At 71.6% G+C, this 107,978-nt stretch carries 42 protein-coding genes and 2 pseudogenes; 22 read left to right on the top strand and 22 right to left on the bottom strand.

The genetic code is table 11. From position 1 onward, the window contains the following. Positions 1-138 precede the first annotated feature (138 nt). From AC07EQ_RS01625 to AC07EQ_RS01600, 6 genes and pseudogenes are all read right to left on the bottom strand, one after another. Positions 139-1,476, bottom strand: coding sequence for an aminotransferase class III-fold pyridoxal phosphate-dependent enzyme (locus tag AC07EQ_RS01625; protein WP_478386001.1), 1,338 nt, complete (start codon positions 1,474-1,476; stop codon positions 139-141). 16 nt (positions 1,477-1,492) lie between these two features. Further along, a complete protein-coding gene (locus AC07EQ_RS01620; RefSeq protein WP_478386000.1) occupies positions 1,493-28,291 on the bottom strand; it encodes a type I polyketide synthase in 26,799 nt (8,932 codons plus the stop codon). Positions 28,292-28,314: 23 nt separating this feature from the next. Continuing rightward, entirely contained in the window at positions 28,315-43,722 is a 15,408-nt protein-coding gene (locus AC07EQ_RS01615) for an SDR family NAD(P)-dependent oxidoreductase (protein ID WP_478385999.1), read from the bottom strand. A gap of 23 nt (positions 43,723-43,745) precedes the next feature. After that, positions 43,746-48,140, bottom strand: a pseudogene (locus AC07EQ_RS01610) (type I polyketide synthase); the annotation flags it as partial. 44 nt (positions 48,141-48,184) lie between these two features. Beyond that, positions 48,185-66,316, bottom strand: coding sequence for a type I polyketide synthase (locus AC07EQ_RS01605; protein ID WP_478386231.1), 18,132 nt, complete (start codon positions 66,314-66,316; stop codon positions 48,185-48,187). A gap of 113 nt (positions 66,317-66,429) precedes the next feature. Next, on the bottom strand, positions 66,430-67,053 hold the full coding sequence (locus AC07EQ_RS01600; protein ID WP_478385998.1) for a hypothetical protein: 624 nt from the start codon (positions 67,051-67,053) through the stop codon (positions 66,430-66,432). A gap of 290 nt (positions 67,054-67,343) precedes the next feature. On the opposite strand from AC07EQ_RS01600, the gene AC07EQ_RS01595 reads away from it, so the two are divergent. The 9 genes from AC07EQ_RS01595 (at position 67,344) to AC07EQ_RS01555 (ending at position 75,356) form a co-directional block, all read left to right on the top strand. Further along, entirely contained in the window at positions 67,344-68,291 is a 948-nt protein-coding gene (locus AC07EQ_RS01595; RefSeq protein ID WP_478385997.1) for a quinone oxidoreductase family protein, read from the top strand. 364 nt (positions 68,292-68,655) lie between these two features. Next, complete coding sequence (locus tag AC07EQ_RS01590; protein WP_478385996.1) at positions 68,656-70,083, top strand: acyl-CoA carboxylase subunit beta; 1,428 nt, start codon at positions 68,656-68,658, stop codon at positions 70,081-70,083. Positions 70,084-70,097: 14 nt separating this feature from the next. Beyond that, positions 70,098-70,850 carry a thioesterase II family protein gene (locus tag AC07EQ_RS01585; protein ID WP_478385995.1) on the top strand — a complete coding sequence of 251 codons (753 nt, stop codon included), beginning with the start codon at positions 70,098-70,100 and terminating at the stop codon, positions 70,848-70,850. Positions 70,851-71,008: 158 nt separating this feature from the next. Continuing rightward, positions 71,009-71,218, top strand: coding sequence for a DUF5988 family protein (locus AC07EQ_RS01580; protein ID WP_478385994.1), 210 nt, complete (start codon positions 71,009-71,011; stop codon positions 71,216-71,218). Further along, positions 71,215-71,550, top strand: a complete 336-nt coding sequence (locus AC07EQ_RS01575) for a hypothetical protein (protein WP_478385993.1) — start codon at positions 71,215-71,217, stop codon at positions 71,548-71,550. Before AC07EQ_RS01580 ends, AC07EQ_RS01575 begins: the two co-directional genes overlap by 4 nt. Positions 71,551-71,771: 221 nt before the next feature. Next, positions 71,772-72,731 carry an iron-siderophore ABC transporter substrate-binding protein gene (locus AC07EQ_RS01570; protein ID WP_478385992.1) on the top strand — a complete coding sequence of 320 codons (960 nt, stop codon included), beginning with the start codon at positions 71,772-71,774 and terminating at the stop codon, positions 72,729-72,731. Positions 72,732-72,781: 50 nt separating this feature from the next. After that, positions 72,782-73,750 (top strand): FecCD family ABC transporter permease, encoded by a 969-nt coding sequence (locus AC07EQ_RS01565; protein ID WP_478385991.1) that lies wholly within the window; start codon positions 72,782-72,784, stop codon positions 73,748-73,750. Further along, positions 73,747-74,772, top strand: a complete 1,026-nt coding sequence (locus AC07EQ_RS01560; protein WP_478385990.1) for a FecCD family ABC transporter permease — start codon at positions 73,747-73,749, stop codon at positions 74,770-74,772. The genes AC07EQ_RS01565 and AC07EQ_RS01560 overlap by 4 nt, the downstream gene beginning before the upstream one ends. After that, positions 74,769-75,356 (top strand): MSMEG_1061 family FMN-dependent PPOX-type flavoprotein, encoded by a 588-nt coding sequence (locus AC07EQ_RS01555; protein ID WP_478385989.1) that lies wholly within the window; start codon positions 74,769-74,771, stop codon positions 75,354-75,356. Before AC07EQ_RS01560 ends, AC07EQ_RS01555 begins: the two co-directional genes overlap by 4 nt. 8 nt (positions 75,357-75,364) lie before the next feature. On the opposite strand, the gene AC07EQ_RS01550 is transcribed toward AC07EQ_RS01555, so the two are convergent. From AC07EQ_RS01550 to AC07EQ_RS01540, 3 genes are read right to left on the bottom strand one after another with little or no spacing between them, the layout of a single operon-like run. Then, positions 75,365-76,711: a serine hydrolase domain-containing protein gene (locus tag AC07EQ_RS01550; RefSeq protein ID WP_478385988.1), complete on the bottom strand. Its 1,347-nt coding sequence runs from the start codon at positions 76,709-76,711 to the stop codon at positions 75,365-75,367. Next, on the bottom strand, positions 76,708-77,724 hold the full coding sequence (locus AC07EQ_RS01545; RefSeq protein ID WP_478385987.1) for an ABC transporter ATP-binding protein: 1,017 nt from the start codon (positions 77,722-77,724) through the stop codon (positions 76,708-76,710). Before AC07EQ_RS01545 ends, AC07EQ_RS01550 begins: the two co-directional genes overlap by 4 nt. Further along, positions 77,721-78,200 (bottom strand): oligopeptide/dipeptide ABC transporter ATP-binding protein, encoded by a 480-nt coding sequence (locus tag AC07EQ_RS01540; protein WP_478385986.1) that lies wholly within the window; start codon positions 78,198-78,200, stop codon positions 77,721-77,723. Before AC07EQ_RS01540 ends, AC07EQ_RS01545 begins: the two co-directional genes overlap by 4 nt. 117 nt (positions 78,201-78,317) lie before the next feature. Here AC07EQ_RS01540 and AC07EQ_RS01535 point away from each other — a divergent pair. After that, positions 78,318-79,385, top strand: a pseudogene (locus tag AC07EQ_RS01535) (RNA-guided endonuclease InsQ/TnpB family protein); the annotation flags it as partial. Here the strand turns inward: AC07EQ_RS01535 and AC07EQ_RS01530 are convergent. Further along, complete coding sequence (locus AC07EQ_RS01530) at positions 79,371-80,582, bottom strand: ABC transporter permease (protein ID WP_478385985.1); 1,212 nt, start codon at positions 80,580-80,582, stop codon at positions 79,371-79,373. The pseudogene AC07EQ_RS01535 and the gene AC07EQ_RS01530 overlap by 15 nt on opposite strands. Before the next feature lie 72 nt (positions 80,583-80,654). After that, entirely contained in the window at positions 80,655-82,301 is a 1,647-nt protein-coding gene (locus tag AC07EQ_RS01525; protein ID WP_478385984.1) for an ABC transporter substrate-binding protein, read from the bottom strand. A gap of 307 nt (positions 82,302-82,608) precedes the next feature. On the opposite strand from AC07EQ_RS01525, the gene AC07EQ_RS01520 reads away from it, so the two are divergent. After that, positions 82,609-83,952 (top strand): Lrp/AsnC family transcriptional regulator, encoded by a 1,344-nt coding sequence (locus AC07EQ_RS01520; RefSeq protein ID WP_478385983.1) that lies wholly within the window; start codon positions 82,609-82,611, stop codon positions 83,950-83,952. Here AC07EQ_RS01520 and AC07EQ_RS01515 read toward each other — a convergent pair. Both AC07EQ_RS01515 and AC07EQ_RS01510 read right to left on the bottom strand, forming a co-directional pair. Further along, positions 83,927-86,419 carry an ABC transporter permease gene (locus AC07EQ_RS01515; protein WP_478385982.1) on the bottom strand — a complete coding sequence of 831 codons (2,493 nt, stop codon included), beginning with the start codon at positions 86,417-86,419 and terminating at the stop codon, positions 83,927-83,929. The genes AC07EQ_RS01520 and AC07EQ_RS01515 overlap by 26 nt on opposite strands. Further along, positions 86,419-87,150, bottom strand: coding sequence for an ABC transporter ATP-binding protein (locus AC07EQ_RS01510; protein ID WP_478386230.1), 732 nt, complete (start codon positions 87,148-87,150; stop codon positions 86,419-86,421). Before AC07EQ_RS01510 ends, AC07EQ_RS01515 begins: the two co-directional genes overlap by 1 nt. A 151-nt stretch (positions 87,151-87,301) precedes the next feature. Here AC07EQ_RS01510 and AC07EQ_RS01505 point away from each other — a divergent pair, with 151 nt between their 5' ends. After that, complete coding sequence (locus AC07EQ_RS01505; RefSeq protein WP_478385981.1) at positions 87,302-87,976, top strand: response regulator transcription factor; 675 nt, start codon at positions 87,302-87,304, stop codon at positions 87,974-87,976. Beyond that, a complete protein-coding gene (locus AC07EQ_RS01500; RefSeq protein ID WP_478385980.1) occupies positions 87,969-89,474 on the top strand; it encodes a sensor histidine kinase in 1,506 nt (501 codons plus the stop codon). Before AC07EQ_RS01505 ends, AC07EQ_RS01500 begins: the two co-directional genes overlap by 8 nt. A 69-nt stretch (positions 89,475-89,543) precedes the next feature. Here AC07EQ_RS01500 and AC07EQ_RS01495 read toward each other — a convergent pair whose 3' ends face one another. Next, positions 89,544-90,470, bottom strand: coding sequence for an AraC family transcriptional regulator (locus tag AC07EQ_RS01495; protein ID WP_478385979.1), 927 nt, complete (start codon positions 90,468-90,470; stop codon positions 89,544-89,546). A gap of 135 nt (positions 90,471-90,605) precedes the next feature. On the opposite strand from AC07EQ_RS01495, the gene AC07EQ_RS01490 reads away from it, so the two are divergent. Both AC07EQ_RS01490 and lexA read left to right on the top strand, forming a co-directional pair. Next, positions 90,606-91,310, top strand: coding sequence for an NAD(P)-dependent oxidoreductase (locus AC07EQ_RS01490; RefSeq protein WP_478385978.1), 705 nt, complete (start codon positions 90,606-90,608; stop codon positions 91,308-91,310). Positions 91,311-91,453: 143 nt separating this feature from the next. Further along, the gene (gene lexA, locus AC07EQ_RS01485) at positions 91,454-92,116 is read left to right on the top strand and encodes a transcriptional repressor LexA (RefSeq protein WP_478385977.1); all 663 of its coding nucleotides are present in this window, start codon (positions 91,454-91,456) and stop codon (positions 92,114-92,116) included. Positions 92,117-92,204: 88 nt separating this feature from the next. On the opposite strand, the gene AC07EQ_RS01480 is transcribed toward lexA, so the two are convergent. From AC07EQ_RS01480 to AC07EQ_RS01460, 5 genes are all read right to left on the bottom strand, one after another. Continuing rightward, positions 92,205-93,419, bottom strand: a complete 1,215-nt coding sequence (locus AC07EQ_RS01480) for an MFS transporter (RefSeq protein ID WP_478385976.1) — start codon at positions 93,417-93,419, stop codon at positions 92,205-92,207. 22 nt (positions 93,420-93,441) lie between these two features. Then, positions 93,442-94,533 carry a pyrroloquinoline quinone biosynthesis protein PqqE gene (pqqE, locus tag AC07EQ_RS01475; RefSeq protein WP_478385975.1) on the bottom strand — a complete coding sequence of 364 codons (1,092 nt, stop codon included), beginning with the start codon at positions 94,531-94,533 and terminating at the stop codon, positions 93,442-93,444. After that, positions 94,526-94,795 carry a pyrroloquinoline quinone biosynthesis peptide chaperone PqqD gene (pqqD, locus tag AC07EQ_RS01470; protein ID WP_478385974.1) on the bottom strand — a complete coding sequence of 90 codons (270 nt, stop codon included), beginning with the start codon at positions 94,793-94,795 and terminating at the stop codon, positions 94,526-94,528. Before pqqD ends, pqqE begins: the two co-directional genes overlap by 8 nt. 88 nt (positions 94,796-94,883) lie before the next feature. After that, on the bottom strand, positions 94,884-95,024 hold the full coding sequence (pqqA, locus tag AC07EQ_RS01465) for a pyrroloquinoline quinone precursor peptide PqqA (protein WP_478385973.1): 141 nt from the start codon (positions 95,022-95,024) through the stop codon (positions 94,884-94,886). Between the two features lie 279 nt (positions 95,025-95,303). Beyond that, positions 95,304-96,428, bottom strand: coding sequence for an FAD-dependent oxidoreductase (locus AC07EQ_RS01460; RefSeq protein ID WP_478385972.1), 1,125 nt, complete (start codon positions 96,426-96,428; stop codon positions 95,304-95,306). Between the two features lie 240 nt (positions 96,429-96,668). Here AC07EQ_RS01460 and AC07EQ_RS01455 point away from each other — a divergent pair, with 240 nt between their 5' ends. Beyond that, entirely contained in the window at positions 96,669-97,241 is a 573-nt protein-coding gene (locus AC07EQ_RS01455) for a TetR/AcrR family transcriptional regulator (RefSeq protein ID WP_478385971.1), read from the top strand. A gap of 245 nt (positions 97,242-97,486) precedes the next feature. Here the strand turns inward: AC07EQ_RS01455 and AC07EQ_RS01450 are convergent, their stop codons facing one another. Then, on the bottom strand, positions 97,487-100,351 hold the full coding sequence (locus AC07EQ_RS01450) for an ATP-binding protein (RefSeq protein ID WP_478385970.1): 2,865 nt from the start codon (positions 100,349-100,351) through the stop codon (positions 97,487-97,489). Positions 100,352-100,495: 144 nt separating this feature from the next. On the opposite strand from AC07EQ_RS01450, the gene AC07EQ_RS01445 reads away from it, so the two are divergent. Continuing rightward, on the top strand, positions 100,496-101,695 hold the full coding sequence (locus AC07EQ_RS01445; RefSeq protein WP_478385969.1) for a S8 family peptidase: 1,200 nt from the start codon (positions 100,496-100,498) through the stop codon (positions 101,693-101,695). Between the two features lie 376 nt (positions 101,696-102,071). On the opposite strand, the gene AC07EQ_RS01440 is transcribed toward AC07EQ_RS01445, so the two are convergent. Together AC07EQ_RS01440 and AC07EQ_RS01435 are read right to left on the bottom strand one after the other, a co-directional pair. Continuing rightward, positions 102,072-102,995, bottom strand: coding sequence for an aminoglycoside phosphotransferase family protein (locus tag AC07EQ_RS01440; RefSeq protein WP_478385968.1), 924 nt, complete (start codon positions 102,993-102,995; stop codon positions 102,072-102,074). A gap of 112 nt (positions 102,996-103,107) precedes the next feature. Continuing rightward, positions 103,108-103,503: a hypothetical protein gene (locus tag AC07EQ_RS01435; protein ID WP_478385967.1), complete on the bottom strand. Its 396-nt coding sequence runs from the start codon at positions 103,501-103,503 to the stop codon at positions 103,108-103,110. 209 nt (positions 103,504-103,712) lie between these two features. Between AC07EQ_RS01435 and AC07EQ_RS01430 the strand changes: the two genes are divergently transcribed. From AC07EQ_RS01430 to AC07EQ_RS01410, 5 genes are read left to right on the top strand one after another with little or no spacing between them, the layout of a single operon-like run. Further along, positions 103,713-104,252, top strand: coding sequence for an RNA polymerase sigma factor (locus AC07EQ_RS01430; protein WP_478385966.1), 540 nt, complete (start codon positions 103,713-103,715; stop codon positions 104,250-104,252). Then, entirely contained in the window at positions 104,249-105,076 is an 828-nt protein-coding gene (locus AC07EQ_RS01425; protein ID WP_478385965.1) for a zf-HC2 domain-containing protein, read from the top strand. The genes AC07EQ_RS01430 and AC07EQ_RS01425 overlap by 4 nt, the downstream gene beginning before the upstream one ends. A gap of 35 nt (positions 105,077-105,111) precedes the next feature. Continuing rightward, a complete protein-coding gene (locus AC07EQ_RS01420; RefSeq protein ID WP_478385964.1) occupies positions 105,112-105,930 on the top strand; it encodes an ATP-binding cassette domain-containing protein in 819 nt (272 codons plus the stop codon). Next, on the top strand, positions 105,927-107,279 hold the full coding sequence (locus AC07EQ_RS01415; protein WP_478385963.1) for a hypothetical protein: 1,353 nt from the start codon (positions 105,927-105,929) through the stop codon (positions 107,277-107,279). Before AC07EQ_RS01420 ends, AC07EQ_RS01415 begins: the two co-directional genes overlap by 4 nt. Before the next feature lie 58 nt (positions 107,280-107,337). Then, on the top strand, positions 107,338-107,850 hold the full coding sequence (locus AC07EQ_RS01410) for a hypothetical protein (protein WP_478385962.1): 513 nt from the start codon (positions 107,338-107,340) through the stop codon (positions 107,848-107,850). Positions 107,851-107,978: the final 128 nt, after the last annotated feature.

The raw sequence follows: 107,978 nt of genomic DNA, 5'->3' as shown, positions 1-107,978 counted from the left end.
TGGGGGGGGAGGGGTGGGGGGGGTGGCCGGGGGACGTGGGGGGGGGGGAGGGTTTGTGGTGGCGTGGGGGCGTGGTCGGGAGGAGGGAGCGGGGGGGGGGGGGGGGGGGCCCCCCCCCCCCCCCCCCCCACGCGGCCCTCAGACCCAGGCCGACAGCCGGGGCAGCACGGACCGCAGCACCTCCGCGATCTCGTCGAACTCCGGCTGGTCGCAGATCAGCGGCGGCGCCAGGTGGATGTAGGGCTTGTCGTGGTCCCCGCACCGGATGTGCAGGCCCGCTTCGAACAGCTCGCGGCGCAGCCGCCGGTCGATGAGCTGCTCGCACTCCTCCGGCGAGAACGGCTCCTGCGTCGCGTTGTCCTTGATCAGTTCCAGGGAGAACAGGAAGCCGGCACCCTGCACGTCGTTGACCACCGGCAGTTTCCGCAGACCTTCCAACGTGTTGCGCAGCGCCGCCTCCTTGCGCAGTACGTGCTCGTAGACGCGCTCGTGCTCCAGGATGTCCATGTTCGCCATGGCCACGGAGGTCGACACCGGGTGGCCGCTGAAGGTGTAGCCGTGGGCGAACATGACGTGCTCCGGCAGGAACGGTTCCAGCAGCCGCTCGGACGCGATCGTCGCGCCGAGCGGCGCGTAGCCGCTGGTGATCCCCTTGGCGCAGCAGATGATGTCGGGCTGGAAGCCGAAGCGGTCACAGCCGAAGAGGTGGCCGAGCCTGCCGAAGGAGTCCACGATGTCGTCGGAGATCAGCAGCACGTCGTACTGGTCGCAGATCTCGCGGACGCGGGCGAAGTAGCCCGCCGGCGGCACCACGCAGGCGCTCGGGTGGGGCAGCGGCTCCAGGATCACCGCGGCGACCGACTCCGGGCCCTCCTGCTCGATGGCCGCCCTGATCTCCTCGGCGTCGTACGGGTCTGCCACGTTGCGGCTGACCGGCCCGCGCGGCTCGAAGATCTGGTGCAGCAGCGCGAAACCGCCCATCGCCACGGCCGCGTAGGTGCTGCCGTGGAAGGACCACTCGCGGCTGATCACCTTGTGCTTGCCGGTTCTCCCGGTCAGCGCGAAGTACTGGCGGGCCAGCTTCCACGCGCTGTCGACGGCTTCGCTGCCGCCGCAGGTGAAGAACACGCGGTTGAGATCGCCGGGCGCCGCGGCGGCGAGCCGCTCGGCGAGCTCCACGGCGGGGCGGGGCGCGTGCTCCATCGCCGGGAAGTAGGCGAGCTCGGCTGCCTGCCGCGCCGCGGTGGCGGCGAGGTCCGGCCGCCCGTACCCCACCTGCACGACGAACGCGCCGGCGACCGCGTCGAGGTAGCGGCGACCCTGTTCGTCCCAGACGTAGGGCCCCTCACCGCGGGTGATGATGGACACCGGCCCGTCCGTCGGCTCGCCGTAGCCCCGCATGAGGTGATCGCGGGCGGCGAGCCCGAGGCGGCTGTCGGCGGGCTGCGCGGTGGTGGATTCGGAGGTCAGAGTCATCGGCGATCCTTTTCTCTCAGCGGACTTTCGAGCACTCGTCGCGGTGCTCGAAATTCGTGGTGATCCAACCGTCCACGAGCGACGCGGTCTGCTCGGCGTAGCGGTCGATCATGGTGAAGTGGTCACCCGGCACGAAGAGCACGTGCCGGTCATCGGGCGTGGCGTCGGCGGACAGGTTCCGCGGGAAATCGGGCGTTTCCCGCTCCGGGTGGACGAACAGCAGCGGTGTGGACACCGGGCCGGGCGTCCAGTCCTCGAACAGCCGCAGGTACGCGCCCATCGCGGTCAGCTGCGCCTGGTCGGTGCGCAGGTTCGGCAGCGTGCCGTCGAGCCGGTGGGCGACCCGGGCCATCTGCACGAAGCAGCCGCCTCCCGGCGCGGGGCTGTCGAGCAGCACCAGTGCCGCCGGGGCGGCGCCTCGCTGTTCCAGCAGCGCGGTGACGGCGTAGGCGAACCAGCCGCCTGACGAATAGCCGACGAGCACGACGGGTTCGCCGCCGGCGCAGTCGAGGACCTTGTCGGCCTGGGTCTCGATGGCGGCGGTGAGCGTCGCGGGCAGCGGTTCGTCGTTCTGGTAGCCAGGGGTCGGCAGCACCTGAGCCGGGCGCTGGTCGCGGAACACCGACGCGAACCTGGCGAATTGGTAGGGGCTGGTCGGCGCGACGAGGGACGGGAAGCAGATCAGCCCCGGCCCGGTTCCGCCGCGCGTGAGCGGCACGGGCTCCACCGCCGCGCTCGGGTCTCCCGCGTCGAAGGCCGGGCGCAGCCGCGACATGATCTTCAGCAGCTCGATGCCCTCGTCGAACCGGTCCAGGTCGCCGAGCTGCCGGTAGGAGCGGACGAGTTCGTCGTCCACCGGGCCGGACCCTTCACCGGAGCGCTGCGGCGGGACCGGACTTTCCGGGGTTTCCAGCGATTTCCGGAGGAAATCGGCCAGTTCGGCGGGGGTGGCGTGGTCGAAGACCAGCGTCGTCGGCAGGTGGCGGCCGGTGGCGGTGGCGAGCCGGTTGCGCAGCTCCACCGCGGTGAGGGAGTCGAAACCGAGCTCCAGGAACGGCCGGTCCGCGATGATCGCCCCGGCGTCCGCGTGGCCCAGGACGACGGCGGCGCGGGAGCAGACCAGTTCCAGCAGGGTTCGGCGCTGCTCGGCCTCGGGCAGACTCGCGAGCCGTTGGAGGAGCGCTTCGCGCTCCGGTCCGTTGCCGCGGCGACCGTCCTGGGCACGGCGCCGGATGACCTCGCCGAACAGCGGCGGGAGCGCATCGCCGCGGGACCGGAGGGCCTTGCCGTCGAGGCGGAGCGGCATGACGTGCGGATCGGGCAGGTCGCGGGCCGCGTCGAAGGCGGCCATGCCGTCATCGGGGCCGAAGGGCAGCACGCCGCCGGCGGCCATGCGGTCCCGGTCGGTGTGGCTGAGGTGCTCCGTCATGCCGGTGGTGGTGTCCCAGGGGCCCCAGGCGAGGGACTGGGCGGGAAGTCCGCGGGCGTGGCGGTGTTGGGCGAAGGCGTCGAGGAAGGTGTTGGCGGCGGCGTAGTTCGCCTGGCCGGGGTTGCCGAGGATTCCCGCGGCGGACGAGTAGACGGTGAAGAACGCCAAGTCGTGGTGCCGGGTGGCGTGGTGCAGGTGCCATGCCGAGTCCACTTTGGATTCCAGCACTGCGGCGAGTTGTCCGGCGGTCAGCGCATGGAGGGCGCTGTCGCGGAGTGCGCCGACGGTGTGGACGACGCCGGTCAGCGGGTGCTCGGCGGGGATCCCGTCGATCAGGTCGGCGAGCTGGCGGGGGTCGGTGGTGTCGCAGGCCGTGATGGTGACCTTCGCGCCCAGGGCGGTCAGTTCGTTGCGGAGGCCCTTGGCGCCCGGTGCGGCTGGGCCTTGGCGGCTGGCCAGGAGGAGGTGTCCGGGGTGTTGTGCGGCGAGGTGGCGGGCGAGGACGCTGCCGAGGGCGCCGGTGCCGCCGGTGATGAGGATGGTGCCGTGGGGGTCGGGCGTGGTGGGGATGGTGAGTGCGAGTTTGCCGGTGTGGCGGGCGTTGCTGAGGTGCCGGAATGCCTCGGGTGCCCGGCGGATGTCCCAGGCGGTCACCGGCAAGGGGGTCAGCCGGCGTTGATCGAACAGCGTGGTGAGGTCGCCGAGCATGGCCTGCAGGTGGGCCGGGTCGACTTCGGTGAGGTCGAAGGCGTGGTAGTGCAGTTCGGGGTGTTCGGCGGGGTCTCGGGGGTCGGTCTTGCCGAGTTCGATGAAGTGCCCGCCGGGCGTGAGCAGCTCCAGCGAAGCGTCCAGGAGCTCGCCGGTCACTGAGTTCAGGACGACGTCGACCGAGGGGAACTGCGTTGCGAAGTCCGTGGTGCGGGACGAGGCGATGTGATCCGAAGGAATGCCGAGTTCTCGTAGGGTCGCCCATTTGCTGGGGTGTGCGGTGGCGTAGATGTCGGCGCCGTAGTGCTGGAGCAGCTGGATCGCGGCCATGCCGACACCGCCCGCGGCGGCGTGCACGAGGACCTTCTGCCCGGGTTGGACCTCGGCCAGGCCGTGCAGCGCGTGATAGGCGGTCAGGAACACCGCGGGCGTGGCGGCGGCCTGGGCGAACGTCCAGTCCTGCGGTACGCGGGCGAGCAGCCGGTGGTCGGTGATCGCGAGCGGGCCCATCGCACCGGGCAGGATGCCCCACACCCGGTCGCCGACCCGCAGGCCGGGCACGTCGCCGGCGATCTCAGCGATGACGCCGGCGCCTTCCGCACCGAGTGGCGGGGTGCCGGGGTACATGCCGAGGGTGTTGAGGACGTCGCGGAAGTTCACGCCGACGGCCCGCACCGCGACCCGGACCTGACCGGCTTCCAGCGGCCCTGCGACCTGCGGGAACGCCGCGAGGTGCAGGTTGTCGATGCTGCCGCGCTCGGTCACGTCCAGCCGCCACGCACGCCCCTCGGGCGGGATGAGGGCCTCCTGGGCGCGGGTCAGGCGCGGCACGAGAATCGCGTCACCCCGCACCGCGAGCTGCCACTCGCCGTGACGCAGCGCCATGCCGACGGCCCGCCCCAGCACATCGTCGAGATCGGCGCCGAGGTCGGTGTCGACGAGCAGGATGCGATCCGGGTGCTCGTTCTGCGCCACGCGCAGCAGGCCCCACAGCGGGCCGGTGACCAGGTCCGGAACCTCTCCCGGCTGCGCCGCAACCGCGTTCCGGGTCAGCAGGACCAGCCTGGTCGAGGCGAATTCCTCGCGGGCCAGCCACGACTGCACCAGATCCACGGCCTGCTGCGCCGAGCGCGCCACCGCGCCCGGAACACCGGAGTCGCACCGCTCTTCGGTGCGGAAGTCGGCGACCACCACATCCGGCACCGGCCGACCGCGGAGCTCGTCCAGGTTCGCGTCCGGTTCGATGCGCACCCACTGCGCTGCGGCGGCTTCCTCCGCGAGGCCGTGCGGTAGCCAGGAGAGGCGGAACAGCGGGTCGTGCGCCGGGCCGGCCACCGGGCGCAGGGTCAGGGAGTCGATACCGGCGACGAACCGGCCGCGGTCATCGGCGGTGACGACCTGCAGTGCGTCTCCGGTCCGGCGCAACCGAACCCGAAGCCGGGTGGCGCCGCGGTGCGCGCGAACTCCCTTCCACGAGAAGGGCAACCGGAGACCGGTGTCCCAACCGATCAGGAACGCGGTGTGCAGAGCGGCGTCGAGCAGCGCCGGGTGAACGACCCAGTCGCCCCGGTGGTCCTCGCCGAGACCGACCTCGGCGTAGATGTCGTCCCCGCGTTGCCACGCGCTGTGCAGCCCTTGGAACGTGGGCCCGTACTCGAAGCCGTGGTCGGCCAGATCGTCGTAGAGACCGGCGACGTCGACCGGGGTTGCGCCGCCCGGCGGCCAGGTCTCGAAGACCGGTTCCTCGTCGGGGGAAGCGCCCTGTGCGACGAGCGTTCCCGTGGCGTGGCAGACCCAGTCGTCGTCGCCGGACCGGGAGTGGATCGTGATGGCGTGGTGGCCCGACTCGTCGCAGGCGACGACGAGGTTCAGGGTGACCTGATCGTCGCCGGACAGCGTCAACGGGCTCTGCAGGACCAGCTCCTCGACCTCGTGGCCGCCGAGGTCCCCGGCCGCGAGCAGCGCCATCTCGGCGAACACCGTGCCGGGGAGGACCACTCGGCCCTGGACCACGTGCTCGGCCAGCCACGGGTGGGACCGAGCGGAAACCCTGCCGGTGAACAGGATTTCGCCGGTGCCGGGCACGTCGGTGCGGGCGGTGAGCAGCGGATGCCCGGTGGCCGTCAGGCCGAGGCCGTCGGGATCGCCGGCGGACGAGCGCGGCGACAGCCAGAAGTCCTGGTGCTGGAAGGCGTAGGTGGGCAGGTCGAGGTGCCGGGGGCTCGGGAAGTGCGGCGTCCAGTCGGCGGCGACGTGGTGGGTGTGCGCGAGAGCGACGTTGGCGAGCAGCTGGTGCCCGCTGTCGTGATCCCGGCGAAGGGTCGTGATGGTGATCGCGTCGGGGTGGTTGATGTGGTGGGTGAGCGTGGGGTGCGGGCTGGGTTCGAGGTAGACGTGGTGTCCGGTGGTGTGGAGTCGGGTGATGGTGTCGTGGAAGTGCACGGTGGTGGCGAGGTTGGTGTACCAGTAGTCGGCGTCGAGTCCGGTGGTGTCGAATGCTTCGCCGGTGACGGTGGAGTGGAACGGGATTTCGCTGGTTTGCGGGGTGAGTCCGGCGAGTTGTTCCAGTAGTGGTTGCTGGAGTTGTTGGACGTGGTGGCTGTGGGAGGCGTAGTCCACGGGCAAGATCCGCGATCGGATTCCCTGTTCGCTGAAGGAACGGTGGAGATCGTGGATGGCGTCGGTGTCGCCGGAGAGCACGGTGGCGGTGGGGCTGTTGATCGCGGCGACTGAAACGCGTTCCGGGTCGAGGTACGACTTGAGGTCGTCGACCGAGAGTGCCGTGGAGAGCATGCTGCCGTGTCCGGCGAGGCGGGTGCGGATCAGCTGGGATCGCAAGGCGACGACGCGGGCGGCCTGGTCGAGATCGAGTGCGCCCGCGATGTGCGCGGCGGCGATTTCTCCTTGGGAGTGGCCGACGACGGCGGCGGGCCGGACCCCGTAGGACTGCCAGACCCGGGCAAGGGAGACCATGACGGCGAACAACGCGGGTTGGATGACATCCACCCGTTCCAAGACATCGCCGTCGCGGAGCAGGTCGGTGACCGACCAGTCCTGGTATCGCGATAGCGCTTGGTCGCACTCGTTGAGGGCTGCGGTGAAAACGGGGTTGGTGTCGAGCAGTTCGCGGCCCATGCCGGGCCATTGGCCGCCCTGACCGGGGAAGACCATGACGATCCGGTCGGTGCTGCGGGTGGGAATCTGCGTAGGCCGGATGATGCCCGGTGTTTCGGCGCCGCTGGCGAGATCGGCCAGGTGTCGCAACAGGTTCTGGCGGTCCTCGCCGAGCAGGACGGCGCGGTGCGAGAATGCGCTGCGCTTGCTCAGAGCCGCCCCGACATCCGCCGGTTCCCAGCCGTCCTGGCCACTGAGGTGGGTGTGCAGGCGCTTCGCGTGCGTTTCGAGCGCCTCCGGCGTCTTGGCGGAAACCACCCACGGAACCACCGTGCTGCCGACATCCTGGGGCTCAGCCGAATCGTCCCTCGTGGACTCGCCAGGCGATGGCTGTTCCAGGATGACGTGGGCGTTCGTGCCGGAGACGCCGAAGGACGACACGGCGGCCCGGCGAGGCCGGCCGGCATCCGGCCAGGGCTGCGGTCGCGATAGGAGAGCGACGCTGCCATCGCTCCAGTCGACGTGCGTCGAAGGCGTCTCGACGTGCAGCGTGGCGGGCAGTTCGTCGTGGTGGAGCGCCTGGACCATCTTGATGATCCCGGCGACGCCTGCGGCGGCCTGGGTGTGGCCGATGTTGGACTTCAACGACCCCAGCCACAGGGGGCGGTCCTTGGTGTGGTGCCGGCCGTAGGTGGCGAGAAGCGCCTGGGCCTCGATCGGATCGCCGAGAGCCGTCCCGGTTCCGTGCGCTTCGACGGTGTCGATGTCGCCGGGGGCGAGCCCGGCGTTGGCGAGCGCCTGCTCGATGACGCGTTCCTGGGAAGGCCCGCTGGGTGCGGTCAGGCCGTTGCTGGCGCCGTCCTGGTTCACCGCGCTGCCGCGCACAACCGCCAGGACGCGGTGACCGTTGCGCTGGGCGTCGGAGAGCCGTTCCAGCACCACCACGCCGACGCCCTCGGAGAACACCGTGCCGTCCGCGCCGGATCCGAACGCCTTGCACTTGCCGTCCCGCGCCACGCCCCGCTGGCGGCTGAACTCCAGGAAGATGCCGGGCGTGGCCATCACGGTCGCGCCCCCGGCCAGGGCCAGGCCCGACTCGCCCGACCGCAGCGACTGGCACGCCAGGTGCATCGCCACCAGCGACGACGAGCACGCGGTGTCGACCGTGACCGCCGGGCCTTCCAGGCCGAGCGTGTAGGAGATGCGGCCCGACATGACGCTCGCGGTGTTTCCGGTCGCGACGAATCCCTCGAACTGCTCGTGGTCCTGGCGCAGCACGGCCGCGTAGTCCTGCCCGTTGGTGCCGGTGAACACGCCGGCGTTCGCGCCGCGGAGGGAGTCGGGGTCGATCCCGGCGTTCTCGACCGCTTCCCAGGTGGTTTCGAGCAGCAGGCGCTGCTGCGGGTCCATGGCGAGCGCTTCGCGCGGGCTGATGTTGAAGAAGGCCGCGTCGAATCCCGCCGGGTTGTCGAGGAAACCGCCGTGCCGCGAGTACGACTTCCCGACGGCGTCGGGGTCCGGGTCGAAGAGGTCGTCGAGGTTCCAGCCGCGGTTGGTGGGGAACCCGGTGATCGCGTCGGTGCCGGAACGCACCAGTTCCCACAGGCGCTCGGGCGTGTTCACGCCGCCGGGGAAGTGGCATGCCATGCCGATGATCGCGATCGGTTCGTCCGCCGCGACCTCCCGCGACGCGGCCTGGACAGTCGACTGTGGACTGTCGGGAACCAGCTGGGACAGGACGAACGTCGCCAGTTGGGCGGGCGTGGGGTGGTCGTAGATGAGCGTGGTGGGCAGGGGCACCTGGGTGGTGGCGGTGAGCTGGTTGCGGAGCTGGATCGCGGTGACGGAGTCGTAGCCGAGGTGGTGGAAGGTGTGGTGGGTGGGGATGGCGTTGGGGTCCGGGTGGTTGAGGATCTCGGCGGTGTGGTGGGTGATGTGGTCGAGCAGGTGGGCGTGTCGCTGCTGCGGCGGGAGCCCTTCGAGCTCTTGCCGGAGGGTGTTGGTGGGCCGGGCGCTCTCGGCGGCGGGGGCGAAGTGCGCGAGGAGCGGGCTCGGGCGGGTGGCGGTGTAGGCGTCGTGGAACCGGTCCCAGTTGACGTCGGTGATGATCTGCGCGGTGTGCCGGTGGGTGAGGGCGGTGTGGAGGGCGTGCAGCGCGGTCTCGGGTGCCATGGGCTGGATGCCGTGGCGGATACCGGTGTTGTGGATCTCGCCCATGCCCTGGTCGTGCCACAGGCCCCAGTTGATGCTGATCGTGTTGTGGCGGTGGTGTTCGGCGAACGCGGTGAGGTAGGCGTGCGCGGGCGAGTAGTTGCCCTGCCCGGGGGCGCCGAAGGTGGCGGCGATGGAGGAGAACAGGACGATCAGCGGGTCCTGGTGCCGGGTCAGCTCGTGGAGGTGGGCGGTGCTGTCGATGCGGTGGCGGAGGATGTGGGCGATCTGCTCGGGCCGGATGGTGTTGATGGTGGCGTCGTCGAGGGTGCCCGCGGTGTGGAACACGGCCGACAGCGGGAACTCTTCCGGCACGGATTCGAGCAGCTCCGACACGGCGGCACGATCGGTGACGTCGCAGCCGGCGATCGTGACGCGGCTGCCCAGTTCGGCCAGTTCCTCCCGGAGTTCGCGGGCGCCGGGCGCGTTCTCGCCGCGGCGGCTGGCGAGCACGATGTTCGGGGCGCCCAGCCGGGCCAGCCAGCGCGCCACCTGGCTTCCGATGCCGCCCGTGCCGCCGGTGACCAGGGTGGTGCCGGTCGGCTTCCAGGGTGCGGTGCCGGTGCTGGGTTTGGGAGTGCGGGCGAGCCGTGCGATGTGGGTGCCGGTGGGCCGGATGGCGGCTTGGTCCTGGGTCCGGTCGTGGAGGAGCGCGGCGAGCCGGATGGCGGTGCGGTGGTCAGGTGTGCGGGGGAGGTCGATGAGCCCGCCCCAGCGGTGGGGGTGTTCGAGCGCGGTGACGCGGCCGAGCCCCCAGACGGTGCTGTGCGCGGGGTGGGTGAGCGGGTCGTGCGGGCCGGTGGTGACGGCGCCCCGGGTGAGGCACCACAGCGGCGCGGAGATGTCGAGGTCGCCCAGGGCCTGGATGAGAGCCACGGTGGATGTGACCGCGCGAACCGCGGTTTCCGCCGTTGTGTCCTCTGCGGATTCTTCGCCGGGCACGGCGAGGAGCGAGATGATCCCGGCCAGCGGTGCGATGTCCTCGGTTTCACGGCGGATGAGTTCCGCGAAGGCATCGCGGTCGAGGGGCTCGACGGTGTCGATGACCAGTTCGTGCGCTTGCGCGCCGTGTGCGTTGATCGCCGCGGTCACGACTTGCGCCGGATCGGGCGGCGTGATGATGAGCCAGGTCCCGGTGAGGGTCGCGGCGGGCGGTTCGGGAAGAGCTTCCCAGGTGATGTCGTAGCGCCAGGTGTGGGCTGTGGTGTCGTGGCGTTGTTGGTCTCGCCAGGCGGCGAGCGCGGGCAGCACGTCGCGGAACGGCGTGGCCTCGTCGATGTCGAGGGCGGCGGCGAGTGCGGTTGCGTCTCGGCTCTCGACGGTTTCCCAGAACCCGGTGTCGTCCTGGGCGTCTGCTGCCGTCGCGTGGTCGGCGGCCGGTTCGAGCCAGAAGCGCTCGCGCTGGAAGGGATACGTGGGGAGCGCGACGCGTTCGCGGCCGGGCACGACCGCTTCCCAGGCGATGGGTGTGCCGTGCGCCCACAGGTGAGCGGCGTTGGTCAGAACCGTGTCCGTGCTGGGGTGATCGCGGTGGAGGCTGGTCGCGGTGACGACATCGGCGGCCGTGGTGTTGATGTGGTGCGTGAGCGTGGGCTGCGGGCTGGGCTCCAGGTAGAAGCGGTGTCCGGTGGCGTGGAGCCGGGTGATGGTGTCGTGGAAGTTCACCGTGGTGGCGAGGTTGGTGTACCAGTACTCGGCGTCGAGTCCGGTGGTGTCGAGTGGTTCGCCGGTGACGGTGGAGTGGAACGGGATCTCGGCGGCTCGTGGAGTGAGCCCGGCGAGTTGCTCTAGAAGCGGCTGCCGGAGGTTCTGGACGTGGTGGCTGTGGGAGGCGTAGTCCACGGGCAGCAGCCGCGAACGGACGCCCTCGTTGGTCAGCGTGGCGTGGAGGTGGTGGATGGCGTCGGTGTCGCCGGAGAGCACGGTGGCGGCGGGGCTGTTGATCGCGGCGATCGAGACCCGATCGTCGAGGTAGGGCTTGAGGTCGTCGAGGGACAACGGGGCGGAGAGCATGCTGCCGTGTCCGGCCAGATGCGTGTGGATGAGCTGGGACCGCAGGGCGACGACGCGGGCGGCTTGGTCCAGGTCGAGGGCGCCGGCGATGTGCGCGGCGGCGATTTCTCCTTGGGAGTGGCCGACGACGGCCGCCGGCTGAACTCCGAGTGCCTGCCACAGCCGGGCCAGGGAGACCATGACGGCGAACAGCGTCGGTTGGACGATGTCCACGCGTTCCAGGGAGGCTCCGTTGCGGAGCAGGTCGGTGACCGACCAGTCCTGGTACCTCGCCAGCGCCTGATCGCATTCGGCCATGGCGGCGGCGAACACCGGGCTGGTGTCGAGCAGCTCGCGGCCCATCCCGGACCATTGGCCGCCCTGGCCCGGGAAGACCAGCACCACGCGGTCGGCATCGGCCGCCACGGGGTCCGCGTTGCGCACCAGGCGCGGCGACGATTCGCCACCGGCGAAGGAGTGCAGCCGGGTCAGGAACTCGTCGGCGCTGCCGCCGAGCACCACGGCGCGGTATTCGAACGCGGCCCGGGTGGTGGCCAGCGACCACGCCACGTCCGGTGGATTCCAGTCGTCCTGATCGCGGAGGTAGGTGTGCAGGCGCGCAGCCTGGTCGCCCAGGGCGTCCGGTGTCTTGGCGGAAATCACCCACGGCACCAGCACACCACCGAGCCCCTCGATGGTGTCCACGAACACGGCCTCACCAGAATCGTCCCTTGTGGACCCGATAGCCGGCTGTTCGAGGATGAGGTGCGCGTTGGTGCCGGAGACGCCGAAGGAGGACACGGCGGCGCGACGCGGCCGGTCGCTTTCCGGCCAGGGCTGCGGCTCGGTGAGCAGCGCGAGAGTTCTGCTGCTCCAGTCGATGTGCGGCGATGGTTCGTCGGCGTGCAGCGTGACGGGCAGCTCGTCGTGGTGGAGGGCCTCGATCATCTTGATGACGCCCGCGACACCTGCCGCCGCCTGGGTGTGGCCGATGTTGGACTTCAGCGATCCCAGCCACAACGGTCGTTCGGCGCTGTGGTGCTGACCGTAGGTCGCCAGCAGCGCCTGGGCCTCGATCGGATCGCCCAGCGAAGTCCCGGTCCCGTGGGCCTCGACGGCGTCGACGTCGGCTGCCGTGAGCCCGGCGTTGGCCAGCGCCTGCAGGATCACGCGTTCCTGCGACGGGCCGTTCGGCGCACTGAGCCCGTTGCTGGTGCCGTCCTGGTTGACCGCGCTACCGCGGATCACGGCCAGGACCTGGTGGCCGTTCCGCTCGGCATCGGAGAGGCGTTCCAGCACCACCACGCCCGCGCCTTCGGCCCAGCCGGTGCCGTCGGCATCCGCGGAGAACGCCTTGCAGCGGCCGTCCTGCGCGAGCCCGCGCTGGCGGCTGAACTCGATGAACATCCCGGGCGTCGCCATGATCGTGGCCCCGCCGGCCAGCGCGAGCGCGGATTCGCCCGATCGCAGCGACTGGCACGCCAGGTGCATCGCCACCAGCGACGACGAGCACGCGGTGTCGACGGTCACCGCCGGTCCCTCCAGGCCCAGCAGGTAGGAGATCCGGCCGGACGCGACACTGCCCGCGTTGCCGAGGTATCCCTCCGCCTCCGGCGGCGCCTGCCCGGCGAACCGGATCCCGTAGTCCTGGTACATCAGCCCGGTGAAGACACCGGTGGCACTGGTGCGCAGGCCGGTCGGGTCGATGCCCGCGCGCTCCAACGCTTCCCAGGTGGTTTCCAGCAGGAGTCGCTGCTGCGGGTCCATGGCGAGCGCTTCGCGCGGGCTGATGCCGAAGAACGCCGGGTCGAACTGGTCGGCGTCGTGCAGGAACCCGCCGTGCCGGACGTACGACTTCCCCGACGCATCGGGGTCCGGGTCGAAGATCGCGTCCAGGTCCCAGCCTCGGCCGGTGGGGAAACCGGAGATCGCATCGGTGCCCGAGGCCACCAGATCCCACAGCCGTTCCGGCGAATCCACGCCGCCCGGCAGGCGGCAGGCCATGCCGACCACGGCGATCAGTTCGTCGGCGGCCGCGCGCGTGACCACCGTGCGGGAACGGCGGGTGAGCAGCTCGCCGAGCAGGAACGCGGCGAGCGCGCCGGGCGTGGGGTGGTCGAAGACGAGGGTGGTGGGCAGCCGCAGGCCGGTGGCCGCCCCGAGCCGGTTGCGCAGCTCCACCGCGGTGAGCGAGTCGAAACCGAGCTCGGCGAACGCGCGGTCGGCGGGAATCCCGTCCGGGCTGCCGTGACCGAGCACGATCGCGACGTTGTCGCGCACCAGGGTCACGAGGACGCGCATGCCGTCCTTTTCGGACATTCCGGCCAGTCGTCCCGCGAGGGAGCGGGAGTTGGTGCCCCGACGCCGGTGCGGAACGAGATCGCTCAGCAGCGGCGGAAGGGTGGACGACCGCGCCAGGGCGCGCAGCGCCCCGGTGTCCAGCCGCAGCGGCACCAGAGCAGGCAGTGTCGTGCCGCAGGCCGCGTCGAACAGCCGCATGCCTTCGTCGGGTTCGAGCGGGAGGACACCCGAGCGGACCATGCGATCCCGGTCGGCGGCGGACAGGTGCTCGGTCATGCTCTGGCTGGTGTTCCACGTGCCCCACGCCAGGGAGCGGGCCGGAGCGCCGTGGGCGACCCGGTGCTGGGCGAGGGCGTCGAGGAAGGCGTTGGCCGCCGCGTAGTTGGCCTGGCCGGGAGCGCCGAAGACCCCGGCCGCGGACGAGAACAGCACGAACATCGCCAGGTCGTGGTCGCGAGTGGCCTGGTGCAGGTGCCACGCGGCGGTGACCTTCGGGGCCAGGACGGCCGCCAGCTGCTCCGGGCGCAGGGCGTGCACCGGCGCGTCGTCGAGGACGCCGGCGGTGTGGATGACGCCGGTGAGGGGGTGCTCGGCCGGGACGTTGCCGAGGAGCTCCCGCACGGCATCGGCGTCGGTGAAGTCGCAGGCCGCGATGCTGACGCTTGCTCCCAGGGCCTGCAGCTCGTCGTGGAGCTCGGCGGCTCCCGGCGCGGCTGGGCCCTGCCGGCTCGCCAGGAGCAGGTGCCCGGTGTGCCGGGCGGCGAGGTGGCGGGCGAGCGCGCTGCCGAGGCCTCCGGTGCCGCCCGTGATCAGAATGGTGCCGTTGCCGGGCAGGGCGACGTCGTCCTGCGGATCGATGGACGTCAAGCGCGGCGCGACAATTGCGTCGCCGCGCAAGGCGATCTGCGGTTCGTCCTGCCGCAACGCGGTTGCGATCGCCCGGTGCACCGCGTCGTCATCACCGAGCCGATCGGTGTCGACGAGCAGGAAGCGGTCCGGGTGCTCGGTCTGCGCTGAGCGCAGTAGCCCCCACAACGCGGCGGTCGCCGGATCCGGAGCTTCGGACTCGTCGACCGCGACCGCGCCGCGGGTGAGCAGCACCATTCGAGCGGCAGTGGTCTCGGCGCGGCTCAGGAAGTCCTGCACCGCTTCGAGGACCTGCAGGGTCAGCCGTTCCACCAGCTCCGGCGGGGTTCCGCCGTCGCCGGGGGCCCGGTGGTCGAGCAGGACGAGCTCCGGGAGTTCGGCGTCGTCGACCGTTTCGGCCACGGGCGCCCAGGTGACCTGGAACAGGCCGCCCCGTGCTTCGGTCCGCACGGAGGGCAGCGGGCGCAGCGTCAACGACTCGACGGTCGCCACCAGGCGGCCGGTGTCGTCCGCGGTGCTGATCCGGATGGTGTCGGCGCCGGCGCGGGTCATGCGGACACGCGCCGGTGCCGCGCCGTGCTGGTGCAGGCGCACACCGGACCAGGAGTAGGGCACTCGGGGTTCGGCGTCCTCGGCCTGCCCGACGAACGCGGTGTGGAGGGCGGCGTCGAGCAGGGCCGGATGGACCGCCCACCCGTCCGCGCTCCGGAGGGCGTCGGCCCCGATCTCGGCGTAGACGCCATCGCCGAGCTGCCAGGCGGTGTGGAGCCCTTGGAACGCCGGGCCGTAGTCGAAGCCGTGCTCGGACACCGCGTCGTAGAGATCGCCGACGTCGATCGGTGTCGCGCCCGGCGGTGGCCACGCGGTGAACACGTCTTCTTCGTCGTCGAGCGCGCTTTCGAGGAGCACGCCTGTGGCGTGGCGTGTCCAGGAACCGTCGCTCTCGTCCTTCGAATGCAGGCTCAGGGAGGGCTCGCCGGATGCGATGGTCAGATGCACGGTGAGCCGGCCGTCCACGGGCATCACGAGCGGAGCGTGGAGGGTGAGCTCCTCGACGCCTTCGTAGCCGAGCTGCGCGGCGGCGTGCAGCGCCATGTCGAGGAACGCCGTGCCGGGGAGCAGGACCGTTCCGTTCACCGCGTGATCGGCCAGCCACGGGTGCGTGTCGAGCGAGACGCTCCCGGTGAACACGGTCTCCCCGGTGTCCGGCACCTCCGTCCGCGCGGCGAGCAGCGGGTGGCCCGTGCCCGTCAGCCCCAGCTGCGCCGGTTCGCCCGCGGCGCTGGGCACGGTCAGCCAGAAGTCCTCGCGCTGGAACGGATAGGTGGGGAGCGCGATGTGCCGCTCGGCGGGCAGGACCTCGGCCCAGGCGATCGGCGTGCCGTGGGTCCAGAGGCGGGCGGCGTTGGCGAGGAGGGTGTCGGTGTCGGACCGGTCGCGCTGCAGGGTGTTCGCGGTGATCGCGTCGGGATGGTCGATGTGGTGGGTGAGCGTGGGGTGTGGGCTCGGTTCGAGGTAGACGCGGTGCCCGGCGGCGTTCAGCCGGGTGATGGTGTCGTGGAAGTTCACGGTGGTGGCGAGGTTGGTGTACCAGTACTCGGCGTCGAGTCCGGTGGTGTCGAATGCTTCGCCGGTGACGGTGGAATAGAACGGGATTTCGCCGGCCTGCGGGGTGAGTCCGGCCAGCTTTTCCAGGAGTTGCTGTTGAAGGGTGTGGACGTGGTGGCTGTGGGAGGCGTAGTCCACCGGTAGCAGCCGCGCTCGAATGCCCTGCTCGATCAGCACCTGGTGGAGGCGGCGGATGGCGTCGGTGTCGCCGGAGAGCACGGTGGCGGTGGGGCTGTTGATCGCGGCGACTGAAACGCGTTCCGAGTCGAGGTACGACTTGAGGCCGTCGACGGACAGTGCGGTGGAGAGCATGCTGCCGTGTCCGGCGAGGTGCGTGTGGATCAGCTGCGACCGCAACGCGATCACCCGGGCGGCCTGGTCGAGATCGAGTGCGCCCGCGATGTGCGCGGCGGCGATTTCTCCTTGGGAGTGGCCGACGACGCCGGCGGGCCGGATCCCGTAGGACTGCCAGACCCGGGCCAGGGACACCATGACGGCGAACAACGCGGGTTGGATGACATCCACCCGTTCCAGCTCGTCCCCGCTGCGCAGCAGCTCCGCGACCGACCAGTCCTGGTACGCCGATAGCGCTTGGTCGCACTCGTTGAGGGCTGCGGTGAACACGGGGTTGGTGTCGAGCAGTTCGCGGCCCATGCCGGGCCATTGGCCGCCCTGACCGGGGAAGACCAGCACCACGCGGTCCGGGTCCGGTGTCGTGGCCCCGGTGCGCCGGACGATCCGGGGGGAGTCGCTGCCGCGGGCCAAGGTGTGGAGTTCGGCCAGCAGTTCGTCACGGCCGCGCCCGACGATCACGGCTCGGTGTTCGAGCGCGGCACGGGTGGTGGCCAGCGACCACGCCACCTTCGACGGCGTCCAGCCGGAATCGAGCGCCAGGTGGCCGTGCAGTCGTTCTGCTTGTGCTGCAAGGGCTTCCGGGCTTCGGGCGGAGATCACCCACGGAACGACGTCGTCGCCGGCGCGATCCACCACAGTGATCTCGGACGAGCCGGATTCCGGATCGTCCTGTGTGGACTCCTGCTGTTCGAGGATGAGGTGTGCGTTGGTGCCGGAGACGCCGAAGGCGGAGACGGCGGCGCGGCGTGGCCGGTCGTTTTCCGGCCAGGGCTGGGGTTCGGTGAGCAGTGCGAGTGTGCCGCTGGTCCAGTCGATGTGCGGTGAGGGTTCGTCGGCGTGCAACGTTGCGGGCAGTTCGCGGTGCTGGAGGGCCTGGACCATCTTGATGACGCCTGCGACGCCTGCGGCGGCTTGGGTGTGGCCGATGTTGGACTTCAGCGATCCCAGCCACAGGGGGCGTTCGGTGGTGTGGTGCTGCCCGTAGGTGGCGAGGAGTGCTTGGGCTTCGATGGGGTCGCCCAGTGAGGTCCCGGTGCCGTGGGCTTCGACGGCGTCGATGTCCGATGGGGTGAGCCCCGCGTTCGCGAGTGCCTGGTGGATGACGCGTTCCTGCGAGGGTCCGTTGGGTGCGGTGAGGCCGTTGCTGGCGCCGTCTTGGTTGATCGCGCTGCCGCGGATCACGGCGAGGATGTGGTGGTCGTTGCGTTGTGCGTCGGTGAGGCGTTCCAGGACGATGACGCCGGCGCCTTCGGCCCAGCCGGTTCCGTCGGCGTTGGCGGAGAATGCTTTGCAGCGCCCGTCTTTCGCTAGGCCGCGTTGGCGGCTGAATTCGATGAAGATCCCGGGTGATGCCATGACGGTCACTCCGCCTGCGAGGGCGAGTGTCGACTCCCCGGATCGCAGCGACTGGCAGGCGAGGTGCATGGCGACGAGGGAGGACGAGCAGGCGGTGTCGACGGTGACCGCCGGACCCTCCAACCCGAACGTGTAGGATACGCGGCCAGAGGCGACGCTGCCCGCACTGCCGTTGCCGAGGAACCCTTCCAGTTCCCCGAGCGAACGACCGGCCAGCCGGGTGGCGTAGTCCTGGTACATCATGCCCAGGAACACCCCGGCGCTGGTGCCGCGCAGCGCCTCGGGGTCGATCCCGGCGCGTTCGAGCGCTTCCCAGGTGGTCTCCAGCAGCAGCCGCTGCTGCGGGTCCATCGCCAGCGCTTCGCGCGGGCTGATCCCGAAGAACGCGGCGTCGAAAGCCGCCGGGGAGTCCAGGAATCCGCCGTGCCGGGCGTAGGACTTGCCGACCGCGCCCGGGTCCGGGTCGAAGAGGTCGTCCAGGTTCCAGCCGCGGTCGGCGGGGAATCCGGTGACGGCGTCGGTGCCGGAGCTCACCAGCTCCCACAGCTCGTCCGGCGAGTTCACGTTCCCGGGGAGCCGGCACGCCATGCCGACGATCGCCACCGGTTCGGCATCGGAGCTCCGGGACGCGACGACGGTGCGCCGGGTGCCCGCGTTCGTCAGGACGCCCCGGATGTGCTCGGCCAGCCGGGCGGGAGTCGGGTGGTCGAAGACGGCGGTGGTCGGCAGGCTCAGCCCGGTCGCGGCCATGAGGCGGCTGCGCAGCTCGACGGCGGTGAGCGAGTCGAAGCCCAGCTCCAGGAACTGCTTGTCGCCCGGGATGTCCTGGCTCCCGCCGTGGCCGAGCACGGCGGCGGCCTGGCCGCGCACGAGATCCAGCACCGCGCGCGCCCGCTCCTGCTCCGGCAGGTTCGCCAGCCGGTGGAGGGGCGCTTCCGGCTTCCGGCGTCGCTGCGGGACCAGCTCCTGCAACAGCGGCGGAACGCCTTGGGCTCGGGCGTGGGCACGCAGGCTCGTCATGTCCAGCCCGAGCGGCACGAGGTAGGGCAGCGGCGTGCGGCACGCGTCGTCGAACAGGCGCAGCCCCTCGTCGAGGTCGAACGCCCGCAGGCCCGCGCGTTCCGCTGCGGCCCGGTCGAGCTGCCCCGCCATGCCCTCCGGCGAAGCCCACGCGCCCCACGCGAGGGACTGCGCCGGCAAGCCGTGGGCCCACCGGTATTCGGCGAGTGCGTCGAGGAAGGTGTTCGCGGCGGCGTAGTTCGCCTGCCCCGGGTTCCCGAGCACAGCGCCAGCGGAGGAGAACAACACGAAGAGAGCGAGGTCGTTGCCGAGCGTGGCCCGGTGCAGGTTCCACGCGGCGTCCACCTTGGGCCGCAGCACCGCGGTCAACTGCTCCGCGCGCAGGGCGTGGACGGGCGCGTCGTCGAGCACGCCCGCCGTGTGGATGACACCGGTCAGCGGCTCGTCGTCGGGGATGCTGTCCAGGAGCCGTTCCAGGGCCTCGGGATCGGTGACATCGCAGGCCACGATGTCGGCCGACGCGCCCAGCTCGCGGCCGAGCGTCTCGGCTCCGGGGGCGGCGGGGCCCTGCCTGCTGACGAGCAGCAGGCGGCCGGTGTGCCGGGCGGCCAGGTGCCGGGCGAGGGCGCTGCCGAGGGCTCCTGTACCGCCGGTGATGAGGATCGTGCCGTTCGGGTCCGGTGCGGCCGCCTCGCCGGGCTCCGGCGCGGGCCGCAAGCGCGGTACGAACATCGCACCGTCGCGGACCGCGATCTGCGGCTCGTCGTGGTGCAGCGCGTCGGAGATCGCCTGCTCGACGGCCTCGTTCTGCGCCGCGGCGTCCACGTCGAGAAGGAGGATGCGGCCGGGGTGTTCGTTCTGCGCCGGGCGCAAGAGGCCCCACACGGCCGCCACGGCCGGATCGGGGACGTCACCCGGGCGCACCGCCACCGCGCCCTCGGTGAGCAGCGCGAGGTGGGCGGATGACTCCCGGGCGAGCCACGACTGCACTTGCGCGAGCGCCTCGTGCGTCAATCTCGTTGCGGTGCAAGCGAGATCGTCGTCCGTCGACCGGAAGTCCAGGACCACGACCTCGGAGTCCAGGGCCAACTCGTCGCCGGGGCGGTGGAACGCGCACCGCTGGCTCGCGACGGTGGAGTCCCACGTGCGCGGGGACCAGGCGAGCTGGAACAGGCTGCCCTGCCGGTCTGGATCGACCGGCATCGTCAGCTGCCGCAGGGCCAGGGATTCGATCGCGGCGACGGGCTGCCCGGTTTCGTCGGCGAGGTCGAGGCGCAGGCTTTCGGGACCGGTGCGGCGCAGGTGCACGCGCAGCCGCGAGGCGCCGCCGTGGTGGAAGCGGACGCCGCTCCAGGAGAAGGGCAGCGCGCCTTCGCCGTCCTCGGCGAGGAACGCGGTGTGCAGGGCCGCGTCCAGCAGCGCCGGGTGGATGCCCCACGTGCCCGTGCCGTGGTCCTCCGGCAGCGCGACCTCGGAGTAGAGGTCGTCGCCGAGTCGCCAGGCGGCGTGGAGCCCCTGAAAAGCGGGGCCGTAGTCGAAGCCGAGGTCGGCCAGGCGGTCGTAGAGGTCGCCGACGTCGATCGGCGCCGCCTCCGCCGGCGGCCAGTTGGCGAGGTCCGGTTCCGGCGCCGGATCGATCGCACCGAGGGTTCCGGTGGCGTGGCTGGTCCACGGCCCGTCGTCGCGACGGGAGAACACGTTCAGCGCGCAACGGCCGGTGCCGCCGTCCGGTTTGACGATCAGGCGCAGCGTGATGTGGTCGTGCCGGGGAAGCGGGAGTGCAGTGTGGACGGTGAGGTCTTCGAGCTCCTGGTCCAGTTCCGCGGCGGCGTGGACGGCCATGTCGAGGAAGGCCGTGCCGGGCAGCAGCACGATGCCCTGCACGGCGTGGTCGGCCAGCCAGGGGTGGGTGTCGAGCGAGATCCGCCCGGTGAAGACGATCTCGTCGGTGTCCGGCGACTCGACCCGGGCCGGGAGCAGCGGGTGCGCGGCGGCGGTCATGCCCAGGTGCTCCGCCGCGCCACCGGGCGGCGCTTCCAGCCAGAAGCGCTGGCGCTGGAACGCGTAGGTGGGCAGGTCGAGGACCCGGCCTTGCGGCAGCAGCGCCGCCCAGCGGGGCGACAGGCCGGTGGTGTGGGCGCGGGCGAGGGTGTCGAGGTACGCGGTGGCGTCGTCGGTGCCGGCCTGCAGGGTGGGGAGTGCGGGCGTGTCGCGAGCGGACCGGGCGAGGGTGGTGAGGGTGGCGTCGGGCCCCAGCTCCAGGTGGTGCGTGACGGCGTGGTTCTCGTGCAGCCAGGTGAGCGCGGGGTGGAAGCGGACCGGCCGGCGGATCTGGCGGGCCCAGTACTCCGGGGTGGCGATGTCGTCGGTGGGGGTCCCGGTGACGGTCGAGACGATCGGGATCGCCGGCGGGTGGTAGGTCAGCTGTTCGGCGATCCGCGCCAGCTCGTCGACGAGCGGATCGCAGTGCGCGGAGTGGAACGCCCGGCTGGTGTGCAGTTCCCGGACCGTGCGGCCCCGGCCGCGCCAGTGGTCGGTGATGGCCCGCACCGGGCCGGGGTCGCCGGAGATGACGGTGGACCGGGGCGCGTTGATCGCGGCGATGCCGACGCCGCTGCGCGGGTCGAGGAGCTCGGGATGCGCCTCGGCGAGCTCGTCCTCACCGGCCTGGATCCCGGCCATCACACCGGTGTCGGGCAGGGTGTGCATCAGCCGGGCTCGCCCGGCCAGCAGCGCCGCCGCGTCCGGCAGGGAGAACACCCCGGCCAGGTGGGCGGCGGTCAGCTCGCCGACGGAGTGGCCGATGAGGTGGTCCGGGGTGATGCCGTGGTGTTCCAGCAACCGGAACAGCGCCACCTGCAGCACGAACAGCGCGGGCTGCGCGACGAGCGTCTGCTCGACCTCTTCGTCCCGGCCGTGGAACACGATCTCCGACAGCGGCCGGTCCAGCCCCAGCAGCGGGTCCAGGTGCGCGCACGCCTCGTCCCAGGCCTGCGCGAACACCGGGAACACCTCGTGCAGCCCACGGCCCATGCCGGGCCGCTGGCTTCCCTGGCCCGACAACAACATCGCGGCGCTCGGATCACCGACCGCGATACCGCGCACCACACCGGGGTCTTCCCCGGCGCGGGCGACGGACTCCAGCCCGGCCAGCAGTTCCTCGCGGTCGCCACCCAGGACCGCGGCCCGGCAGTCGAAGCTCGCCCGCGAGCTCAGCGACGAGCCGACCGCCTGCGGTGTCCAGTCGGCGTCCTCCCGGAGACGAGCGAGCAGCCGCGCCGCCTGTTCCTGGAGCGCTTCGGGACTCTGCGCGGAGACGATCCACGGAACAGCAAGCGGTGATTCGTCCTTTGTGGACCCTTCTGTCGGCGCCTGCTCGATGATGAGGTGGGCATTGGTGCCGGAGACGCCGAAGGAGGACACGGCGGCGCGGCGCGGACGGTCGCCTTCGGGCCACGGCCGCGCTTCGGTGAGCAGCGCGACGCTGCCACTGCTCCAGTCGACGTGTGGTGAGGGTTCGTCGGCGTGCAGCGTGGCGGGCAGTTCTTCGTGGTGCAGCGCCTGGATCATCTTGATGACGCCCGCGACGCCCGCGGCGGCCTGGCTGTGGCCGATGTTGGACTTCAGCGACCCCAGCCACAAGGGCTTCTCGGCGGTGTGATGCTGCCCGTAGGTCGCCAGCACGGCCTGGGCCTCGACGGGATCGCCCAACGACGTCCCGGTGCCGTGCGCTTCGACCACGTCGACGTCGGCCGGGCGGAGCCCCGCATTGGCCAGCGCCTGCAGGATCACCCGTTCCTGCGATGGCCCGTTGGGCGCGGTGAGCCCGTTGCTCGCGCCGTCCTGGTTCACCGCGCTGCCGCGCACCAGCGCCAGCACGCGGTGGCCGTTTCGCCGCGCGTCGGAGAGCCGCTCCAGCACCACGACGCCTGCGCCTTCGGCCCAGCTCGTCCCGTCCGCGGCCGCGGCGAAGGACTTGCAGCGGCCGTCCTGCGCGAGCCCGCGCTGACGGCTGAACTCCACGAACACCGTGGGCGTGGACATGACCGTGGCGCCGCCGGCCAGGGCGAGCGTCGATTCGCCGGCGCGGAGGGACTGGCAGGCCAGGTGGATCGTGACGAGCGACGACGAGCAGGCGGTGTCGACGGTGATGGCGGGGCCCTGCAGCCCGAAGGTGTAGGCGATGCGGCCGGAGGCGATGCTGCCCGCGCTGCCGTTGCCCACGTAGCCCTCGAACTCCGGCGGGATGTGGTGGACCAGCCGGGCCCCGTAGTCCTGGTACATGATCCCGGTGAACACGCCGGTGCTGGTGGTGCGGAGGGCCTGGGGGGCGATGCCCGCGTGTTCGAGCGCTTCCCAGGACGTTTCGAGCAGCAGCCGCTGTTGCGGGTCGATCGCGGCGGCCTCGCGGGGGCTGATGTTGAAGGGCACGGGGTCGAACTGGTCGGCCTCGTGGAGGAATCCGCCGTGGCGGGTGTAGCTGGTGCCGGGGTTGTCCGGGTCGGGGTCGAAGAGGGTGGCGAGGTTCCAGCCGCGGTTGGTGGGGAAGCCGGTGATGGCGTCGGTGCCGGAGGCGACCAGCTGCCACAGCTCGTCCGGCGAGTGCACGCCACCGGGCAGGCGGCACGCCATGCCGACGATCGCGATGGGCTCGTCGGTGGCGGCGGTGCGAGCGGGCGCGGCGGCGGCCTGCTGAGCTCGGGGGAGGATCTGGCCGTCGAGGTAGGCGGCGAGTGCTTCCGGGGTGGGGTGGTCGAAGGCGAGGGTCGTGGGGAGTTGCAGGCCGGAGGCGGTGGCGAGCCGGTTGCGCAGTTCGACCGAGGTGAGGGAGTCGAACCCGAGGTCCAGGAACGGGCCGTCGACGGGAATCGCGGCCGCACCGGCATGGCCCAGCACCGCCGCCGCCTGGGTCCGGACCAGATCCAGCAGGGCCTTGTGCCGCTGCCGGTCGGGCAGGGCCGCGAGCTGCTGGGTGAGTGCGCCGGATTGGCCGGCGGTGCGCCGGGACACCAGCTCGCTGAACAGCGGCGGGAGGGACGCCGAGCGCGAGTAGCGCCTGAGCGCCGCGCGGTCCAGGTCCAGGGGCACGGGATTCGGCCGCGCAGAACGCAGTGCGCCGTCGAACAGCGCGAGGCCGTCGGCCTCCGCCAGCGGCATGACGCCGGCGCGGGTGAGGCGTTCCACGTCGCCCTGGTCCAGGCCGCTCGTCATCCCGTCGCTGGTGTTCCAGGGGCCCCAGGCGAGGGAATGCGCGGGTTGGCCGTGGGCATGGCGGTGTTGGGCCAGCGCGTCGAGGAAGGTGTTGGCGGCGGCGTAGTTGGCCTGGCCCGGGTTGCCGAAGATCCCCGCGATCGACGAGTAGAGGACGAAGAACGCCAGGTCGTGGTGCTGCGTGGCGAGGTGGAGGTGCCAGGCGGAGTCCACTTTGGATTTGAGAACGGTGGCGAGCCGTTCAGGCGTGAGCGCGTGGACGGGGCTGTCGTCGAGAACTCCGGCGGTGTGGACGACGCCGATCAGCGGTCGTTCGGCGGGGATGCCGCCGATCAGGTCGGCGAGCTGGTGCGGGTCGGTGACATCGCAGGCGGCGATGGTGACCGCCGCTCCGAGTTCGTCCTGAAGTGCTTGGGCGTTGGGGGCGGCCGGGCCTTGGCGGCCGGCCAGGAGGAGGTGGCAGTCGGGGTGCTGTGCGGCGAGGTGGCGGGCCAGCGTGCTGCCGAGGGCACCGGTACCGCCGGTGATGAGCACGGTCCCGCCGGAGAGCTCCACCGATCCGGTGGCCGGTGCCGAGGCCGTCAACCGCGGCACGAACACCGCGTCGCCTCGCGCGGCGAGCTGCGGTTCGTCGTGGCTCGCGGCCATGGCGATCAACCGCTCGACGGTGCCGGCGTCGGCGCCGGAATCGACGTCGACCAGCAGGATCCGGCCCGGGTGCTCGGACTGGGCGGACCGCAGCAGCCCCCACAGCGGCGCGGTCGCCAGATCCGGGGCCTCCTCGGCGCTGACGGCGACCGCACGATCGGTGAGCACCACCAGCAGCTCACCGGACTTTTCGCCGTCGCGCAGCCAGTTCTGGACGCGGATCAGCAGCTCGTCGGCGAGCCGCCCGGCCAGCGCCGGGATGTCTTCGTCCGCGTCGGCCCCGGCACTTCGGTAGTCGAGCAGCACGACATCGGAGTCGAGATCGGCCGCCCGGTCGTCGGCGATCGGCAGCCAGTCGAGCTCGAACAGGCGGCCCGATTCGGCGCGCCGCGGCGCCCCGGCCAGCGGCCGCAGGGTCAGCGACTCGACCTCCACCACCGGGTGCCCGGACTCGTCCGCAGCGGTGATCCGCACCGCGTCGGTGCCGGTGCGGGACGTCCGCACCCGCAGCCGCGACGGGCACCGGCCGTGCAGCCGGACGTCCGTCCACGAGAACGGCAGCCGGATCCGGTCGTCGTCGCCGCTCCAGTCCAGCAGGAACGTGGTGTGCAGGACCCCGTCGAACAGCGCCGGGTGCACCGCCCACTCCCGGGTGTCGTGCTGCTCGGAGAGCTCGATCTCGGCGAAGACCTCGCCATCGCGTTCCCAGGCGGCGTGGAGCCCCCGGAAGGCCGGGCCGTAGTCGAAGCCGAGGTCGGTCAGCCGGTCGTAGAGGTCGGCGGTGTCAACGGGAATCGCGCCTTCCGGCGGCCACGATGCGAACGCGTCGTCCGCGTGCGGGACGTCGTCGGGCACGAGGGTGCCGGTGGCGTGGCGCGTCCAGAACTCCTCGGGATGAACCTCGTCGGCCGAGACGTCCTGCGACCGGCAGTAGAGGGTGAACGTCCGCCGGCCGGAGTCGCCGTCGGCGGTGATGGCCATGTGCAGCGCGACGTGCCCGTGGTCGGGCAGCGCGAGCGGCGCGTGGATGCTCAGGTCGGCGAGCTGGCACCCGACCTGCGCGGCGGCGTGGAGGGCCATGTCGAGGAACGCGGTCCCGGGGAGCAGGACGTTGTTCTGCACGGTGTGGTCGGCGAGCCAGGGGCACGAGTCGAGCGAGATCCGCCCGGTGAGGATGGTTTCGCCGGTGTGGGGGGTGGTGATCCGTGCGGTGAGGAAGGGATGGCCGGTGGTGGCCATGCCGAGTTGTTCGGGGCGTTCGGTGGTCGGCGGGTCGAGCCAGAAGCGCTGGCGCTGGAACGCGTAGGTCGGCAGGTCGAGCGTCCGGGCCGGTGGCAGGAGCGCGGCCCAGTCGGGGCTGAGCCCGGTGGTGTGCGCGCGGACGAGCGCGGTGAGATACGCGGTGGTGTCGTCGGAGTCGGGATTCAGCGTGGCGTGGCCCGGTGTGTCGTGGGTGGTGCCCGCCAGGGTGGTGAGGGTGCTGTCGGGCCCGAGCTCCAGGTGATGGGTGACGCCGTGGTTCTGGTGGAGCCAGGCGAGAGCGGGCGCGAAGCGCACGGGCTGGCGTACTTGGCGGGCCCAGTAGGCGGGCGTCGCGATCTCGTCGGTGACGGTCCCGGTGACGGTCGAGATGATCGGGATCTTCGGCGGGTGGTAGGTCAGCTGGTCGGCCGCCCGTTCCAGTTCGTCGAGAATCTGCTCGCAGTGGGGTGAGTGGAAGGCCCGGCTGGTGTGCAGCTCTCGGGCGGTGCGCCCCCGGTTTCGCCAGTGCTCGGCGATGGCCCGCACCGGGTCGGCGTCGCCCGAGACCACTGTGGACTGCGGACTGTTGATCGCGGCGATGGAAACGCCGCTCTGCGGGTCCAGGAGCTCGGGATGAGCGTCGGTGAGCTCGTGTTCGCTGGCGTTGATGCCGGCCATGACGCCGTGTGCGGGGAGGCTTTGCATCAGGCGGGCGCGGGTGGCCAGCAAGACGGTCGCGTCTGCCAGCGTGAACACTCCGGCGAGATGGGCGGCGGTGAGTTCGCCGATGGAGTGGCCGACGAGGTGGTCGGGCCTGATGCCGTGGTGTTCGAGTAGCCGGAACAACGCGATCTGCAGAGCGAAAAGCGCAGGTTGTGCGACGAGCGTCTGCTGAACCTCGGTGTCCTGGCCGTGGAACACGATGTCGGTGAGCGGCCGGTCCAGTCCCAGCAGCGGGTCCAGGTGCGCGCAGACTTCATCCCAGGCCGCCGCGAATACGGGGTACGCCTCGTACAGGCCGCGTCCCATGCCGGGGCGCTGACTGCCCTGCCCGGAAAGAAGCATGGCCACGCGGCTGCGGCGGCTGCTTGCCAGGCCGCGGATGATCCCGTCCCGCCCCCGGGCCAGATCGTCGAGACCGGACAGCAGTTCCCGGCGATCACCGACGATCGCGGCTCGGTGCGGGAAGTGGGTGCGGGCGGTGGCCAGCGACCGGGCCACCTCGACAGGCGCCCAGTCGTCCCGCTCGCCGAGGTCGGAAAGCAGGCGTTCTGCCTGTGCCGCAAGGGCTTCCGGTGTCTTCGCGGAGATCACCCACGGCACCGGGTCGTCTGCGTTCCCGCCGGCGATCCCGGTGTCCTGTGTGGACTCATCTCGTGGTGCCTGTTCGAGAATGAGGTGGGCATTGGTGCCCGAAACGCCGAAGGAGGAGACGGCGGCGCGGCGCGGACGCTCGGCCTCGGGCCACGCCTGCGGCTCGGTGAGCAGCGCGAGGCTGCCGCCGCTCCAGTCGACGTGGGGCGAGGGCATCTCGGCGTGCAGGGTGGAAGGCAGCCGACCGTGCTGGAGGGCCTGCACCATCTTGATGACGCCCGCCACCCCGGACGCGGCCTGGGTGTGGCCGATGTTGGACTTCAGCGACGCCAGCCACACCGGCCGCTCGGAACTGTGGTGCTGGCCGTAGGTGGCGAGCAGCGCCTGCGCCTCGATGGGATCGCCCAGCGACGTCCCGGTGCCATGGGCTTCGACGGCGTCGACATCGGCGGGGGTGAGTCCGGAGTTGGCGAGTGCTTGCAGGATGACGCGTTCCTGCGATGGTCCGTTGGGTGCGGTGAGGCCGTTGCTGGCGCCGTCCTGGTTGACCGCGCTGCCGCGGATCACGGCCAGAACGCGGTGGCCGTTGCGCACGGCCTCCGACAGCCGCTCCAGCACGACGATACCGACGCCTTCGGCCCAGCTCGTTCCGTCGGCGTCGGCGGAGAACGCCTTGCAGCGGCCGTCCTGCGCGAGCCCGCGCTGGCGGCTGAACTCGATGAACGGGGTCGGCGTCGCCATGATCGTGACGCCACCCGCCAGCGCGAGGGTCGATTCGCCCGACCGCAGCGACTGGCACGCGAGGTGCATCGCCACCAGCGACGACGAGCACGCGGTGTCCACCGTGACCGCCGGGCCTTCCAGCCCGAGGGTGTAGGACACGCGGCCGGACGCGATGCTGCCCGCGCTGCCGTGGCCGAGGTACCCCTCGAACTCCGCCGGGATGCACAGCGCGAGGCGACCGCCGTAATCCTGGTAGTTCACGCCTGCGAACACGCCGGTCCGGCTGCCCTGCAGTGCCGCCGGTGCGATCCCGGCGTGCTCCAGTGCCTCCCACGACGTCTCCAGCAGCAGCCGCTGCTGCGGGTCGATCGCCACCGCCTCGCGGGGGCTGATGCCGAAGAACGCCGCGTCGAACTCGTCGGCCTCGTGCAGGAATCCGCCGTGGCGGGCGTAGGACTTCCCGGCGGCATCGGGATCGGGGTCGAACAGCGCGTCCAGGTCCCAGCCGCGGTTGACCGGGAAGCCGGAGATCGCGTCCGCGCCGGAGCTCACCAGCCGCCAGAGCTGCTCCGGTGAGCGGACGCCACCCGGCAGCCGGCACGCCATGCCGACGATCGCTACCGGTTCCTTGGCCTGCTGGTGCTGTTGGCGCAGCGACTCGTTCTCCTTGAGCGACAGCCGCAGCGCTTCGACGAGCTTGTCCCGTGAGGTTTCCATTTCGGTCCCTTGGTTCCCGGGGGCTAGCGCCCGCTACTCTCGAATGCCTTCTGCACCAGGCTTTCCACGTCCATGGCGTCGATGTCCGCCGCGGGCTCCGCGGTGGGTCGGCCGTCCTGCGGCGGGATGTCGGTCGGCTCGCCGAAGAACTTCCGGTGCAGGAGGGCGGCGACCTTGGCGGGCGTCGGGTGGTCGAAGACGAGGGTCGTGGCCAGCGGCAGGTCCGTGGCGGCGGTGATCCGGTTGCGGAGTTCGACGGCGGTCAGCGAGTCGAAGCCGAGGTCCAGGAACGGCCGTTCCTCGGGCACGTCGTCCCGGCCGGTGTGGCCGAGCACGCCCGCCACCTGATCCCGCACCAGGTCCAGCAGTGCCTCCAACTGCTGCGTCTCCGGCATTCCGGCCAGCCGCCGGTGCAGCGGCTCGGCAGCGGAGCGTTGTGCCCGCTGCGGTGGGAGGAAGTCGGTCAGCAGCGGCGGAACGGGATTGGCGCGGGCGTAGGCGCGCAGGGTCGTCGCATCGAGGTGCAGGGGGAGCAGGTGCGTGCTGGGAGTCCGGCAGGCCTCGTCGAACAGCCGGAGGCCGTCGTCGGGTTGCAGCGGAACGATGCCTGCCTGCGTCATCCTCGCCAGGTTCACCTCGCTCAGGTCGGTGGACATGCCGCTGGAGACCTGCCACGGCCCCCAGGCCAGGGCGTGCGCGGGCAGACCGAGGTCGCCCCGGTGCTGGGCGAGGGCGTCGAGGAACGCGTTCGCCGCGGCGTAGTTCGCCTGCCCCGGGTTGCCGAAGATCGCCACGGCGGAGGAGAACAGGACGAACACGTCCGGTTCGTACCGCCGCGTGGCCTCGTGCAGGTTCCACGCCGCCGTGACCTTGGGGGCCAGCACTGCCGCCAGGTCGTCTGGCCGGAGGGCGTGCACCGGGGCGTCCCGCAGGACGCCGGCGGTGTGGATGACACCGGTCAGCGGATGTTCATCGGGAATGCCGTCGAGCAACCCGGTGAGGGCCGCCGGATCGGTGAGGTCGCAGGTGGCGATCTCCGCCTCGGCGCCGAGCGCGGCCAGGTCGGCGAGGAGCTGCTCGGCGCCGGAGGCGGCCGGTCCCTGGCGGCTGACCAGCAGCAGCGGCCCCCGGTGCGCCGCCGCTAGGTGGCGGGCGACGAGGCTGCCCAGAGCACCGGTGCCGCCGGTGATGAGCACGGTGCCGTCCGGGTCGAGTCCGCTAGCGGAGCCGTCATCGGCCGGCTCGGTGGGCGCCAGGCGCTGGGCGAACAGCTCCCCGTCCCGGAGCGCGACCTGCTGTTCCCCGTGGTGCAGCGCGGTTGCGACGGCCCGCCCGATGGTCTCGGGTGCCGCATCCGGATCGTCGACGTCCATCAGCAGGATCCGGTCGGGATGCTCGGTCTGCGCGGGGCGCAGCAGCCCCCACAGCGGCGCGGTGCCGAGGTCCGGTGCTTCGCCGGGGTGGACGGTGACCGCGTTGCGGGTGAGCAGCACGAGCCGCGACCCGGATTCCCGGCCCAGCCAGGCCTGCACGAGGTCGAGGAGCTGCTGGGTCCGGCGGCCCACGAGCGCCGGGATGCCGGCGTCCGGATCCGGGTGATCGCGCTGATCGATCACGACGACGTCGTTGTCGGGCACCGGGTCCTGCCCGGACGCGATCCAGCCCAGGTCCACGGCCTCGGCCTGCTGGGCGAGGGGCCGCCAGACGAGCCGGAACAGGCGGTCGGGGGCGGCCGGGCCCGCGGTGAGGGCCTTCAGGTCGAGCCGCACGGCCGCCACCGGAAGACCGGACTCGGCCACGACGTCGAGTCGCACCTCGGTGGGGCCGTCGTAGCGCCACGCGGCCTGCAAGCCCGCAGTTCCGGCCTGGTGGGCTTCGGCGTCGGCGATCTCGTCGTAGAAGTCCTGGAGATCGACCGGCGCGGGGTCCGCCCCGGCCGGAGCGGCGCTGCGAAGGCGGCCGGATGCGTGCAGGGTCCAATCGCCGTCCCCGCAGCGCGCGTGGAGGGTCAGCGCGAGGTTGTCGTCGTCGCCTGGCGTGGTGACCAGTTGTAGCGCGGCGCGGTCCTGTGAGTATCCATTGTGGATGGTCAACTCGTCGAGCACGTGCCCTAGCCGGTTGGCTGTGTGCAGCGCCATGTCGAGGACGGCGGTGCCCGTCAGCGGCGCGTCTTGCGTGATCTGTCCCGTGAAGATCGTCTGGCCGGTCTGCGGCACGTCGATGCGCGCGCTGAGTAGCCGATGGCCGGTGCTCTCGAAGCCCAGATCCTCGGCGCGGCTCGACGGCTCCGGCGACGCCCAGAAGTCCCGCCGCTGGAAGGGATAGGTGGGCAGGTCGAGGGTTCGGGCAGGGGCGAGGACCGCGGTCCAGTCGGGGCTGAGTCCGGTGGTGTGGGCGTGGGTGATGGCGGCGAGGTACGCGGTGGTGTCGTCGGTGCCGGGTTCGAGCGTGGCGTGGCCGGGTGTGTCGTGGGTGGTTCGGGCGAGGGTGGTGAGGGTGGTGTCGGGCCCGAGTTCGAGGTGGTGGGTGATGGTGTGGTTCTGGTGGAGCCAGGCGAGCGCGGGCGCGAAGCGGACGGCCTGGCGTGCTTGGCGGGCCCAGTAGGCGGGGGTGGTGATGTCGTTGGTGGGGGTTCCGGTGACGGTGGAGATGACCGGGATCTTCGGTGGGTGGAAGGTCAGGCCGCGGGCGGTCCGTTCCATTTCGGCGATCAGCGGCCCGCAGTGCGGTGAGTGGAAGGCCCTGCTGGTGTGCAGTTCCCGGGTGGTGCGGCCCTGGTTCCGCCAGTGGTCGGCGATGGCCCGCACCGGCTCGGGGTCGCCGGAGACCACTGTGGACCGTGGACTGTTGATGGCGGCGATGGAAACGCCGCTGTCCGGGTCGAGGAGTTCGGGATGTGCCTCGGTGAGTTCTTGCTCGCTGGCGTTGACCCCGGCCATGACGCCGTGGGCAGGGAGGTTCTGCATCAGCCGGGCGCGGGTGGCCAGCAGGCGCGCCGCGTCGGGCAACGTGAGTACGCCGGCGAGGTGGGCGGCGGTGAGTTCGCCGATGGAGTGGCCGATGAGGTGGTCGGGGGTGATGCCGTGGTGTTCGAGCAGTCGGAACAGTGCCACTTGCAGCACGAACAGTGCGGGTTGCGCGACGAGTGTCTGCTCGACCTCGGTGTCTTGGCCGTGGAACACGATGTCGGTGAGCGGCCGGTCCAAGCCGAGCAGCGGGTCCAGGTGTGCGCAGGCTTCGTCCCAGGATCGGGCGAAGACCGGGTACGCCTCGTACAGGCCGCGTCCCATGCCGGGACGTTGGCTGCCCTGGCCGGACAACAACATGGCCACAGCGGGCTCGTCTACCGCGATACCCCGTGCTACGCCGGGGTGTTCTCCGGAATGAGCCAGATTCTTCAGGCCTGCCAACAGTTCCTCGTGATCGCTGCCGAAGACCGCGGCGCGGTGTGCGAAGGCGGTCCGCGCGGTGGCCAGCGACCACGCCACCTCGGCGGGCGACCAGTCCGGGTTCTCCATCAGCCGTGAGTGCAGTCGCTCTGCTTGTGCTTCAAGAGATTCCGGATTCCTTGCGGAGATGACCCATGGCACGAGCGCGCCGCCAGGATCCGCAGTCGCCGTGCGCTCCGCGACCTGGGACGGCTGTTCGAGGATGAGGTGGGCGTTGGTGCCGGAGACGCCGAAGGCGGAGACGGCGGCGCGGCGTGGCCGGTCGTTTTCAGGCCAGGGCTGGGGTTCGGTGAGTAGTGCGAGTGTGCCGCTGGTCCAGTCGATGTGCGGTGAGGGTTCGTCGGCGTGCAACGTTGCGGGCAGTTCTTCGTGGTTGAGCGCCTGCACCGTCTTGATGACGCCAGCGACGCCTGCGGCGGCCTGGGCGTGGCCGATGTTGGACTTCAACGACCCCAGCAGCAGGGGATTCTCGGCGGTGTGGTGCCGGCCGTAGGTCTCCAGCAGTGCTTGGGCTTCGATGGGATCGCCCAACGACGTCCCGGTGCCGTGGGCTTCGACGGCGTCGACATCGGCCGGGGTGAGTCCGGAGTTGGCCAGCGCTTGCAGGATCACGCGTTCCTGCGACGGCCCGTTGGGCGCGGTCAGACCGTTGCTGGCGCCGTCCTGGTTCACCGCGCTACCGCGAACCACCGCGAGCACGCGATGCCCGTTGCGCTCGGCGTCGGAGAGCCGTTCCAGCACGACCACCCCGACGCCCTCGGACCAGCTGGTGCCGTCCGCCGAGGCCGAGAACGCCTTGCAGCGGCCGTCCTGCGCCAGCCCGCGCTGGCGGCTGAACTCGATGAACACGTCCGGCGTGGCCATGATGCTCGCGCCTCCGGCGAGCGCCAGGCTCGACTCGCCGGAGCGCAGCGACTGGCACGCCAGGTGGATCGCCACCAGCGACGACGAGCACGCGGTGTCCACGGTCACCGCCGGGCCTTCCAGCCCCAGGATGTACGCGACGCGGCCGGACAGGACGCTGGCCGTGGTGCCGGTGCCGACGAACGGTTCCAGCTCGCCCGGCGTCGGCTTGCGCCGCAGCACCGCCGCGTAGTCCTGGCCGTTCGTTCCCGCGAAGACGCCGGTCGGTGTGCTCCGCAGCGTCGCCGGGTCGATTCCCGCGCGCTCCAACGCCTCCCAGGAGGTCTCCAGCAGCAGCCGCTGCTGCGGGTCCATCGCCAGCGCTTCCCGCGGGCTGATGCTGAAGAACTCCGGGTCGAACGCCGCCGCGTCGTGCAGGAATCCGCCGCTGCGGACGTAGGTCCTGCCGACGGCGTCCGGGTCGGGGTCGAAGATCCCGGCGAGGTCCCAGCCGCGGTTCGCCGGGAACGCCGTGATCGCGTCGGTCCGGGAGCCGACCAGGTCCCACAACGCCTCCGGCGAATCCACGCCGCCGGGCAACCGGCACGCCATGCCCACGATCGCGATGGCCTCGCCCGCGGCCGCCTGCGCGGCAACGGGTGCGGCGGCAGGCGCCCCGGGCATGAGCCGGCCGAGGACGTGGTCGGCGAGGGCCGCGAGCGTCGGGTGGTCGAAGGCAAGCGTCGCCGACAACCGCAACCCGGTGCTCTTGGCGAGGCGGTTGCGCAACTGGACGGCGGTGAGCGACTCGAAGCCGAGCTCCTGCAGCGGCCGGCTCGCCGGGACCGCCGCCGGATCGGCATGCCCCAGCACGGCGGCGACCTCGCCGCGCACCAGCTCCACCACGGCCCGGCGTCGTTCCTTCCCCGGAAGCCCGGCGATCCGCTCGCGCAGCGCGGCGTGCGGCTCGTCGGAGCTTGCGACTGTGTCGTGACCGGTTTCGGCGAGGCCGGCGAAGCAGCGGGACGGGTTCGACGCGACGAACCGGTTCCAGTCGACGTCGGCGACGGCGACGACGTGGTCGTCGTTGCCGATGGCCTGCCGCAACGAGGCGATGGCCAGCTCCGGGGACATTCCGAGCAGACCCCGCCGCCGGGCGGCCTCGGCGTCGTCCGAGTCGTCCCACGGGCCCCACTCGACCAAGACCGCGCGCAGCCCGGCGGCCCTGCGCCGACGCACGAGCGCGTCGGCCCAGGCGCTGGTCGCGGCCCCGGCCGCGTAGCCCTCGGCGCCCCAGGCGTCGGTCACGGCGGAGAGGACGACCAGCGTCTCGATCCGTCCGTTGACGAGCAGTTCGTCGAGTTGGGCGAGCTCGGTGACCGCCCGCCGCACCGCCGCTTCGACGTCCGCCGCGTCCGTGGTGGCCAGGAGCCCGGTGGCCGTTTCACCGGGAACGATGTGGAACACAGTGCGCCCGGGGTCCGGGGCCGTGTCGATGCCGTGCTCGCCCAGCAGCCCGGTCAGGCGATCCACGCCGGGCGAAGCCCCGGTCAGCAGGACGGCTTCGTCGGGCTGCCAGGGGGAATCGGTCGTTGCGGTGACCCGGGCCAGCCGCGCGACGTGGGCGCCTGCCGACCGGATCGCGACCTGGTCCTCCGCGCCGTCGGCGAGGATCGCGGCGAGGGACGCGGCGGCCCGGCGGTCAGGGCGGAGCGGCAGGTCGACCAGCCCGCCCCAGCGGTCCGGGTGTTCGAGCGCGATCACCCGGCCCAGACCCCACAGCGCCGCGAGCTCGGGGTCGGGCAGATCGTCGTGCTCGTCGACCCCGACCGCGCCGCGCGTCAGACACCACAACGGGGCCGTGACGCCTGCGTCGCCGAGCGCCTGGACGAGCGTGATCGTGGCGGCGACCGTGCCGGGCAGCGCGACGATGCCGGTCGGAGCTTCGTCCCGGAGAAGGTCGGCCAACTCGCCCCGGGAGGGCTGATCGTCGATCAGGATCGGGCGCGTCTCGGCCCCGGACATGGCCTGCGCGACGGTGTCGAGCACGCCCCGGTCGGTGTCGGGTGCGCTGATGATCAGCCAAATCCCCTGCAACGCAGGGGGATTCTCCGGCGTGGTGGCCGGATGCCATTGGACCTCGTAGCGCCACGAGTTCAACGTGACTGCGTCGCGCCGACGGCGTCGCCACGCTGACAAGGCGGGCAGGACCTCGTGCAGCGGGGTCTCGGGGGCGATGTCGAGGGCCTTCGCGACCGCGCCGGGGTCGTTGTCCTCCACTGCGGTCCAGAAACCGGCATCGGAGCCGGTCTCGGCGCCGTGGTCGTCCGGCGCGTTGAGCCAGAAGGACTGGCGCTGGAAGGCGTAGGTGGGCAGGTCGACGGTCCGGGCCGGGGCGAGGACCGTGGGCCAGTGCGGCGAGAGGCCGGTGGTGTGGGCGTGGGTGAGTGCGCCGAGGTAGCCGGCGGCACCGTCGGCACCGGGTTGCTGCGTGGGGAGGCTAGGCGTCTCGTCGTGGCTGGTCAGGGCATGGGTGGTGAGGGTGGTGTCGGGCCCGAGTTCGAGGTGGTGGGTGATGGTGTGGTTCTGGTGGAGCCAGGCGAGGGCGGGTGCGAAGCGCACGGGCTGGCGTGCTTGGCGGGCCCAGTAGGCGGGGGTGGTGATGTCGTTGGTGGGGGTTCCGGTGACGGTGGAGATGATCGGGATCTTCGGTGGGTGGTAGGTCAGCTGGTCGGCGGTGTGTTCTAGTTCGTCGAGGATCTGGTCGCAGTGGGGTGAGTGGAAGGCCCGGCTGGTGTGCAGCTCTCGGGCGGTGCGCCCCCGGTTTCGCCAGTGCTCGGCGATGGCGCGCACGGGGTCGGCGTCGCCCGAGACCACTGTGGACTGCGGACTGTTGATCGCGGCGATGGAAACGCCGCTCTGCGGGTCCAGGAGCTCGGGATGAGCGTCGGTGAGCTCGTGTTCGCTGGCGTTGATGCCGGCCATGACGCCGTGTGTGGGGAGGTTTTGCATCAGGCGGGCGCGGGTGGCCAGCAAGACGGTCGCGTCTGCCAGGGTGAGTATTCCGGCGAGGTGGGCGGCGGTGAGTTCGCCGATGGAGTGGCCGACGAGGTGGTCGGGGGTGATGCCGTGGTGTTCGAGTAGCCGGAAAAGCGCGACTTGCAGTGCGAACAGCGCAGGTTGTGCGATCAGTGTGTCCGCCACTTCGTCGGGCTTGCCGTGGAAGACGATGTCGGTGAGCGGCTGGTCCAGTCCGAGCAGCGGGTCCAGATGCGCGCAGGCTTCGTCCCAGGCTTGCGCGAATACGGGGTACGCCTCGTGCAGGCCGCGTCCCATGCCGGGGCGCTGGCTGCCCTGCCCGGACAGCAGCATCGCCACACCCGGATCGCCTGCTGCGACGCCTCTTGCCACGAACGCGCTTTCCCCGGCGCGGGCGAGGGTTTCCAGTCCTGCCAGCAGTTCCTCGCGGTCGGAGCCCAGGATCGCGGCGCGGTGTTCGAAGGTGGCTCGGGTGGTGGTCAGTGACCAGGCCACTTCGGTGGGCGTCCAGTCGTGCCGGTCGCGGAGCTGGGTGTGCAGCCGTTGTGCTTGTGCTGTCAGGGCGTCTGGTGTTTTTGCGGAGATCATCCACGGCACGATCGCCGGGACAGAATCGTCCTGTGTGGACTCGTTTGGTGGTGCTTGTTCGAGGATGAGGTGTGCGTTGGTGCCGGAGACGCCGAAGGAGGAGACGGCGGCGCGGTGTGGCCGGTCGGCCTCGGGCCAGGGCTGGGGTTCGGTGAGTAGTGCGAGTGTGCCGCTGGTCCAGTCGATGTGGGTCGAGGGTTCGTCGGCGTGGAGTGTGGCGGGCAGTTCGTGGTGCTGGAGGGCTTGGATCATCTTGATGACGCCTGCGACGCCTGCTGCTGCTTGGGTGTGGCCGATGTTGGATTTCAGCGATCCCAGCCACAGGGGGCGTTCGGTGGTGTGGTGCTGGCCGTAGGTTGCCAGCAGCGCCTGGGCTTCGATGGGGTCGCCCAGCGATGTGCCGGTTCCGTGGGCTTCGACGGCGTCGACATCGGCGGGCGTGAGGCCGGCGTTGTTGAGCGCTTCCAGGATGACGCGTTCCTGCGAGGGCCCGTTGGGTGCGGTAAGCCCGTTGCTGGCGCCGTCTTGGTTGACGGCACTTCCCCTGATCACGGCAAGGATGCGGTGACCGTTGCGCTGCGCGTCGGACAGCCGTTCCAGCACGACGATACCGACGCCTTCGGCCCAGCTCGTTCCGTCGGCGTCGGCGGAGAACGCCTTGCAGCGGCCGTCCTGCGCGAGCCCGCGCTGGCGGCTGAACTCGATGAACGGGGTGGGCGTGGCCATGACGCTGGCGCCCCCGGCCAGCGCCAAGCTCGACTCCCCGGACCGCAGTGATTGGCAAGCGAGGTGCATCGCCACCAGCGATGACGAGCAGGCGGTGTCCACCGTGACCGCCGGGCCTTCCAGGCCGAAGGTGTAGGACACCCGGCCCGAGGCGATGCTGCCCGCGCTGCCGTTGCCGAGGTAGCCCTCGAACTCCGGGAGCACCCGGCCGGCGAGCCGCCCCGCGTAATCCTGGTAGATCACGCCGGTGAACACCCCGGTCCGGCTACCCGGCAGCGACGCAGGGTTGATGCGCGCGTGTTCCAGCGCTTCCCACGACGTTTCCAGCAGCAGCCGCTGCTGCGGGTCGATCGTCGCGGCTTCCCGGGGGCTGATGCCGAAGAACGCGGCGTCGAACTCGTCGGCCTCGTGCAGGAATCCGCCGCGCCGGGCGTAGCTGGTGCCCAGATTGTCGGGGTCGGAGCTGAAGAGCGTGGCGAGGTTCCAGCCCCGGTTGGTGGGGAAGCCGGTGATGGCGTCCGCGTTACCGGCGAGGAGTCGCCACAGCTCGTCCGGCGAGTGGACACCGCCGGGCAGGCGGCACGCCATGCCGACGATGGCGATGGGCTCGTCGGACGCCGAAGCACGAGCCGGGGTGGCGACCTGCTGCGCTCGGGGGAGGAGCCGCTGGTGGAGGTGGGCGGCGAGCGCTTCGGGCGTGGGGTGGTCGAAGGCCAGCGTGGTGGGCAGCCGCAGGCCGGTCGCCGCGGCGAGCCGGTTGCGCAGTTCGACCGAGGTGAGCGAATCGAACCCGAGGTCCAGGAACACGCGGCCGGCCGGAATCGACTCGGCCCCGGAATGTCCGAGAACGGCGGCGGCTTCGCGCCGGACCACCTGCAGGAGGGCCTGCTCGCGCTGGTTCTCGTCGAGGCCGTCGAGGAGCTGTTCCGAGGTCCGGTTCGGACGCCGTTCGGCGGCCTGCCGAGGTTTGAGATCGCCGAGAATCGCCGGTGCGTTCCGAAGCCGCGACGTGTCGAGGCGCAGCGGCACGAGCAACGGCGCCGGTCGCCTGCAGGCGGCGTCGAAGGCAGCCACGCCGGCGTCCGGATCGAAGGGCAGGGCGCCGATGCCCGTCATGCGCTGTTGGTCGGCATGCGTGAGGTGCTGGGTCATGCCGTCGCTGGTGTTCCAGGGGCCCCAGGCCAGCGAGTGCGCGGGGAGCCCATGGGTGTGGCGGTGTTGGGCGAGTGCGTCGAGGAATGTGTTGGCGGCGGCGTAGTTGGCTTGGCCGGGGTTGCCGAAGATTCCTGCCGCTGACGAGTAGAGGACGAAGAAGCCGAGATCGTGGTGCCGCGTGGCGAGGTGGAGGTTCCAGGCGGAGTCCACTTTGGATTCGACAACGGTGGACAGCTGCTCCGCGGTGAGGGCGTGCAGCGGCGCGTCGCGGAGTACGCCGGCGGTGTGGACGACGCCGGTCAGCGGGCGCTCGGCGGGGATGTCGTCGACCAGTGCGGAGAGCTGGTGCGGGTCGGTGGCGTCGCAGGGGGCGATGGTGACCCGGGAGCCGAGCTCGTCGCGCAAGGCGTCGGCGTTGGGTGCGGCCGGTCCTTGGCGGCCGGCCAGGAGGAGGTGGCAGTCGGGGTGTTGCGCGGCGAGATGCCGGGCGAGAACGCTGCCCAGCGCGCCGGTGCCGCCGGTGATCAGGATGGTGCCGCGCGGATCGGGCGCCGCGGGCACGGTGAGCACGAGCTTGCCGGTGTGACGCGCGTTGGCGAGGTAGCGGAACGCTTCCGGGGCCTGCCGGATGTCCCACGCCGTGACCGGCAGCGCGGTGAGCCGTTCGCGCTCGAAGAGGCCGGTGAGATCGGTCAGCATGCCCTGCTGGTGAGCGGGATCGATCTCGGAGAGGTCGAAGGCGTGGAAGTGCAACCCGGGATGGTCGCCGGGGTCGCGGAGGTCGGTCTTGCCGAGTTCGATGAAGTGCCCGCCCTCGTTGAGCAGGTCGAGCGAGGCGTCGAGGAGTTCCCCGGTGAGCGAGTTCAGGACGATGTCGACCGAGGGGAACTGCGTTGCGAAGTCCGAGGTGCGGGACGAGGCGATGTGATCGGCGGGGATGCCGAGTTCGCGCAGGAGAGCCCACTTGGTGGGGTGTGCGGTGGCGTAGATGTCGGCGCCGCAGTCCTGGAGGAGCTGGACGGCGGCCATCCCGACCCCGCCCGCGGCGGCGTGCACGAGGACCTTCTGCCCGGGCTGGACGGTCGTGAGGTGGCGAAGGGCGTAGTAGGCGGTCAAGAACACCGCAGGCGTTGCGGCGGCCTGGGCGAACGTCCAGTCCTGCGGTACGTGGGCGAGCAGCCGGTGGTCGGTGATCGCGAGCGGGCCCATCGCGCCGGGCAGGATGCCCCATACCCGGTCGCCGACCCGCAGGCCGGGCACGTCGCCGGCGATCTCGGTGATCACTCCGGCGCCCTCGACGCCGAGCGGCGGGGTGCCGGGGTACATGCCGAGGGTGTTGAGGACGTCGCGGAAGTTGACCCCGACGGCCCGCACCGCGACCCGGACCTGCCCGGCCGCGAGCGGCGCCTGCGCCTCCGGGAACTCCGCGAGGAACAGGTTGTCGATGCTGCCCCGCTCGGACACGTCCAATCGCCACGACATCGAGTCCGGGGCCACCAGCTCGTTCCGCGAGTCGGCGCGGACCAGCCGGGGCACGAACACGGCATCGCCGCGCACCGCGATCTGCGCCTCACCGTGCAGCAAAGCCGCATCGACGGTGCGCCGCAGCTCCTCGTCATCGCCGGAGGAGTCGGTGTCGACGAGCACGAAGCGGTCGGGGTGCTCGTTCTGCGCCACCCGCAGCAGGCCCCACAGCGGCCCCGTGACCAGGTCCGGGACTTCGCCCGGCTGCACCGCCACCGCGCCGCGGGTCACCAGCACCAGGCGCGTTCCGGCGAGGTGCGGTGCCTTCAGCCAGTCCTGCAGCTCCGCCACGACCCGCTGCGATACCTCGCCGACGAGCCGCGCGACGTCGTCATCGGCGGCGAGGCCGCGCTCGTCGAGCATTGCGATGTCCGGAGCCGGCACGCCGGATGCCACGGCATCGCTCAGCGCGGCCACACCCGAGTCGATCAGCGCCCAGCGCGACTGCGGAGCGTCGGTGTCGTCGAACGCCTGCGGCACCCAGTCCAGTCGCAGCAGGCCGTTGTCCTCCGGGACCGCGTTCGACACCCGCCGGAGTGCGAGCGATTCGATGGTGGCGACCGAAAGTCCATCGTGGTCGGCCAGGTCGAGCCGGAACGCGTCGGTCCCGGAGTGCCGGAGGCGGACCCGGAGACCGGTCGTCGCGGTGCCGTGGATGCGCACGCCCGACCACGAGAAGACCAGGCGGGTTCGGCGGTCCTGCGAATCGCCCCCGATCAGCCCGGCGTGCTGCGCGGCGTCGAGGAGCGCGGGGTGGACCGCCCATCCGCCGGTGCCGTGATCGTCGGGGAGCGCGACCTCCGCGTAGATGTCGTCGCCGTCCCGCCAGGCGGTGTGGAGCCCCTGGAAGGTCGGCCCGTAACCGAAACCGTGGTCGGCGAGGCGGTCGTAGAGGTCGCCGACGTCGACCGGCATCGCACCCGTCGGGGGCCAAGCGGCGAGGTCCACCGCGGTGGTGGACGAGTCCTCGGCGATGGCGACGAGTGTGCCGGTGGCGTGGCGCGTCCAGACCTCTTCCGCCCCGGGAGCACGGGAGTAGAGCGCGACGGTTCGCCGACCGTCGTCCTCGGCGGCGATCGCCATGTGGAGCGCGACGTGCCCGTGGTCGGGGAGTTCGAGCGGCGTGTGGAGGGTGAGTTCATCGACGGCGCAACCGAGTTGTGCGGCGGCGTGGAGCGTCATGTCGAGGAACGCGGTGCCGGGGAGCAGGACGTTGCCTTGGACGGCGTGGTCGGCGAGCCAGGGGTAGGTGTCGAGCGAGATCCGTCCGGTAAGCGTGGTTTCGCCTGTGTGGGGCGTGGTGATTCGTGCGGTGAGCAGGGGATGGCCGGTGGTGGCCATGCCGAGCTGTTCCGGGCGTCCCGCCGCCGGCGGGTTGAGCCAGTACCTCTCGTGCTGGAACGCGTAGGTCGGCAGGCCGAGCGTCCGAGCCGGTGGCACGAGCGCGGCCCAGTCGGGGCCGAGTCCGGTGGCGTGGGCGTGGGCGAGTGCGGTGACGTAGCTGGTGGCGTCGTCGGTGCCGGGGTTCAGCGTGGCGTGGCCGGGCGTGTCGTGAGTGGCGCGCGCAAGGGTGGTGAGGGTGGCGTCGGGCCCCAGCTCTAGGTGGTGGGTGATACCGCGGTGCCGGTGCAGCCAGGCGAGGGCGGGCGCGAAGCGGACGGCCTGGCGCACCTGGCGGGCCCAGTAGGCCGGGGTCGTGATGTCGTCGGTGGGGCTTCCGGTGACCGTCGAGATGATCGGGATCTTCGGCGGGTGGAAGGTCAGCCCCCGGGCGGTTCGTTCGAGTTCGCCGAGCAGCGGCTCGCAGTGCGGCGAGTGGAAGGCGCGGCTGGTGTGAAGTTTCCGCACGGTGCGGCCCTGGTTCCGCCAGTGATCGGCGATGGCCCGCACCGGCTCTGGATCACCGGAGACCACTGTGGACTGCGGACCGTTGATCGCGGCGATGGAAACGCCGCTGTTCGGGGCGAGGAGTTCGGGGTGTGCCTCGGTGAGCTCGTGCTCGCTGGCGTTGATCCCGGCCATGACGCCGTGCGCGGGGAGGTTCTGCATCAGCTTGGCCCGCGCAGCCAGCAAGACGGCCGCGTCTGCCAGGGTGAGCACACCGGCGACGTGGGCGGCGGTGAGTTCGCCGACGGAGTGGCCGACGAGGTAGTCGGGGCCGATGCCGTGCTGCTCCAACAGCCGGAACAGCGCCACCTGCAGCACGAACAGCGCGGGCTGCGCGACGAGCGTCTGCTCGACCTCATCGGGCTGCCCGTGGAAGACGATGTCGGTGAGCGGCCGGTCCAAGCCGAGCAGCGGGTCGAGGTGTGCGCAGGCTTCGTCCCAGGCTTGGGCGAAGACCGGATACGCCTCGTACAGGCCGCGTCCCATGCCAGGCCGCTGGCTGCCCTGCCCGGACAACAGCATGGCGACGCCCGGGTTGTCCACCGCAGCGCCGAGCGTCACCGCATCGCTTGTCTCGCCACGGGCGATGGCACCCAGCCCGGACAGCAATTCCTGCCGGTCAGCGCCGATGATCGAGGCGCGGTGCGGGAAGTGGGTGCGGGTCGTGGCCAGCGACCGGGAGACCTCGGCAGGCGTCCACGTGTCCCGGCCGCGGAGGTGGGCGTGCAAGCGTTCTGCCTGCGCTTCAAGGGCCTCTGGCGTTTTCGCCGAGATCACCCACGGCACCACTCCAGCACCGGGGCCAGACTCGCCTACGACGGGTTCGGCGGCACCTCGGGGCGCCTGTTCGAGGATGAGGTGTGCGTTGGTGCCGGAGACGCCGAAGGACGAGACGGCGGCGCGGCGCGGACGCTCGCCTTCAGGCCAGGGCCGGGATTCGGTGAGCAGCGCAAGACTGCCGCTGCTCCAGTCGATATGAGGTGAGGGTTCCTCGGCGTGGAGCGTGGCGGGCAGCTCTTCGTTGTTGAGCGCTTGCACGACTTTGATGACGCCTGCGACACCTGCGGCTGCCTGGGTGTGGCCGATGTTGGACTTCAGCGAGCCCAACCACAGGGGACGTTCGGCGCTGTGGTGCTTGCCGTAGGTCGCCAGTAGCGCTTGCGCTTCGATGGGGTCGCCCAGCGAGGTCCCGGTCCCATGGGCTTCGACGGCGTCGACGTCGGCGGGCGTCAGTCCGGCGTTGGTGAGCGCTTCCTGGATGACACGCACTTGCGATGGTCCGTTGGGCGCGGTGAGGCCGTTGCTGGCGCCGTCTTGGTTGATCGCGCTGCCGCGGATCACGGCGAGGATGTGGTGGTCGTTGCGTTGTGCGTCGGTGAGGCGTTCCAGGACGATGATGCCGGCGCCTTCGGCCCAGCCGGTTCCGTCGGCGTTGGCGGAGAATGCTTTGCAGCGGCCGTCTTTTGCTAGGCCGCGTTGGCGGCTGAATTCGATGAAGATCCCGGGTGATGCCATGACGGTCACTCCGCCTGCGAGGGCGAGTGTTGATTCCCCGGATCGCAGCGACTGGCAGGCGAGGTGCATGGCGACCAGGGAGGACGAGCAGGCGGTGTCGACGGTGACCGCCGGACCCTCCAACCCGAGCGAGTAGGCGACCCGGCCCGACACCACGCTCAGCGCCTTGCCGGTGAGGAAGTAGCCCTCGAAACCCTCCAGCGGTTCGCGCAGCGGCGGCCCGTACTCCGGCAGCACCGTTCCCGCGAACACCCCGGTGCGGCTGCCGCGAAGATCGCCGGGGGCGATGCCGGCGTTCTCGACGGCCTCCCACGAGGTCTCCAGCAGCAGCCGCTGCTGCGGGTCCATCGCCGTCGCCTCGCGCGGGCTGATCCCGAAGAACGCGGCATCGAAAGCCGATGCGTCCCGGAGGAATCCGCCGTGCCGGACGTACGACTTCCCGGCGGCGTCCGCATCCGCGTCGTACAGCTCGTCCACGTCCCAGCCGCGATCGGCGGGGAACTCGGAGATCGCGTCGGTGCCGGTGCGAACCAGCTCCCAGAGCTCGTCCGGGGAGGTGACGCTGCCGGGGAAGCGGCATGCCATGCCCACGATCGCGATCGGCTCGGCCGCGTCGTCCTCCGCTGCGCGCAGCCGGTTGCGCGTGTCGTGCAGCTCAGCGGTGACCCGAGCGAGCAGGTGTCGCATCTGATCGTCGGTGGTCATGCGCAGCAACCTCTTTCTGCCGGTCAGCTGATGCCGAGCTCGCGGTTGATGAATTCGACGAGGTCCTCGTTCGACGCGGATTCGAGCCGCGCGGCGACCCCGTCCGGCTGCGGAGCACCGGGCAGCCAGGAGTCAGCGATCGCCGCCAGCCGCCGCCTGTCCGCTTCGGACATGTCTTGTCCGGACAGCGCGGATTCCAGGCCGTCGAGCGCCGCCGCGATCGAGGGCGCCGGGACGAGGTCGGCGTGCAGCCGCTCGACCAGCGCCTCCGCCGTGGGGTGGTCGAACAGGACGGTGACCGGCAGTGAGAGCCCGGTGATCGAGTTGAGCCGGTTGCGGAACTCCACCGCGGTGATCGAGTCGAAGCCGAGTTCCCTGAACGGCTGACCGGGCGCGATCCGCTGCGGCTCCGAGTGCCGAAGCACGACGGCGGCCAGGGACTGCACGGCCGCCAAGAGGATCTTCCGCTTCTCGCTGCCGGGCGCGGCGGCGAGCCGTGCGGCGAGATCGCTAGGCCGGCCTTCCGCGCCGCCGGCCGGTTCCGCGGACTGCTCGCGCCGGAACAGCACGATCGAGGTCTCGTCGTGATCGAGCGCCTGCTTCAGAGCGCCCGAAACGGGAGCTGCGCCGGGGCTCCAGGTCATCGAGACCGCCGGTAGCCCGTGCTCCCGTCGCCGCCGGGCCACCGAGTCCAACACCTCGCCGACGGCGCTGCCGGTGGTCGAGAGGAGCACGAAGGCGTCGAGATCGTGGCCGCGAGTCAGCTCGTCCAGGTTCAGCGCACCGAGTGGTTCGGCGAGCGGCGACGCCGCGATGTGCAGGACTGTCCGCAGTGGATATTGCTGCGGGATCGAGGAAAGAACTTCGTCCAGACCGGCGCGATCGGCCGGGGCGCAGCGCGCCACGGTCACCTTGGCGCCCCGCTCGGTCAGCGCGGCTTCGAGCTCGATCGGGTCGGGCTGCTCGGGGTCGACGAGCAGCACCAGGTGCTCCGCCCCGCGCCGGGCCAGCCACTCCGCGAGGTGCAGACCGCTCTCGGACGTGCAGTCGGTGACGAGCGCGGTATCGCGCGGGCACCAGTCGCGAACGGGCCGGGCGCTGTCGACCGGCGCGTGGACCAGCCGCCGGGCGAGGAGTCCGGCGTCGCGAAGGGCGAACTCGCCGCCGGGCTGCGACAGGCAGCCGGTCAGATCGGCGGGCGAGAGCTCGTCCGGACCTGCGGGGAGGTCCAACAGGCCGATGCCCGGGCGCTCTCCGACCGCCTCCCGCGTCAGCCCGAGCAGGAGCGCCCGGTGGAGATCGGCCGCAGGTTCGGACGGGCCCGTCGAGGCCGCTCCGCTCGTCAGGAACCACAACGGCGTGCGGATGCCGGCCTGCACCAGCGCATCGGCCGCGGCCGCGTGGCGTGCGGGCTGGGGCCGCTCGGTCAGGGCGAGCAGAGACATGACACCTTCGAAAGTTCCTTGTGAGGCAAGCGCTTCCGGAAGATTCCGTTCGGTCGCTTCATCGATCGTCAGGTGCCGCACGGTCGCGCCGCCAGCGGTCAACGCGTCGGACACGACCTCTTGCCATCGGTGCGCGACATCGGGCGGCGAAACGACCAGCCAGGCCCCGCTGGGGTGCCGGGACGACGTGGGAACGGGATGCCAGGCGACGCGATGCCGAACCTCGTTCAGGCCGTCGTGCTGCGGCCCGTCGAGCCAGTAGCGCTCGCGCTGGAAGGGATAGGTGGGGAGTCCGACGTGCTCGCGGGAGGGCAGGACGGCCTGCCAGGTGATCGGCGCGCCGTGGACCCACAGGTGTGCGGCGTTGGTGAGGAGCGTGTCGGTGTCGGGGCGGTCGCGGTGCAGCGTGCTGGCGGTGACCACGTCCGGCAAGGCGGTGATGTGGTGGGTGAGCGTGGGGTGCGGGCTGGGTTCGAGGTAGACGTGGTGTCCGGTGGTGTGGAGTCGGGTGATGGTGTCGTGGAAGTGCACGGTGGTGGCGAGGTTGGTGTACCAGTAGTCGGCGTCGAGTCCGGTGGTGTCGAATGCTTCGCCGGTGACGGTGGAGTGGAACGGGATTTCGCTGGTTTGCGGGGTGAGTCCGGCGAGTTGTTCCAGTAGCGGTTGCCGGAGGTCTTGGACGTGGTGGCTGTGGGAGGCGTAGTCCACGGGCAAGATCCGCGAGCGCACTCCTTGGTCGGTCAGCGTGTTGTGGAGGCGGTGGATGGCGTCGGTGTCGCCGGAGAGGACGGTGGCGGTGGGGCTGTTGATCGCGGCGACCGAAACGCGTTCCGGGTCGAGATGAGGCCGTAGATCATCGACGGAGAGCGGGACCGACAGCATGCTGCCGTGTCCGGCGAGGTGGGTGCGGATCAGCTGCGACCGCAGGGCGACGATGCGGGCGGCCTGGTCGAGGTCGAGCGCGCCCGCGATGTGCGCGGCGGCGATTTCTCCTTGGGAGTGGCCGACGACGGCGGCGGGCTGAACCCCGAGTTCCTGCCACGTCCGGGCCAGGGACACCATGACGGCGAACAGCGCCGGTTGGACGATGTCGACGCGGTCCAGCGCGGATCCGTTGCGCAGCAGGCCGGCGACCGACCAGTCCTGGTACGCCGATAGCGCTTGGTCGCATTCGGCCAAGGCTGCGGAGAAGACGGGGTTGGTGTCGAGCAGCTGGCGGCCCATGCCGGGCCATTGGCCGCCCTGACCGGGGAAGATCATGACGATCCGGCCGGCGTCCTGGGCCGGGGGCTGCGTGCGCCGGATGATGCCCGATGCCTCGGTGCCACTGGCGAGATCGCGCAGGTGTTGCAGCAGGTCGTGTCGATCCTTGCCGAGGAGCACGGCGCGGTGCGCGAAGCCGCTGCGCTTGCTCAGAGCCGCCCCGGCATCCACGGGCGTCCAGTCCTCGCTCGCGGACAGACGCTCATGCAGCCGCCCCGCGAATGCCTCAAGCGCCTCCGGCGTCTTCCCGGAGATCACCCACGGCACCGGCTCGTCCCCAGCTCCAGAAGCACGATCCACAACCACGATCTCCGCACGCGAGTTGTCCTGTGTGGACTCGGTATCGCGAGTCGGCAGTTCGAGGACGAGATGCGAGTTGGTGCCGGAGACACCGAAGGACGACACGGCGGCCCGGCGCGGCCGGTCGACATCCGGCCACGGCCGGGATTCGGTGAGCAGCGCGAGCGCACCGCTGCTCCAGTCGACGTGCGGCGACAGCGCCTCGGCGTGCAGCGATGCGGGCAACTCGCCGTGCCGGAGGGCCTGGACCATCTTGATGACGCCGCCGACCCCGGCCGCGGCCTGGGTATGGCCGACGTTGGACTTCAGCGACCCCAACCACAGCGGGCGTTCGGCGGTCCGGTGCTTCCCGTAGGTCGCCAGCAGCGCTTGGGCCTCGATCGGATCCCCCAGCGAAGTGCCGGTGCCGTGGGCTTCGACGGCATCGACATCGGCGGTCCCCAACCCCGCGGCCGCCAGCGCCTTCAAGATCACCCGCTGCTGCGAGGACCCGTTGGGCGCGGTCAACCCGTTGCTCGCACCGTCCTGGTTGACCGCACTGCTCCGGATCACCGCCAGCACGGGGTGGCCGTTGCGCTCGGCCTCCGAGAGCCGCTCCAGCACCACGACTCCGACGCCTTCGGCCCAGCTGGTGCCGTCCGCCGCCGCGGCGAACGGCTTGCACCGCCCGTCCGGGGACAGGGCGCGCTGCCTGCTGAACTCCACGAACATGGTGGGCGTCGCCATGAGAGTGGCGCCACCCGCCAACGCGAGCGTCGACTCACCGGCCCGCAGCGACTGGCAGGCGAGGTGGATCGCCACCAGCGACGACGAGCAGGCGGTGTCCACGGTGACCGCCGGCCCCTCCAGCCCGAGCGTGTAGGACACGCGGCCGGACGCCACGCTGCCCGCGCTGCCGTGGCCCACGTACCCCTCGAACTCGGCCGGGATGCGCGGCGCCAGCCGCGACCCGTAGTCCTGGTACATGACGCCGGTGAACACGCCGGTCGGGCTGCCGTCCAGCGACAGGGGATCGATGCCCGCGTGTTCGAGCGCCTCCCAGGAGGTTTCCAGCAACAGCCGCTGCTGCGGATCGATGGCCGGGGCTTCGCGCGGGCTGATGCCGAAGAACGCGGCGTCGAATTCCGCTGCGTCGTGCAGGAATCCGCCTTCCCGGACGTAGCTCGTCCCGCGGTGCTCCGGGTCCGGGTGGTACAGCGCGTCGAGGTTCCAGCCGCGGTCGGCGGGAAAACCTGAGATCGCGTCCCGGTCGGCCGCCACGAGCTCCCACAACTGCGCGGGCGAGGCGACGCCGCCCGGGAACCGGCACCCCATCCCGACGATGGCGATCGGCTCGGGGAGCGCGCTCAACCGCTGCCGCGCCTGCCGCAGCTCGGCGGTGACGCGCTTGAGGTAGCTGCGGAGCTTCTCCTCGTTCGCCATCGAGATGTCCTCCTCCTTCGGGAGCGCTCGGGTCAGGACTGTTCGAGGTCGCGGTCGATGAGTTCGAAGATCTCCTCGTCGGACGCCGAGTCGATCGCGTCGTCGGCGGTGCCGCGTTCGCCGTGGTGCGTCCCGAGCAGCGCGGTCAGCCTCGCCACGACCTCGTTCCGCGAATCGGCGTGCAAGGGGATCGTCGCGAGGACGTCTTCGAGGTGGCTGAGCGCGGACAGCACGGACGTGGCGTCGCCATCCCCGCCGATCAGCTCGGCGCGCAGGTGCGCGGCCATCTTGTGCGGCGTCGGGTGCTCGAAGACGAGGGTGGTGGGCAGCCGCAGGTTGGTCGCGGTGGCGAGCCGGTTGCGCAGTTCCACCGAGGTGAGCGAGTCGAAGCCGAGCTCCAGGAACGGGCGATCGGCGGGGATGTCGTCGAAACCGGTGTGCCCGAGAACGGCGGCGGCGTGCATCCGGACGACTTCCAGCACGGTGCGGTACTGGTGCTGCTCGGGCATTCCCTGCAACCGCGCCGTGAGCGGCTCGGCGTTCCGCGGCTGCGCCTCCCTGCGCTGCTCGGGGATTCGGCCGGCGAGCGACGTGGGGGCCTGGTGACGCCGGAGCGCCTTCGGGTCGAGCTTGATCGGCAGCAGCATCGGCTCGGAACTGCCGAGCGCCTCCTCGAACAGGCGGATCCCGTCCTCCGGCTCGAACGGCAGGGCGCCGCTGTTCGCCATGCGTTGCTGGTCGGCATGCGTGAGGTGCTGGGTCATGCCGTCGCCGGTGTTCCACGGGCCCCACGCGAGCGAGTGCGCGGGAAGCCCTTGGACGCGGCGGTATTGGGCGAAGGCGTCGAGGAAGGTGTTGGCCGCGGCGTAGTTGGCCTGGCCGGGGTTGCCGAGGAATCCGGAGACGGAGGAATAGAGGGCGAAGAACGCGAGGTCCTGCTGCCGCGTGGCGTGGTGCAGGTTCCAAGCGGTGTCCACTTTGGAATTCAGGACCGCGGTGAGCTGCTCGGCGGTGAGCGCGTGCACCGGTGCGTCGCGGAGGACGCCTGCGGTGTGGACGACGCCGGTCAGCGGGTGCCCGGCGGGGATGCTGTCGACCAGCTCGGTGAGTTGGCGGGCGTCGGCGATGTCGCAGGCCGCGATGGTGACAGCGGCTCCGAGCGCGGTCAGCTCGTCGCGGAGGCTCCCGGCGTTGGGCGCGGCCGGGCCCTGGCGGCCGGCGAGCAGGAGGTGGCAGCCGGGGTAGCGGGTGGCGAGGTGGCGGGCGAGGACGCTGCCGAGGGCGCCGGTGCCGCCGGTGATGAGGATGGTGCCGTGGGGGTCGGGCGTGGTGGGGATGGTGAGTGCGAGTTTGCCGGTGTGGCGGGCGTTGCTGAGGTGCCGGAATGCCTCGGGTGCTCGGCGGATGTCCCAGGCGGTCACCGGCAAGGGGGTCAGCCGGCGTTGATCGAACAGCGTGGTGAGGTCGCCGAGCATGGCCTGGAGGTGGGCCGGGTCGACTTCGGTGAGGTCGAAGGCGTGGTAGTGCAGTTCGGGGTGTTCGGCGGGGTCTCGGGGGTCGGTCTTGCCGAGCTCGATGAAGTGCCCGCCGGGCGTGAGCAGCTCCAGCGAAGCGTCCAGGAGCTCGCCGGTCACTGAGTTCAGGACGACGTCGACCGAGGGGAACTGCGTTGCGAAGTCCGTGGTGCGGGACGAGGCGATGTGGTCCTCGGGGATGCCGAGTTCTCGTAGGGTCGCCCATTTGCTGGGGTGTGCGGTGGCGTAGATGTCGGCGCCGTAGTGCTGGAGCAGCTGGATCGCGGCCATCCCGATGCCGCCCGCGGCGGCGTGCACGAGGACCTTCTGTCCTGGTTGGACTCCCACCAGGTGGTGGAGGGCGTGGTAGGTGGTGAGGAAGACCGCGGGCGCGGTCGCGGCCTGGGCGAAGCTCCACCCGTCGGGAACCGGTGCCAGCAGCCGGTGGTCGGTGATCGCGAGCGGGCCCATCGCGCCGGGCAGGACGCCCCACACCCGGTCGCCGACCCGCAGGCCGGGCACGTCGCCGGCGATCTCAGCGATGACGCCGGCGCCTTCCGCACCGAGCGGCGGGGTGCCGGGGTACATGCCGAGGGTGTTGAGGACGTCGCGGAAGTTCACGCCGACCGCCCGCACCGCGACCCGCACCTGCCCGGCCGCGAGCGGCGCCTCGGCCTCCGCGAACGCCGCGAGGTGGAGGTTGTCGATGCTGCCGCGCTCGGTCACGTCCAGCCGCCAAGCACCGCTCTCGGGCGGCGTCAGCTCCTGCCGGGAATCGGCGCGGCTCAGGCTGGGCGCGAACACCGCACCTCCCCGCAGCGCGAGCTGCCACGAGCGCGAGGCGATGGCCCTCCGCAGCAGATCCGGCACGTCCTGCTGGGAAAGATCGTCGGTGTCGACGAGCAGGATGCGATCCGGGTGCTCGTTCTGGGCCACCCGCAGCAGGCCCCACAACGGACCCGTGACCAGGTCCGGCGTCTCACCCGGGTGCACCGCCACCGCGCCTCGGGTCACCACCACCAGGTGGGTCGGCTGCTCCGGATCCGACAGCCACTCCTGCAGCCGCCCCAGGGCCTCCTGCGCCAGGCTCTCCACCCGGGCCGGAACGGACCCGCTGCCCGCGGGCGACCGGTAGTCGAGCACCAGCGCCTCGGGGGCCTCGCCACCGGGTTCGGCGGAGTGCGGCACCCAGTCGACGTGGAACAGCTCGCCGCGGCGCCCGCCGGTCGACCGTCGAAGGGTCAACGACCCGATGGTCGCCACCGGACGGCCGGTGCGGTCGGCCATGGCGAGCGCCATGGTGTCCTCGCCGGTGTGGCGCAGCCGGACGCGAAGCCGCGACGAACCGGCGAGGTGGAGGCGGACATTGGCCCAGGAGAAGACCAGTCGGGTACGGCCGTCGCCCCGGTCGTCGTCGATGACGGCGGCGTGCTGGGTGGCATCGAGGAGCGCGGGGTGGACCGTCCAGCCCTGTGCGCTGTGCTCGTCGGGCAATGCGACCTCGGCGTAGATGTCGTCGCCGAGCCGCCAGGCGGAGTGCAGGCCGCGGAACGCCGGGCCGTAGTCGAAGCCCTGCCCGGCCAGCACGTCGTACAGATCGCTGACGTCGACGGGGATCGCCCCTTCCGGCGGCCAGACCGTCAGGTCCGGTGCATCGTCGCTCTCGGCGCTGCTGGCGGTGGCGGCCGCGTGGCGGGTCCACGACTCGCCCTCGCCGCGTGAATGGATCGACAGGCTCCGCCGGCCGTCGTCGCCAACGGCCGTGGCGGTCACGTGGAGCGCGACGTGGCCGTGCTCCCGGAGTTCGAGGGGCGTGAGAACGGTGAGGTCGTCCAGTTGATGCCCGAGCTCGGTGGCGACGTGGAGCGCCATGTCGAGGTACGCGGTGCCGGGCAGCAGGACGGTGCCCCGGACGACGTGGTCGGCGAGCCAGGGGTGGTCGTCGAGCGAGACGCGCCCGGTGAAGATCACCTCGCCGGTGTCGGGGACATCGGTGCGCGCGGACAGCAGTGGATGCCCGCTGCTGTCCAGCCCCAGCGTCTCGGGCCTTCCGGCGGAAGCCGACGAGCTGAGCCAGTACCGCTGGCGCTGGAAGGCGTAGGTGGGCAGGTCGAAGGTCCGGGCCGGGGACAGGAGGGTGGCCCAGCGCGGGCTGAGTCCGGTGGTGTGCGCGCAGGTCAGGGCCGTGAGGTACGCGGTGGTGTCGTCCGTGCCGGGCTTGAGGGTGGCGTGGCCGGGGGTGTCGTGGGTGGTCCGGGCGAGGGTGGAGAGCGTGGTGTCCGGCCCGAGCTCGATGTGGTGCGTGACGGTGTGGTTCTGGTGCAGCCAGGTGAGCGCGGGGTGGAACCGGACGGCCCGCCGGATCTGCCGGGCCCAGTAGGCCGGAGTCGCGATGTCGTCGGTGATCGTCCCGGTGACGGTGGAGACGACCGGGATCGTCGGCGGGTGGTAGGTCAGCTCCCGGGCGGTCTGTTCGAGCGCGTCGACCAGCGGCTCGCAGTGGGGCGAGTGGAAAGCGCGGCTGGTGTGCAGTTCCCGGGTGGTGCGGCCTTGATCCCGCCAGTGTTCGGTGATGGCGCGCACGGGGTCGGGGTCGCCGGAGATCACTGTGGACTGTGGGCTGTTGATGGCTGCGATGGACACGCCGCTGTCCGGGGCGAGGAGTTCGGGGTGCGCGTCGGTGAGCTCGTCTTCGCCGGCCTGGATGCTCGCCATCACCCCGGTGCCGGGCAGGGTGCGCATCAACTGAGCCCGCGCGGCCAGCAGGCGCGCCGCGTCGGGCAACGTGAGTATTCCGGCGAGGTGGGCGGCGGTGAGTTCGCCGATGGAGTGGCCGATGAGGTGGTCGGGGGTGATGCCGTGGTGTTCGAGCAGTCGGAACAAGGCGACTTGCAGTGCGAACAGCGCTGGCTGCGCGATCAGTGTGTCCTCGACTTCGTCGGGCTGCCCGTGGAAGACGATGTCGGTGAGCGGCCGGTCCAAGCTGAGCAGCGGGTCGAGGTGTGCGCATGTCTCGTCCCAGGCTTCGGCGAACACGGGGAACGCCTCGTGCAGGCCCTGTCCCATGCCTGGGCGCTGGCTGCCTTGCCCGGACAACAGCATCGCCACGTGGCTGCGGCGGGTCGTCGCCAAGCCACGGATGATCCCGTCCGCGTCCCGGCCACGGGCCAGCTCATCCAGCCCGGCCAGCAGTTCCTCGCGGTCGGAGCCCAGGATCGCGGCGCGGTGTTCGAAGGTGGATCGGGTAGTGGCCAGTGACCAGGCCACCTCGGCGGGCGTCCAGTCGTCCCGGTCGCTGAGCTGGGTGTGCAACCGTTGTGCTTGCGCTGTCAGGGCGTCCGGTGTTCTCGCGGAGATCATCCAAGGCACCTGAACCGAGCCGGTGACGTCCTGTGTGGACTCGTTCGGTGGTGCCTGTTCGAGGATGAGGTGCGCGTTGGTGCCGGAAACACCGAAGGACGAGACTGCGGCCCGGCGCGGCCGGTCGTCTTCCGGCCAGGACCGGGATTCGGTGAGCAGCGCGAGCGCGCCGCTGCTCCAGTCGATGTGGGGCGAGGGCTCGTCGGCGTGGAGCGTGGCGGGCAGCTGGTCGTGCCGGAAGGCCTGGATCATCTTGATGACGCCTGCAACTCCGGCCGCCGCCTGGGCGTGGCCGATGTTGGACTTCAGCGATCCCAGCCACACCGGTCGTTCGGTGGTGTGGTGCTGGCCGTAGGTTGCCAGCAGCGCCTGCGCCTCGATGGGGTCGCCCAGTGACGTGCCGGTTCCGTGGGCTTCGACGGCGTCGATGTCGGCGGGTGTGAGCCCGGCGTTGGCCAGCGCCTGCTGGATGACGCGTTCCTGCGAGGGCCCGTTGGGTGCGGTAAGCCCGTTGCTGGCGCCATCCTGGTTGATCGCGCTGCCGCGGATCACCGCCAGCACGCGGTGACCGTTGCGCTGGGCGTCCGAGAGCCGCTCCAGCATCACGATCCCGACGCCTTCCGACCAGGTGGTGCCGTCGGCGTCGGCGGAGAACGCCTTGCAGCGCCCATCCCGCGCCAGGCCCCGCTGGCGGCTGAACTCCAGGAAGATGCCCGGAGCCGCCATGATCGTCACCCCGCCGGCCAGCGCCAGTCTCGCCTCGCCGGAGCGCAGCGACTGGCAAGCGAGGTGCATCGCCACCAGCGACGACGAGCAGGCGGTGTCCACGGTGACCGCCGGGCCTTCCAGCCCGAGGGTGTAGGCGACCCGCCCCGACATGACGCTCGGCGTCGTGCCCGTGAGCGCGTGGCCTGATGAATCCGGCGCCACCTGGTGCAGCGGCGGACCGTAGTCCTGCGCGGTCGCTCCGACGAAGGTCCCGGTGGCGGTGCCGCGGAGCGTCGCCGGATCGATTCCGGCGTTCTCGATCGCTTCCCACGTGGCTTCGAGGAGCAGGCGCTGCTGGGGATCCATGGCGAGCGCCTCGCGCGGGCTGATGCCGAAGAACGCCGGATCGAACTCCGCCGCGTCCAGCAGGAATCCGCCCTGCCGGCAGTACGTCGTCCCCGGGTTGTCGGGATCGGGGTGGAAGAGGCGCTGGAGGTCCCAGCCGCGGTTCGCCGGGAAGTCCGAGATCGCGTCCGTGGCGGAGGCGACCAGGTCCCAGAGCTGCTCCGGCGATGCGACACCGCCCGGCAGGCGGCACGCCATGCCGACGACCGCGATCGGCTCGCGCTCGTCGATCGGCGCGGAGTCCGGTGTGGACCGGGAGCTCGGCTCGCCCAGCAGCAGTTCCAGCAGGTGGTCCGCGAGCTGGGTGGGCGTGGGGTGGTCGTAGATGAGGGTGGCGGGGAGGGAGATCCGGGTGGTGGCGGCGAGTTGGTTGCGGAGCTGGATCGCGGTGACGGAGTCGTAGCCGATCTGCTGGAACGTGTGGTGGGTGGGGATCGAGTCGGGATCGGCGTAGTTGAGGACGGCGGCGGCGTGCCGGATGACGTGGTCGAGGAGGTGGGTGTGCCGTTGGTGCGCGGGGAGCTGGGCGAGCTGCCGGCGGAGCTTGCCGGTCGGTGTCGTTTCGCCCTTGGGGCGGCGGATGTCCTCGCTTTCCGCCAGGCGGGTGGTGTTCGGTGCGAGCCAGAACCGTTCGCGCTGGAACGGGTACGTGGGGAGGGAGATGCGCTCGCCGGCGGGCAGGACGGCCTGCCATGCGATGGGTGTGCCATTGGCCCAGAGGTGCGCGGCGTTGGCGAGGAGCGTGTCCCCGCCGGGGTGGTCGCGGTGCAGCGTGGTCGCGCTGGTCGCGTCGGCGGCGATGGTGCTGATGTGGTGCGTCAGCGTGGGGTGCGGGCTGGGTTCGAGGTAGGTGTGGTGCCCGGAAGCGTTCAGCCGCGTGATGGTGCGGTGGAATTCGACGGTGGTGGCGAGGTTGGTGTACCAGTACTCGGCGTCGAGTCCGGTGGTGTCGTGCGCCTCGCCGGTGACGGTGGAGTGGAACGGGATTTCGCTGGTTTGCGGGGTGAGTCCGGCGAGTTGTTCCAGCAGTGGCTGTCGGAGGGTTTCGACGTGGTGGCTGTGAGAGGCGTAGTCCACCGGTAGCACGCGGGATCGCACACCTCGCTCGGTGAGCGTGGCGTGGAGGCGGTGGATGGCGTCGGTGTCGCCGGAGAGGACGGTGGCGGTGGGGCTGTTGATCGCGGCGATCGAAACTCGTTCGTCGAGATGGGGTTTGAGGTCGTCGACGGAGAGTGCGGTGGAGAGCATGCTGCCGTGTCCGGCGAGGTGGGTGCGGATCAGCTGGGATCGCAAGGCGACGACGCGGGCGGCTTGGTCGAGGTCGAGTGCACCGGCGATGTGCGCGGCGGCGATTTCTCCTTGGGAGTGGCCGACGACTGCGGCGGGTCGTACTCCATGGGATTGCCAGACCCGGGTCAGGGAGACCATGACGGCGAACAGTGCGGGTTGGATGACGTCGACACGTTCCAAGGTGTCGCCGTTGCGGAGCAGGTCGGTGACCGACCAGTCCTGATATCTCGATAGTGCTTGGTCGCACTCGGCCAGGGCTGCGGCGAAGACGGGGTTGGTGTCGAGCAGTTCGCGGCCCATGCCGGGCCATTGGCCGCCCTGACCGGGGAAGACCAGCACCACGCGCTCCGGGTCCGGCGTCATGGGGCCGGTGCGCTGCATGATCCGGGGGGAGACCTCGCCGCGGGCCAAGGCATGCAGCTCGTTCAGCAGCTCGTCCCGGTCGTGCCCGAGGACCACGGCTCGGTGTTCGAGCGCGGCACGGGTGGTGGCCAGCGACCATGCCACGTTCGAAGGCGTCCAACCGGAGTCCTGCGCCAGGTGGTCGTGCAGCCGTGCTGCTTGCGCAGCGAGGGCCTCGGGCGTTCTGGCGGAGACCACCCACGGAACCAGGTGACCAGTACCGGCGATGATCTCCGCAGGGCGGTTGTCCTGTGTGGACTCTTCTGGTGGGGCCTGTTCGAGGATGAGGTGGGCGTTGGTGCCGGAGACGCCGAAGGAGGAGACGGCGGCGCGGCGTGGCCGGTCGGTTTCCGGCCAGGGCTGGGGTTCGGCGAGCAGTGCGAGGGCGCCGCTGCTCCAGTCGATGTGTGCCGAGGGTTCGTCGGCGTGCAGCGTCGCGGGCAGTTCGTCGTGGTGGAACGCCTGCACCATTTTGATGACACCCGCAACGCCTGCGGCGGCTTGGGTGTGGCCGATGTTGGATTTCAGCGACCCGAGCCACACCGGTCGTTCGGCGGTGTGGTGCTGGCCGTAGGTGGCCAGCAGGGCTTGGGCTTCGATGGGGTCGCCCAGTGAGGTCCCGGTCCCGTGGGCTTCGACGGCGTCGATGTCGGCAGGTGTGAGTCCGGCGTTGGCCAGTGCTTGCAGGATGACGCGTTCCTGCGACGGTCCGTTGGGTGCGGTCAGGCCATTGCTCGCGCCATCCTGGTTCACCGCGCTACCGCGGATCACGGCGAGAACGCGGTGACCGTTGCGCTGCGCGTCGGAGAGACGTTCCAGTGCTACGACTCCGGCTCCTTCGGCCCAGCTCGTGCCGTCAGCCCCGGCGGAGAAGGCCTTGCAGCGCCCGTCCCGTGCGAGCCCGCGCTGGCGGCTGAACTCGATGAACATCCCGGGCGTCGCCATGATCGTGGCCCCGCCCGCCAGCGCCATGCTCGACTCGCCCGATCGCAGCGACTGGCACGCCAGGTGCATCGCCACCAGCGACGACGAGCACGCGGTGTCCACGGTCACCGCCGGGCCTTCCAAACCCAGCAGATAAGCCACGCGCCCCGAGAACGCGCTGGACGTCGTGCCGGTCAGGACGTGCCCTTCCACGTCCTTCGCCGCGTTGTGCAGCCGCGCCCCGTAGTCCTGCGGGATCGCTCCGACGAAGACTCCGGTCGGGCTGCCGCGCAGCTCGTCGGGGTCGATGCCCGCGTTTTCGAGGACCTCCCAGGTGGTTTCCAGCAGGAGTCGCTGCTGCGGGTCCATGGCGAGCGCTTCGCGCGGGCTGATGCCGAAGAACGCCGGGTCGAACTGGTCGGCGTCGTGCAGGAACCCGCCGTGGCGGGCGTACGACTTCCCCGACGCGTCGGGGTCCGGGTCGAAGAGGTCGTCCAGGTTCCAGCCGCGGTTGGTGGGGAAGCCGGTGATGGCGTCGGCGCCGGCCGCGACCAGCTGCCACAGTTCGTCCGGCGAGTGCACGCTGCCGGGAAGCCGGCAGGCCATGCCGACGATGGCGATCGGCTCGTCGTCGTCGGCGCGCCGCGTCGTCCTCGGGCCGGGCCGGGTCTTCGGGCGATCGGCCAGCAGGAGGGTGCACAGCCGGTCGGACAGCGTCCAAGGCGTGGGGTGGTCGAAGATCAGTCCGGGCGGCAGGGAAAGCCCGGTGGCGGCGGCGAGCCGGTTCCGCAACTCCACCGAGGTCAACGAGTCGAACCCCAAGCTCTTGAAGCTCGGCCGCGAGTCGATGCTCGCCGGATCGGAGTGGCCCAGAACCGCAGCGGCGTGGGTTTGGACGAGCTCCAGCACCACGCGGTGGCGTTGCGCCTCGGGCACGGCCGCCAAGCGACCGGCCAGCGACGACGGTGCCGCTGCCCGCCGCGTTCGGGCCCGGCCGGGAGTCAGGTCGCTCAGCAATGCGACCGGCCGGCGCTTGTTGTCGAGGCGGAGCGGCACCAGGTACGAGTCCGGGCTGCCGCCGGCCTGGTCGAACAGGCGGAGGGCCTCGCCGGGATCGAGGAAGTGCATCCCGATGTCGGCCATGCGCTCCCGCTCGCCGCGAGTGAGGTGCTGCGTCATGCCGCGGTCGGTGCTCCAAGGCCCCCAGGCGAGCGAGTGCGCCGGAAGCCCTTGGGCGTGGCGGTGTTCGGCGAGGGCGTCGAGGAAGGTGTTGGCGGCGGCGTAGTTGGCTTGGCCGGGGTTGCCGAGCAGTGCGGCGGCGGAGGAGTAGAGGGCGAAGAACGCGAGGTCCTGCTGCCGGGTGGCGTGGTGCAGGTTCCAGGCGGAGTCCACTTTGGATTGCAGCACCTCGGCGAGCTGCTCGGCGGTGAGCGCGTGTACCGGGGCGTCGTGGAGGGCGCCGGCGGCGTGGACGACTCCGGTGAGCGGCCGGTCGGCCGGGATGGTGTCGAGAAGTCGTTGCACCGCAGCGGAATCGGTGAAGTCGCAGGCCGTGATGCTGACGTCCGCCCCGAGGGCTCGCAGCTCGTCGCGGAGCTGGGCCGCGCCCGGTGCGGCTGGGCCTTGGCGGCTGGCCAGGAGGAGGTGTCCGGGGTGTTGTGCGGCGAGGTGGCGGGCGAGGGTGGTGCCGAGGGCGCCGGTGCCGCCGGTGATGAGGATGGTGCCGTCGGGTTTGGATGGTGCGGGGATGGTGAGTGCGAGTTTGCCGGTGTGGCGGGCGTTGCTGAGGTGCCGGAAGGCGTCTGGGGCTTGCCGGATGTCCCAGGCGGTCACCGGCAACGGAGCTAGGGCGCCGCTGGCGAACAGGCGGGCGAGGTCGCCGAGCATGGCCTGGAGGTGGCCGGGGTCGGCTTCGGTGAGGTCGAAGGCGTGGTAGTGCAGTTCGGGGTGGTCGCTGGGGTCTCGGGGGTCGGTCTTGCCGAGTTCGACGAAGTGCCCGCCCTCGTCGAGCAGGTCGATCGAGGCGTCGAGGAGCTCGCCGGTCAGTGAGTTCAGGACGACGTCGACCGAGGGGAACTGCGTCGCGAAATCCGGTGTGCGCGACGAGGCGATGTGATCCGCGGGAATCCCGAGTTCTCGCAGGGTCGCCCATTTGCTGGGGTGTGCGGTGGCGTAGATGTCGGCGCCGTAGTGCTGGAGGAGCTGGATGGCGGCCATGCCGACCCCGCCCGCGGCGGCGTGCACGAGCACGCGCTGCCCGGGCTGGACCCGCGCCAGGTGGTGGAGGGCGTGATAGGCGGTCAGGAACACCGCGGGCGTGGCGGCGGCCTGGGCGAACGTCCAGTCCTGCGGTACGCGGGCGAACACCCGGTGATCGCCGACCGCCAGCGGGCCCATCGCGCCGGCCAGCATGCCCGCCACCCGGTCGCCGACCGACAGGCGATCGACATCGGAGGCGGCCTCGGTGACGACACCGGCGACCTCGATGCCCAGCGGCGGGACGCCGGGGTACATGCCGAGGGCGTTGAGCACGTCGCGGAAGTTCAGCCCGACCGCCCGCACCGCGACCCGGACCTGACCAGCCGAAAGCGGCGCCTCTGCCGCCTCGAACGCCGCCAGGTGGAGGTTGTCGATGCTGCCGCGGTCGGTCACGTCCAGCCGCCACGCACGGCTCTCGGGAGGGGTGAGGACCTCTTGGGTGCGCGTCAACCGGGGCACGGACACCGAATCGCCGCGCACCGCGATCTGCGGTTCACCCTGGTGCAGGGCGACGCCGACGACTTGCCGCAGCCGGTCGTGATCGGCGTGCGCGTCGGCATCGACGAGCAGGATCCGGTCGGGGTGCTCGTTCTGCGCCACCCGCAGCAGGCCCCACAGCGGGCCGGTGACCAGGTCCGGAACCTCTCCCGCCTGCACCGCCACCGCGCCCCGCGTCACCAGCGCCAGACGCGCTTCCGCCCCGTCCGACAACCAGCTCTGCACCTGATCCAGCGCTTCCCGGGTGACTCGCGCAACGGACGCCGGGACGTCCTCCGACGGATCGATCGCGCGGAAGTCGGCCAGCACCACATCGGGGCGCGGATCACCGCTGTCCGCGTGCAGATCCGCGTTCAGCTGCGTCCACTTCAGACGGAGCAGCTCGGCGTCCCGGCCGCCGGTTGCCGCGGCCGGCCGCAGGGTCAGGGCCTCGACCTCGGCCACGGGATCGCCGGCCTCGTCCGCGGCGGCGATGCGGATCGTGCCGGAACCGGTCGGCCGGATGCCGACCCGGAGGCGTTGCGCGCCCCGCTGGTGGAGCCGGATTCCGCTCCAGGAGAAGGGAAGGAGTGCGTCCTGGGAGTCGCCGAGCCTCGGCAGCAGGGCCGCCTGGACCGCCGGATCGAGCAGCGCGGGGTGGATCGCCCAGCCGCCTGCGCCGGCTTCTTCGGGCAAGGTGACCTCGGCGTACAGGTCGTCGCCGTCCTCCCACAGGGCTTGGAGCCCCTGGAACGCCGGCCCGTAGTCGAGGCCGCGGTCGCCGAAGATGTCGTACGCATCGGCCAGATCCACCGGCGTGGCGTGCTCCGGCGGTGTGGTGGCCGGAAAGTCAGCCCGAGGACGTTGCGCGTCGACGCTCAGGACACCCGCAGCGTGCTGGGTCCAGTCCTGGGCTTCGTCGTCGGCCGACTCGCGCGAGTGGATGGTGACATCGCGACTTCCGGACTCGCTCTCCGGCGCGATCGTCAGGCGCAGCGCGAGGTGCCCGTGGGCGGGCAGCGCGAGCGGCGTGTGGAGGGTGAGTTCTTCGACGGTGCAGTCGAGTTGCGCGCCCGCGTGCAACGTCATGTCGAGCAGCGCGGTGCCCGGGAGCAGCACGGTGTCCTGGACGACGTGGTCGGCCAGCCACGGCTGCGCTTCGAGCGAGATCCGCCCGGTGAAGACCGTCTCGCCGGTCCGAGGCATGTCGACGCGTGCGGCGAGCAGCGGGTGCCCGGTGCTCGCCAGCCCCAGCGTCTCGGGGCGTCCGGCCGGCCGTTCCGCGTTCAGCCAGTACCGCTGGTGCTGGAAGGCGTAGGTGGGGAGGTCGATGATCCGGCTCGGTGGGAGGAGCGTGGGCCAGCGGACCGGGAGGCCCGTGGTGTGGGCACCGGCGAGGGCGGTGACGTAGGCGGTCGCGTCGTCGGTGCCGGCGCGCAAGGCGGGGTGGCTGGGCGTGTCGTGCGTGGTGCGCGCGAGGGTGGTGAGGGTCGCGTCGGGGCCGAGCTCCAGGTGATGGGTGACGTTGTGGTGCTCGTGGAGCCAGGCCAGGGCAGGCGAGAAGCGGACCGGTCGACGTACCTGGCGTGCCCAGTAGGCCGGGGTGGTGAGCTCGTCGGTGACGTTCCCGGTGACGGTGGAGATGATCGGGATCTTCGGCGGGTGGAAGGTCAGCTCGCGGGCGATGCGTTCGAGCTCGTCGAGCAGCGGCTCGCAGTGCGGCGAGTGGAAAGCGCGGCTGGTGTGCAGGTCCCGGACGGTGCGGCCCTGCCCGCGCCAGTGCTCGCGGATGGCGTGGACTGCGTCGGGATCACCGGAGACGACGGTCGACTGCGGGGCGTTGAGCGCGGCGATCGAGACGCCGCTGCGCGGATCCTGGAGCTCGGGGTGCGCGTCGAGGAGTTCCTGCTCCGCTGCCTGGATCCCGGCCATGACCCCGTGCGCGGGGAGGGCCTGCATCAACCGGGCCCGCCCGGCGAGCAGGGCGGCGGCGTCGGGCAGGGAGAACACCCCGGCCAGGTGCGCGGCCGTGAGCTCGCCGACGGAATGGCCGATGAGGTGATCCGGCACGATTCCGTGGTGTTCGAGCAGCCGGAACAACGCGACCTGCAGCGCGAACAGCGCAGGCTGAGCGACCAGCGTTCGTTCCACCTCGGCGTCGTCGCCGTGGAACACGATGTCGGTGAGCGGTCGGTCCAGACCCAGCAGCGGGTCCAGGTGCGCGCACGCTTCGTCCCAGGCCTGGGCGAACACCGGGAACGCCTCGTGCAGCCCACGGCCCATGCCGGGTCGCTGGCTCCCCTGGCCGGACAGCAGCATGGCGACGCTCGGCTGGTCTGCGGCGATGCCTCGCGCGATGTCCGAAGCGCCCTCGGCACGGGCGAGGATTTCCAGCCCCGCCAGCAATTCCTCGCGGCCGGCGCCGACGATCGCGGCTCGGTGCGCGAAGGCGGTGCGGGTGGTGGCCAGCGACCGAGCCACCTCGGCCGGCGTCCAGTCGGTCCGGTCACCGAGGTGGGAAAGCAGGCGTTCTGCTTGCGATGCAAGAGCTTCCGGCGTTCTCGCGGAGATCACCCACGGCACGGCCCCCGGATCGGCGACCGAGATCGGGGTGTCCGTTGTGGACTCCGCGGTCGGCGGCTGTTCGAGGACGAGGTGCGCGTTGGTGCCGGAGATGCCGAACGACGAGACGGCGGCGCGACGCGGCCGTTCGCCCTCGGGCCACGGCCGGGGCTGATCGAGCAGTGCGACGGCGCCGCTGCTCCAGTCGACGTGGGGAGACGGTTCGTCGGCGTGCAGCGTGGCGGGCAGCTCTTCGTGACGGAGCGCCTGCACCATCTTGATGACGCCCGCGACACCGGCAGCTGCTTGGGTGTGGCCGATGTTGGACTTCAGCGATCCCAGCCACACCGGCCGCTCGGGGCTGTGGTGCTCGCCGTAGGTGGCGAGCAGTGCTTGGGCTTCGATCGGATCACCCAACGCCGTGCCCGTGCCGTGGGCTTCCACGGCGTCGACGTCGGCGGGCGTGAGCCCGGCGTTGGCCAAGGCCTGCAGGATCACCCGCTCCTGGGCAAGTCCGCTCGGCGCGGTCAGGCCGTTGCTGGCGCCGTCCTGGTTGATCGCGCTTCCCCGGATCACCGCCAGGACCCGGTGGCCGTTGCGCACGGCCGCCGACAGCCGCTCCAACACCACCACTCCGACGCCTTCGGCCCAGCTGGTTCCGTCGGCGTCCGCGGAGAAGGCCTTGCAGCGCCCGTTCTGCGCGAGCCCGCGCTGGCGGCTGAACTCGATGAACATGCCGGGCGTGGCCATCACCGTAACCCCGCCGGCCAGCGCCAGGCCCGATTCGCCCGACCGCAGCGATTCGCAGGCCAGGTGCATCGCCACCAGCGACGACGAGCACGCGGTGTCCACTGTGACCGCCGGGCCGTGCAAGCCCAGGGAGTAGGCGATCCGCCCGGACAGGATGCTCGGCGTGGTGCCGGTCAGCGAATGCCCCTCGCCGGACTGGTCCAGGCGAGGCCCGTAGTCCTGCGCGGTCGCGCCGACGAATGTCCCGGTGGACGTGCCGCGCAGCGCCGCCGGATCGATCCCGGCGCGCTCCAGCGCCTCCCACGACGTTTCCAGCAGCAGCCGCTGCTGGGGGTCCATCGCCAGCGCTTCGCGCGGGCTGATGCCGAAGAAGACGGGATCGAAGGACGCCGCGTCGTGCAGGAATCCGCCCTGCCGGGCGTAGGACTTGCCTGCCGCGCCCGGATCCGGGTCGAAGAGGGCGTCCAGGTCCCAGCCGCGATCGGTGGGGAACCCGGAGATCGCGTCCGCACCGGAGGTGACGAGCCGCCACAGGTCCTCCGGCGACCGCGCGCCACCGGGCAGGCGACAGGCCATGCCCACGATCACGATCGGCTCATCGCCGGCCGACGTGCTGACCGCGGTCGGCTCCCCACCACCGGCCCCGGCCAGCTCCGCGCGCAGGTGATCGGCCAGTTCGACGGGCGTTGGGTAGCTGTAGAGCGCCGCGGTCGTCAGCCGGAGCCCGGTGGCGGCGGCGAGGCGGTCGCGCAGCTCCACCGTCCCGAGCGAGTCGAAGCCGAGCTCGCGGAGCGTGCGCCGCGGTTCGACGTCCTCCGGCGAGGAATGCCCCAGGATGACGGCGGCCTGGGAGCGCACGAGCTCCAGCGGGTCCTGCTCGCTCTTGGCCGCGGGCGCCGCGACCGCCTCGTCGTCGGTCGCCTCCTCGTCCAGCCAGTACCGCCGCCGCTGGAAGGCGTAGGTCGGCAGGTCGATCCGCCGGCCAGCGGGCAGCAGAACCGTCCAGTCGACCGGAACGCCGGTCGCGTGCGCGCGGGCGAGGCAGGTCAGCACGCTCTCGGGTGCCGGAAGGTCCGGGTGCAGCGCCGGGATGGCCGGGATGTCGCCGTGCACCTCGCGCGCGAGCGTCGTGAGGGTCGTACCCGGGCCGATCTCCAGGTGGTGGGTCGCTTCGTGGTTGCGATGGAGCCAGGTCAGCGCCGGGTGGAACCGGACGGGATCGCGCAGCTGGCGCACCCAGTAGCCCGGCGTCGTGATCGCGTCGCTGCGATCACCGGTCAGGGTGGAGATGATCGGGATGCCCGGCCGGTGGTAGGTGAGCCGCGCCGCGGTCGACTCGAACTCGTCGAGGATGGCGTCGCAGTGCGGTGAGTGGAAGGCGCGGCTGGTGCGCAGCCGCCGGACGTGGCGGCCGGCCTGGCGCCAATGCCGCAGGATCGCGTCCACCGGCTCGGGCTCGCCGGAGATCACCGTGCTGTCCGGCGCGTTGAGCGCCGCGATGGCCACGCCGGCCGCCGGGTCGGCGAGTTCGGGGTGGGACCGGGTGAGTTCGGCTTCGGTCGCCTGCACGGCGGCCATGACGCCGGAGTCCGGCAGCGACTGCATGAGGCGCGCGCGGGCGGCGAGCAGCGTCGCCGCATCGGGCAAGGTGAGGATGCCGGAGACGTGCGCCGCGCTCAGCTCGCCCACGGAGTGGCCGATGAGGAAGTCGGCGCCGATGCCGTGCCCCTCGAACAGCCGGAACAGCGCGACCTGGAGCGCGAACAGGGCGGGCTGCGCGACGAGCGTCTCGTTCAGGGCGTCCTGGCTGCCGGCGAAGACGACCTCGGTGAGCGGGCGGTCCAGGCCGAGCAGCGGATCGAGGTGCTCGCACGCCTCGTCCCATGCTTCGGCGAATTGGGGAAAGGCGCGGTGGAGTTCGCGTCCCATTCCGGCTCGTTGGCTGCCCTGCCCGGAGAACAGCATCGCGACGCCGCTGCCGCTCGCCACCACGCCGCGCACGAGCCCCGGACCTTCGCCGCCCCGCGCGAGTTCTTCCAGCCGGGCCATCAGTTCTTCTTCGTCGCGGCCGAGGATCGCGGCGCGCTGCGCGTGCTGGCTCCGCGTGGTCGCCAGCGACCACGCCACGTCGGACGACGACCACTCCCGGTGCTCGCGGAGGTGTGCGTGCAGCCGGGCCGCTTGCGCGCACAGCGCTTCCGGAGTTCTCCCCGAAACCAGCCAGGGCACGGTGCCCGTGATGTCGCCGGGCTCGCCGGTCTCGGTGGCGGGCGGCTCCGTCACGACGAGGTGGCAGTTCGTGCCGCCCATGCCGAAGGAACTCGCGCCCGCCGTCAGCGGCCGGTCCGGCCGGGGCCACGGCCCGAGTTCCCGCTGGACCGCCAGGTTCAGGGAATCCAGTGGTATAGCGGGATTCGGCGTCTCGAAGTTGAGGCTCGGCGGCAGCATGCGGTGCCGGATGGCCAGCGCCACCTTGAGCAGGCCGACGATGCCCGCCGCGCCCTCCAAGTGCCCGACGTTCGTCTTGGCGGAGCCGACCGGCAGGGGAGAGCCGGGCGGCCGGACGGCGCCCAGCGCCGCGCCGAGCGCCGAGGCCTCCACCGGATCGCCCACCTTCGTGCCCGTGCCGTGCAGCTCGACGTACTGCACCTCCGCCGGGTCCACACCGGACGCCGCGTACGCCGCGCGGAGGACTTCCCGCTGTGCCAACGAATCGGGCACCGTCAGGCCGTCGCTCGCGCCGTCGTTGTTGACCGCCCCGCCGCGGATCACGCAGTAGATCGGGTCGCCGTCGGCCACCGCACGCGACAGGGGCTTGAGGACTACCACGCCGCCGCCTTCGCCGCGCACGTATCCGTTGGCGCGGGCGTCGAAGGTGTAGCAGCGGCCGTCGGGCGACAGGCTGCCGAACTCCTCCACGCACTCCGAGCTCTCCGGCGCGAGGATGAGGTTCACGCCGCCCGCCAGCGCCAGGTCGGTCTCCCCGGACCGCAGGTTCTCGCAGGCGAGGTGCACGGCCACCAGCGACGACGACTGCGCGCTGTCGACGACCAGGCTCGGGCCGCGCAGCCCCAGGGCGTACGACACGCGATTCGCGATGATGCCGCGCTGCAGGCCGGTCGAGGTGTGCCGGCCGATCGCCCGCGGCGCGCGGCGGTGCAGCAGGGTCGCGTAGTCGTCGGCCGCGCACCCGAGGAACACGCCGGCCCGGCTGCCCCGGACCCGGTCCGCGACGAGCCCGGCGTCTTCGAGCGCCTCCCAGGCCAGCTCCAGGACCAGCCGCTGCTGGGGATCCATCGCGCGGGCCTCGCGCGGCGAGATGCCGAAGAAGTCGGCGTCGAAGCCGTCGACGCGATCGAGGAACCCGCCCCGGCGGGTGGCCCCGGACGCATCGGGGCCGCAGCGGTCGGCAGGTGCGTCGGCGATCGCGCTGCCGCCGTCCCGCAGCAGCCGCCACAATGCGCGCATGTCCGCTGCCTTCGGGAGCCGACATGCGGCGCCGATGACGGCGATCCCGTCATCGGCGGCCGAACGATCTCCTATCCCTGCGCGGTCAGATCCGGGTACCAAGTGAACTCCCTGTCGGCTCGTTCAACACGCGGGTTCCGGGGGCCGGGCGCAGGTGCTCAGCCGAGGCTGGTGTTGTACAGACCCGTCAGGGTGATCTCGGTGAGGCCTTCCGGGGAGTCGCACTTCGCCGGGTCGATCCGGCCGATGGTGTTGTTCTCGATGATGTGGCCCTTGAGCTCGCCTTCGGTGACCCGGCCCACCGACCGCTCGATGATGACGTCCCCGGCGATCTGGAACGTGCTCACGAACTCCATCACGCTGGTGCGCTCGGACTGGTCGTGAGTGGTCCAGCGCACGCGGTCCTTCACCCACACGATCGCGGACTCGCAGTCGCCCTTGCCCTTGACCTCGACCTCGTGGGCCTTCGTGCCGGTGATCGGCAGGGTGGAGACGCACCGCCCGCTGTGGCCGCCCTCGACGTAGCTGAAGGTGATCTCCTGCTCGGTCCGCTTGAGGCCCGGCGTGATCTTCAGCGTCGCGGTTCCGCTGCACGATTCGCCGTGCACGGGTTCGTCGACGTTCGCCGCGAACAGCGCGGTCGGCTCGCTCGACACCACCAGCGTTCCGGCTGCCAGCAGGCCGGCGGAGAGGCTCGCCAACACCCACTTGCCCCGACGGCCGATCGGCGGCGCGGCTTTCTCGTCCGGCCGGGGCGCGTTGCTGGGGGTCTGGGCCTTCATGGGAGGGGCTCCTTCCGGGGTGAATGCGGGAGATCCGCCCCATTTCTAAGCCACCCAAGGCGGTTTCTCGACCGATCATGCCCGATCGAGAAGGCAGCTCACTCGTCTTCGTTGTCCTGCCCGGAAGGGCGATTACGGTTCGCAACGATGATGCCGAGATCGCTTCATATATTGTTGCGGCGCAATGGTTTTCAGTCTTTCGATGAGGTGATCCGTTCTGGTGCGCCCAGCGGAGGGCCGTGTGGTAGTCCTGGGTGGTCCGTGATCGCAGCACAGCGCTTGGAGATGCGGTGCGCGCCATCCAGATTTCCCGGTACGGCGGGCCGGAAGTGCTCGTACAGGAAGAAGTGCCGGATCCGGCATCCGGCAACGGTGCGGTGGCCATCCGGGTCAGCGCCGCCGGCGTCAACTACATGGACACCATGTGCACGGCGAATTCCTACCTCAAGCCGGTCGAGCTGCCCTACGTCCCGGGCGGTGAGGTGGTCGGCCGCACCGCCGACGGGCGGCGCGTCCTCGCCATGATGGACGGCGGCGGGTACGCCGAGCTGGTCGTCACGTCCTCCCCGTTCGTCGCCGAGGTACCGGACGGCGTCGACGACCACCAGGCCGTCGCGCTCGGCGTCCAGGGCCTGTCGGCCTGGCACCTGCTGCGCACCTGCGCGCGGATCGCCCCCGGCGAGTCGGTGGTGGTGAACGCGGCCGCGGGCGGAGTGGGATCGCTGCTGGTCCAGCTGGCGAAGCTGTTCGGGGCGGGCCGCGTGGTGGCCGCGGCGTCGAGCCCCGACAAGCGGGCTTTCGCGATGGCGGTCGGCGCCGACGTCGCCGTGGACGGCGCGGCCGCGGGATATCGCGACCGGGTCGTCGAGGCCAACGCCGGGCGGCCGGTGGACATCATCTTCGACGCCACCGGCGGGGCGGTCTTCGACGCGGCGCTGGACGCGCTCGCTCCGCTCGGGCGGATCGTCACCTACGGCGTGGCATCCCACGTGCTGCCCGCCCCGATCGCGACGGCGCAGGTCATCGAGCGCACCGTTGCGGTCGGCGGGTTCTGGCTGCCGCAGGTGATCTCGTTGCCCGGGAGGTACCGGGAGCCGCTGGCGGAGCTGTTCGCCCTCACCGCCGCCGGCCGGCTGCGCCCGGCGATCGGCGGCGTGTACCCGCTCGGCGAGGCGCGGCGGGCGCACGAGGACATGCTCGGCCGGCGGACGCGCGGCAAGCTCGTGCTGGAACCGTGACGGCGCTGCCCACGATCGTGCGGGTGCCGCCCCCATCGGTGGTCGTGGACCGATTTCCCGGTGGCACGAACGAGTTCCGGCGCCTCGCGGTAGTCGCGATTCCGGGCGCGGGCCACCGCAGACGATCTTGTCGCTGGATTTCCTGTTGCGGTGAAGAGGTTTTTCCTTTCGCCTCCGCTCGCGGACCTGCCCGCATTCGCGCGGCGAGGTGGTGCCCGATGCCCGAGGATGGGGCGGGCGCCGATCACCTCGCGAAGTCCGGTGCGGTTCCGGTCGAAACCGCGCGTTCTGCTCGTGCCTCGCCGGAATCCCCCGGCGGCAGGACTGATCGGGTCGACGATTCGCCGAAGCCGGGAGGTTGAAGTTGACTGCCACCGCCGCACCGCGGCTGATCGCCGGACGAGCCCCGGATCCCCGCCTGCCGGTCGCGCGGCTGGCATTGCTGCTCGACCGCGATTCCGCCACCCCGCTGCACCCGCCGGACGACAGCGGGGTGGCCGCGGTGGCGGGGCAGATCGACGGGGCGCCGGTGATCGCGTACTGCACGGATGCCACCAAGATGGGCGGCGCGCTGGGTGCGGACGGGGCGCGGCGCATCGTCGATGCCATCGACCGCGCCGTCCGGGACCGGTGCCCGGTGATCGGGCTGTGGCATTCCGGCGGCGCGAAGCTCGCCGAGGGCGTGGAGTCGATGGACGGCGTCGGCCGGATGTTCGCCGCGATGATCCGCGCTTCCGGTCGGGTCCCGCAGATCTCGGTCGTGCTCGGGCCCGCGGCCGGAGCCGCTGCGTACGGGCCGGCGCTGACCGATGTGGTGATCATGGCCGCCGACGGGCGGCTGTTCGTCACCGGGCCGGACGTAGTGCGCAGCGTCACCGGCGACCAGGTCGACATGGCCGGGCTCGGCGGTCCCGCGGCGCACGGGCCGAAGTCGGGCGTCGCGCACGTGCTGGCGGACTCGGAGGCGGACGCCTGCACCAGGGCTCGCCGGATCACCGGCCTGCTGGCCCGGCAGGGCGCTTTCGACCTGCGTGCGGTGGCGGAGCGCAAGGATCTGCGGGCGTTGCTGCCGGATGCCGCCAACCGCGCCTACGATGTGCACCCGCTGGTGCGCGAGATCCTCGATGCCGCCGGCGGTTTCGACGAGTTGCAGCAGAAGTGGGCGCCCAACGTGGTCACCGGCCTGGGCCGGCTCGGCGGGCGCACCGTGGGCGTCGTCGCGAACAACCCGTTGCGCAAGGGTGGCTGCCTGGATTCGCCGTCGGCGGAGAAGGCGGCGAGGTTCGTGCGGATGTGCGACTCGTTCGGCGTGCAGCTGCTGGTCATCGTCGACGTGCCCGGCTACCTGCCCGGCGTGGACCAGGAATGGGCCGGCGTGGTGCGCCGCGGCGCCAAGTTGCTCTACGCCTTCGCCGAATCGGTGGTGCCGCGGGTGACTCTGGTGACCCGGAAGGCATATGGCGGCGCCTACATCGCGATGAACTCCCGAGCACTGGGCGCGAGCGCGGTGTTCGCCTGGCCGGAGGCCGAAGTCGCGGTGATGGGCACCGAGGCGGCCGTCGGGATCCTGCACCGCAAGAGACTGTCCGCAGTGGACGATGAAGACCTGCGGACGGCGCTGCGGGCCGGGCTCGTCGACGAGCACGAGCGCCTTGCCGGCGGCGTCGGCCGTGCGCTCGACATCGGCGTGGTGGACGAGGTGATCGATCCCGCGGACACCCGGCGCCGGGTCGCCGCCGCGCTCGCCGAGGCCGCCGCCGGCCGCGGCCACCACGGCAACATTCCGCTGTGACCGGAGGAAGAACGGTGACTGTTCCAGCACGCGGCGGCCAGTTGTGGATCCGCCGCTTCCACCCGGCGCCCGACGCCGGGGTCCGCCTGGTCGCGCTGCCGCACGCGGGCGGCTCGGCCAGCTTCTACTTCCCGCTGTCCCGCGCGCTCGCGCCGCGGATCGAGGTGCTGTCGGTGCAGTACCCCGGGCGCCAGGACCGGTTGGCGGAACGCTGCATCGACGACATCGGTGAGCTCGCCGACCGGCTCGCCGCCGAGCTGCGCCCGTGGGCGGATCGCCCGCTGGCGCTCTTCGGCCACAGCATGGGCGCGGCGGTCGGCTTCGAGGTCGCGCGCCGCATGGAGGTCGCGCCGATCCTGCTGATCGCGTCCGGCCGCCGCGCACCGTCGACGCACCGGGACGAGTGGGTGCACCTGCACGATGACGACGGGCTCGTCGCGGACCTGCGGACGCTGAGCGGAACCGCTGCCGGCGTGCTCGGCGACGAGGAGCTGCTGCGCATGATCCTGCCCGCGGTTCGCAGCGACTACCGCGCGATCGAGAGGTACCAGGGCGAGCCCGGGGCGAAGGTGGCCTGCCCGATCACGGTGCTGCTCGGCGACGACGACCCGAAGGTCACCCTGGCGGAAGCCGAAGCGTGGCGGGAGCACTCCGACGCCGGAGTGGACCTGCGGGTCTTCCCCGGCGGGCACTTCTACCTGGTCGAGCACCAGGCGGAGGTGGTCGCGGTGCTCGGCGAGCGGCTGAGGGTGCCCGATTCCGTGTGAACCCTTGCTCGCCGGCCCGGACGGATCACGCCCACAGGTGTGAAAATTCCGCTCAATTATTGAGAAACCGTGTCCAAGTAGACAGACTTCGTTGCGGGACAACATCTTTGAGTTCGTCCGCATCGGTGATCTGCTCGGTTCGGCAGGAGGAGACCGACGTGTCTGGTGATGGGGAAGTCATCCTGGAAGGCGGCCCGGTCGGGATTCCGACCCAGGTGACGGCCGCGGAGGTGGATCTGGCCGAGCGGATCAAGGTCCGGCGGTTGAACGGGTACGACCACTTCGAGCGGACCGAGGACTACCGGGAGGTCGGCGACTCGAACCTCCCGGTGTTCCGCTGGGCGTACCGGACGCAGGTCGCGGAATGACGGGAGCGGACGGGCTCGACGGCCTCTTCGAGGTGCGCATCGGGGATCGAGACCTCGGCGTGTTCACCAGTTGCGCGGGCCTGGAAGCCGGAACCGGCGTCGTCGTCCTCAGCCGCCCGCCGGCCGGCCGGGCTCCGGTGGTGTCGGACTGGCTGCGCAGCCGCCCGGAGAAGTCGATCGGCGAGATCACGATGCTCGGCCCGGAACGCGCGCCGCTGGCCTACTGGTCGCTGGCGGGAGTCGTGCCCGTGCAGTGGACCGGTCGCGGGCCCGGCGCGTCGTTCGAGACGCTCGAACTGTCCTGCGCGGATCTGACCCGGATCATCTGGTGACCTGCGCCTGAGGGCCGGGGGGAGCCCGGCACCGGATTCCACTGTGGAGTCCGGTGCCGGGCTTGTTGTTCCGGCAGTCCGGTGTGACCGACGTCGTCCCTGGCCGCGCCGGGGGTGCTGGACTCGACCCAGTCGGATTAGTTAGGTTAGGCGTACTTAACCACTCTGATTGGGGCTTGATGCGGTTCTCTGGGCGTCGGGGTCGCGGAGCGCTCGCGGCGATGCTGTTGGTGCTGGTGGCGGCGCTCGCCGGGTGCGGCGGGCCGGAGCCCGGGAAGGGGCCGGTGGCGGGGGACGGGCAGTTCCCGGTGACCGTTCCGACCGCGTTCGGTGACGTCACGATTCCGGAGCGTCCGCAGCGGGTCGTCGCCCTGGGCTGGGGTGACGCGGAGGTCGCCCTGACGCTCGGCGTGCAGCCGGTCGGCGCGGCGGACTGGCTTCCGATCGGCGGGGACGGCGTTCCCCCGTGGCTGCCCGCGGACAAGAGGTACGCGACGCCGCCCACGATGCTCGGCACCATGGAAGTCGACATGGAGGCCGTGGCCGCGCTGGAACCGGATCTGATCCTGGACACCCGCGCCAGCGGCGAGCGGGACCGCCACGACCTGCTGGCCGGGCTGGGCGTGCCGGTGGTGAGCATCCCGGTCGGCGGGCAGGCGTACCGGACGAACTGGGACCAGCAGCTCGACATGATCGGCAAGGCCCTCGGCAGGACCGCGGAGGCGCAACAGGTCCACGCGGACGTCGAGGCGAAGTTCCGCGAGGCCGCGGCCGCGCACCCGGAGTTCGCGGGCAAGTCCGTGGTCGTCGGCTCCAAGATGGTCGGCTCCTACGGCGCCTACGTCAACGGCGGTTCCCGCGTCGAGCTCATGGAGCGCCTCGGCTTCGTCCAGTCGCCGCAGGTGCAGGCCCAGGCCGGGGGGAGCTTCTCGGTCTCCATCTCGCCGGAGCGGATGGACCTGCTCAACGCGGACCTCGTGCTGATGTCGCCGATCGGCGTGAGCGCGGACGACATCTCCGGCGATCCGCTGTTCCGGTCGGTGCCCGCGGTCCAGGCGGGGCACGCGGTCGTGCTCTCCGACGCGGAGATCTCGCACGCCTTCTCTAGCGGCACTCCGCTCGGCCTGGCCCACGCGGTGGACGAGGTCGTCCCGCTGGTCGCGCAGGCGCTGGCGCGCTGAGCGCCGTGGGTTCGGTGCGGCTCGGGACGCGTCCCGGTCTCGTCCTCGGGGTGATCGCGGCGGTTCTGGTGCTGGCGGCCTTCGCGAGCGTCATGGTGGGCGCCAAGGGTCTCGCGCCCGACGTGGTGCTGGACGCGCTGCTGCACCCGCGCCCGGGCGATCCCGACCACCTGATCATCTGGCAGGTGCGCATCCCGCGGACGATCGTGGGGCTGCTCGCGGGCGCGGCTCTCGGGCTGGCCGGCGCGATCATCCAGGGCGTGACCCGGAACCCGTTGGCGGACCCGGGAATCATGGGCGTCAACGCCGGTGCATCGCTGTGCATCGTGCTGGCGATCAGCGTGCTCGGCGTGCAGTCGGTGGCCGGGTACGTGTGGTTCGGCTTCCTCGGTGCGATCCTCGCATCGGTCCTGGTCTACGGGGTGAGCATGATGGGCGGGGAGGGCGGCACGCCGCTTCGGATCGCGCTGTCCGGGGCGGCGTGCACCGCCGCGTTCGGCTCGCTGACCACCGGCGTCCTCGTCACCGACAACGTGACCTTCGAGCAGTTCCGGTTCTGGCAGGTGGGTTCGCTGTGGGGCCGGGCCTCGGACTCCGCTTGGCAGGCGTTGCCGTTCCTCGTGGCCGGTTTCCTGCTCGCCTTCGCGTGCACCCGAGTCCTCAATGGACTTTCGCTGGGCGACGACGTGGCCCGATCGCTGGGGCACAACGTGGTGGTCGGCCGCGCGACCTGCGCGGCGGCGGTCGTGGTGCTGTGCGGCTCCGCGACCGCGATAGCCGGCCCGATCGCGTTCGTCGGCCTGATCGTTCCGCACGCCGCGCGGCTGCTGACCGGCCCCGACCACCGCTGGCTGCTGCCGTTCTCGATGCTGCTTGCCCCGCTGCTGCTGGTGGTGGCCGACATCGTCGGGCGCGTGGCCGCGCCGCCGGGCGAGGTGCAGGTCGGCGTCGTCACGGCGATCATCGGGGCGCCGGTGTTCATCCACCTCGTCCGGCGCCGCAAGCTGGTGGCCGTATGACGACGCTGGTCGCGGTGCGCCGCCGCAACGGCCTCCGCTACGCGGTCGTCCTCGCGGGACTCGCCGCCGCCGTGGTCGCCGTCCTGGTCTTCGCCCTGTGCTTCGGCCGGTATCCGATCGGCGTGCCCGACGTGGTCGCGACGTTGCTCGGCCAGGGCACGCCGAGAACCGACTACGTGGTGCTGCGGCTGCGGATGCCGCGCGCCCTGACGGGCCTGCTGGTCGGGGCGGCACTCGGGCTGGCCGGTTCGATCTTCCAGCACATCCTGCGGAATCCGCTGGCCAGTCCGGACGTGATCGGCGTGACGGCCGGTTCGAGCCTGGCCGCCCTGCTGTGCATCACCGTGTTCGGGGCGTCCGGTTTCGTGCTGCCGACGGCGGCGCTGGCCGGCGGGCTGGCCACGGCCGGGCTGATCTACCTGCTGGCGTGGCGGCGCGGCATCACCGGTCACCGGCTGGCGCTGGTCGGCATCGGCGTCGCGGCGGTCCTGTCGAGCATCGTCTCGTACCTGATCACGCGCAGCGACACCGAAATCGCGACGATCGCCCTGTTCTGGCTGACCGGCAGCCTCAACGGCGTCGGCTGGGCCGAGGCCGCCACCGCGGCGGCGTTCCTGGCCGTGCTGGTGCCGATCGCGCTGGTGCTCGGTCGCGTGCTGGCGGCCCTGCAGCTCGGCGACGAGGTCGCCCGGGGGCTCGGGCTGCGGGTCGAGTGGTGCCGCCTCGGGCTGCTGGCGGTGGCCGTGGCGCTGGCCGGTGTCGCGACCGCGGTGGCCGGTCCGGTGGCCTTCGTGGCGTTCGTGTCCGGGCCGATCTCGGTGCGTCTGCTGCGGACCGGCCGTCCGAGCCTGCTCCCGGCGGCGATCACCGGCGCGCTCGTGACCCTCGTCGCGGATCTCGCGGCGCAGCACCTCTTCTCCGGCGCCGTGCTGCAGCTCCCGGTGGGCGTGGTCACCGGGGCCGTCGGCGCCCCCTACCTGCTCTACCTGCTGGCCGTCGCGAATCGAAGGGCACGCGCATGACGACGTGGCATCCGGGCCAAGCCGAGCTGGTGACATCGGAGGCGGCGCTCCGCGAAGTGGTGGAGCCGCCGGCACCGGCGATCGCGGCCAAGGGCATCGCCGGGATCGACGAGCTCAGCAGGGATTTCATCGCGGCCTCAAGGCTTTTCTTCCTCGCCACCACCGCCGTGGACGGCAGCGTCGACCTGTCACCCCGCGGCGACGCGGCGGGCAGCGTGCTGCTGTTCGACGACGACCGGACGCTGGCCTTCGCCGACCGCAACGGGAACCGGCGCCTCGACAGCTTCCGCAACATCCTCCAGCACCCCCGCGTGGGCATGCTGTTCGTGGTGCCGGGCGTCGACCACGTCCTGCGGGTCAACGGGCGCGCGACGATCGTGCGCTCCGCCCCGTTCTTCGCCGAGTTCGCCGCTCGCGGCGTCGAACCGGCGCTGGCGGTGGTCGTCGAGGTGGACGAGCTGTTCGTGCACTGCGGCCGGGCGTTCCTGCGTTCCGGGGCCTGGGATCCGGAGAGCTGGCCCGAGCCGGCTTCGCTGCCGACTTCGGGCCAGCTGTTCAAGAGTCAGCTCGACAATGCCTCCTGATCAGCGAGTCAGCCGTCGACCCGGGGCGCCAGCCGGTCCCGCAGGCGCAGTCCGCTGATCGCGCCGGAGTCGTCCCGGCAGACGTCGATGGTCGTGCCGCGTTCGCTCACCGGCTCGGTGATCACCAGCCGGTCCCGCTCGCACCAGGCGACCTGCTCGATCGACGGCGGCTCCAGGTAGTAGCTGCCCGGCCGGGGTGTCGGGCGGTGGATGCGCACCGCGGCCCGCCCGTCGGGGCGCGGGCTGAGTTCGAGACGGTAGAAGGACGCGTCGAAACTGCCCGCCAGCCCCGCGGCGTCGGCCGGTGCGTCGCCGGGTTCGGCGGGCGGCGCCTCGGCAGTGATGCCGGCCAGTTCCCGCAGCAGCGCGGCGCGCACCTCCTGGTTCACCTGCTCGCCCGACGTGCCGTTGGTCAGCAGCACGAAGCCGATTCCCCGTTCGGGGACCAGGCACAGCTGGGTGCAGTACCCGATGGTCAGCCCGCCGTGGTAGGCCAGCCGCACGCCGTCGACGTCGTCCAGCCGCCAGATCAGCCCGATCCGCTCGGTCGCGCCACTGCGCTCGCGTTGCGGGACGAACGGCTCCGCCGGGGTCTTCCCGGCGAGGTGGTAGCGGGCGTAATCGAGCATGTCGCTCACGGACGACACCAGCCCGCCGCCGGGCACGTCCCAGCCGGGCAGCTGCCAGCCGCGCTGCCAGCCCGCGGTCCGGGCCACCTCGGGCTCGGCGTCGCTGCGATGCGGGGGGGCCACCCGGTGGGTGATCGCCTCGTCGGCGGTGGTGCAGGTGTGCCGCATCCTGGCCGGTTCCAGCACTTCGGCGCGGACCAGCTCCGCGTACCGCCGGCCGGTGACGACCTCCAGCAGCCGCGCGGCGACGATCAGCCCGGCGTTGCTGTAGGAGTAGTTCGTGCCGGGGGCGAACACCAGCGGCAGCCCGGCGATGTGCGCGACGCCGGTGGCGATCGAGTCGTCCGCGCCGTCGGCGAGCAGCCGGGGCCCGTTGAGGATCAGGTGATCGCCGAACAGGCCGGAGGAGTGGGTGAGCAGGTGCCGGATGGTGATCCGGCGGTCCAGGCCCGCGCCCGGCAGGTGGTCGGCCACCAGGTCGTCCAGGCCCAGCCGCCCGGCATCGGCCTGCGCGGCCAGCATCGTGCCGACGAACGTCTTGGACACCGAGCCGATCTGGAACAGCGTGTGCTCGTCGACCGGCAGCGGATGGTCCACATTGGTCACGCCGAAGCCGTGGCGGTGGCTGCCGTCCGGGGTGAGCACGCCGACGCCGACGCCGGGCACCGCCCAGCGCCGCATCAGCGGCGGGATCATCCCGGTCAGCAGTCCGGCAATGTCGGTCATGCGTTCGCACCGTCCTCTGCGGCCCGTTGGAGTTCCTCGCCGGGGCGCACCGGGAAGAAGCAGGAAGCCGTCCGGCGACCGGACTCGTCGGCGATCAGGGCGGGCGCCTCCCGCGCGCACCGAGCCTGGGACCGGGGGCAGCGCGGGTGGAAGGCGCAGCCGGCCGGCGGGTTCAGCGCCGACGGCACGTCCCCGGCGAGCACCACCCGCTGCCGCCGCGCTTCGGCGTCCGGATCGGGCAGCGGGATGGCCGACAGCAGGGAAGCGGTGTACGGGTGGGCCGCGCTCGCGAAGAACTCCGCCCGGTCGGCGACCTCCACCACCTTGCCCAGGTACATGACCGCCACCCGGTCGCACAGGTGCTTGACCACCGACAGGTCGTGCGTGATGAACACGTAGGTGAGGCCGAGTTCTCGCTGGAGTTCCTTGAGCAGCTTGAGGATCTGCGCCTGGATCGACACGTCCAGCGCGGACACCGGCTCGTCGCAGACCACCACCCTGGGACGCAGCGCGATGGCCCGGGCGATACCCATCCGCTGCCGCTGCCCGCCGGAGAACTCGTGCGGGTACCGGTCGTAGTGGTCCGGGTGCAGCCCGACCATCTCCATCAGTTCGAGCACGCGTCGCCGCACGTCCGGCCGCCGGTGGATGCGCAGCGGCTCGGCGATGATCTCGCCGACGCTGAGACGGGGGTTCACCGAGGACGACGGGTTCTGGAAGATCATCTGGATGTCGCGGCGCAGCCGGGCCAGTTCGGCGCCGCGCCGCGCGAAGATGTCCTCGCCCGCGAACCGGACCTCGCCGCTGGTCGGGGTGGTCAGCCGCAGCAGCAGCCGGGCGAGGGTGCTCTTGCCGCAGCCGGACTCCCCGACCAGGCCCAGCGTCTCGCCCTCCCGCACGCCGAGGTTCACCCCGTCGACGGCCTTGACCAGGCCGCCCGTCCGGCGGAACAGGCCGCCCCGCACCGGGTAGTGCAAGGTGAGATCCCGGGTCTCCACCAGGTAGTCGTTCATCGGCCCGCCTCCGCATCGTCCAGCGCGCCGGCCAGTTTCCGGAAGGCGTCCGCGGTGTGCACGCAGGCGGCCAGCCGGCCCTCCGCCTTGTGGTCGAGCACCGGTTCGGTCCGGGTGCACCGGTCGTCGGCGAACCGGCACCGGGGCGCGAACCGGCAGCCGGGCGGTTCGTCGGCGAGCGACGGGGGATGGCCGCCGATCGGCTCCGGCGGGACCTCGGAGTCCAGCCTGGGCACCGCGCGCAGCAGGGACCAGGTGTAGGGCATCAGCGGGTCCTGGAAGAGCTGCTTCGGCGTGCCGGACTCCACCGCCTTCCCGCCGTACATCACCAGCACGCGGTCGGCGATCTGGGAGACCACTCCGAGGTCGTGCGTGATCATGATGATGGACATGCCGTACGCCGACTTCAGCCGGCCGAGCAGCTCCAGGATCTGCGCCTGGATGGTGACGTCCAGCGTCCGCACCGCCTGGCGCATCGCCTGCCTGCGAGAGACCGGCTCGTGGGTGCGGATCGCCTCGGCGATCTGGTCGCCGATGGTGAGAACTGGGTTCAGGCAGGTGGTCGGGTCCTGGCGAGACCTATAGTGATCTTCATGGGAGTGGGCGGCAAGGCTGGAGGCTGCGGGTATGTTCGGTACACCTACCGTCTGCGCCTGTCTAGCACCGCGCATCGTTGCTTGCTCGCCGAGTGGGACCGGTGCCGGTGGGTGTGGAACTCCTGCGTTGCCGCCTCTCGGAAGGCGCACCGCGATGGTGACAAGTGCGGTCCGGCATACCTGGACAAACAACTGACCGGCTGGCGTAGTGAACACCAGTGGCTCGCAGGCGGTGCGTCGGTGCCGCAGCAGCAGATCATTCGCGACTTCGCAAAGTCGCGCGCGAAGGCGTTCAAAGACATCAAGGACCGTCTTCCGATGCGGCAGCGCGCTGGGATGCCACGCTTCAAGAAGAAAGATGTCGCAGACCCGAGCCTGAACTACACATTGCGCGGATTCCGGATCAAGGATGGCCGTCTGCATCTAGCGGGCGCAATCGTCCTGACAGTGGTGTGGTCGCGCGAACTGCCCGCGCAACCTTCCTCGGTGCGGGTGTACCGGGACAGACTTGGACACTGGTACGCCTCGTTCGTCGTCGCCACCGAGGTTCAGCCACTACCCGATACCGGAAAGGCGATTGGAATCGACTGGGGCGTCACCGAGACCGCCACGACTACCAGTGACGACCACAACCTGCCGCACGCCGAGCACGGCAAACAAGCCGCTGCGAAACTGGCGCGGTATCAGCGAATGATGGCCCGACGCAGGCCGCCCAAGGGCAAAGCTGCGTCGAAAAGATACCGCAAGGCCAAGCGGCACGCTGCGAAACTGCACAAAAAGGTCTCCCGGAGGCGGCAGGACGCCGCCCGGAAGTGGGCCAAGCGTGTCGTAACCGACCACGACATGATCGCGGTCGAAGACTTCCGCCCCAAGTTCCTGGCAAAGACCACCATGGCCCGCAAAGCCGCTGACGCTGCGATCGCCGCGACGAAAACGGCCTTGATCGAGATGGGACGCAAACACGGCCGACGGGTTGTGCTGGTAGACCCGAAGAACACCACGAAGGACTGCGCGGAGTGCGGAGCGAGAACCAAGCACGCGCTCCCGCTGTCAGAACGCACCTACACCTGCACAGCGTGCGGACACAGCTCCCCGAGGGACAAGAACTCCGCACACGTGATGCTCGTCCGGGCTGGGCTGTACCCGGCTGGCGTTGAAGGCAGAAGACCTGATCGTCCGCAGGACGAAAAGGCGGCCTGAGTCAGAAATCCCCACTAGTGTCCGAAGACGAGGGACGAAGAGTCCCGCGCCCTCAGTCAGGGGAGCAGTCAATTTCGGGTCCAGCACCGCGTACAGGACGTCGACCACCAGGTTGACCAGCACGAACAGCAGCGAGGCGTACAGCACCACGCCCTGGATCAACGCGTAGTCGCGCTGGAACACCGCCTGGTAGGCGATCTGACCGATGCCGGGCCAGGAGAAGATCGTCTCGGTGATCACCGCGCCACCGAGCAGCAGGCCGAGCTGCAGCCCGATCACCGTGATCACCGGCAGCATCGAGTTGCGCAGGCCGTGCCGGACGGTCGTGACCAGCGGCGAGACGCCCTTCGCCCGGGCGGTCCGGATGAAGTCCTCGGCCAGCGTCTCCCGCATGCTGGACCGCGTCATCCGCATGATCACGCCGCAGGGGATGGTGGCCAGCGCGAGGGCCGGCATGGTCAGGTGCGCGAGGGAGGCGCGGAACATCGCCCAGTCCCCGGCGAGCAGCGAATCGACCAGGTTCAGGCCGGTGACCGCCGGCAGCGATTCGGCGGCGGGCAACCGGCCGGGGAACGGCAGCAGGTGCAGGTTCACGCCCAGCACCACCATGAAGATCATGGCCAGCCAGAAGATCGGCATGCTCACCCCGGCGACGGCGAACACCGACGCGACCTTGTCCAGCAGCGAGTGCGGCCTGCTCGCCGCCAGCGTGCCGAGGGCGATGCCGACCACCACGGCGATGAGCAGCGCCGCCAGCGTCAGCTCCAGGGTGGCGGGCAGCCGCGCGGCCAGTTCGGTGACCACCGGCCGACCGGACACGATGGACTCGCCGAGGTCGCCCTGCAGCGCCCGGCCGAGGAACAGCCAGTACTGCACGATGATCGGCTCGTCCAGGCCCATCTGGGCGCGCAGCTCGGCGATCTGCTCCGCCGTGGCGTTCTCGCCGAGGATGATCTGCGCCGGGTCGCCCGGGATCATCCGCACGGTGAAGAACACGATCGCGGAGACCCCGAGCAGCACGGGGATCAGTTGCCCGAGCCGCCGCGCGAGGTAGGTCAGCACGGCCCGGCACTTCCCCGGCGTCCGGCGGGTGGTACCCGCACCGCCACGCATAACGAGCCTGGAAAACGGCTCTCAGACGGTGAGGGCATCGAGGTCGTCCATGGCGATGTTGGTGCCGAAGCCGCGGATCGACGCGCGGAGCGCGACCGGCGGGCTGACGTAGGCGATTGGCAGCACCGGCACCTCGTCGTGCACGATGTGCTGGATCTCGGCGTAGAGGGCACGTTGCTTCCCCGCCTCGGCGGTAACCCTGGCCTCGGCGAGCAACGCGTCGACCTGCGAGTTCTGGTAGAAGGACAAGTTGGACGAGTTGGTCTCCGTCGCGCTGGCGCCGGCGTACCAGTAGTTCAGCGGGAAGTAGGAGTCCACGCCGATCGTGGTGCCGCCGAACATGGCGATGTCGTGCAGTCCCTTGCCGGTCCGCTCCACGTAGGTCGCCAGCTCGTAGGTGACGAGCTCCGCCGCGATCCCGACCGCGGCCAGGTTCGCCTGCACCGCTTGGGCGACGCCCTTGCCGTCCGGCAGGTACGGCCGGGCGGTGGACATGTACCAGAGCGTGGTGCGAAAACCGTTGGGCAGCCCGGCTTCGGCCAGCAGCCTGCGCGCCAGTTCCGGGTCGTACGGGTGCGGCCGGATCGACCGGTCGACGAACGCGGAGATCCCGTACAGCGGCGCGCCCGCCACCTCGGCCCCTTCGCCGAAGAAGTACCGCACGATCCGCGGCAGGTCGATCGCGTGCGCGATCGCCTTGCGCACCAAGGGGTTCCGGAACGGCTCGCGGCGGGTGTTCATGGCGAAGTAGCTGAAGCACTCCTGCGGGTGCTGGGTCACGGCGAATCCCGGGGTGTCGCGCAGCGCGTCGGCGTCCTGGGGCACGATGCCGTTGACGGCGGAGAGATCGCCGCCGACCAGCGCCGCCACCCGGGCCGTGCTGTCCGGGATGGGCGTGAGCACCACGGTGTTCAGCCGCCGCCCCGCGTCGCCCGGTCGCGTGCCCCACCAGGATTCGTTGCGGCGCAAGGTGAGCTTGCTGCCGCGCTGCCAGGATTCCAGCGCGAACGGGCCGGTGCCGACCGGCCGCTGCCAGAAGTTCTCCACGTCCCGCTGGATCGCGGTGGGCGAGGCGATGCCGAACTGCGCGCCGGCGAGCGTGGGGAGGAACGGCCCGTAGGGTTCCCGGAGGTCGAACCGCACCGCGTGCGGGCCGGTCTTCTCGATCCCGGCGATCACCGACTTCTCGTCGAAGCCGCCGAACAGGTTCTTGTAGTAGGCGAACTTGCTGCTCTGCGGGCCGCCGCCGCGGTGGTAGGGGTGCCCGGCCTCCCGCCAGCGCCGGAAGTTGAACACCACGGCGTCGGCGTCGAACGGCGTTCCGTCGTGGAAGCGCACGCCCTCGCGGAGCGCGAAGGTGTACTGCCGGCCGCCGTTCTCGGGTTCCGGCACCGCATTCGCCAGCGCCGGCAGCAGCTTTCCGTCCGGGGCGTAGCGCAGCAGCGAGTCGAAGATCTGGTGCACGACCGCGTAGGACTCGCTGTCGGTCTGGTTCATCGGGTCCAGGGAGACGGCGTCCGAGCTCCGGCCGTAGACGAACACGTCGCCGGCGGCCCTGGCCGAAGCCCCGCAGCCGGCGGTGCCGAGCAGCACCGCCCCGGCCCCGGCCAGCTGGAGCACGCCGCGGCGGGTCAGCGTCGGGCCGGTCGAGGTGCGCTGGTGCGTCATCGCCGCTCCCTTCCTTGGTCCTCAGTGCACGGACCGATGCCGGTGCGGCGGCACGATGTCCGCCGCCGTCCGGATCGGGCGCGTGGTTCCCGGGTGCGCTGCGGCCGCAGGCCGATTCCGGGCACCTGGTGCGGTTTCCGGTGTTCCAGGAGCGGAACCGGTTGCGGCGCCCGCGCATCGTCCAGCAGATCCAACTTCGCGAACCCCTTGATCTCGCTTCGAGCTGGTCTAGAGTGTGGACTCGCCCGCGAATGCGGGAGATCATTCGCTCGATACGCTCATTTTCGGCCCGCAGAGAGCGAGAAACGTGCATCAGGACTTCTCCGAGGACGACTTGGCGCTCATCCACGCGCTGCAGTTGTGGCCTCGCGCACCGTGGGCAGCGCTGGCCCCGACGCTCGGCGCGTCGCCCACGGCGCTGGCGCAGCGCTGGGCCCGGCTCCGCGAAGCGGGACTGGCCTGGATCACCGCGTATCCCGAGTACGGCGAGCTTTCCGGCGGCGCGATGGTGGCCCTGGTCGAGATGAACTGCGCCCCGGGCGCGGTGGACGACGTGGCCCGGAGGCTGGAGCGCACGCACCGCGTGCACAACATCGACCACGCCGCGCGTGGACTGGACCTGTTGCTGACGGTCTCCGCCGGCTCGTTCGGCGAACTCTCCGCGCTGCTGCTGGACGAGCTGCCGAAGCTGCCCGGCGTGGCGTCGCTGCACTCCCACATCGGCACCAAGCGGCACATCGAGGGCAACCAGTGGCAGCTGGACGCGCTGGACCGCGCGCAGCGGGAGGCGATCCTGCAAGCGGGCCGCGCCGAGCGGGACCGGTCCAGCGAACCGATCTACCTGAGATCCAAGGTCTTCGCCCCGCTCGTGTCCGAGCTCGCGCACGACGGCCGGGCCACGGCGGCGGAACTGGCCGAGCGGCTCGACCGGCCGACTTCCACGGTGCGCCGCCAGCTGACCGCCCTCCTGCGGTCCCGGGCGCTGCGACTGCGCTGCGAAGTCGCCCAGTTGCACCCGGTGGCCGATCGCGGTGATCTGGTGGTGCCGGCTGCCGAACAGCGCGTTGCCCGCGGCGGTGTCCCGGTTGCGCGAGGACTCGCGGGTGCGGTTGTGCATGTCGGTCACGGGTTCGGCGAACCTCGTGGTGAACGCGTGGACGGCGGACATGGGCGACCTGATGAACATGCAGGACACCCTCGAACGGCTGCTGCCCGCGGGCGGGATCGTGAACAGCTCGGTGATCCTGCGGACCCGGAAGCGGGTGGGCTGGCTGATGCATCCGGACGGCCGCTGCACGGGCGAGGTCATCCCGCTTCCCGGCCCGGCGGCGGACACCCCGGCCTGAGGGCGGTGGCCGGTGGTCCACTGCGGATACCGGCGCACGTCGACGGCGAGAGGCGAGGTCAGGCGGCCGGAAGCCGCCCGGCCTGCGTTGGGTGGCGTTTCAGAATCCGGGTGCGGGCACGTGCGGGACGTGGCCGCACCCGGACGCAGGGCGGGCGATTTCGCGCGAAATCACCGCCGGTGTCAGGCGCGGGGCGCTCTCGGGGCGAGCCTTTCCGAAACGGCCCCTCAGACGGGCACGCCATCACGATCGAACGTGATGGCGTGCCCGCGCGACCGGTCACGGCGCCGCTATCCCGGCGGTGACCGAGCCTCGCGCCGCACGACGGGCCGGGATGACCGCGGCGAGCGGCGCCGCCAGGACCGCGGCCCCCAGCAGCACCCCGAGCCGGCCCCACGGCAGCACGAACAGCACCGGCTCGGCGTCGGTCGACGCCACCTGCGCGATCAGCCATGCCGAGCCGATGCCGACGAACAGCCCGCACGCCGCGCCGAGCAGCGCGACGAAGACCGATTCCGCGGCGAGGGCGGCGCTGAGGCCGCCCCGGGTCAGGCCGAGCGCGCGGAGCAAGGCCGACTCGCGAGTCCGCTCCAGGACGGACAGCGAGAGCGTGTTGGTGATGCCCGCGAACGCGATCAGCACGGCCAGCGCGGTCAGCGCCCACAGCAGGTCCAGCGTGCTGCGCAGCGGCGCGGAAAGCTCGTCCTTGAGCTCGTCGACGCTGCGCAGCTGGGCCAGTGGCGCGCCGGAGAGCGCATTCTCCAGCGCCAGCCGGACCTGGTCGTGGTCGGCGTCCGCCGCCAGCTTGACCAGCACGCTGTCGTCGTAGCCGCCCTCGCCCATGGTGATCGCGGACTGCTGCCCGAGATCGACCATGGCGAGCCCGGTGTCGGCGCCCGCGGCGCTGACACCGTCGTAGACCGCGACGACCCGCAGCGGGACCGGGCGGTTCCGGGGCCCGGCCTGGACGGTGTCGCCGACCGCCAGGCCCGTCTCCTCGGCGAGCTGCTTGCTCACGGCCAGCTCTCCCGGCCCTAGCCGGTCGAGGCGGCCGGACAGCACCACCGGCCGCAACAGGCTGCCCACGGCGTCGCCGCGCACGGCGATCATCCCGTAGCCGCCGTATTTCCCGAGGTCGCCTGAGAACGACTGGCGGAGGGCCGCGTCCGCGACGCCGGGAACTGCGGCGAGGGTGTCCGCGAGCGCGGGAGGCAGCGGCTTGGTGGCGACCACCGACGTGACGGTGAAGTCGGCCCCCAGCTGCTGGTCGAGGCTGCGGTCCCGGCCCGCCTCGACGCCCGCCGTCACCGTGGTCACGAGCGAGACGACGGCGAGACCGATCGTGAGCGCGGCGGCGCTGGCCGCGGTGCGCTTCGGGTTGCGGTCGGCGTTGAGCGCGGCCAGCCTCGCGGACTGTCCGAAGATCGGAGCGCAGACCACGCCCACCGCCCGCGCCACCGGGCCGACCACCAGCGGCCCCGCGGCCAGCGCCGCGCCCAGCAGCGCGGTCATGGCCACGACGGACAGCACCGCACCGGTCTCAACCTCGGAGCCCAGCGCTAGCGCGGCCGTGCCGAAACCCGCCACCAGCAGCGCGATCGTGACGGCCGCTCGCGGCCGCCCGGCGCGGGCGGACTTGCCGTCCACCGGCGTCCGCAGCGCCTCGACAGGAGCGGCGCGGGTCGCCGACCAGGCCGGGATCGCCGCGGCGAGCACCGTCACCAGCACCCCGATCGCCATGGACGCGACGACCGTCCGCGCGGTCAGCGGGACGTGAACGTCCCCGCCGGCGATCGCCTGCAGCGCGGCGGCGACGCCGAGCCCGCCCAGCAGGCCCGCCGCGGACGCGACCGCGCCCACCACCACGGCTTCGGCGAGCAACCCCGAGAACACCTGCCGCTTCCCGGCCCCGATGCACCGCAGCAACGCCAGCTCCCTGGTGCGCTGCGCGACGAGGATCGTGAACGAGTTGGCGATCACCATCGCGGCCACGACCATCGCGAGCACCGCGAAGGCGGTGAAGAACTTCGTCAGGCCGGCCGAGTCCGACGGGGTCTCGCGCAGCAGCTGCGCGGCGGCCTCCTGCCCGGTCACCACGGAGATGCCGCGCCCGCCCACCGCTTGCGCGAGATCGGCGACGAGCTGCTGCTGACCGATGCCCGGCGCCGCGCGCACGACGATCTCGCCGAACTCCTCCTCCTTCGACAGCCTGCCCAGGGCCTCGGGCAGCAGCACCAGGTCGCCGGCCCCGATTCCGGCATCCGCGGGCCGGGCGAACGTGCCGACCAGCGTGAAGGTGTGCTGTCGGCCGTCCTGGTCGAGGACGGTCACGGGATGTCCCAGCGCGTAGTCCGCGGCGGTGTCCTGCTCCATCGCGATTTCGTTCGCGCTGCTGGGAAAACGCCCATCGGCGAGGTCGAACGGACGCAGCTGCTCGTCGGCGGCCAGGGCGGTGGCGGCGGCGTCCCTCGGGCGGCCTGCGGCGTCCCGGAGGGGAGCGCTCACCGTGGAGCGACCCTCCGCCGCGGCGACGCCGGGCACCTGCCGCACCTTCGACAGCACCTCGCCGTCGAGCTCGGCCCCGCGCGTCGCGTCGATCGATGCGTCGACCCCGCGGGTCTCGAAGGCGATGGCTTGGCGGAGCCCGACGCCGACGGCGTCGGAGAGCACGAGCGATCCGGCGACGAAAGCCACGCCGACGGCGATGGCGACGGCCGAGAGCAGCAGCCGACGCGGCCGGGCCGCCAGCCCGGCGATGGCGGTTCGCAGCATCACGCCTCCAGCCTGGTGAGCGCCGCGAGCACGGTCTCGGCGGTCGGGCGTTCGAGGTGTGCGGCGATGCGGCCGTCGGCCAGGAGCACCCCGCGGTCGGCGTAGGACGCCGCGACCGGGTCGTGCGTCACCATCACGACCGTTTGCCCGAGCTCGCGGACCGACGTGCGCAGGAACCCGAGCACCTCCGCGCCCGAGCGCGAGTCGAGGCTGCCCGTCGGCTCGTCGGCGAACACCACGTCCGGCCGGCCCACCAGGGCGCGGGCGCACGCCACCCGCTGCTGCTGGCCGCCCGAGAGCTCGCCCGGCTTGTGCCGCAGCCGCGACCGCAGGCCAAGCGCGTCGACGACCGCGGTGAACCACGCCCGGTCCGGTGCGCGGCCCGCGAGCCGGAGGCCGAGCAGGATGTTCTCCTCCGCGGTCATGGTCGGCAGCAGGTTGAAGGACTGGAACACGAACCCGATCCGGTCCCGCCGCAGCCGGGTCAGCGCGGCGTCGGACAACCCGGTGAGTTCGGTCCGCCCGATGCGGACCCGCCCGGAGTCCACGGTGTCCAGTCCGGCGAGGCAGTGCATGAGCGTGGACTTGCCGGAGCCGGACGGGCCCATGATCGCCGTGAAGCGGTGCGCCGGGAAGTCGAGGGACACGCGGTCCAGCGCGCGCACCGCCGTGTCGCCGCGACCGTAGACCTTCACCGCGTCCGCCACGCCTGCTGCGACGTGACCGTCCATTGTGTTCCTTCGCATCGGCTCCCCTGGACTTCGAGGGCGGTCGCCCGCCGCGGCCGCCTCGGTGATCGTGGCGGGCGGCGCCTGAGCGGTTCCTGAAACGACCTGAAGAACGCTTCAGGTACCGCACCGCGGGTCTGGGAAGATCGGTCTCATGCGGGTGCTCGTGGTGGAGGACGAGAGGCGGCTGGCCGAGACGCTCCAGTGGGGGCTGGAGGCCGACGGCTACGCCGTGGACCTCGCCCACGACGGCGTGGAGGGACTGGAGCTCGCGCAGCTGTACCCCTACCAGGTGATCGTGCTGGACATCATGCTGCCGAAGCTCAACGGCTACCGCGTCTGCGCCGCCCTGCGGGAACGCGGCGTGAGCACGCCGATCCTCATGCTCACGGCCAAGAACGGCGAGTACGACGAGGCCGAGGCGCTCGACACGGGGGCCGACGACTTCCTGAGCAAGCCGTTCTCGTACGTGGTGCTCACCGCGCGGCTGCGCGCCCTCACCCGCCGGGGCGCGGCCGGTGCGGCCGCGGCGCTGGCGTTCGGTGACCTGGTGCTCGACCCCGCGAAGCGGACGTGCCGGCGCGCGGGGCAGCCGGTGGCGCTGACCGCGAAGGAGTTCGCGGTGCTCGAATGCCTGCTGCGGCACAAGAGCCAGGTGGTCGCCAAGCACGAGATCCTGGAGCAGGTGTGGGACCTGGCGTACCGGGGCGACCCGAACATCGTCGAGGTCTACGTGAGCGCGCTGCGGCGGAAGCTCGACGCGCCGTTCGGGCGCCGCACCATCGCCACGGTGCGCGGCGTCGGTTACCGGCTGGTGTCGGATGAATAGGTGGTGGACGGTGTCGGTGCGGCGGAGCACGGCCCTGTCGGCGGCGCTGCTGTGCACGTTCGTGTTCACGCTGGGGTGGCTGGGGACGCGCGAGTTCCTGAGCAAGCAGCTGACCGACGAATCGGTGAACGCGACGCGAACCGGGCTGGACCGGATGGTCGCCGCTTACCGCGTCGGGTCCCTGGGCGGCGGGCGGGCCGCGCTGGCCGCGGCGATCCAGTCCGGCGGCGCGATGTTCGAGGTCGTCGCGGACTCCGGGGAGGCGGTGGTGAGCAGCGAGGAGCTGCGCAGCCTGGACCCGGCGTGGGCGCCGCTGCCGCCTGCGCCGGCCGGGGTGCCGGCCGGCTGGACGACCACGACGAGCGCGACGCTGCGGCCCGGCGACCATCCGCATTGGCGCGAGTACCGCACGTACACCGTGCTGGGCCGCGTGGTCGAGGACGTGCCGGCGGATCTGGTGGAGCCCACCGGCCGCGAAGGGTACACATTGGACGCAGAGCTGGAGGGCGCGGACCCGGCGAAGCGCCAACGGCTCACGGTGTACCTGTTCGTGCCGCCCTGGAACGCGCTCGGCACGCTGGGCAACTTCGACGACACCCTGGCGATCTTCGTCCCGCTCGCGGTGCTGCTCACGGCCCTGGCGGCGTGGTTCGCGGCCGGGCGCGCGCTGCGACCCGTGGAGGCGATCCGCCGGGAGCTCGCCGAGGTCAGCGAGAGCCGGCTCGACCGGCGCGTGCCGGTGCCCCGATCACGCGACGAGGTGGCCCGGCTGGCGCGCACGACGAACGCGACCCTCGACCGCCTGCAGCGCGCGTACGACCAGCAGGAACGCTTCGTCGCCGACGCCAGCCACGAGCTGCGCAGCCCGCTCGCGAACCTGCGGGCCGGCCTGGAGGTCGCGCTCGCGCACCCGGACCGGGCGGACTGGCCCGGCATAGCCCACCGGTCGCTGCTCGACGTCCAACGCCTGCAGCGCATCACCGCGGACCTCCTGCAGCTTGCCGTCGGACCGGACGGGCAGCCGGAGCCGTCGGCGGTCGTCGACCTCGCGGATGTGGTGACGGAGCAGGTCGCCGAGCGCTCGTTCGACCCCGTCGGTCCGGCGGTGAGTTCCATTGTGGACGGACCGGCGCCGGTGGTGGGAGAACCGGTGCAGCTCGAACGCCTGCTGCGGAACCTCCTGGACAACGCGGTGCGCCACGCGAGCTCCGTCGTCACCGTGCGAGTCGGCCGGCAGGCGGACGAGGTCGTCCTGGAAGTCCTCGACGACGGACCCGGAATCCCGGTCGAGGACCGCGAAAGGATCTTCGACCGCTTCGCCCGCCTCGACGACGCGCGCACGCGAGACGCGGGAGGTTCGGGCCTCGGCCTGACGCTCGCCCGAGACATCGCCACCCGGCACGGCGGCACCCTCCGGGCGGAGGACGTCGAAGCGGGAGCCAGGCTGGTCGCGACGCTGCCCTCCGCCGAGCAGGCGGAACCCGAATCACCGGCCTGAGCTGCAACACTTAGCGCAAGGGCAAAGTGTTGGTTCGTGCGGCCGGCGGCTGTGGCCGCACCGGGTTGGTCATCGCCTCGATGGATTCCCGCGCCGCTGCAGGCGGTAACCCTGCGGGGAGACGCCGAATTCACGTTTGAACGCCTTGGTGAACGCGAAATCGGAGGTGTAGCCGGCGCGTCGGGCTACGGCGCCGACCGGGGCGTCGGTGGTGCGCAGCTCTCGCGCTGCCAGCGTCATCCGCCACCACGTGAGGTAGGTGAGCGGCGGCATGCCGACGAGGTTCTTGAACTTCGAGGCGAAGGTTGCGCGGGAAAGTCCGCAGGATCGAGCCAGCGACTCCACGGTCCAGGCCGCTTCGGGTCGGCCGTGGATGGTGCGCAACGCGGCGAGGATCGTCGGGTCGTTCAACGCGGTTGCCCAGAGCCTGTCGGCAGCGTTGTTCTCGATCCACTCGCGGATGATCAGGAGCAGGAGGGCGTCGATCAACGCGGGGACGATCACGTCGGCACCATGCCTTGCGCCTGCGAGTTCTGCGCCGAGGAGATCCACGGCCTGGCGCAGCGAGGTGTGCGCTCCGGCGATCGCCGGCAGGTGGATGACCGGTGGAAGTTCCAGGAGGAGCGGGTGGGTACGCCCGCGGTCGAGGAAGTAGGCGGCGCAGAGGGTCTCGGTGACCGCGCCGTCGTCGCCGGGGTCGATGTAGTCGTTCTGCCCTTCGTCGCGCTCGGCGAGGTCGAAGTCGACCGTCGGAGTCCCGGGCCGATCCGTCAGTGCGTACGTGCACTGCTGAGGAACGAGGACGACGTCACCGGGGGAGAGCGCGACCGGCGCTGATCCGGCGACGGTGAGCCAGCAAGTGCCGCGCAGGACGACGTGACAACCGGCCGCCTCGGCCGTCGAGAAACGAACGCCCCACGGCGCCTGGCTTCGCCTGCGGGCGGCGTGGGGGCGCCCGGTGCGCATTGCGGTGAGCACGTCGCTCAGGACATCCATTTCGCGAACCTAGCCGATCGTCTCGGCCGGCCGGAGTTCTCGGACGATCGGATAGGTGGTCCAGACGCATGGCCATTCTGCGTCCGGTCGATGCCGCTTACGTTCGTGGCCAAGGACGAGTGACGGAGGTAGCGAATGCACATCGGTGTGATCGGAGCGAGCGGCAACATCGGGACGCGCGTCGTCGACGAGGCCCTGTCCCGCGGGCACGTGGTGCGGGCGTACAGCCGAAACGCCGACGGCATGGCAGCGGACCGGCCGAACATCACCTGGGCGAGCCTGGACGTCCTCGACGCCGACGCCATCGCCCGGGCCCTGCCGGGCCTCGACGTCCTGATCAGCGCGTTTCAACCCGGGAACGCCGCTCGCGACTTCCATGACACCGTGCGGCGGTCGATCGCCGACCCAGCGGTGTACGCGAACGCGGCGCGAGCACTCCTCACCGCGCTCGACCGGCACCCTCGAACGCGGCTGATCGTCGTCGGCGGCGCGGGGAGCCTGGAGACGGAGCCGGGCGTCGTGCCGGCCGACGGCAACGACGACGTACTCGGAGAAGGGCTGGCGGAGATCGGCCTTCCCCGGGAGTACGCCGCAGCCGTCAGAGGACACCGCGACGCCCTCAACGAGTACCGGCTGTCGAACCGCCGGTGGACCTACTTCAGCCCGGCGGCCGAGATCGCTCCCGGGGAGCGAACCGGACGCTTCCGGATCGGCGGGGACCAACTGATCACCGACGCCGACGGGCGGAGCCGGATCTCGTTCGAGGACGCCGCGATCGCCCTGGTGGACGAGGCCGAACTGCCGAAGTTCGTGCAGCGGCGCTTCACCATCGGCTACTGAACGGAAGCGACCACGTGGTCGGGGATCGAGCGGCTGGTCTCCGGGAAGCGGCAGCGGTTCTCCGGCATTGAGCTTTTTCCGTGCTCTGTGCCGACTGAGGGGCGTCGGGTCGGTCGCGGGTGTGCACCTCTACCATTCCGTGGGTGGCCGCCTACGACGATCTCGACGTGTTCGAGCACCTGGACCCCTCGACCCTGCCGCTGCGCCAGCAGCGAATCCTGGTCACCATCCGGGACTGGGTGATACGGCACGGGTACTCGCCGAGCACTCGGCAGATCGGCGACGCCGTCGGCCTCCGGTCGTCCTCGTCGGTGTCGAAGCACCTGGCGAGCCTGGAGGAGAAGGGTTTCCTCAGGCGCAGCAACACGATGTCCCGGCCGATCGACGTGCGCGCGTTCCTCCGGGAACCGTCCACACGGGAGTCCGCCGAGCACTCGGTGCCCGTGCCGGTGGTCGGCGACATCGCCGCCGGTACGCCCATCCCGGCGGTGGAGCACGTCGACGACGTGCTGACCCTGCCCCGCGAGCTCACCGGGCGCGGCAACGTCTTCGGCCTCCGGGTGCGCGGTGACTCGATGATCGACGCCGCGATCTGCGACGGCGACATCGTCGTGGTGCGCCAGCAGTCCGAGGCCCATTCGGGCCAGATCGTCGCCGCGATGATCGACGACGAGGCCACCGTCAAGGTGTACCGCCGCCGCAACGGCCACGTGTACCTCGAACCGCGCAACCCGGCTTACGAGGTCATCGACGGCGACAAGGCGGCCGTGCTGGGCACGGTCGTCTCGGTGCTGCGCAGCGTCTAGTAGTTCCCGTCTCCGGCCCGTTTTCCGTGGCGGTGCCGGTTGCGGAACCTCAGAGGTCTTGAAAACCGCCTCTATGGCTCCGGCGCGTTCATCGCCGGCGGGGATCCCGGGCGAGGGCGAAGCCGCTCGCCGCTGCGGCGAGCAGCAGCGCGGAGCCGAGGAGGTAGACGGCGGTGATGCCGAGCGCGTCGGCCAGGAGACCGCCGAGGAGGAGGCTCACGAGCCTGCCCGCCTGGAACAGCGAGTCCAGGGCGGCGAAGACGCGCCCCCGCACCGTCTCGTCGGCGTGGGTCTGCACCAGGCTGGTGAAGGCGATGGTTCCCGTCGAGGTGCCCAGGCCGTAGAGCAGCAGCGACGCGGCGGCCAGAACGGGCCATGTCGTCACGGCCAGCAGCACGTTGACCAGGCCGCGCAACCCGAAGGCGGCGAACACGACGTTCGGGCCGACGCGGCCGCGCAAGGTCCGGGTCAGCAGGACGGGACCGGCGACGGCGCCGACGGCGATCGCCGCCAGCAGCCACCCGAAACCCTGCGGGCCGAGGCCGAGCCGCTCCCGGGCGAGGACGACGAGCAGGGCGCTGATGGCCCCGGCCGACAGCGCGGCGAGCAGCTGCGCGGCGGCCAGCGCCCGCAGCAGCCGGTCGGCGACGAGCAGGCGCGCGCCGTCGAGGGAGTCGCGCAGCCAGCCCCGGGTGATCGCGGCGGCGCGATGACCGGGCACGGCCATCCCGGCGAGCAGCACGGCGCTGGCGGCGAAGGAAGCGGCGTTGACCCAGAACGCGACGGCGAAGCCGGCCGCCGCGGCGAGCACTCCGGCCAGCGGTGCGAGCGCGATCTGGGCGATGATGGCGGTCGTCCAGACGCCGGAGTTGGCGGCGACGAGCTCGCGCTCGCCGACCAGCGCGGGCAGCAGGCTGTTGGCGGCGGGGTTGAAGAACACCGCGGCGGCGGAGAGCGCGAACGCGATCGCGTAGATCGCGAACACGTGAGCATCGACCAGGGGCAGCGTCGCGGCGAGGGCCACGCGGACCAGATCCGCCGCGATCATGATCCGCCGCCGGGGCCAGCGGTCGACGACGAAACCCGCCAGGGGAGCCAGCAGCAGCACGGGCAGGACGTCGGCGATCACCACTCCGGCCACACCCGTTCCGGAGCCGGTTCGGTCCAGCACCAGCAGGAGCAGCGTCACCCCGGCCAGGACATCCCCGGCGCGCGAGATCGCCGCGGCGGCCCACCACCGCCGGTAGACCGGGCGCGCGAGCAACGCCCGCACCGTGATCCGGTCGTGTTCCGCCGCTGGCATCGCGCGCCGGGCTGTCCGGTCCCTACCGGGTGTCGCGGGGATGCGGTCGCGGTGCGAGGACTTCCGCGACCGGCCTGGTCTCCGCGTTCGCGGCGCGCACCGCCTCGGCCACGATCTCGTGGTCCGGCGAGAGGATGCAGACCGGGTCGGTGCGCGCCGCGTCGCCGGTGAGCAGGAACGCCTGGCAGCGGCAGCCGCCGAAGTCGATCTCGCGGCGCGGGCAGCCGCGGCACGGCTCGGGCATCCAGCCGGTGCCGCGGAAGCGCTGGAACAGCGGCGATTCCGCCCAGATCCACGCCAGCGACTTCTCGCGCACGTTCACGCGCGGCAGCGGCAGCGTGTGGGCGGCGGGGCACGGCAGGGCGTCGCCGTTGGGCACCACGGTGAGCTGCAGCTTCCCCCAGCCGCCCATGCAGGGCTTGGGGAAGTCGAGGTAGTAGTCGGGGAGGATGTAGGTGAGCTCCGCCCGCCCCTCCAGGCGCTTCCGCGCGGCGCGCACCACCTGCTCCGCCCGCTCCACCTGCGTCCTGCTGGGCAGCAGCGCGGCGCGGTTGTGCAGGCCCCAGCCGTAGTACTGGGTGTTGGCGAGCTCGATGCGGTCGGCGCCCAGCCGCTCGACCAGCGCGATGATGTCGTCGATCCGGTCGATGTTCTGCCGGTGCAGGACGACGTTCACCGTCAGCGGCCAGCCCAGGTCCTTCACGGTCCGGGCCGCCGCGATCTTGCGGTCGAAGGACGGAGTGCCCGCGATGCGGTCGGACAGGGCCGCTTCGTGGGCCTGGACGCTGATCTGCACGTGGTCGAGACCGGCGGCCCGAAGCTGCTCCGCCCGGCGCGGCGAGAGGCCGATCGCGCTGGTGATGAGGTTGGTGTACAGGCCCAGCTCGGCGGCGGTGCGCGCGATCTCCACCAGGTCCCGGCGCTGGAGCGGCTCCCCGCCGGAGAGGTGCAGCTGCACCACGCCGAGCTCGCGCGCCTCGGTCAGCACCCGGCTCCACTCCGCCGTGGTCAGCTCGTCGCCGTAGTCGGCGAGCTTGAGCGGATTGGAGCAGTACGGGCAGTGCAGCGGGCAGGCGTAGGTGAGCTCGGCCAGCAAACCGAACGGTCTAGTCATCGTCGGCCTCCACGCACCGTTTGGCGGCGAGGCGGGTGAGGAACTGCGCCACCTCGTCGTCGGCCACGTGGTCGTAGCGTGAGCTCAGCTTCGCCACGATCTCGGCGACCGTCCGCTGCCCATCGCACAGGTCGAGGATGGCCGCGCCGGTCGTGTTCAGGACCGTCACCGACTCCGGCCCCAGCAGCATGTACCGCTTGCGGGCCCGGTCGAACCCCAAGCGCACGTGCGGCGCCAGCCGGGGCCGGCTCGAGGGTCGCACCGCCGTGCTCATCGCGGTCCCGCGGCATTGGTGGCCGGGCGCCGGTCTGCCGGCGCCCGGGGATCGACTGCCGGTCGTCCCACCGCGCCTACTCCTCCAGCCGCGCGACGTACATCGTGACTTCTGAGGCGCATACGACTTCTTCGAATTCGGGCGTCTCCCATTCGACTTCGTCGAACTCCGGGGGCTCCCATTCGAGAAGACCGGACCGAGCAGCATCTGATCTCATGACTGGCACCTCCTCTCCGGTGACGAGCGTCCCCGGGCGGAGTTGGCGGTTCGGCTGCCAAGCCGAGGCGAACGCGATGTCCGGTACCGGCGCTCACTTCGAACCGGTCCCCCGACCTGATCCGGACCCCCGACGCGTCCCCGCCGCGCGGGACCACCGCAGGTGCAGGATAGCCCCGTGGAAACGCCGCCGTAAGGGCACGGGAAACCTGAAATCGACTGGTCAGCAGTGATGGCGCCGGTGAGTTCCTGGCTGGTGGGGCGGACGCGCCGGAGGTGGTCAGGGGATGTCGGAGAGGTCGGGCTCGTCGGTGGCGATCGCGCTGTGCAGGCCCTCGTGGGCGGCTTCGGCGTTGGCCGCGGCGCGCGGCAGCATCGCCGCTTCGTAGCGGGCCACGGCGGTGGCGAGGTCGGGGGAGTCGATGACGGCACGGGCGAGGTCGGCGCCGTCGAGCATGGCCGTGTTGGCGCCGAGCCCGGAGATCGGCGACATGAGGTGCGCGGCGTCGCCGAGGAGCGTGACGCCGGGAACGGTGTCCCAGGCGTGCGGGACCGGCAGCGCGTACATGGGCCGGCGGATGAACGTGTCATCGCAACTGGCCAGCATGGCGCGCAGGCCGGGCGCCCAGTCGTGGAACATGTCGAGCAGCGCGGCGCGCACGGCGGCCGGGTTCGCGGCGTCGATGCCGCGATGGGCCGGCCGGTCGAGGTCTTCGCGGAAGATGACGTAGACGCGGATGTTGTTGCGCGCGTTGCGTTGTGCGAACAGGCCCTTGCCGTTGGCGGTGGCGAACATGGACCCGGGGCCGACGAGGCCGGCGATGCCGGGGTGGGAGTCGGCATCGCCGATCTGGATCTCGACGAACATGACGCCTTCGTAGAACGGCGTGGCCGGCGAGACGAGCGGGCGAACCCTGGACCAGGCGCCGTCGGCGCCGACGAGGAGGTCGACCTCGGTGGTGTGCCCGTCGCGGAAGTGGAGCAGGTGGCGCCCGTCGCCGGTCGGCGTGGCGCGGTCGAGGGCGCTGCCGTAGCGGATCGTTCCCGGCGACAGGGAGCCGAGCAGGAGTTCGCGCAGGTCGCCGCGGTCGATTTCGGGGCTGTGCAGGTCGCCGTCGTCGGGGACCCGCCGCATGAGGACCGTGCCGTGCTTGTCGGCGGCGCGCATCTCCTGGCCTTCGGGCCGGGCGATCTCCAGGAAGTCCCCGAGCAGCCCGGCGGCGGCGAGTGCCGCCTGGCCGGTGTCCTCCTGCATGTCCAGGGTGCCGCCCTGGTCGCGGGCGTGCGCGGAGGCGTCGCGCTCGTAGACGGTGGGTGCGAGTCCGGCTCGCTGCAGGATGCGAGCGGCGGTGAGCCCTGCGGGCCCGGCGCCGATGATGGCTATGCGCGGGTGGGACGTGGTCATGGTCGTGCTCCGTTCCGGTGTGCGATGCGTGGTCGGGCCGGTTGCGCGGTGCTGCGCCGGTGGATCGGTGTCGATGGCCGTGATTCCCGGTACTTCCCCAGAGCCCGGCGGCCTCGGACGGCGCGGATCAGAGCTTCCGGGCGTCGCGCTGTGCGGCCCGACCGGAGAACACCACATCGAGATCAAAAGTGCAACTGTTCAACTTTTTAAACTGTTCCACAGTTGTGTACTGTGCGTGGCATGACCGAAGGCACGATGGGGCGGCGGGAGCGGAAGAAGGCGGCCACCCGCCAGGCGCTGGCCGACGCCGCCATGGAGCTGTTCCTCCAGCGCGGCTTCGACCAGGTCAGCGTCCGCGAGATCGCCGACGCCGCCGACGTGTCGACGACGACGCTGTTCAAGCACTTCCCGGGCAAGGAGGCGCTCGTCTTCGACGAGGTCGTCGACCGCGAGGCCGAACTCGTCGCGGCGGTCCGGGATCGCGCGCCCGGCGAGTCCATCCCGGCCGCGCTGCGCCGGTACGTGCTGCAGGCGGTCGAGCGGGTCAGCGGCGACCCGCGGTGGGAGTCGTTCGTGGCGCTCAGCGAGTCCAGCAGTGCATTGCGCTCGTACGCCGACCGGATGTGGATGCGCCACCAGGCCGCGCTCGCCGCCGCGATCGCGGAGCAGGCGGGATGTGCCGACGGCGACCCCAAGTGTGCCGCCCTCGCGCATTTCGCGTTGCAAACTCGCGTGCTGGCCCGCGGTCCTCGTTCCGGAGAAGTCGTCGCGGCGGCGTTCGACCTGCTCGAAAACGGTTGGCAAGTCGACTGACATCACCATCCATTGTGGAGGAAAAGTGGGTCACCGTTCCTCCGTGGCGTGCGGCGTTCGTCTCAACTCGTGAACGCGGTTTGCGGGCGGTTATCGGGCCGCACTGCTGCCGGATCGCAGCCTGGAACCGGCCGAGCGAGGTGTGAGATTCGGTGGCAGTCGATTGCGGTCACGGGGCCGTGAGTCTTTTGGGCTGCCATAGCGACCCAAAAGACTCACGGCTTTGTGTTCCGGATTTCGGCGGGCTAGTTCTTCAGCTGTTCGCGGGAGGTGACGCCGAGCTTTCTCAGCACCCTCGCGGCGTGCTGCTCGACGGTGCGCGGTGAGAGGAACAGGATTCCGGCGATCTCGCGGTTCGTGTGGCCGCAGGCGAGCAGCCGGGCCACCTCTTCCTCGCGCGGCGACAGCTCGTCGCCGTACCCACGGCGGCCCCGGCGGGAGGGCTTGCCGCCGCCCGCGCCGCGCAGCAGGTGGCGGCACCTGGCCGCGTCGCGCGTGGCTCCGAGGCGGTCGAACACGTCGACCAGCGCGGACAGCTCTTCGCTCGCCGGTCCCGGATCGGTGGGCAGCAGGCACGTGGCCGCTCGTTCGGCGACCATCGCCGCGTAGTAGGGCACCGGCATTTCCTCGTAGTGCGCGACCGAATCGCGGTAGTGCGCCATCGCCGCGGTCAGGTCTCCCCGGTGTTCGGCCAGCCGCCCGCGACACTGGGCCAGCGCCGCCACCGCGAGCGGCACGCCCGAACCCGCGATTCCGGCGGCGATCTCGTCCACCACTCGCGCCGCGTCCGCTTCGCGGTCCGCCGCCAGGTACACCGCGACGGCGACCGGGCCCAGCTCGCCGCTCCACGCCCAGACCCCCTTGCGCCGCAGGATGTCCAGCCCGCGGTCGACGTCCGCGCACGCCTTCGCCGGCTCGTCCTGGGACAGCAGGGTCCAGGCCAGCCCCGCGCAGCCGGCGATCGCGACCGGGCTGATCGCCTCGTCCGGGGCGAAGGCGCCCGTTTCGGTGAGGTGGCTCGTCGCGGTCGCCCACTCGCCGCGGGCCGCCGCGAGCGAACCCAGCACCAGGCTCAGCTCGCTGACCACCGGGAACAGGTCCCGGTACTCGTCGAGCATCCGGCGCGCCCGCTCGTCGAGCCCGGCCCATTCGCCGGCCAGCCAGTCCAGCCGGGTCCGGGTGGCCCGGGCCGTGCTGATCACGAACGGGGCGCCGCAGCGGGTGGCGATCCGGAGGCCGCCGCGCAGCAGCTCATCGGCGATCCGCAGATGCCCGGTCCACTCGCACGCGTCGGCCAGGTTGCAGCGCAGCCGCGCGAGGTGGCGCTGCTCGCCGACCGTCGCCACCACCGCCGGCAGCTCATCGAGCGAGGCGAGCACGGTGGCGTCGCCGAGGTGCATGCGCGAGCCGAACTCGTTGGCCTGCAACGACAACCGCAGTTCGCCATCGGCCTTCGACCGGTACTCGGTGAGCCGCGCGAGCCACGGCCGGATCTCGTCGAGCGAGGTCTGCCCGACGTAGGGCATCGCCAGCACCGCGGTGCCGCGCGCGGCCAGGTCCGGGCGCTCCGACAGCTCGTTGATCGCCCGCTCGACCTCCGAACGGGCCTCCACCAACCCACCGGCCTGCCGCAGCAACAGCAGCCCCCGGTACAGCCGCACCTCGCCGCGCGCCGACGTGGACAGCCGCCGGTCGCTGAGCAGCCGCTCCAGCGTCTCGGTCGGATCGTGCTGGTCCAGGCCGGTGTGCGCGATCTGCCCGAGCTTGATCGCGAGCCGGTCGACGTGCTCGGCGGGCAGCTCCGGCTCCTTCAGCAGCCGCTGCAGCAGCTCGGTGGCGGTCGCCGCGTCGCCGATCTCGGCGGCCCGGTCGGCGGCCGCCTCCCCGTAGGAAAGCCACTCCGACACCCGGCCGGCGCGCTCGCTGTGCTCGGCGAGCTGCTTCAGCGGTTTGGGCTCGACCCCGGCCAGCACGTCGATCGCGCGCGCGTGCAGGTGCGCGCGATCCGGGCCGGTGATGGTGTCGTAGACGGCTTTCCTGGCCAGCGAATGCCGAAAGCCGTAGCCGCCGTCCAGCTCGTGCAGCACGTGACCGCTCAGCGCGTGCGTCAGCGCGGTGCGCAGCCGTGGCTCCGGGACGCCGGCGACCGCGCCGAGCAGTCCTTCCGTAGCGGGCGCGCCGAGCACCGCGGCCGTCTCGACGAGCCTGGTCGCCGCGGTCGGCAGCACGGCAAGCCGTTCGGCCATCGCGTCCCGCAGCAGCACCGGCACCGCGACCGCGTCGAGCAGCCGGCGGGCGGCGGCGCCGTCGGTGCGCACCGTGCCGACGGTGTTGCGCAGCGCCCGCAACGTTTCCTCGACGACGAACGGGACTCCGGCCGTGCATTCGTGCAGCCGGGCGGCGAACTCCGCGGACACCTGCTTCTCGCCGAGGATCGCCTCGGTCAGCGCGCGGACGTCGTCGACGCCGAGCGGGTTCAGCGCCAGCACCACGCTGACCACGCCGTTGGGCGGCCGGTACGCGCCGCCCAGCGGCAGGCCGCCGGGCACGTCCTCGCGCCGGTAGGTCACCACGATCGTCAGGTTCGGCGGCGGGTCGCTCATCAGGAACCGCACCAGCTGCCGGGTGCCGTCGTCGGCCCACTGCAGGTCCTCGATGGCGAGCAGCACCGGGCCCAGCGCGTCGACCAGCTCGCGCACCGCGCGGAACAGCCGGTGTCGCTCCGCGCGCGGATCGCCGAGCGGATCCGGCGCCGGCGGCAGGTGCTCGGCGATCTCCGGGAGCAGCGGGCCGAGGACGCCGGTGACCGGGCTAAGCTCCGGCCGGCGCGCGGGCCTCGCGCCGCGCAGCGCCTCCAGAACCGCGCCGTACGGGAACGGTTCGCCTACCTGACGGCAGTACCCGATGAGCGAGGTGGCCGGTCCGAGCTCGCCGACGAGCACCTCGGTCAGCAGCCGGCTCTTGCCGACCCCGGCCTCGCCCTCGATCAGCACCACGGCCGGGTGCAGCACGGCCACTGCCTGCAGCGATGCGAGCTGCTCGGCGCGCCCGACCAGCACCGGTGAGCTGGTGCGGATCTGCGGGCGAACAGGACGCCGAGTGCGTGCCATGTGCTCTCCCCTCGCCGAAAGACAGGTACCCCTACGTAATGAAACACGGATTGATCATCGTCAGGGCATCAGTCGATCGTGTCGGAAATGGCTGTGCGTCACCACCTCCGTATGGCAGCCATAACTGAAGAGGGAGCACCCGACATGCGACAAGGACGCAAGATCCGGCTGATCACCGCGCTCGGCGCGGGTGTGCTCGCCGCTGCGCTGGCCGCCGCTCCGGCCACCGCGGCTCCGACCGGCAAGATCCTCCCCGCCGCCAACCCGGTTGCCGGCAGCTACATCGTGGTGCTGAAGGACCTGAACGCGAGCGCGGCCTCGACCACGAGCACCACCGCCCGCCTCGTCGCGCAGTACGGCGGCACCACGACCGCCACCTACACCTCGACCATCCGCGGCTTCGCGGCGAAGCTCGACGAGGCCTCGGCCAAGCGGCTGGCCGGCGACCCGGCGGTCGCGTACGTGCAGCAGGACGGCGTCGCCCGGATCGCCGGCACCCAGCAGAACCCCACCTGGGGCCTGGACCGGATCGACCAGAAGAACCTGCCGCTCGACCGCAGCTACACCTACCCGAACACCGGGTCGGGGGCGACGGCCTACATCCTCGACACCGGGGTGGACAAGCGGCACCCCGACTTCGAGGGCCGCGTCAGGGACGGCCGCGACTTCATCGACAACGACGCCGACGCCTCCGACTGCCAGGGCCACGGCACGCACGTGGCCGGGACCGTCGGCTCGAAGACGTACGGCGTGGCGAAGCAGGTGAAGCTGGTCGCCGTCCGCGTGCTCGACTGCCAGGGTTCGGGTCAGTACTCCCAGATCATCTCCGGCGTCGACTGGGTGGCCGGCAACGCCACCAAGCCCGCGGTGGCGAACATGAGCCTCGGCGGTGGTGGTCACACCGCGACCGACAACGCGGTGCGGAGGGCGATCCAGGGCGGCGTCACCTTCGCCGTGGCGTCCGGGAATTCCAACACGGACGCCTGCAGCTCGACGCCGGCCCGCGTGCCGGAGGCGATCACGGTCAACGCCACCGACCGGCAGGACAACCGGTCGTCGTTCTCCAACTACGGCCGCTGCACCGACATCTTCGCGCCGGGCACCGACATCACGTCCACCCTCAACGGCGGCGGCGCGGGCGGCATGAGCGGCACGTCGATGGCCACCCCGCACGTGGCGGGCGCGGTCGCGCTGTACCTGACGGCGAACCCGTCGGCGACGCCGGCGCAGGTGCGCGACGCGCTGGTGAACAACGGAACCCAGAACGCGGTGCGGAACCCGGGCCCCGGCTCGACGAACCGCCTGCTGCACGTCGGCTTCATCAGCGGCGGCGCCGCTTACTGATACCGACCGGTGAAAACGGAAGGCCCCGGCTGCAGGCGGGGCCTTCCCCCGTTTTCGCCTAGCGGAGCCCTGATGCGGCCCGCTGGTGGTCGAGGTGATCCAGCATCAACCGAATCGCGAAAGGCGCGCGTTTCTGCTGGTCGTTCTGGCCGTGCGTCTTTTGTGTCGTTATGGCGGCACAAAAGACGCACGGCCCCGGACCTGCCGGAACTTCAGCCTTTAAGGTGCCTTTCAACCCGAGTATTCGCCGGTGCGGAATCCGGGCTTGGTTCGATGAACCGACTGCTGCACACCTGTTTCATCGGCGGCGCCTACCGGCACCAGAACTCGCTGCTATGGCGGAAGGCTCCGCGTTTCGGCGGGATCTTCCTCGGCGTCATCGGGAAGTTGAACGTGTCGGACGTTCCAGCATGGCCTGCGCCATGGCGACCTGGCTCGGCGCCAGCGAGGTCGCGCCGTCCTCGACGTCCCACAGGCTGTTCTGCAGCACGCGTCCGAGCGTCCAGCCCGCTGCGCGCTCGCGGTCCAGGCCGAGGGCTTCGGTGAGCAGGGCGAATCGGCGGTGCACGACGCGGACCGGGTCGCCGGTGGCCACCACCGCGGCCCACTCGCTGTCCAGGGCGGGCCACAGGTCGAATCCCGGGTCGCCCGCCAGCGGCTCCGGGTCGATCGCCAGCCACGGTTCCCGTTCACCGGCGAGGACGTTGCCGTAGTGCAGATCCCAGTGCAGCAGCCGATCGCCGGGCTCGTCGACCAGGTCGGCGACCGCCGCGGCGCACGAGCGCAGCAGCCGTTGATCGGCCGGGTCCGTCAGCGCCGAAACCGCTTGGGGTGCTTGGTCGAGCATCTCGGCCGCGATCTCGCCGAGTCCCCGCAACCCCTCCGGCGCGGGCACGGCCGTCAGCCGGCGCAGCAAGTCGGCGAGGATGCCCATCGCCTCGTCGTCGTCCGCGACGGAGGCCAGGGTGCGCGAACCGTCCAGGCGTTCCAGCAGCATCGTGCAGTTCGCCGGGTCGTGGTCGAGGAGCCGCACGATCCCGCTGCCGCCCCAGGTCCGCAATCCGACGAGCGCGGCCCGGGTTTCCACCTTGGGCGGCTGGAACCTCAGCACCGCGCGTTCCCCGCCCGCGCGGACCACGGGCACCACGAGCGAGGCATCCCCGGCGGCGACGTCCCCGTCTGGCGCGAGGTCCCACTTCTCCAGGTACTCGGCGACCTGACCGGACAGCGCTGCGATCCAGGCCCTCCCCGCCTCGCTCCCGCCGTAGGACGCCAGCAGCGTGTCCGGAACGCCGAGCATGTGGGGATTTCCTTTCCGAGGGAAGGGCTTTCCTGCCGACCAGTGTACGGATCGGAGCGAGCCCGCCGCCGCAAGCGGTGGTGGCTGCTTGCGGCGGCGCGGGTTCCGGCCGTCAGGCGTGGGTGACGAGGAGGGTGACCCCGGCTTCTCCGCCGCAGTCGACGAAGACCGGGCCCACTCCGTTGCCCACGGTGTCGCTCAGCCGGCCCTTCGCGAGGAACCCGGCCGGGTTGGGGTCGACGATGCGCACGTCCTCCAGCACCGGCTTCTTTTCCGAGAAGCCGCTGAGCACGGCCTTGAGGCCGGTTCCGCCGCCGCAGTCGCCGGTGATGGTCACTTCCTGGCCCCGCCAAGCGGGATTCGGGGAGACCTGGACCGTCGCCCGGGCCCCCTTGGGCGGGGCCGCGGCGGGCTCTGGCGAGGCGAACGCCCCGCTGCTGGTGACGGTGATGATCGCGACCGCCGCGACGGTCAGTCCGATAGCGGCAGCAGCCTTCTTGTTCAGCACAAGACATCCTCAGGTGTTGGTCCTAATAGGACGAGATCGGTTCCTTCGTCTCGCCGGAGGCGGAGTCGACCGTCCGGCGGGATCCGGCCGTAAGTCGCGCCGATCGCCGATCGTGGTTCTCCCGCCGCGAAACTGTGATCTGAGCCACTCGGAGAACCGCTGGGCGTCCGCACGCCGTCTTCCGGGGCGTGAGGGGAAACCGGGTGCCGATGGCTTCGCTGGACGAAGCGCAATTGGTCGGCCGCATCGCGCGAGGTGACCGAGCCGCCTTCGAGGAGCTGTACCGGCGCACCTCGCCGTGGCTGGCGCTGCGGCTGCGCCGCAGGTGCGCGGACGAGCAGCTCGTCGCCGAGGTCATGCAGGAGACCTACCTCGCAGTGTGGCGCGCCGGCGGGGCGTTCGCGGGAGACGCCGTGGGCGGCACCGCCGTGGGGTGGCTGTGGACCATCGCCGCGCGCCGCCTGGTGGACGGCTTCCGGCGGCAGGCCCGGTATGCGCGGTTGCCGGCGGTCGCCGCGGAGCCGGTGAGCGCTCCCGCCGCCGAGGACGACGCGTTGGCCCGCGAGGTCGGGGGCACGGTGGGCGACGCGCTCCGGCTGCTGGCTCCGGAGCTGCGGCAGGTGTTGCAGGCGATGGTGCTGGACGGGCTGTCGGTCCGGGAAACCGCGCTGCTGCTCGGTGTTCCCGAAGGAACGGTGAAGACCCGCGCCCGGCGGGCGCGGATTGCGATGCGGGAGGCGCTGTCATGAGGGTGCGCGAACACGACGGCGATCACCTCGCGGCCGAGCTGGTGCGGCGCTACACCTGCGACGATCCCGCGCTGACGGCCGACGAGACCTGGGCGGTGGAAGCCCATCTCGAATCCTGCGCGGCGTGCCGGGAACAGCTGGCGTCCGGCATCTCCGGTGAGGTGACGGCGCTGCTGGAGGGCGTGTGGGCCGAGCTGGAGCCCGCGGTGGCCGCGATCGCGCCGCGGCCCGCCGGGAACCGGTGGCTGCGGCACCTTCGGGCCTGGGCGTCGCCGGTGATGCTGCCGTGGTTCGGGATGACCGCGCTCGTGCTGCTGCTGGCCCTCGCGGTCGACACCTGGACTCCGTTGCTGAGCGGGGGATATCCGTCCATGGTGCTGCTGCTTGCACCGGTAGCGCCGCTGCTGTGCGTGGCGGCGGCCTGGTCGCGCGGCCTGGATCCGGCGCACGAAGTGCTGGCCGGCGCCGCCCGCGGGGGAGTGGAGCTGGTGCTGCGGCGCACCGCGGCCGTGCTGGTCGTGGTCATTCCGATGCTGCTGGTGGTGGGCTGGGCGGCGGGCACGTCGCCGGCCTGGTGGTTGCTGCCCTGCCTGGCCTTCACCGCGGGATCGCTGGCCCTCGGCAGCTTCGTCGGCATCACCCGGGCGGCCGTCGGGCTCATCGCGCTGTGGGCCGGGACGGTCGTCCTGCCGAGCCTGTTCGCGGCCGGTTCGCTGCTTCCGCTGGAGCCGTCCGCCGCCCCGGTCTGGGGTGCGGCCCTCGCGGTCGGCGGGGTGGTGCTGGCGGTGCGCTCGCGCTCCTGCACCCGGCTCGACAGCCCGTGAACCCGGAAATCCATTGTGGACATCAGGAGGAGACGATGGCACGCGCGGTGAGCGCCGAGGAGATCGCGCCCACGACCTACGCCGCCGAGATCCGCGCCGAAGGGCTGCGGGTGCGGGCCGGGCTGCGGATGGCGGTCGACGGCCTGGACCTGTCGTTCGGCACCGGCGTGCACGGCCTGCTCGGCCCCAACGGCGCGGGCAAGACGACGCTGATGCGCGCCCTGGCGACGGTCGCCCGGCCCGCAGGCGGCACCCTGGAACTGCTGGGGCGCCCCATCGGCCGGGGGCGCGAGGTGCGCGAGGTGCGCCGGCGGCTCGGCTACCTGCCGCAGAACTTCGGGTTCTACCGGCGGTTCACGCTCCGCGAGTTCACCGAGTACGTGGCCTGGCTCAAGGAGGTCCCGAAGCGGGACCGGCCGGGCGCGGTGCAACGCGCGATCGAGCTGGTCGGGCTCGCCGACCGGGCCGCCCACCGGATGCGGACGCTCTCCGGCGGGATGGTGCGCCGCGCCGGCATCGCCCAGGCCATCGTCAACGACCCGCAGATCCTGCTGCTCGACGAGCCGACCGCGGGCCTGGATCCCGGGCAGCGGCTGCGGTTCCGCGAACTCCTGCACCGGATCGGCCAGGACACCTGCGTGCTGGTCGCCACGCACATCGTGGAGGACGTCGCCGCCGCCTGCGCCGACGTGACGCTCGTCGAGCGCGGCCGCCTGGTGTTCCGCGGAACGCGCGAGGAACTCCTCGGAGCCGGTGGCGAAAGCAGTCCCGGCGACAGCCCGGCGGAGCGCGGCTACTCGGCGCTGCTGGCCCGGCACCGCGGCGACGCCGAACGGCCCGGGGGATCTTGGTGAGCGCGCGGATGGTCCGGATCGACCTGCGGCGCTCCAGCGCGCCGGCGACCGGCGCGGCGATCTTCGCGGCAGCGGTGGGGTTGCTGTACCTGCTGACCAACGCTCCGTGGCAGAAGTCCACCGGAGCCTGGTACCTGCAATGGGATTCCTTCGTCTACTACCTGCGTTTCATGCACTTCGCGCTGGTTCCGGTGGCGCTCGGCGGCGGAGCCCTGCTGGGGACGCGCGACAGCCGCAGCGGGGTGGCGGAGTTGTTCGCGTCGGCGCCGCGACCCGCGTGGCAGCGGTCGGCGCACAGCGCCGCGGCGGTCGGCTTGGCGATGGTCGCCGCATCGGCCGCGATCCTGGTCGCGGGCGGCGTCTCGGTGGTGGCCAACGGCGGCTTCTTCCACCTCGGCTGGCTGCCGGTCGCGGCGGTCGGAGCGCTGTCGCTGGTCGCGGCCGGCTGGCTCGGGATGGGCATCGGCAGGCTGCTGCCGTCGTTGCTGACCCCGCCCGTGGTGGCGGCCGCCGGGTTCGCGGTCCTGATCCGCGCGCATGCCACGACGATCAACGCGGAGTACTACGCCGGGCCGGAGTCGAGCGTGCCGGAGCTGCTGACGCCGATGCTGGCAGGAACGAAGCGCACCGCCTTCATCGCCGTGTCGGACACGGTGAGCGCGGTGCAGCTCGGGTGGTTCGCCGCGCTGGCGACGACCGCGCTCGGCCTGGTGACCGCGAGCCGCCTTGGAACCCGGATCGTCGCGCTGCTGCCCGCTGTGCTCGGGCTCGTGGTGGCGGTGACCGCCTTGCCGCGCGACGCCGACGCCGTCTACGTCCTCAACGGGGAGGCGGCGGCGCTGGGGTGCACCGAAACCCGCGACGTGTGCGTCACCCGCGCGCACGCCCACGAGCTGGAAGCCCTCACCGGGCCGGCGCGGGATGCCTTGTCGCTGCACGGGAAACTGCCGGATGCGCCCCGCGTCGTCGCGGAGATCCCGACCCGCGGCACCGTCCCGCACGTGCCGCCGGGCGTGCTCCCGGTGGACTTCGACGAGCTCGAACGTGCCGGAGAGGACCCGCGGTCGGCCTGGATCAGCCTCCTGAGCGGCACCGTCCCGGGATGCGACGAGTGGTACGGCGACGAGTCGCAGGCCGCACGCACGGTCATCGCGTCCTGGCTGGCCGACGAATTCACGCCGCTGCCCCACTACTACGGCGCCGACGAGATCCGGGAGCGGGCGGAATCGGCCTGGCAGGCCCTGCGCGCCCTGCCGCGGGAAACCCAGCCCCAGGTGGTCGTCCAACTGCGCGCGGCCATCCAGACGTGCCAACCCGATCCGCTCGCCGTCCTCGCGCCGGGTGGGTGATCCCTTGGCTTTGTACCTCCGTTCCCGGCGTGTCCCGGCGACATGCGCGGTGCTCCTCGTGTCGACCGCCGTGGTGTGGGCGTTGGGCCGCTGGAGTGCCGATCCGCCGGCCACCGCCCGGCTCGTGGTCGCCGGGCTGGCGCTCGGGATCTCCGCGGGAGCGGTCGGTCTCGGCGGCGCGGACGTGGCGCTGGATCGCACCGCCGCGCTGCGCTGGCCTCCCTTGCGGGCGGGGCATGTCGTCGCGATCGCCGCGGTCGTGGGCGGCGTTTTCGTTGCGGCGCAGGCGATCGGCGAGCCGCTGGTGCCGAACCTCGTGATCGTCCGGAACTGCGCGGGTTTCGCCGGGCTCGCCGCCTTCGGCGCCGCGGTCCTCGGGACGGCCCGCGGCTGGTGGCTCCCGCTGGGCTGGGCGTTGCCCGCCGCCCTGCCGCTTCCCTCGGACACCGCGGCGATGCAGGTGCTCACCTGGCCGATGGCGGAAGCGGGGGCGGCCGCCGCGACTATCACCGCGACCGCCCTCGCCGTGCTCGGCACGCTCACCTACGCGATTCGCGGCTACCGCGCATAAGGCCACTTCGAGGTCGTTTCAGAACGGCTCCGCCCGGCTCGTCCCGGTGCCGGACACCGGTGGCGATTTCGCGCGAAACCGCCACGCCGCCCCCCCCGGGAGGGGCGATGTTTTGGTGAACCAAGAGA

Source organism: Saccharopolyspora sp. NPDC045839 (genome assembly GCF_056431645.1).
This window is presented reverse-complemented; position numbering and strand designations above follow the sequence as displayed.

What these genes read in the sequence shown, in the direction of transcription:
- AC07EQ_RS01625 (WP_478386001.1), bottom strand. Translation starts at nt 1,476, where the DNA reads ATGACTCTGACCTCCGAATCCACCACCGCGCAGCCCGCCGACAGCCGC.
- AC07EQ_RS01620 (WP_478386000.1), bottom strand. Translation starts at nt 28,291, where the DNA reads ATGGAAACCTCACGGGACAAGCTCGTCGAAGCGCTGCGGCTGTCGCTC.
- AC07EQ_RS01615 (WP_478385999.1), bottom strand. Translation starts at nt 43,722, where the DNA reads ATGACCACCGACGATCAGATGCGACACCTGCTCGCTCGGGTCACCGCT.
- AC07EQ_RS01600 (WP_478385998.1), bottom strand. Translation starts at nt 67,053, where the DNA reads ATGAAGGCCCAGACCCCCAGCAACGCGCCCCGGCCGGACGAGAAAGCC.
- AC07EQ_RS01575 (WP_478385993.1), top strand. Translation starts at nt 71,215, where the DNA reads ATGACGGGAGCGGACGGGCTCGACGGCCTCTTCGAGGTGCGCATCGGG.
- AC07EQ_RS01570 (WP_478385992.1), top strand. Translation starts at nt 71,772, where the DNA reads ATGCTGTTGGTGCTGGTGGCGGCGCTCGCCGGGTGCGGCGGGCCGGAG.
- AC07EQ_RS01560 (WP_478385990.1), top strand. Translation starts at nt 73,747, where the DNA reads ATGACGACGCTGGTCGCGGTGCGCCGCCGCAACGGCCTCCGCTACGCG.
- AC07EQ_RS01555 (WP_478385989.1), top strand. Translation starts at nt 74,769, where the DNA reads ATGACGACGTGGCATCCGGGCCAAGCCGAGCTGGTGACATCGGAGGCG.
- AC07EQ_RS01550 (WP_478385988.1), bottom strand. Translation starts at nt 76,711, where the DNA reads ATGACCGACATTGCCGGACTGCTGACCGGGATGATCCCGCCGCTGATG.
- AC07EQ_RS01545 (WP_478385987.1), bottom strand. Translation starts at nt 77,724, where the DNA reads ATGAACGACTACCTGGTGGAGACCCGGGATCTCACCTTGCACTACCCG.
- AC07EQ_RS01540 (WP_478385986.1), bottom strand. Translation starts at nt 78,200, where the DNA reads ATGCGCCAGGCGGTGCGGACGCTGGACGTCACCATCCAGGCGCAGATC.
- AC07EQ_RS01525 (WP_478385984.1), bottom strand. Translation starts at nt 82,301, where the DNA reads ATGACGCACCAGCGCACCTCGACCGGCCCGACGCTGACCCGCCGCGGC.
- AC07EQ_RS01515 (WP_478385982.1), bottom strand. Translation starts at nt 86,419, where the DNA reads ATGCTGCGAACCGCCATCGCCGGGCTGGCGGCCCGGCCGCGTCGGCTG.
- AC07EQ_RS01510 (WP_478386230.1), bottom strand. Translation starts at nt 87,150, where the DNA reads ATGGACGGTCACGTCGCAGCAGGCGTGGCGGACGCGGTGAAGGTCTAC.
- AC07EQ_RS01505 (WP_478385981.1), top strand. Translation starts at nt 87,302, where the DNA reads ATGCGGGTGCTCGTGGTGGAGGACGAGAGGCGGCTGGCCGAGACGCTC.
- AC07EQ_RS01500 (WP_478385980.1), top strand. Translation starts at nt 87,969, where the DNA reads ATGAATAGGTGGTGGACGGTGTCGGTGCGGCGGAGCACGGCCCTGTCG.
- AC07EQ_RS01495 (WP_478385979.1), bottom strand. Translation starts at nt 90,470, where the DNA reads ATGGATGTCCTGAGCGACGTGCTCACCGCAATGCGCACCGGGCGCCCC.
- AC07EQ_RS01490 (WP_478385978.1), top strand. Translation starts at nt 90,606, where the DNA reads ATGCACATCGGTGTGATCGGAGCGAGCGGCAACATCGGGACGCGCGTC.
- AC07EQ_RS01480 (WP_478385976.1), bottom strand. Translation starts at nt 93,419, where the DNA reads ATGCCAGCGGCGGAACACGACCGGATCACGGTGCGGGCGTTGCTCGCG.
- pqqE (WP_478385975.1), bottom strand. Translation starts at nt 94,533, where the DNA reads ATGACTAGACCGTTCGGTTTGCTGGCCGAGCTCACCTACGCCTGCCCG.
- pqqA (WP_478385973.1), bottom strand. Translation starts at nt 95,024, where the DNA reads ATGAGATCAGATGCTGCTCGGTCCGGTCTTCTCGAATGGGAGCCCCCG.
- AC07EQ_RS01460 (WP_478385972.1), bottom strand. Translation starts at nt 96,428, where the DNA reads ATGACCACGTCCCACCCGCGCATAGCCATCATCGGCGCCGGGCCCGCA.
- AC07EQ_RS01455 (WP_478385971.1), top strand. Translation starts at nt 96,669, where the DNA reads ATGACCGAAGGCACGATGGGGCGGCGGGAGCGGAAGAAGGCGGCCACC.
- AC07EQ_RS01450 (WP_478385970.1), bottom strand. Translation starts at nt 100,351, where the DNA reads ATGGCACGCACTCGGCGTCCTGTTCGCCCGCAGATCCGCACCAGCTCA.
- AC07EQ_RS01445 (WP_478385969.1), top strand. Translation starts at nt 100,496, where the DNA reads ATGCGACAAGGACGCAAGATCCGGCTGATCACCGCGCTCGGCGCGGGT.
- AC07EQ_RS01440 (WP_478385968.1), bottom strand. Translation starts at nt 102,995, where the DNA reads ATGCTCGGCGTTCCGGACACGCTGCTGGCGTCCTACGGCGGGAGCGAG.
- AC07EQ_RS01430 (WP_478385966.1), top strand. Translation starts at nt 103,713, where the DNA reads ATGGCTTCGCTGGACGAAGCGCAATTGGTCGGCCGCATCGCGCGAGGT.
- AC07EQ_RS01425 (WP_478385965.1), top strand. Translation starts at nt 104,249, where the DNA reads ATGAGGGTGCGCGAACACGACGGCGATCACCTCGCGGCCGAGCTGGTG.
- AC07EQ_RS01420 (WP_478385964.1), top strand. Translation starts at nt 105,112, where the DNA reads ATGGCACGCGCGGTGAGCGCCGAGGAGATCGCGCCCACGACCTACGCC.